Genomic DNA, 115343 nt, shown 5'->3' with positions numbered 1-115343 from the left:
ATAATGCATTACTTATTAAAAACGATTTTACTTCATTACGTCCATAATTAAAAATTAAGCTTTTCCAATCTGGATGATAACCTTTTTTAGGATCTGGATGTTCATATAAATGAGATCCGTCAAAATTACCTAAACCGTGTTTATCTTCAGGAAAATGTGAAGGAACCCAATCTAATATGACACCTATATTATTTTCATGGAATTTGTCTATTAAAAATTTTAATTCTTCTGGTGAACCAAATCTAGATGTTGCAGAAAAATAACCCGTTATTTGATATCCCCAACTTGGATCGTAAGGATATTCCATAATTGGCATAAATTGTACGTGCGTAAAATTTAATTCTTTTACATAATTAACTAGTTGATATGCTAATTCTGAATAAGATAAATAGCTATTATCTTCTATGTGTCTTCGCCATGATCCTAAATGTACTTCGTAAATAGAAAATGGAGCATCTAAAGCATTAGCCTTTTTTCTTTTTAACATCCATGGTTTATCCTGCCACTTATAATGACTTTGACTAACTATAGATGCTGTTTTTGGAGGTAATTCCGATTGTTTTGCAAAAGGATCTGCTTTTTCTGTGACTTGATCATCTATAGTGCTATGGATTTTATATTTATACTTTTCTCCTGCTTTGATATTTGGTATAAATCCTTCCCAAATTCCACTTTCGTCCCATCTTACATTTAATGTATGTAAACCGTCTTCCCAATAGTTAAAGTCTCCTACAACAGAAACTTGTTTTGCACTTGGTGCCCAAACAGCAAAATAAGTACCTTCTACTCCATTTAAAGTTATTACGTGCGAACCAAACTTTTCGTAAAGTTTGTAATGCGTACCATTTTTAAACAAATAAATGTCTAAATCTGTAAATAACGAATGTGGCTGTACTTGTGACATTAAATTGAAAATCCATTAGGTATTATTGCGCCTTTTTTAAGCACTACAATGCCATCTTTTATGACATAGGTTGATGTTTCGGTATCTTCTAAATGCTTTCCTCCATTAATAGTTACATTATCTCCAACACGACAATTTTTATCAATAATGGCATTATTTATATGACAGTTTTCGCCAATACCTACAAGAATTTCAATTTTATTTTTTTCAATTTCTTCTAAAGATTCGTAAGTATCAGATCCCATCATATATGTGTTAGTAATTACAGAGCCTTTACCAATTCTTGATCGAACACCAATTACAGATTTTTCGATTTTTTCTGCATGAATCAGGCAACCTTCAGCTATTACTGCTTTATTTAATTGAGTTCCAGATATTTTTGAAGTTGGTAATATCCTTGCTCTTGTATATACACGTTGTTCTGTGTCGTATAAATTGAATTTTGGAATATCGTCTGTAAGACCAATATTAGCTTCAAAAAACGAATCTATATTACCTATATCCGTCCAATAGCCTTCAAATTGATAACTAGAAACTTTTAATTTACCAATGGATTGCGGTATGATTTCTTTACCAAAATCTACTGTAGATTCGTCATTCATTAAATCTATTAGCAATTGTCTATTAAACACATAAATTCCCATAGATCCAAGATGGTTTCTACCTTCAGCTTTCATTTCATCACTAACAGGTGATGTCCATTCTGGTAATAAACTTGCATTTGGTTTTTCTATAAACGAAGTAATATTATTGTCGTTATCTGTTTTTAAAATTCCAAATGCTGGTGCTTCTTTTTCTTTTACAGGAACTGTACCTATGGTAATATCTGAATTATTATCTATATGTTGTTGTACCATTTTTTTATAATCCATATGATACAATTGGTCACCAGATAGGATTAATGCATACTCAAAATCGTGTTGTAAAAAATGATGCATACTTTGTCTTACCGCATCTGCTGTACCTTGAAACCATGTGTTATTTTGCGGTGTTTGTTCTGCAGCTAAAACATCTACAAAAGCCGAACTAAAAAAGCTAAAATGATAGGTGTTTTTTATATGCCTATTTAATGATGCCGAATTAAACTGTGTTAATACATACATCCTTTTTATTCCAGAATTTATACAATTAGAAATTGGAATATCCACCAATCTGTATTTACCAGCAATTGGTACAGCTGGTTTGGATCTTGTGTCTGTTAAAGGATATAATCTAGAGCCTTGTCCGCCACCTAAGATTATAGATAATACTTTGTTGTTCATACTTTAGCTATTTAATGGATTTGTATAAGGTTTTATATGCTTTTGCAGAAACAAACCACGAATGGTCTTTTTGCATAATTAACTTTCTTATAGATTTAAAGGTAGTTGTTTTATCAAAAAGATTTATACCTCTTAACATTGCATTATATATATTATCTACAGATACATGATTATGACAAATACCAAACCCATTTAGTTGACTTATATCCTTAACCGTATCTTTTAATCCTCCAACATTTCTAACTATAGGAATTGTACCATAACGTAACGCGTATAATTGATTTAATCCACAAGGTTCTACTCTAGAAGGCATTAATAAAAAGTCTGCAGATGCGTAAATTTGATGTGAAAGCGCTTCATCATAACCAATAAACACATTATAACGACCTTCGTACTTAGATTTTAAAAATGATAAATGGTTTTGAATGTTTTCAAAACCAGAACCTAAAACTATTACACTACAATCATTATTTTCTAATGCTTTTTCTAATGCAAAGGGTAATACATCGGCTCCTTTTTCGCCTACAAGTCTGCCAATAAATGCAAATAATGGTTTATCATAATCTAAATTAAATTGCTTACATAAAGCTTCTTTATTGGCTGCTTTTCCTTTTTCTAGATTAGAAATATTGTAATTGTAATTTAAAAAATTATCGGTTTCTGGATTCCAAACCGTTGTGTCTATACCATTTAAAATACCTACACATTTTTTAGATTCATGATTTAAAAGATGTTGTAATCCATTAGCTTCAACTTTTAATTCTTCCATATATGTAGGTGACACAGTAGTTACACGCCATGCACATTTTATGGCTGTTGCCAAAGGATTAATACAATTATCCCAATCTAATAAACCAATATTATCCAAATTAAACTTTGGTATTAAATGTAGCTTATCATAACCAAACCAACCTTGGTATTGGGCATTATGTATTGTTGTCACGACAGGAATTGTATTTAATTCCTTGTATTTAAAACACTCTTGAAGCATAAAAGGAATTAATCCTGTATGGTGATCATGACAATGTATAACATTTGGCTTTTGTTGTAATGTTAAAATCCAATCTAAAGCAGCTATTTGAAACAGTAAAAATCTATCTACATCATCATTAGAATACACATAAGTTTTATAAAGATATTCAGGAATGTTTACACAATAAACAGGAAATTGCAACGTAGAGTTTTCTAGTTTTACAATACTATAATTAACTGTAGTTTCACCAAAAATTATCTGACTATTATATATCGTTTCAAAACTGTTGTCGTTTGTAAATGAATTATCGTAAAGCGGCATTATTACTTCACTAATCGTATTTTTATCTTGTTGATATTTTGGTAATGCTCCAACAACATCTGCCAAACCGCCTATTTTAGCAATTGGATAACACTCTGCACTTACATGAATAATCTTCATTAATAAATTCTGTTAAATTATTTAAAAGTAGAAAAAAATAAGCAGTTACTCTAACTTTTAGATTTAAGAAATGATTAACCAACTTTTTGTAAGTTATCGTTAACTTTATAGACTATTAAATAAAATTTGCTATGAAAAAGTTAACCTTATTATTTTTAATTACAATAGTTTTTAGTTGTAAATCTAAAGGACAAGACAAAGAAAAAACCAAAAATTATCCAGTTACTAAAACTGAAGCTCAATGGAAAGCAGAGCTTAGCGATATGGAATATTATGTACTAAGAGAAGCTGGTACAGAACGTGTATTTTCTAGTCCTTTAAACGACGAACACAGAGAAGGTACATTTCTATGTGCTGCTTGCAACACACCACTTTTTAAAAGCGAAAATAAATTTGATTCTGGTACAGGTTGGCCTAGTTTTGATCAAGAAATAAAAGGCAATGTTGCCTTTAGTACAGATTATGATTTAGGTTATGCTAGAACCGAAGAACATTGCGCAACTTGTGGCGGACATTTAGGTCATGTATTTAACGATGGACCAAAAAATACCACAGGTAAAAGACATTGTATAAATGGTGTTGCATTAAATTTTAAGCCCAGTTCTAATTAAGATTTAAGTTTTTTCTTAAACGGTCTTATAATTAATCGTGCCTCACGATCAAATCTTACGTAGTTATAAACCCAGTTTATAAAAACTACCATTCTGTTTCTAAAACCAATTAAGAAAAATAAGTGTACAAACATCCAAACAAACCAAGCAAACACACCTTGAAATTTAAATTTAGGTAAATCTACTACAGCTTTATTACGACCAACTGTTGCCATACTACCTTTATCTTTGTATTTAAAAGGAATAAGCGGCTTGTTTTCTATTAAACGTAATAAATTATCTCCTAAATGTTTACCTTGTTGTATTGCAGGTTGCGCCATCATTGGATGACCATGTGGCAAAGTTTCGGTAGACATTTGTGCAATATCACCAATTGCAAAAATGTGATTAAATCCATTAACTTGATTAAATTGGTTTACCAAAACTCTTTGACTTCTAGACACAAATTGTTCTCCATCTAAGCCTTTAATTGTAGCACCTTTAACTCCTGCTGCCCAAATAACCGTTGCTGTTTCAAAAGTTAAGTCACTATTAGTGGTTACTACTTTACCATCATAACCTGTTACTCTTACATTTTTCCAGATTTGAACACCTAACTTTTCTAAAAAATCTTCTGCTTTGTGTGACGCTTGCTCACTCATTGCTTTTAAAATTTTATCGCCAGATTGTATCAAATTTATCTGTACATTTCTTGTGTCTAAATCTGGATAATCTTTCGGTAAAATCCCTTTTTTTATTTCGGCTAAAGCACCAGCTAATTCTACTCCTGTTGGTCCTGCTCCAACAATTACAAAATTCATTAAAGCGTTACGTTCATTTAAATCTGAAGTTAATAATGCCTCTTCAAAATTTTCAAGAATTAAACTTCTTAAATTTAAAGATTGCGGTATAGTTTTCATTTCCATACTATTAGCCTCTATGGAAGCATTCTCAAAAAAGTTGGTTTTAGATCCAGATGCAACTACTAAATAATCAAATTTAAGATTACCTATGTCTGTAATAACTTTATTTTTTTCAGTATTTATTTCTGAAACATTAGCTAATCTAAAATAAAAATTAGGAAAGTCTTTTAACACCTTTCTTATTGGATAAGCAATTGAGTCTGGCTCTAATCCTCCAGTAGATACTTGATATAATAAAGGCTGAAAATTATGATAATTATGTTTATCTAAAAGTACAACTTGAAGTTCTTTTTTAGATAATTTTTTAGCTAGAGCAATTCCGGCAAATCCACCACCAATTATTACAACTCTAGGAAAACAGGATTTTGGTATATTCATAAATGTAATCTTGCGTTACAAAGGTAGTAAAAGATATAATTTTTGCGGTTGTAAAAATTCTTTATTCAAATACGATTTTGTAAATTCGTACCTTCTTTAAAACGACAAAACATTTTATAATGAGTAAATACGATATAATAGTACTTGGAAGTGGTCCAGGCGGATACGTTACAGCAATTAGAGCATCACAATTAGGTTTTAAAACTGCAGTTGTAGAAAAAGAAAATTTAGGTGGTGTATGTTTAAATTGGGGATGTATTCCTACTAAAGCTTTAATTAAATCTGCTCAAGTTTTTGAATATTTAAAACATGCAGAAGAATACGGTTTAAAAGTAAAAGAAGCTGAAGCAGATTTTGACGCCGTAATTAAACGTAGTCGTGGTGTTGCTGAAGGTATGAGTAAAGGTGTTCAATTTTTAATGAAAAAAAATAAAATTGACGTTATTAATGGCTTTGGAAAATTAAAACCAGGTAAAAAAGTTGATGTTGACGGTAAAGAATATAGCGCAGATCATATTATTGTTGCTACAGGAGCACGCAGTCGTGAGTTACCAAGCTTACCTCAAGATGGTAAAAAAGTAATTGGTTACCGTGAAGCAATGACCTTAAAAGAACAACCAAAAAAGATGATTGTTGTAGGTTCTGGTGCTATAGGTGTAGAGTTTGCTTATGTATACAACTCTATGGGAACTGAAGTCACTATCGTTGAATATATGGACAGAATTGTTCCTGTTGAAGACGCAGACGTTTCTAAACAATTAGAAAAATCGTTTAAGAAAAACGGTATTAATATTATGACTTCTGCCGAAGTTACTAAAGTAGATACTTCAGGAACTGGAGTAAAAGCTACAGTTAAAACTAAAAAAGGTGAAGAAGTACTTGAAGCAGACATCGTATTAAGCGCTGTTGGTATTAAAACAAACATAGAAAACATTGGTTTAGAAGATGTTGGTATTGCAGTAGATAGAGATAAAATATTAGTTAACGATTACTATCAAACAAATATCCCAGGATACTACGCAATTGGTGATGTTACACCAGGTCAAGCATTAGCACACGTTGCTTCTGCAGAAGGTATTTTATGTGTAGAAAAAATTGCTGGTCAGCATGTAGAAAAATTAGACTACGGTAATATACCAGGATGTACATACTGTTCTCCAGAAGTTGCTAGTGTTGGATTAACAGAGCAACAAGCAAAAGATAAAGGAATAGATATTAAAGTTGGAAAATTCCCATTTTCTGCATCTGGAAAAGCAAGTGCTGGTGGAAATAAAGACGGATTTGTAAAAGTAATTTTTGACGCTAAATACGGTGAATGGTTAGGTTGTCACATGATTGGTGCTGGCGTAACAGATATGATTGCAGAAGCTGTATTAGGTAGAAAATTAGAAACTACTGGTCATGAAGTATTAAAAGCAGTACATCCACATCCTACAATGAGTGAAGCTGTTATGGAAGCAGTTGCAGATGCTTATGATGAGGTAATACATTTATAAGATGAAATATTTATTAATTCTATTTTTATTCGTTAGTGGATTAGTTTACGCTCAAGAAGACAATCATTATTTTAAATTAAATGAACATAATGAATTAATCTGGCAAAAAACCTACACCATTAAAGACTCTAGTAATTATGTAAATTCATTACTAAAAAGAGAAAAAACGTCTAATATCAAATCTGAATATGGACAAATTTTAGGAGAATTTAATAATATACAACTTAAAGGATCTAAATATCCTGTCTATTCTAAAAGACCAACAAAAGGATCTTTAATTATAGAATTTAAAGAGAATAGAATACGAGTAACAGTAGTTAATATAGTATTTCAAAGCTTAAAAGGAAATGTTTTAGCAAAGGAAAAAGTGATTCCAGCAACATTAAGTAAGTACGCTTTAAATAATAAAAATGAAATTAAAAAAGGAAAATCTGTAACATCTATGTTGCAAGGTTTAGATGAAAAATTATCATTAATATTTAAGCCTACAAAAGACGACAATGATTGGTAACATCACTTATCAATAATAAAAAAAAGGTTCGAGATACTCATCACGAACCTTTTTTTATATCTTATAATTAGGTTTAAAACATAAATCCTAAGCCAAATTGCCATACATTATTTTTTGCATCTACATTTTCAAAAGCAGTTCCGTCTTCAAAAATGTTAGTTAGCCCAAATGTATATCTTCCACTTAAAAAGAATCCGTTATCAAATTTATAAGCAGTACCTAATGCAATTCCAGTATCTAAATCTTTTACATTAGAATCGTTACTGTCTATTTCTATATCTCCACCATCGTTATTTGGTTCAAAATCAATTTCTTCATGAATTTTAAATCCAAATTGTGGGCCAGCTTCTACAGACAATCCTTCTACTAAATAGACTTTTAATAATAAAGGAACCTGAATGTAATCTAATTGATATTCAACATTATCATCTGTATCAAAAATATTGTCTTGATCATTTTCTTGGATATCAAATCCTTGCCCAGAATAAAATACCTCTGGTTGAAAAGATACACGCTCAGAAAAAGGGATTTCTGCGACTAAACCAGCATTAAAGCTTGTTCTAGATTTAAGTTCTCCTATATCATCACCACTAATTGTAGAAGAGTTTAATCCTCCTTTTATACCTAATTGTACGGCTTTAGAGTCTGATTGTGCTTGAGCTACTGTTAATCCAGAAATTAGTGCAACAGCACATAAAATTAATTTTTTCATGTTATAATTTTTTGGTTAATACATCTAAATTACGTCGCTTATCTAATCGTAGATGTTGCATTAACATCGTTTAACACAAAAGGATTAATCTTTAACTGTTTTTAATATAAAATATGTGAATAAAATTTAAGTCGTTTAAATAGATTTAACATCTATAAAACTTTGAATGGCTAATTCATAGCTTTGTAGTCCAAAACCTAAAATTACGCCTTTTGCATTAGCCGAAATGAATGATTGATGTCTAAATTCTTCTCTTCCAAAGGTGTTAGAGATATGTACTTCTACTACCGGCGTTTTTATAGCTTTGACAGCATCTCCAATACCAACAGATGTATGTGTATATGCAGCTGCATTTAGAATAATCCCATCATAATCAAAACCAACATCTTGTATCTTGTCAATTAATTCTCCTTCTATATTAGATTGAAAATGTTCTATTGTAATGTTGGGATATTTATTTTGTATTTCGTCCATAAATTCGGTAAAACTTAAACTACCGTAAATGTTAGGTTCTCTTTTTCCTAGCAAGTTTAAATTAGGACCGTTTATAATAATAATTTTTTTCATATTATAAATTTACAAAAATTAGTGCATAAAAAAACCGAAGCAAAAGCTTCGGTTTAATATCTAGATTTAAAACTTTAATTAGAACTTGAAAGTTAAACCAAACTGAGCAGTTTGGAAAAAGTTGTTAAATACGTTTAAGTTAGCGTTAAATTGGCTTACAGATTCAGCTCCATCAGCATCAACTTTAGAAGTGTTGTAAGATAAAACATCTGTTAAACCAAAGTTAATTGCAATGTTTTCTTTAACGAAGTAGTTAATTCCTAAACCTAAACCAGCTCCAAAACCATTAGATTTTACGTCTGCAATTTTGTTTTCAGCAGATGCAAATCCTAATCCTAACTCAGAGTAAGTTGTAAAACGGCTTCCTAAATCTAAGAAATAGTAACGAGCAAATACTCCAGCACCAAATGCAGAAAAATCAGCAGTTTCAGTTCCAGCTACATCTTGAGTTGCAGAATTGTAAGATAACTCGATACCAACAGCTAAATCGTCAGATACAAAGTATCCAGCTTTTGGATTGATAGAAAACTCATTAGTTTTTTCTTCAGTGTTTTTGTCGTTTACATTGTTGTAACCTAAGTTACCTTCAACGATTACGTCTCCATTTGCAAAACCAAAAGTTTGCTCTTCTTGTGCATTAGCTGTAAAACCAAATAAAGCGATAGTTGCAGCGATAAATAATTTTTTCATAATAAAAATTTCATTAATTTGTTTGAGGCGGCAAATGTATGTGACTTCATCAATGTAGACAAGGATTTTTTTGAAAAAAAGTTAAAAAAAACCCTACAATGTTAAATTTCAATAAGTTAACATTTGTTAAAAATTTATTAAAAAAAGGTTGTATAAAAAAACCGAAGCAAATGCTTCGGTGCTATCATTTTATTAAGTTACTGATTAAAAATATAATGCAAATCCAACATTAAATTGGAAAACTCCTTCATCAGTAAAATCCTCGTTTAAAGAATGATTATAACGCAAACCTGGTTCAATAGAAACACTATTTCCAATAAACCAAGCATATCCCGCTCCTATTCCTAACCACATAGGATTTTCTTGTACATCTTTAATAGAAGCACCTGTCAAATCTAAAGTAACTGGTATCATGCTATTAATATAATATTTACCTCCTAATCTGTAAGAGAATGTTGAAGTGTCACCTACATCAGTAGAAACACCTCCATAACCTAGTCCAGCTTTTAAAGCTAAATCGTCCATAATAAAGTATCCTCCATCAAGACCTATGTTATAAGATGTAACACCGTCTGATGTAGATAAGTAAAAACCTGTATTACCTAACATAGCATTACCAGTATTAGCTTCAATTAGCCACTTACCTTTTGAGGTTTGAGACGTTGAATCATCCTGAGCATTCATTGTAGATAATCCTAAAACTGCAACAGCAGTAAGTAATAATTTTTTCATAATTTAATTATTGATTATTGATTAATTTTGTGCAAAATATATATTTTACTTGTATTTTAAATTAATTTTTTATGAAATCTTAAAAATTTATGTTTAAGATTTTAAATATCAATAACTTAAACAAATGAATTGGCAACAAGCATCTAATAATTATAGGAATTACCTTAAACTAGAGAGAGGTTTGTCCGACAATACAATTAATAGTTATGCTTTAGATATTTATAAACTTAAAAACTACATAGAAGATAACCATCTAACTGTTACGCCTATTACAATAAGTAAAACTGAAATTAAAGATTTTATATATTCTTCTGCAAAACAATTAAATGCAAGATCACAATCAAGATTAATTTCTGGATTAAAAGGTTTTTTTAACTATTTAGTTTTTGAAAATTTAAGAGAAACTAATCCTTTAGATACAATAGATTCGCCTAAAATTGGGAGAAAAATACCTGATACTTTAAGTGAAGTTGAAATCAATAAATTGATAGATGCTATTGATTTAAGCCATCCACAAGGAGAAAGAAATCGCGCAATAATAGAACTTTTATATAGTTGTGGCTTGCGTGTATCTGAGCTAATCAACTTAAAAATTTCTGATTTATTTTTTGAAGAAGGGTTTATTAATGTAACAGGTAAAGGTGATAAACAAAGATTTGTACCAATTGTAGACGACACAAAAAAATACATAAACATTTACAAAGATCAAATTAGAATACATACTAAGATAAACCCAAAAGATCAGGATATATTATTTTTAAACAGAAGAGGCAACCAATTAACAAGAGCAATGATTTTTACAATTGTAAAAAACCTAGCAGTAAAAATTAATCTTAACAAATCCATTTCACCTCATACTTTTAGACATAGTTTTGCAACACATCTTCTAGAAAATGGCGCAGATTTACGCGCGATACAGCTTATGCTTGGTCATGAAAGCATAACAACTACCGAAATTTATACACATTTAGACCGAAGTCATTTAACACAAGTTATTAACAACTTTCACCCAAGAAAATAATGTGTTTTAAAACTGAAAATTTTGATTGTTAACGAATTATATTTATGTTTGTACATATTTGAATCCCTAAACTGAGCTTGATAGTAACCTAACAAATTATGTTATGTCTGAGTTATTAAAGGGTATTCTGCAAGATTCCGAAACCAATCATTTTGAAGATGTAAAGTGGCAACTTGCTCTAGAAATTTCTAAAGTAGGTATTTGGGACTTTAACGCAGCAACCAATCAAGTTTACTTTTCTAGACCATCCAAAGCTATAATAGGCTTCGAAGATGACGATACTTTTGGCCAAAATATTAACGATTGGAATGATCGTGTACATCCAGAAGATAGAGAAAAATATTTCCAAGATTTTAAAGATCATGTTAATGGTTTAAAACCTATTTACGAAAACAAACATCGTGTACTACACAAAGATGGTAGTTATAGATGGGTTTTAGATAGAGGTAGATACATTGAAAAAAATAAATTTGGTGAAGCTACAAGAGTACTAGGTACACACGTAGATATAACAGATTATGCAAATAATGAACAAAAGGTAAAAGAAACCTTAGACCTTGTAAGTAAAAAGAACATAAAACTTCAAAATTTTGCTCACATTGTTACTCATAATCTAAAACAACATGCAGGAAATTTTGAAAGTTTATTAGAGTTTTATGATGAAGCTGATAGTGAAAATGAAAAGCTAGAAATGCTTAATTACATGAAAACGCTTTCAAAATCGTTATCAAAAACTATAAATAATCTAAGTGAAATAGTTTCGGTACAATCTAAGCCTGATCTAGATATTGAAAAAACAAACCTTAGATCAACTATAAAAAGCGTTTTAAAAGATTTAGAATATTTGATTTCTGAGAAAGAAGCTGTCATAGATGTGTATGTAAAAGATAGTTGTCATTTAACTGTAAATCGTTCTTATTTATATAGTATATTTCAGAATTTAATAACTAATGGATTAAAGTACAAACATCCAAATAGAATACCAGAAATCTTAATAGCTTCAGATTGTTTACCAGATAGAACTGTTATCACAATAAAAGATAATGGTATTGGTATAGATTTAAATAAGTTTGGCAAGCATATGTTTGAGCTATACAAAACGTTTCATAACAATCCAGATGCTGAAGGTGTTGGTTTATATCTTGTAAAAAACCAAATTGAAGCATATGGCGGTACTATAGAAGTAGAAAGCGTTGTTGATGAAGGAACAACTTTTATAATAACATTACCCAATAAAAAAATCCAGTACTAAACTGGATTTTTTTATTTATAATTATTAACTGTAATTATTTAGCAATATTTATCGCTCTTGTTTCTCTAATTACAGTAACTTTAACTTGACCAGGATAAGTCATATCCGTTTGTATCTTCTGTGATATATTAAAAGAAAGATCTGCAGCATTTTGATCGCTAACTTTTTCACTTTCTACAATAACACGTAATTCTCTTCCCGCTTGGATAGCGTAAGCTTTTTTAACACCACTAAAACCAAAAGCAATTTCTTCTAAATCTTTTAATCTTTGGATGTAACTGTCTAGTACTTGTCTACGTGCGCCTGGTCTTGCACCAGAAATTGCATCACATACTTGAATTATTGGAGAAAGTAAAGACTTCATTTCTATTTCATCATGATGGGCTCCAATTGCATTACAAACATCTGGTTTCTCTCCATATTTTTCTGCCCATTGCATACCCAAAATAGCATGAGGTGTTTCCATATCTACTTCTGCATCTGGCACTTTACCAATATCATGTAAAAGTCCAGCTCTTTTAGCTAATTTTGGGTTTAATCCAAGTTCTGCAGCCATAACACCACAAAGTTTTGCAACTTCACGAGAGTGTTGTAAAAGGTTTTGCCCGTAAGAAGAACGATATTTCATTCGTCCTACCATTTTTATTAACTCTGGATGTAATCCATGAATTCCTAAATCTATAACGGTTCTTTTACCTACTTCAATTATCTCCTGCTCTATCTGCTTTTGTGTTTTCTTTACAACTTCTTCAATTCTAGCAGGATGTATACGTCCGTCTGTTACTAACTTATGTAAAGATAATCTAGCGATTTCTCTTCTAACCGAATCAAAACAAGATAAAATGATTGCTTCTGGTGTATCGTCTACAATAATTTCTACTCCTGTAGCTGCTTCTATCGCTCTAATATTTCTACCTTCACGACCAATAATGCGTCCTTTTACATCATCGCTTTCTATATTAAATACAGATACACAGTTATCTACAGCTTCTTCTGTTCCTATACGTTGTATAGTATTTATTATAATCTTTTTGGCCTCTTGTTGTGCTGTTAACTTAGCTTCTTCCATTTTATCTTGGATATAAGCCATAGCGTCGCTTTTTGCTTCGCCTTTTAAAGACTCTACTAATTGTGCTTTTGCTTCGTCTGCAGATAAACTAGAAATTACTTCTAATTGTTCTACTTGACTTTTGTGTAGTCGGTCTAATTCTTCTTGTTTTTTGTCTAAAACTTCTAATCGATGATCAAAATCTGCAGATTTCTCTTCTATTTGAGCGTTTAATTTTTTGTTTTTAGAAAGCTCGCTAGATAGTTGAGACTCTTTATCTCTAATTCTTTTCTCTGCATCAGACATTTTTTTGTCTCTTGACAAAATTACTTTTTCATGCTCTGCTTTTAGTTCTAAAAACTTTTCTTTAGCCTGTAATATTTTGTCTTTTTTTATGCTTTCTCCTTCGGCATTTGCTTCTTTTACTATAGCTGCTGCCGATTTTTTTGCACTTTTAATAAGTTTTGATGCGTTGTTTCTTTCTAAAACTTTTGCAATAATAAAACCTATTAATGCGCCAATAGCTATTCCTGCAATTATTAAAATTGTATTATCCATTGTTGATTAATTAATATATATAAAAAAGCCTACATTAATTGGGTTTTGAAAAAAACTCCTTAAAAACAAGTTTAGGGCTAACAAATTGATCAAGGATCTGCCCAAATACTTAACGTATTAGCAGCATGCTTTTACAATTTAAACTCACCCTTTTTAAAGAATTAACGTTGAGTTTCTCAAAAAGATAATTAATGTAGGCAGTAACCTTATTTTATGTGTTATGAACGTTTTTTTATAAACTTAAATGTGTATCTAGTAATGTATTTAAAGCGCTTAACTTTTCTTCTACATGCTCTGATACGTATTCTTTATCTAAAGCTTTTTGTTCTACTTGACTAGCAAATTGTAATGCACACATGGCTAATACATCTTGTTTGTCTCTAACAGAATAGCTTTGCTCAAACTGTTTTATCATAGCCTCTATCTTCTTTGCTGCTAGACGCAATCCTTCTTCTTGACTAGGTGTAATAGTTAATGGGTACACTCTATTTGCTATAGATAACTTTATTTTTAGTGTCTCTGCCATTAATTATATTTTAACTAGATAGTTGACTTATACAATGGTCAATTTCTCTAATTAGTGCATTTATTTTGAGCTTTGTTTCTCGTTTATCATTATCACTGCCTAGTATGGTATTTGCCATTTTAAGAGTATTGTATTTTTCTTCCCAAGTGTCTAGCTCTAAATCTTTAGCTGCTAACTTGGATTGAGATTGTTGTAAAGCGTCTTTTAGCTTCTTGTTTTCTAGTTTTAAAACTTGCTGTCTTTGTAAGACTTTGCTTATTTTTTTTTCTAGATGCTCAACAATTTCCTCAATTTTACTCATACTGCTAATACCTATACTTATCTTACAAAGTTAATCAAACCTTGCTATTTTACAATTGTTTTTTAATAAAATTTCATTTTCTAAAAAAGTGACTTATAATCAAGTATATGGCTTGGTTTTTGTTTTTTATTTGCTATTTAATCACTTATTTTTATTTTAGCAGTAAGATGTTTTTTATGCGATATTTTAGTTTTATTCTACTTTTATTTTCAGTTTTTAGTCAGTCTCAAAATATTTATCCTCAAGATTATTTCATTCAACCTTTAGAAGATGAATTAATTCTTGCTGGTACTTTTGGTGAGTTAAGAAGTAACCATTTTCATTCTGGATTAGACCTAAAAACCAAGCAACGCGAAGGTTTAAAAGTTTTTGCTGCTGCTAGCGGTTATGTAAGCAGGATTAAAATTGCGCATTATGGATACGGTAAAGCGTTATATATTACACATCCAAACGGTTACACTACAGTTTACGCGCATTTACAACGTTTTTCTGATAAAATTGAAGCATTTATCAAACAAAAACAATATGCTGAAGAAAGTTTTGAAGTTGAAGTTTTCCCAACCAATCAAAATCTTATTATTACAAAAGGTGAAGTTATTGCCTATTCCGGAAACACAGGAAGTTCTGGTGGACCACATTTACACTTCGAAATTAGAGATAATCAAGAACGACCAATAAATCCTTTACTTTTTGGATTAAAAGTAAGAGACACAAAAAAACCAATAGTTAAAAGTATTTATGCTTATCCAATTGGTGAAAATTCTCATGTTAATAAATCTAGTCTAAAACAAAAATTAAGATTAATTCCGTTACAAAACGGAAATTATAAAGTTGAAGATATAAATGCTTTTGGTAAAATTGGAATTGCAGTAAATACGATAGATAGACAAGATTTAGCAGCAAATAAAAATGGTGTTTATAATATTAGTTCGACTATTAACGGAATGCAAAATTTTAACATCAACTTTAAAAGATTTTCGTTTGCTGAAACTAAACATTTAAACAGATTAATAGATTACGCACATTATTCTGAAGACAAAGAACGACTTCAAAAGTTATTTTTAGACACCAATAATCCTCTAAGCATGTATGATAACCTTGTAGACGATGGTTATTTAATTATTAACGATACCATTTCTAATGTCTATAAAATTAATATTGAAGACTTTGAAGGCAACTCTACTCTTATCGAATTAAATATTAATGGTGATAGCATTGAACACATAGAAAAACAGGAAAAATTTACTTCACCTTACTATATTAATAGAGATGAAGCATTAAGTTTCGAGAAAAATAAAATTAGTGTTAACTTCCCAAAACATACCTTTTACGATAACTTTTATTTAGATTTTGAAGTTACATCAGACACTGTAAAAGTTCACGAAAACAATAAAGCTGCCAATAAATACTTCACCATTAATTATGATGTATCAAACTATACAGAAGACGATTTAAAACAGCTTTACATTGCTAGATTAGTTGGTTGGAACAATTTTCCTAGCTATTCTACAACAAAACGAAAAGAAAACACACTTTACACAACTACAAAAAACCTTGGTACGTATTGTTTGGCTAGAGATACAGTAGCTCCAACCATAATTCCTGTAAATTTTAACGATGGTAAATGGATGAGCAAATACCGATTTTTAAAATTAAAAATAGACGATAAAGAAACTGGCATTTCTAATTACAGAGCAACTGTAAATGGCAAATGGATTTTAATGGAATATGACTATAAAACAAAAATGCTTGTACACGATTTTAAAGATAATATCGTTAAAGAAACAAATAACAATTTAAAAGTTATTGTTACAGATAATGTTGGAAATAGTACTATTTTTGAAGCAACTTTCCATCGTAAATAAATTTATACTTTTGAAAAAACTAAAACTAACCTCTTGCCTACTTCTAATCTTAGCTCCAATACTATTATTAGCTCAAAACGCTACCATTAATGGTGTGATTTTAGACCAATACAATCAGCCAATTGATGCTGTAAATATTAAAGGCGAAAACTTTGGAACACAAACTAATTCTAACGGATTTTTCAGTTTAAAAATACCAGCGAATACAGATGTAACTATTATATTTTCTCACGTTTCGCATAAAAACATAGAAGCTACTTTTAATTTAAAAAAAGGAGAAATCTTAGAGTTTAATCCAGTAATGAAGGTAGATGCTGTACAAATTTCAACAGTAGTTATTAACAGTAAAAAAAGAAAAGATGTTGAAGGTATTGTAACTATAGAGCCTAAAGTATTATTAAAAATTCCTGGTGCTCAAGCTGGTGTAGAAAACCTTTTAAAAACCTTACCAGGCGTAAGTAGTAATAACGAATTAAGTACACAATACTCTGTAAGAGGCGGAAATTATGACGAAAACCTTGTTTACGTTAACGGTATAGAAGTGTATCGTCCATTTTTAATTAGATCTGGACAACAAGAAGGTTTAAGCTTTGTAAATTCTGATCTTGTTAGTAATATCGAATTTTCAGCTGGTGGATTTCAAGCAAAATATGGTGATAAATTATCATCTGTGTTAGATATCACTTATAAAAAACCTACCGATTTTGGTGTTTCGGCAAATCTTAGTTTACTTGGTGGAAGTCTTGCTGTAGAAACCGCTAGTACAGACAATAAATTTTCTGGAATTATCGGGCTTAGATATCGTGATAATAGCCTGTTAGTAGATGCTAAAGAAACCGAAACTAATTTTAATCCAACCTTTGCTGATTTACAAAGTTACTTTTCCTATCGAGTATCGGATAAATTAGAATTAAGCTTTTTGGGAAATGCTTCTTTAAACAAGTACGACTACATACCTTTAACAAGACAAACCAATTTTGGTACTTTAGATAATCCTCTTGCATTAATTGTTCAATATCAAGGACAAGAAAAAGACAACTACATAACCCTTTTTGGAGCTTTAAGTGCAGCTTATAAAGTAAATCAAGATCTAGATTTAGCTTTAGTAACCTCTACATATCATACCACAGAAGAAGAATATTTTGACATCTTAGCACAGTATGCTTTAGGTGAAGTAAATGGTAATATTGGTGACGAAAATTTTGGAGAAGTTGAATTTGCTGAAGGAATTGGAAGCCAATTAAACCATGGTCGTAACGATTTAGACGCATTAATTTCTACTATTGAAGCAAAAGGATTGTATACTAAAAACGAACATGAAGTTCGGTTTTCTGTTAAATACACCAACGAAGATATTAGAGACCGTTTAGTAGAATGGGAAGTTATAGATTCGGCAGGATTTTCTATAAATCCGCCAAGTTCAGACGCTTTTAACGAGCAACCTTATCATCCTTATGAAGGACCATTAGAAGCTTACCAAAATGTAAGAGCTAGAAACAATACAACAATAAATAGATTACAAGCTTACGTACAATGGAGCAAGAGAAGTACGCTTGGAGAACACGATGTTTGGTACAATGCAGGTGTAAGAAGTCATAGTTGGACAGTTAATGACCAAGCAACTTCTACAAGTGTTAGTCAAAGCGTGTTTTCACCAAGAGCTCAATTTGCAATAAAGCCTAATTGGGATAAAGATATGCTGTTTAGGATTAGTGGTGGATTATATTATCAGCCTCCTTTTTACAGAGAATTAAGAGATAGAAATGGTAATGTTCAAGCTAATGTTAAAGCGCAAAAATCTTTTCATTTAGTTATTGGTAACGACTACAGTTTTAGTTTATGGGATAGACCGTTTAAACTTACAAGTGAAGCATATTATAAAAAACTTACAGATGTAAATCCTTATACTTTAGAAAACGTAAGAATTAGATACAGAGCAAATAATAATGCCGAAGCGTTTGCCTACGGTTTAGATTTAAGACTTAATGGCGAGTTTGTTCCTGGTACAGAAAGTTGGTTTAGTTTTGGATATTTAAAAACCGAAGAAAACATAAATAACCGTGGTTATATTGCGCGTCCTACAGATCAACGTTTAAAATTTGCAGCATTATTTCAGGATTATGTGCCAAACATTCCAAGCATGAAAATGTATTTAAACTTGGTTTACAATACTGGTTTACCTGGTGGATCACCAAGTTATGCAGATCCTTATGTGTATCAAAACAGATTACCAGATTATAAACGTGCAGATGTTGGTTTACAGTTTGTTTTGGTAGATAAAAACAAGCAATTTAATTCTGGTTGGAAAAAACATTTTAAAGATTTATCTCTAGGATTTGAAATTTTTAACGTGTTTAATGTACAAAACTCTATTACAAATACCTGGGTAAGAGATGTGTATAGTAAAAGACAATACGCAATACCAAACTACTTAACACCAAGAGTTTTTAATATTAGAACAACAATGCGATTTTAGATAGATTTTAAAGTTTCTATGACGTAATCAACTTCTGCTTTTGTATTAAATTTACTTAAAGAAAATCGTAAAGAAGGTTTTTCTAATTCTTCATTAGTTAAAAGTTCTGATAATACATGACTTTTTTTTGTGCTTCCACTTTGGCAAGCACTACCTCTAGAACAAGCGATGCCTTTTAAATCTAACTGAAACTGAATCATTGATGTTTTTTCTGGAGGAAATGGTAACCTTACATTTAAAATAGTGTAAGTGCTTGATCCTAAGTTTCCGCTTTCACCATTAAATTCAACATCAGGAAAATTTATAAGTAATTGCTCTTTAAAATATGTTTTTAGTTGTGTTATGTAGTCACTATCGTGTTCTAAATTACTGTAAGCTAAAGTAAATGCTTTATTTAAAGCAACAATGTTATGTATAGCTTCTGTACCGGCACGATAACCACGTTCTTGTTCGCCACCAAAAATTATAGATTTTAGTCCAGAATTTTTTCTTACAAAAGCAAATCCTACACCTTTTGGTCCATGAAATTTATGCGCACTAGCTGCAATAAAATCTACTTTTATGTCTTGTAAATCTAAGTTATAATGTCCAATAGATTGTACGGTATCACTATGGAATAAAGCATAATTGGCTTGGCATAAATCTGCAACTTTTTTTAAGTCTAAAATAGTACCAATCTCATTATTAATATGCATTAAGCTTACTAAAACATTACTTTTACTTTCTAATAATTGGCTTAACTGTGTATAATTAATTTGCCCATTTTCATCTAAATTCAAATAAATTACTTTTACTTCAAATGTTTTCTGCAAATAATTTACTGTATTTAAAACTGCGTGATGCTCAATTTTTGTAGTAATAATGGTCCTTACACCAAGATCTCTAACTGCACTTTGTAAAACTAGATTATCTGCTTCTGTACCGCCAGAAGTAAAAATAATTTCGGAAGAAGACACATTTAATTGTTTGGCTATTGATTTTCTTGCCTGTTCTATAATAGCTTTAGCATTACGACCATAACTATGTGTGGAAGATGGATTTCCAAAAGTTTCATTTAAGACTTTAGCCATTTCATCTACGACTTGAGGCAACACTTTGGTTGTAGCAGCATTATCAAAATAAACAGTTTTCATATACAAGTTTTTATGCAAAAAGAAATGCAAAAATACTTTAAATAAAATTAATTGTTAATTGCATCGTTATTACATTGCTAATTCTTTTATTTTTGCTTTTAAAATTTAAATACTATGCGCAAACTATTTGCTTTTTCTATATTGATATTCAACTTTTTTTCTTGTGATGATGGTGATATTATTACTACTGAACTTGAATTTGACGATACGTTTTATGCTTGCGGAGACTTAGTTATTTATAAAACTAAAACCGATCCTAATCAAAGTTTGTCTTTACAAATAAGCAATACAAATTTTACAATTGCGCAAATGTTAGAGACTGAAGCAGATGCAGATAATGAGAATTTACTTGTTTTGGTAAACGATCAATTTGATCAAAATGATGTTAATAGTAGTTATTCTTTTAAATATAGAAGTTATGCCTCTTCGGTAGATAATTTATTTTGTAATGATGTTCCGCCAGATAATATTCAAATTACAGAAGATTATACTTCTGCTGGAAATTTTACTTTTTATATTACTTTAACTGAAGATGATAACGATGGTATTCCTGCAATTTTAGAAGATATAAATCAAAATGGTGATTTAAATGATGATGATACAGATGGTGACGGAATACCAAATTACATGGATGTAGATGATGATGGTGACAACGTTTTAACAACTAGCGAAGGTGTAAATTACAGTGCAGAAGATGGATTAACATTAGCATTAGACACAGATAATGATGGTATACCAAATTATCTTGACAATGATGATGATAACGACGGAACTTTGACAATAGACGAAGAAAACTCTAGCACACAAGATAACAACCCAACAAACGATGTAACCGATACAAATGCTGGTCCAGATTACTTAAATGATCAAGTTACTGCTACTTTAGCTGCAACTGCTTACAGACAACATACTATTTACGATACTTTTGAAGTAAATTTAATTATAAGTAATATCGATTTTGAAACTTTTGAATACCAAACGTACGATTTTGGTAATCTAGTAGACGATAGTAATACTAACGATTTTAATTTAAGCCAAACCAGAACAATTACACCAGAATTTTAATTAACTATTCTGAAAAATATAAACTTCGGTAGCGCCAAAACCATATTTTTTATAGTCCGCTTCGTAATATTTAATATTATCGTATCGGCTAAAAAGTGATTCTAATTCCATTTTTAAAACACCTTCGCCAACACCATGAATAAATACAATTTTTTGTATTTTTTTTCTAATAGCAAAATCTAATTGTCTTCTTGCAGTATCTAATTGTAGGTTAAGTTTATCAAAATTAGACATACCACGTTCGTTATCAACAAGTTTATGAAGATGTAAATCAACTTCCATTTTAGGTTGATAGCGTTCTTTAGGCTTAATTTTTATACTCTTTTTTGGTTTTTTATCTTCTTTTTCAAGCTTGTAAGTTCTAAGATCAACATTATTAAAAGAGTGTTGATTTAATTCAGATTTTTTAATCACAACCAATTCACTGGAATCAAAATCTAAATCAAAACCTTCTTCGGTTACAATAGTTATTCTAGAATTATTTATGGACTTTACGGTACCTGAAAGTACATCGTCTAAAACTTCAACTTTATCTCCTACTTTAAACATTATTCTTCTTCGTCTACAGGTTCACTTTTTATAAATGATGATTTATTTTTTTTACTTGGAATGGTTTTTTGAAGATTAAAAATACCATACATTAAAATTGCTATTCCTAAAACTAATAACACAATATTTTGGTCTTTATTAGCATTGGCATAGATAGCAACAATAGCACCAAATAATATAAAAAGATAGTTTTTATTCATAATTAAATAATCAAAGATAACTTAAATAGGTTTGAAAATTAAGACGTAAAATAAAACAAAAACGACAAACCTTAATTAATGTTTTTACGTAAATAATAAAAATACTTTTAATAAAGGGTTAAAAACTAATGTATTTTACTTATATTTATTTGAAAATACTATTTTTGTGTGTAAAATTTAAAAATTAAAATGAAACATTATTACCTACTAATTGTATCGCTTATAGCTTTTCAATTGTCAAATGCCCAATTGACAGTTAGAAACAACGCGTATGTTTTTGCTACAGATGTTGTAGTCTATGTTGAAGACGATGTAAACTTAACCGAATCTAATTCTACATTCTACCTAAGAGACGAAGCTCAATTACTTCAAGGTCCAGGAAACACAGGTAACTCTGGTTTAGGAAGATTAAGTGTTTATCAAGAAGGAAATGTAGATAATTTTGCTTACAATTATTGGTGTTCTCCTGTTGGAAATGTTAATGCTAACACAGTTGGTAATAGAACATTTATACCAAACACTAACTTTTATGATGTTGTAGACTTAACAAATAGTAACCTTGCTGGTTATACTACTTCAAACTATAATGGTACAAGCGCTCCTTTAAATATTGAACAATATTGGTTATGGAAATATAATCCAGGTACTGCTTATAGCGAATGGGATTATGTTGGTCAAAGCGGATTTGTAGATGCTGGTTATGGATTTACAATGAAAGGTGTAATTGGAGGTAACCAACAATATGATTTTAGAGGAAAACCAAACGAAGGTGAAATAAGTACCGCTGTTGGACTTGGACAAGAAACTTTAATAGGTAATCCTTATCCTTCTGCTTTAGATGCTTTAGCTTTTATACACGACCCAAATAATGTACCTCTTTTAGATTCTGCTACGTTATACTATTGGGATCACGATCCAACTGCTAATTCTCATGTTTTAGTAGAATATCGTGGTGGATATGGTACATATACGATAGATATTACTGGTACTACTGAAACATATACTCCACCAACTTACGACACATATAATGCAGATGGTACATTAAATACTGTTGGTGGCGCTTCTACCTCTGGTAAAATCGCAAGAAGATACATACCAATAGGACAAGGTTTTATGGTTAGAGGATTAATAGCTGGTAATTTATTAACATCTGATAGTCATAGAGTGTTTTATAGAGAATCTGCTGCTGAAAGTGAGTTTTTTAGATCTGCTTCTCAAAACACTAATGTAAATTCTAATCAAGACAATTCTGGTATACAATACAATGATCAGGGATTATCAATTGTGCCATCAGATTTTAAACGTTTTAGATTAAACATTGATTTTAATGACACTTATACTAGACAACTAGTACAAAATTTTCATTATACAGCAACGCCTAATGAAGATTATGGTTTAGAAAGTAAAATATATCAAGTATTAGATTCTGATATCTATTGGCCTCAAAATGGTGATAAATATGTTGCTCAAGCTAATGCTTACGACTTAAATTTAGCGATACCTTTAGAGTTAAAGTTACAACAACAACAGTTAATTAGATTTAGAATATTTGATGTTCAAAACTTTGAAACAAATCAACCAATTTATGTACATGATATAGAAAATGATACTTATGTTAATCTTCAAAATCAAAATTTTGAAATTAACTTACCAGCTGGTGATTATTCTAATAGATTTGAAATCACATTTGTAGAAGCTGCAACCTTATCTACTGAAGAATTTACTGATAATTCATTTAATGTTTTACAAAATAATAATACATCAGAATTGATTGTATTAAATCCTAAAAAATTAGATATAGAAAGTATAAAATTATACGATGTATCTGGAAAATTAATTTTTGATAAAATTGTAAAAGCTAATAATGATCGTTTAAGCTATTCTACAAAAAATTTAAGCGATGGTGTATATTTAGTACAAACAACGTTATCTAATAGTAACATTACTACCAAAAAAATTATTGTTTCTAACAAGAAATAATTTTTAAATTAAACACTAATAAAAAAGGCTTTTACAAATTTGTAAAAGCCTTTTTTATTAAATTTAACCACTATGAATATAGATTCAAACATAATGTTACCATGTGTTAACAAGCAAATTTTAGGATTTGAATGTTCTGGTTGTGGTATACAACGTGCTTTTTATTTATTAATAGATGGAGAATTTATTAATGCTTTTTATATGTATCCTGCAATTTATACTTTAATAGTATTTGCAGCAACAGTTGTTGTTTCATTGTTTTATAAATTTAAATACTCAAATAAAATAATTTCTATACTCGCAATAATTAATATCTTAATAATACTCTTTAATTTTATATACAAACTAATCAATTAACATTATGAAAAAAAGACTAAACCCAACACTTGTTTACATTTTATCTATTGTAGGATTACTATGCTGCTGTTTTGGCGGACTAGGTTTTTTATTATCTGGTAGCGCTTATTTAGTAGCAAACAATAGTTTAAAAGACGCAGAATTAAACCCAGATAATTATGAAACTGGTCAAAGTGAATATAATCAAATGAAAACAGCAAAAACTGTAGCTTTAATCATTACAATAATTAATATATTTTACTTGCTGTTAACTATTTATAGAATTTATACTGTTGGTTGGGACGAGTTATTAGAACAATCTAGACAAATGATGGAACAATACCAACAAGCACAACAAAGTGCAGAATAAAAAAAAGCGACCTAAAATGGTCGCTTTTTTGTTTTACTTTTCAAAAGTCTTTAATGTTTCTGTGATTATTTTTACACAATCTAATAATTGATCTTTAGTCATTACTAAAGGCGGCGCAAAACGTATTATATTTCCATGTGTTGGTTTTGCTAATAAGCCATTATCACGTAATGCTAAACAAATATTCCAAGCAGTATCACTATCTTCATCATCGTTTATAACAATTGCGTTTAATAACCCTTTACCTCTTACTAAATTAACAATATTACTTGTTTCTATGTATTTGTTAATTTCAGCTCTAAATAATTCACCTAAATCGTAAGCTTTTTGTGCAAGATCTTCTTCTCTTACGACTTCTAAAGCAGCTATTGCTACTGCAGCAGCTACAGGATTACCACCAAAAGTACTTCCGTGGTTACCAGGTTTTATTACATTCATTACATTATCGTTAGCTAACACAGCACTTACAGGATATGCGCCACCACTTAATGCTTTACCTAAGATTAAAACATCTGGTTTTACTTCTGGAGTACCAGAACAGTTTTTATTTTCACAAGAACAATTACCACATGTTGCTAATAATCTTCCTGTTCTTGCAATACCTGTTTGTACTTCGTCTGCAATAAATAGCACATTGTATTTTTCGCAAAGCGCTTTTGCTTTGGCAAGATAACCTTCACTAGGTACATAAACACCTGCTTCACCTTGTATAGGTTCTACTAAAAATCCAGCTACATTAGAATTATTTTGTAATGCGGCTTCTAATTGCTCTAAATTATCGTAATCAATTTTTATAAATCCATTGGTATACGGTCCAAAGTTTTTGCGTGCTACAGGATCATTTGAAAATGAAATAATGGTCGTTGTACGTCCGTGAAAGTTGTTTTTACAAACAATAATTTCGGCTTCATTTTCTTCTATACCTTTTACTTCGTAAGCCCATTTTCTGCATAGTTTTAAAGCGGTTTCTACAGCTTCGGCTCCTGTATTCATTGGTAATAATTTATCAAAACCAAAGTATTCTGAAGCAAATTTTTCGTAGCGTCCAAGCATGTCATTATAAAATGCTCTAGAAGTAAGAGTTAATTGTTTTGCTTGTTCTACCATTGCTCCAACAATTTTTGGATGACAATGTCCTTGGTTTACAGCAGAATAAGCCGATAAAAAATCATAATATTTTTTACCTTCTACATCCCAAACAAAAACACCTTCACCTTTACTAAGTACTACTGGTAATGGGTGATAATTGTGTGCTCCGTATTGGTTTTCTAAGTCCATCGCTTGTTGCGATGTTAATTGGTCTAAAACAGCCATTTTTAAAAGTTTTTAAAGTGAAAAAATAACCATTCCTTTCTACCTTTATCCTTTCGATAAGTCTCGAAAATTCAGCGTGGGAAAGAAATCATCCCTAGAAGTTGCAAAATAATAAATTATACAACTGTTTAAAAACAATTTTATTCATTTTTAATAGATTAATCAATTTTATTAAAATTTTAATTGTAGTGTATTATTTACTCAAACCTTTGTTTACTTTTGCAGCATGCCAAGAAGAGATAGAAATAAATTTGTAAAACGCGGTCAATTAATAGATTTAGACATAGTTGACTACGCATTTGGTGGTAAAGGTATTGCCAGAATTAATAACGAATTAGGAAACTTTGTTCTTTTTGTACCTAATACTTTACCTGGTCAAAAAGTAAAAGCTAGAGTTGTTAAAGCTAAAAAGAAATACGCCGAATGTAAATTAATTGATGTACTACAAAAATCTCCTGATGAAGTAAATTTAAATTTTCACGAAATTTCTGGAGCACCTTACATTAATTTACCTATAGAAAAACAACACCAATACAAGTACACTAGTACTATGGATTTGTTTAAAAAAATTGGTAAAGTAACAGATATTGAGGATTATTTTGACCAATTTGTATCGTCTCCTAACCTATTCCACTATCGTAACAAAATGGAATATAGTTTTTCTGCAATTGGCTACGATCATGAAAATAACACAGATGTAGACGAGTTTACACTTGGTTTTAAACGTCGCGGTACTTGGTGGATTGGAGACAATCTTGATAAAGATAGTGGCTTATTTGATAAAGACTTAGAAGATAACTTAATAAAAATAAAGGCGTATTGCGAAGCAACAGGACTTAATCCTTGGCATGCTCCAAAACGTGAAGGTTTTTTTAGATATTTAGTAGTTAGAAAATCGTTTAAAACTAATCAACTTTTATTTAATTTGGTTACCACTTCTAATGATTTAAATCAATTTGATCTTAATGAATTTGCAAAATTTTTGGTGTCACTATTTAAAGATAGAGTTGCTGGTTTTTTACATACAATTAATGATGAACAAGGCGATCGTACAATTGCGACTTCGGGAAGCATTAATTTAATTTACGGAGAAGATAAAATTGTTGAAGAACTACTTGGATTAAACTTTGAAATTAGCATGAAAAGCTTCTTCCAAACCAATCCAAAATCTGCCGAAAAACTATACCAAAAGGTTGTAGATTATGCTTTAGAAGATAAAGAAGCAGTAGATAACTCTGTAGTATTAGATTTATTTTGCGGTACAGGAACCATTGGACAAATTATAGCATCTAAAAGTAATAACACCAAAATTGTTGGTGTAGATATTGTTGCATCTGCAATAGAAGATGCTAAATTAAACGCTAAAAGAAATAATATAAAAGGATTAGAATTTTATGCAGAAGATGTTGGTAAATTTTTAAGTAAATATCCACAATACAAAAATAAAATTCAAACAATAATACTAGATCCAGCACGTTCTGGAATTGCGCCAAAAACTTTAAATAAAATTATAAATTTAAACGCAAAACGTATGGTTTACGTATCTTGTAATCCTGCAACACAAGCAAGAGATACAGAAACGTTAATTAATGCAGGTTTTAAATTAAAAAAAATAAGTTTAGTAGATCAGTTTCCGCATACATCTCACATAGAAACTGTTGTATTATTTGAAAAATAAATAATGAAAAAAATCATATTACTTTTATTAACCTTTACGATACTAACAACTTGCGAACGTGACGATTTGTGCCCAGAAAGTACACCAACAACACCAAGTATGATTGTAGATTTTAAGGACAATAATATTATAGAAAACTCAAAGTCTGTTTTTAATTTAATAATTATTGGTGTTGAAGATGATAGTGTTTTTCCGCTTAGTACAAATGTACCTGAAGACTCATTTTTAAGAGAATTTTCTGGAACCGATTTAAATCAAATTTCTTTACCATTAAAAACAGACGAAGATCAAACTCAATTTATTTTAATTAAAGAATTTGAAATAGATGATAATGATACTCCAGACGATTTTTCTGATGATTTTTTTACAGGAAATCAAGAATTGTTAACCATAAACTATACAAGAGAAGATCTATACGTGTCTAGAGCTTGTGGTTATAAAACTATTTTTAAAACCATTAATATTAATATAGATTCTGGTACAGATGGACCATGGATTTTTCAAACTATACCACAAAACGACAACTTAATTATTGAAGATGAAACTATTACGCATTACATTTTTTCTCATTAATACATTATGTATCGTTGGGTATGCAAATGCACAAGATACACTACAAAACACTGCTAAACCAAAATTAAAATATGGTCTTAGACTTGGTGCAGATGCAGGTAAATTAATTAGATCTTTTTTAGATGATGACTATAAAGGTTTTGAAATTGTTGGTGATTATAGACTTACTAAAGAATGGTATATTGCTGGAGAATTAGGTACTGAGGAAAAAATTACAACTAATGATTATTTAAGCGTTACAGCTTCTGGTAGCTATTTTAAAGCTGGTGCAGATTATAACATGTATGATAATTGGATTGGAATGGAAAATATGATCTATGCTGGTTTTAGAGTTGGTGCAAGTACATTTAGTCAAACCAGAAATAATTATACTGTATACAATACTAATCAATATTGGTCACCACAAAATTCTAGTACAGAAAGCATAAAATTTAGTGGTTTATCTGCAATATGGGTAGAACTTCAGATAGGTATTAAAGCTGAAGTTTTAAATAATTTGTTTGTAGGAATAAATGCTCAATTAAAAAGCATGATAAGTCAAGACCAACCAGAAAATTTAGAAAATTTATATGTTCCTGGTTTTAATAAAACCTACGATTCTAATAGTATTGGTGTTGGTTATGGTTACACTGTTTCTTATATGATACCTTTGTTTAAAAAAAGTAACACAAAGAAGGAGAAAAAAGAAAAAGAAGAATTACCAGAAAACACTAATAACTAGTATCATCTATTTCCTATTAAGCTTCTATAACGTACTATCAAAATTGATACAGTAGAATCTTTTAGTATAGATCTGACTTTTAATTGATCTAAATTAATTCTAGGTGTTAAAGCCCAAATATACTTTGTTGTTTCAGGGAAATTATCTTTTAAAAAGTTATAATCTTTATAATTGGTAGAAACAGCTAATTTATTATCCTTATTTAATTTACTTTGTATCAATTGAATTATAGAGTCTTTTTCCGTTTGCGGTTTTGAGTAAATATTTGGTGGTAAATAATAACTTGTATTAAATCCTTCTCTTGAAAAAATTGGTAATGCTTCTGGTATTGTTGATTCTACTAATACATTTGTATAATCGTAGTTTAATTTATTTAAATCTGCTTTTAATTTTTTTAATACCAATAAAGAGTTTTCAGTATTTAAATTTTTAATATCTAACCATAAGCGAGGTTTTTTATCTTTTAATACAGTTAAATAATCTTCAAAATATAATTGAATAGATTTTGCTGGTGGATGATTAACATCTAAAACATTTTTTTTACTATCATAAACTAAATCTAACTCTACGCCTTTAAAATAAAGTAATGAAGCTTCTAGTTTTTCTTTACTATTTACCCTATGTGCATAAATCTTATTTGTATAACCTATATGCTCTAAGTTAAAAGGAAAAAAATAATAAAAAACAGCTAATAAACTTAAAAGAATACCTATTAAAACTAATCGTTTTTTATTTATCATAGTCTATATTTGTTTTTATTAGTCTTTTTTTAAATTTAAAATTTGGACTAAAAATACTTCTTGTACTATCAAATTTATTGTGTTTAATTTTTAAAAGATCAGAAAAACTGTGAATAAAATCATCTAAAATATATTTTCTTTTTAAGTATGAATTAAACTCAAAACTATCTTTATTCTCTTTTTTGTATTTATCTGACATCCAAACTATAAAAGGTATTTCATACATCGGTTTTGTAGCTAAATATTCGTTGTGCCCTACAAAATCTATAGTATCATAAAGTTCATCGCCATGATCAGAGAAATAAATTACTAAGCTTTTATCTTCTAATGCTTTTATTTGATCTATAATACTTCTTACTATATAATCATTATAAGTAATAGCGTTATCATATTCGTTAATTAATTTTATAGCTTTATTAGACGTGTTAAGTCTAATATTATTAGGGCTATTTGTAAATTGATTAAAACTATCTGGATACCTATACTTATACACACCATGTGTTCCCATTAGGTGTATAAAAATAATTTTTTTTTCTTCTTTATTTTGTAAGACCTTTTTTAGTTCGGGTAATATTTTTTCATCTAAACTTACTTCATTACTATTACCTATAGATAAAGGAATAAATTTATTCGCTGCTTGGCCAATAATTGTAGATACGCTTTCATGTAAACCTACTGGTCTTTGATTTGTTATCCAATATGTATTGAAACCTGCTGCATTTGCTAATTGTACAATAGATGTATTATTTTTTTTATTTGGGTATTGATAATCTGAAAAAGTTAAAATTTTATCTAATGCAATAATTGTATGTGTATTACTTGTTATTACATTTTTAAAGACTAAAAGTTCTTCTTTTATTTCTGATAACAAGGGATTTGTTTCTCTTTGATAACCATACAATTGCATGTGCCAATTAGAGGTAGATTCTCCAATTATCACTACATAAGTTTCTTTCTCTTTATTTTTAATTTCTTGTACAGTAACAAATGGACTTAATTGATTTGCTAATTCTGATTTTAAATTCTTTTTAAATTCTTTATACTCTTTATAACTTAATACTGAATTATATATTAAATTTTCCTTTTTAAACTTAAAAGCAATAATAGAAGTGGTTATACAAATACATAAAAAAGACAATAATTTTAATGACTTTGTAATTTTAATTGTTTCTTTTTTACCAAAAATAAAATATACCAATACAGGTAAGGCTAAAAGTAAAACCGAAATGATAATTACATAATTATCAAAATAAAATTTTAAAAACTCAATAGATTCGGTTTTGTTAGTTTCAAAAATTACATAATAAGCAGAAGCATCTAATCTAACTTTGTAATGGTGATAAAAACTTATTTTAATAAATACTAAAAACGACAAAAACAAAGTTGTAATAGTAACTATATAATTGTTTATTTTTGAAAAAAAAATTGCTAAAAGACTATAAATTAATAACGAAAAAGTGCCAAAAGCGATTAATTCTTTTAATAAAATCTTTGTTTTTAGTATTTCATAATAACCTAATACACCTAATATTGCTAAAGGAAGAAGTATATAAAATAATAACTTAAAGTATTTATTATGAAGAATTTGCATCATCTAATTAAACTTAGCTTTCTTACTTCCAGCATAAATTTCATATTTAATTAATCTAGATTCTAGTTTAGCATTAAATAATTTTATTTTTCTTGACGGTCTTAAACCAACGTGCTTTAAAGCTTCTAAATTGGAAGTAATAAACCAAGCATCTGTATTTGGGTAATTTTGCTTTAAGGTATCTCCTATTTGTTTATAAAACTGCTCCATTTCTATATCAAGACGTTCGCCATAAGGTGGATTGAATACCATATGTAATTTTTGTGCTTCACCAGGACGTTGTGTTTTAAAAAAGTCTTCGTGTTTTATTGATATAAACTCGTCTAAATGTGCATTTTTAATATTTTCTTTTGCTTTATGTACAGCACTTGGTGACTTATCGTAACCATAAATTTTATGATGAAAATCTCTGGTTTTCTTTAATAAAGATTCTTCTATTTTTTCAAATAATTCTACGTCCCAATCTTGCCAACGCTCAAAAGCAAACTCTTTACGCATTAAATTTGGTGGTATATTACAAGCTATCATTGCAGCTTCGGCTAGCATTGTTCCGCTACCGCACATTGGATCCATAAAATCACTTTGTCCGTCCCAACCAGAAAGCATAATTAATCCTGCTGCTAACACTTCATTTATAGGTGCAATGTTAGTTGCTAATTTATAACCACGTCTATGCAAAGACTCGCCAGAACTATCTAAAGATATTGTACAAACAGAGCGATCTATGTGTACGTTTATTTTTAAATCTGGAAAACGTAAATCTACATTTGGTCTAACGCCACCATTATCTCTAAACCTATCTACTATCGCATCTTTTGTTTTTAATGCTATAAATTTAGAGTGTGTAAAGTGTTTAGAATGTACTGTTGCATCTATTGCTAAACTACCTGTAGGTTTTAAGTATTTTTCCCACTTAATATTGTAAACTTGTTTGTATAAATCTTCTTCGTTAGAAACTCTAAACGTTTTTATTGGTTTTAAGATTTTTATTGCTGTACGTAATGCTAAATTTGCTTTGTACATAAAGCCTTTATCTCCTACAAAAGTTACGTTACGTACGCCTGCTTTTACATCTTGTGCACCTAATTGCTTTAACTCTTTTACTAATAAATCTTCAAAACCAAATAAGGTTTTGGCAACCATGTTGAAATTTTCTTCCATATTATTCGTCTAATACTTTGCAAAAATACTCTATTTTTGCCGGAAACATAACCTTTGTTGATAATTGGGTTAAGGATTGAGCAATTTGTTTGAGCTCCTTGCAAAGAGCGAGTTGCGAAAGCCTGGTAAACTGTTGCCTAAGCGAAAGTTTAAACCCTAAAAAACTAACTATGACAAATCTTTCAAAAAAATGGTACGCGTCTTGGTTTGACACACCATTTTATCATATACTTTATAAAGATCGGGATTACGCTGAAGCGGAAGCTTTTATGACGAATTTAACCGAATATCTAAATTTACCCGAAAATGCTAAAATTTTAGATTTGGCTTGCGGTAAAGGTAGACATAGTATCTTTTTAAATAAATTAGGATATAATGTTGTTGGTGCAGATTTATCTGAAAATAGTATAAATTTTGCTAAACAATTTGAAAACGATACTTTAGCCTTTAAAGTACATAATATGTGCTTACCTATTGGCGATACTTTTGATGCTGTTTTTAATTTATTTACAAGTTTTGGATATTTTGAGGACGAAAACGATAATCTTAACACCATAAAAGCAATACAGTCTAATTTAAATGAATTTGGCTTTGGTGTTATTGATTTTATGAATACCGATTATGTTATAAAACATCTAGTTAAAGAAGATATTAAAACCGTTAATGGTATAGATTTTTTACAACAACGACGTGTAGAAAACGGTTATATCATTAAAGATATTAGCTTTACTTTTGAGAATGAAAATTATAAATTTACAGAACGTGTAAAGGCTTTTACATTAAACGATTTTGAAAATTTATTTGAAAAAGCTAACGTGTATTTACTTGATGTTTTTGGTGATTATAAACTAAGTAAGTATGATAAAAACCAATCTGAAAGATTAATTATGATTTTTAAATAGTTGTTAACCAACTTTCATTATTTTTTAAATGCTAAATATTATTTTACCCATTTTAAGTGTTGTTTTAGGTGTTGTATTAGTTTTAATTTTTAAACCTAATAAATCGTCTAACCTAAAACTATTACTTGCATTTAGTGGAGCATTTTTATTATCTGTCACTGTTTTTAATTTTTTACCAGAAGTTTACCATCATAACCATGATAAACCAATTGGTATTTTTATAATGGCTGGTATTTTACTTCAAATTATACTGGAATTTTTCTCTAAAGGTGCAGAACATGGACATGTACATTTAGATAAAAACAGTATTAAGTTTCCTTGGTTACTATTTGTTAGTTTGAGTATACATAGTATATTAGAAGGTATTCCTATACATGCGCACGATCAATTATTATATGGGATTATTATTCATAAATTACCTATTGCAATTATTTTAAGTACCTTTTTTATTAGTTCTAAAATTGGTCTAAAAAAAATGGTTTTATTTTTAGGTCTTTTTGCTTTAATGACGCCATTAGGCACATATTTATCAGAAAATTTCACGTTTTTTACTACTTATTTTTATGAAATTTCGGCAATTGTAATTGGTATCTTTTTACATATTAGTACCACTATTTTATTTGAAAGTAACGAAGGACATAAATTTAATATTGTTAAATTAAGTACCATTGTCCTTGCAGTTATTATTGCCTATTTTATATAACACTTAAACCAATTAATTATGTTTTCTAAGGAAGAATCTAGACGCTTAAAACAAGAATTTTGGACAAGTTTTGGTAAATCGTTTCCTAGAAAATGGATATTGTATAACACAAAACTTAAAGGTGTAAGTTTTAAATTTCATTTTGACAACAAAAAAGCTTTAGTCGCATTAGATCTAGAAGATAGCTTAGAACATCGTATTAAATATTGGGAAAAACTGGTAGCACTTCAATCTATTTTAAAAGACGAATTCTTACCAAAAGCCATTTACGAAGAAGAGTTTTTTTTAGAAAATGGTAAAGAAATCTCTCGCATTTACGTTCCGTTAGGCTATAAAGTTTCGATCCATAATAAAAACAATTGGCAAGACGTTATGGTGTTTTTTAATGATATCATGAGTCGGTTTGAGGCGTTTTTTTTAGAATATAAAGATATTATTGAAGGTTAACTAAACCACAAAAAACAAAATCATAAAAAAGTGTAATATTGCACCAGCTAGAACAAATAAATGCCATATAACATGATTATATGGAATTTTTTCTATTGCATAAAATACTATACCAACGGTATAAGCTAATCCGCCTGCAATTAATAAAACTAATCCATTAGAAGCCATTATACTACTTAATGTAGAAAAATCAAATACGATAAGCCAACCCATTACCAAATACAATAATGTAGAAAAGGTTTCGAATTTACCAGTGAAAAACAGTTTTAAAATCACACCAAATCCAGCAATTGCCCAAACTATATAAAACAACAACCAACCTTTACTCTGCTCTAAAGTGATTAGTAAAACTGGTGTATAAGTTCCTGCGATTAGAAGATAAATACTAATGTGATCTACAATTCTAAAATAATGTTTCTTTTTCTCGTCTGTAAAACTGTGATACATCGTAGACGCAGTAAACAAAATAATTATTGAAATACCATAAACAATAACACTAAACAAGCTAAACGCTGTTTTTTTAGTTTCAAAAACTATTAATAAGATTAAGGCGACAATACCAAAAACAGCACCAATCGCATGTGTTAAAGCGTTTAACTTTTCTTCAAATACTGTTTGTTGCCTCATTAATTAGTTGTGGTTTTTGCATTTGCCCATTTATCACTTAGTTCAAAATAGTCAAAATCTATAGCTGGTGCACGTAATTTAAGATGTCCGCCTTGTGATAATCTAATTAATATATCTTCAATTAAAAAATCTTCTTCAACATTTGCTGGATCAAATTCTCTTTTTAAAGAAATATCGAACAAACTTGCAGTACTATTAAACCAAAATGCTCTCCAACCACTTCTTAATTCTTTAATTAATTCAAACGTAGTTTTACCGGTTTGTCTATGTATAAGTTTTACTAGAATTTGACCTTCAGTTCGTGTTAGTTTTTTTAATTCTTCAGAAAATTCTTCTTCAATATATTTTTGCACTTTTCGGGCATAGCTTTTCTTTTCACTACGTTTTTCTAAGGTATTAAGACGTTCGTTTAAAGTCTCTAAACGCTCTGCAGCTAACTTCGCATATGGATACACTTTTAGTGTTTTTCGCCATAAGATTAAATATCTACGTCGGTCTTCTTTACTTTTAAATTCTAATTTAGGCAACAGCATCACTTCATCTAAATAAATAGATGTTTTTGGTATAGAATCGCCTTCTATTATAATGTAGTCTGTTGTTGTTACTGTAGTCGTATCTTTAACTACTTCATCTTCTTGAGCTAATAACCAAAACGGAAGCAAAAGCATTAATAAAACATTCTTTTTCATATCAATAAAGCTACTAAAACTATTCCATTTTTAATTGTTAATACAAAATTAATAATTAACGCTTCTCTAACTATTAAATAACTGTGAATATTGTTATTTTAGGCAAAAATTAATATCAAATGGCAAAAAAATCTATACTTAATAAAAAGTCTATGGACTTTTTAGAAAAATATTTAAATAATGCTGCGCCTACAGGTTACGAATGGGACGGACAAAAGCTTTGGATGGATTATCTAAAACCTTATGTAGACGAATTTATTACAGATACTTACGGTACTGCAGTTGGTGTTATTAATCCTGAGGCAAAATATAAAGTGGTTATTGAAGGTCATGCAGACGAAATCTCTTGGTATGTAAACTATATTTCGGATAATGGACTAATTTATGTGATCAGAAACGGAGGAAGCGACCATCAAATTGCGCCAAGTAAAGTTGTAAACATACATACCAAAAATGGCATTGTAAAAGGTGTATTTGGTTGGCCTGCAATTCATACCCGTAATCGTGCGAAAGAAGAAGCGCCAAAACCAGATAACATTTGTATTGATATAGGCGCAAAAGATAAAGACGAAGTTTTAAAAATGGGCGTACACGTTGGTTGTGTGATTACTTATCCTGACGAATTTCATATCTTAAACGGAGAAAAATTTGTTTGTCGTGCATTAGATAATCGTATGGGAGGATTTATGATTGCTGAAGTAGCTAGACTATTAAAAGAAAACAAAAAGACACTTCCTTTTGGTTTATATATCACAAATTCTGTTCAAGAAGAAATAGGTTTACGTGGTGCACAAATGATTACTGAAACCATTAAACCTAACGTTGCAATTGTTACAGATGTTACGCACGATACAACAACACCAATGATAGACCGTAAAAAAGAAGGTCATTTAGAAATTGGACTTGGTCCTGTTGTGGCTTATGCACCTGCTGTGCAGCAAAAACTGCGTGATTTAATTACAGATACTGCCGAAGCTAAAAAAATCCCATTCCAACGTAGTGCCTTAAGTAGAGCTACAGGAACAGATACCGATGCTTTTGCTTATAGTAATGGTGGCGTTGCTTCAGCATTAATTTCTTTACCGCTACGTTACATGCATACTACTGTAGAAATGGTACATAAAGATGATGTAGAAAACGTAATCAAGTTAATTTACGAAACGTTACTTAAAATTGAAGACGGAGAAACGTTTAGTTACTTTAAATAATACATAATAAATTCCCACGAAAGTGGGAATCTTTTTTTAATGGACGAATTAATTGACATAGTCACAAAAACAGGTGAACCAACTGGTAAAACAGCTCCAAAATCAGAGATTCATTCAAAGGGATTTTATCATAACACAGCGCATCTTTGGTTATACACCTCTAAAGGAGACATTTTATTAGCGCAAAGAAGTTTTAATAAAGCCATTTGTCCTGGTTTATGGGATGTATCTGTAGCTGGACATATTGATGCTAATGAGACTATTGAAGATGGAATTATCCGTGAAGCTAAAGAAGAGATTGGCTTAGAACTATCTAAAGAAAATTTACAAAAAATTGGAGTTTTTCCTTGTTTTCAAACCTATTCAAATGGTATAATTGATAACGAATTTCATCATACATTTATAGCGCAATTACATGTTGATCTATCTAAATTAACACTACAAAAAGAAGAAGTAGAACGTGTAAAATTAGTAAGTATTTCGCAATTCAAAGATCTGTTAGAAAATAGCACTTCAAACAATCACTTTGTAGCTAGTAACGCAAACTATTATTCTAAAATCCTAGAAGCTATCATCAAAAAAACTATTTAATGTCTGTTATTCAACTTATTATAATGGCGTTAGCGCCAATAGCCGCAATTGTTGCCTACATATATTTTAAAGATAAATATGAAAAAGAGCCAACCAGATTATTACTTACGTCCTTCATTTTAGGCGCATTAGTTAGTGTTGTTCTTGCTTTAATCCTCTACTCTGTATTTAATATAATTTTACCGTTACAAAATAAACTAAGCATTTGGGAACAATTTAAACAAGCTTTTTTTGTTGTAGGATTTACAGAAGAATTTAGCAAATTTTTAATTGTTTTATTATTTGCTCAAAGACATAAAGAGTTTAATGAGCCCTTTGATGGTATTGTCTATGCAGTAATGGTTTCTATGGGATTTGCCGCTACAGAAAACATAATGTATGTTCTAAACAATGGACCTGGTACAGCTTTACTAAGAGCGTTTACAGCAGTACCAGCACATGCAACCTTTGGTATTTTAATGGGTTACTTTATGGGTAAAGCTAAGTTTGAACCTAATAAGCTATTCTTAAATTTATGTGGTTTATTTTTAGCCATACTTTTTCATGGTGCTTACGACTTTTTCTTATTTATAGATTTTGTTCCAGGAATATGGATTGGTGCATTTATATCTTTAGCTTTAGGGTTAATTTTATCTAGAAAAGCGATTAAAATTCATCAAAAAGGTTCATTTTTCAATTAAATAACAATCTATAAATTAGATAAAGAATTAACATCTTCATTCTACTAAAAAAGGATTAATCAGTATCTTTACAAGTAAATTTTAAAAACATTTACATGAAGACACCTTTTAAAGTAAAAGTTAATTCTACTTCAGAATTCGAGGTCTCATCAGAAGATATTTCAGCTTTAGATAGTGTAAAAACTACCAACACATCTTTTCATCTATTAAAAGATAACACATCGTATAAAGCAAAAATCACTGAGACTAACTTCAATAAAAAAGAATACACTGTTTTAATTAATAATAACACGTATGTTGTTAATATTGAGAATAATCTTGATCAATTAATAAAATCTTTAGGGTTTGAAATTGGCGCTTCTAAGAAAGTAAACGAAATAAAAGCACCAATGCCAGGACTTATTCTAGATGTTATGGTAAAACCTGGTGATGAGGTTAAAGTAGACACACCTTTACTAATCCTTGAAGCTATGAAAATGGAAAATAGCATCCTATCTCCTCGTGATGGTGTTATTAAATCTGTTTCTGGCAACAAAGGAAATACCGTCGATAAAGGTGAATTATTAATTGAATTTGAATAAAATGAAAAAAATATTAGTCGCCAATCGTGGCGAAATTGCTATAAGAGTAATGAAAACTGCTCAAAAAATGGGCATTAAAACAGTTGCAGTCTACTCTACCGTAGATCGTAATGCACCTCATGTTAAATTTGCAGACGAAGCTGTTTTAATAGGTGAAGCGCCATCTAATCAATCCTATTTATTAGGGCAAAAAATAATTGACGTCGCAAAATCTTTAAACGTAGATGGTATTCATCCTGGTTACGGGTTTTTAAGTGAAAATGCAGAATTTGCAGAACTTTGTGAAGCTAATAACGTCACTTTTATTGGACCAAAATCATATGCCATAAAAGTTATGGGTAGTAAATTAGCTGCTAAAGATGCGGTTAAAGCCTACGATATTCCAATGGTACCTGGTACAGACCAAGCTATTACAGATATTGCTGAAGCTAAAAAAATAGCGCAAGGCATTGGTTTTCCTATTCTAATAAAAGCATCTGCTGGTGGCGGCGGTAAAGGAATGCGTATAGTTGAAAAAGAAGCAGATTTTGAATCCCAAATGAATCGCGCCATTAGTGAAGCAGTTAATGCATTTGGTGATGGCTCTGTTTTTATAGAAAAATATGTAGCATCACCAAGACACATCGAAATTCAAGTCATGGCAGATACACATGGTAATGTTATTCATCTTTTTGAACGCGAATGTAGTATTCAACGTCGTCATCAAAAAGTTGTAGAAGAAGCGCCAAGTGCTGTACTTACTCCAGAATTAAGAGAAAAAATGGGACAAGCAGCTATTAAAGTTGCAAAAGCTTGTGATTATGTTGGTGCTGGAACAGTCGAGTTTTTATTAGATGACGCACATAATTTCTATTTCTTAGAGATGAATACCAGATTACAAGTAGAACATCCTGTAAGCGAAATTATTGCTGGTGTTGATTTAGTAGAACTTCAAATACAAGTCGCTCGTGGCGAAAAACTACCTATTAAACAAGAGGATTTGAAAATAAATGGTCATGCTTTAGAGCTTCGTGTGTATGCAGAAGATCCTTTAAACGACTTCTTACCAAGCGTTGGTCATTTAGAGCAATACCAAATTCCGCAAGGTGAAGGTATTCGTGTAGACAATGGTTTTGAAGAAGGTATGGACATTCCAATTTATTATGATCCAATGTTAGCCAAATTAATAACTTATGGTAAAACTCGTGAAGAAGCTATACAAATTATGCTTAAAGCCATTCAAGAATACAAAGTAAAAGGCATAGAAACCACGTTACCATTTGGAGCTTTTGTTTGTCAACATGAAGCTTTTACATCTGGAAATTTTGATACACATTTTGTGAAAAAATACTACTCACCAGAAGCTTTACAACAACAAACAGAAACCGAAGCTCATCTTGCTGCTCTAGTTGCTGTTAAACAGTATTTAGAAGATCAAAAACAATTAAGAGTACCAACTAATTAATATGAATTTTATGTCATTTCGCATGCTTTTACTGAGCGCAGTCGAATTAAGAAGCAGAATCTAATACTATAAAAAAGGATGCTGCGTCGTAGCGCTGAATGACAAAAAAAGATAAAATTTCAATTATGGAATCTAAAATAAAAGAATTAAACGAAAAGCTTGAACTTGCCAAATTAGGTGGCGGACAAGCAAGAATAGATAAACAACACCAAAAGAAAAAACTAACTGCAAGAGAACGTATCGAATACCTAATGGATGAAGGTTCTTTTGAAGAAATTGGCGCTTTAGTCACACATCGAACAGTAGATTTTGGTATGCAAAACCAAAAATTTTATGGTGATGGAGTTATTACAGGTTACGGTACGATAGATGGACGATTAGTCTATGTGTTTGCTCAAGATTTTACTGTATTTGGTGGCGCTTTATCTGAAACACATGCCGAAAAGATTTGTAAAATAATGGATATGGCTCTTAAAGTTGGAGCACCATTTATAGGACTTAACGATTCTGGTGGCGCACGTATACAAGAAGGTGTTAGATCACTTGGTGGATATGCAGATATTTTTCATCGTAATGTAAAAGCATCTGGTGTTATTCCGCAAATTTCAGCAATTATGGGACCATGTGCTGGTGGCGCTGTGTATTCTCCTGCAATGACAGATTTTACAATGATGGTAGAAGACACAAGTTACATGTTTGTAACTGGACCAAACGTAGTAAAAACGGTTACTAACGAAACCGTTACTAGTGAAGAATTAGGTGGCGCAAGCACACATAGCTCTAAATCTGGTGTTGCACATACAACATCTTCCAATGATATAGAATGTCTTGAAGATGTAAAAAAATTACTAAGCTACTTACCACAAAGTAACTTAGAAAAGCCTAAAGATTTACCATACGATTTAGGTGAAGAAACGCGCGAGCAATTAATGAATATTATCCCAGATCATGCCAGTAAACCTTATGATATGCATGATGTAATTGCTGGTGTAATAGATGAAGATTCTTTCTTCGAAATACATAAAGATTATGCTGAAAATATTATTGTAGGTTTTGCGCGTATTGGTGGAAAAAGTGTAGGTATTGTTGCTAATCAACCTTTATTTTTAGCTGGTGTATTAGATGTAAATAGTTCACGAAAAGCAGCACGTTTTACGCGTTTTTGTGATGCTTTTAATATTCCTTTATTAGTCTTAGTAGATGTTCCAGGATTTTTACCAGGAACCGATCAAGAATGGAATGGTATTATTGTTCACGGAGCAAAATTATTGTATGCATTAAGTGAAGCTACAGTACCAAAAGTAACAGTTATTACTCGTAAAGCTTATGGTGGTGCTTATGATGTAATGAATTCTAAACACATTGGTGCCGATTTAAATTACGCTTGGCCGAGTGCAGAAATTGCAGTAATGGGCGCAAAAGGTGCTAGTGAAATTATCTTTAGAAAGGAAATTAAAGCGTCTGATAATCCAGAAGAAAAACTGTTAGAAAAAGAAGCTGAATACGCAGATCTTTTTGCAAATCCTTATAAAGCTGCAGAACGCGGATTTATAGATGAAGTGATTTTACCAAAAGACACTAGACGTAAATTAATAAAAGCGTTTACTATGCTTGAACATAAAGAAGAGGTATTGCCAAATAGAAAACATGGTAATATTCCACTTTAAAAAATTTACATTTCGAATAAAAAAATCCCGATACACTTGTATCGGGATTTTTTAGTTAACACTTTTAATTGGTATTAAGCTTCACAGCTTGCACAATCTTTCTTTTGTTTAAATTTTTGTGCAGCATTCATACTATGCTGATAGTAAAGTGATTTTAAACCTAATTGCCATGCTGTAACATGTATTTTGTTTATATCCTTTACTGGCATATCTGGATGCACAATTATATTAACTGACTGTCCTTGATCTATGTGATTTTGGCGGTTAGCCGCTTGATAAATAATATCCATTTGATCAATTTCAGAATACGTTTTAAATACATCTTTTTCTAATTCTGATAAGAATTCTAGATGTTGTACAGATCCATCATTATCTCTAATACTTCTCCAAACTTCAGTTGTATTTTGTCCTTTAGATTCTAATAAATCCTCTAAGTAAGAATTTTTTATAGTCGTTTTAATTTTTGCGATATCTTTCACATAAATATTAGACCATATTGGCTCAATACCTTGTGATACTTGACCTAAGATAAAAGCTGAAGAAGTTGTTGGTGCAATTGCATTTAACGTTGCATTACGTCTACCGTAACCTTTTAATACTTCTGGCTCTCCAAATTTTTCAGCTAATTCTTCTGATGCTTTATAAGATTTTTCTTTTATTACTTTAAAGATTTCACTATTTAAATTGAAGGCTTCTTGACTGTTAAATGGTAACATTTTAGATTGCAGTAAAGAGTGCCATCCTAAAACACCTAATCCTAAAGATCTGTTTTCTTTTGCAAAGTTATACGCGCGTTCCATGAATAAAAACGTTTGTCTGTCGTCTCTATTTGGAGAATCTCTGTATACTTCTAATTTCTCAACAAATTCTGTAATTACAGCATCTAAAAAGTAGACCATAGTTTCTACAGCATCTGTGTCTTTCCACTTATCGTAATGTAATACATTTACAGAAGATAATACACATACAAACGACCAATTATCATTTGATGGTAGCATGATTTCAGTACATAAATTACTTGCGTAAATTGGTAAGTTTTTATCTTGGTATACGTCTGCTGCATTGTTGTTTGCATTATCTGTAAAGAAGATATAAGGATAACCCATTTCTCCACGACGTTGCAATACTTTTGCCCAAATGGTTCTTTTTTCTACATCACCATCTACCATTTCTTGCATCCATTGGTTAGTAACCGTTACACCATGAGTTAACTCTTGTATTGGGTTACCTTCTGTACCAATTTCTAAGAACTCTTTAATGTCTGGATGTTCTATTGGTAAATATGGAGAAAAACGACCACGTCTTACAGAACCTTGACTTACTACATCTACCATAGACTCGAATAACTGCATGATATGTACAGCTCCAGAAGCGTAACCATTATTTTTTACTTCAGAACCACGATGTCTAATCTTACCAAAGTAACCAGAAGTACCACCACCAAGTTTTGACATCATACCAACTTCCGATTGTGAGTAAAGTATGTTACCCATATCGTCGTCTACATGAGATCCAAAACAGCTAATTGGTAAACCTCGTTCTTTACCAAAGTTTGACCAAACAGGAGATGCTAAAGAAAAATACCCTTCTGACATGTAGTTGTAAAACTTATCTGAATATCCTGGTATTTTTAAGATCTGCTCTGCTCTATCTGCTATTTCTCTTATACGCTCTTCAGCGCTTACACCTTCGGTTAAATATCCTGCTGCTAAGAACTGTCTACTATGCTCTGTTAACCACTCAAAACCTCCAGAATTGGCTGTATTGATTTGGTGTAGCGACTTGTTTCTTGCGTCTATTAAAGGATTTTTTTCCGTTTGTTTTACTTCATTTGGGGATTGCTGGGTCATGTTTTTGTTTTGGTCTATCATTTAAAAAAGGTCATCACTGGTTATACTTTGGGTTCTTTTACTATAGTTTATAGAGCGCTTTACAAAAAAGTCTCCATGTTTGGTACCGATAATTTCATCGTCAAACCATTCGGTTTCTGCTAATAGCTTTTCGTCTACTTCAAATATTTTATCAATACCAATACTTTCTAACGAGTTATTAAATCTGTTTTTAATAAACTCGTTTACAACTGCTTTTGGTAAGAAGTCTATTTCGCCTTTTTCAAAAATCCAATCAACGATTTTGCTTTCAGACTCAAAAGATTCTAGACACATATCTTTTATCATCTGTTCGTAATTAGCATCAAACCAATCTGGATTTTCGTCTTTTATAATTTTAATTAAATCAATACCAAAATCTCCGTGTATCTGCTCTTCTTTAGAAGTCGCTTCTACTACGTTAGAAATACCTTTTAACACGTTTTTGTGTTTGTTAAATGCCATTATAATTAAGAATTGAGAGAATAGCGACACGTGTTCTATAAATAATGAGAACAGTAAAATAGACTCCGCATATTCTTGGTTGTCTTCACTTTTGGCATTTTTTAATGCAGTTTCTAAATACTGCACACGCTTCATTATTACTGGTTTTTTCTTTAAAGATTTAAATTCGTTGTTTAGACCTAAAATTTCTAGTAAATGTGAATATGCATCGTGATGTCTTACCTCACTTTCTGCAAATGTTGCTCCTACAGATCCAATTTCTGGCTTTGGCATACGATGGTAAATATCGCCCCAAAAAGATTTTACTGCAACTTCTATTTGCGAAATGGCTAGCATTGTATTTTTAATCGCACTACGCTCTACTTCATTTAATCCTGCTTTAAAATCTTGAATATCACTTGTAAAATTAAACTCGGTATGTATCCAATACGAATGTCTAATTGCTGGTACATATTCGTATAATTGTGGATACTCGTAAGGTTTAAGATTTATACGCTTTTCGAAGATGTTACTTTTACGTTTTCTTGCTTGCTCATCTCTATATAAAATGTAAGCTTTTGCAACATCTAAAAAGTGACTTTCCATTAAGGCATTTTCTACTGCATCTTGAACAGCTTCTACCGTAGGAATATAGTTTTGGTCGTTTTCTTTGTGTTTTAAAAGACTAGCGTGTACTAGTTGAGATACGCGCTCTGCATCTTCTAAAGTCCCGTGTTCTAGAGCTGTCATCGCTTTAAGGACAGCGTTTGTGATTTTACTGAGCTGAAAAGGCACAGTCGTAAAATCGCGCTTAATAATGTGATTAATTTGCATAATGGTATTTGATTTTTGTGTCTTAAAAGGAATTATAAAATTGCGATTTTAATTCCAGTGATTTTAAAAATATGCATTTAGTTTTTCCACATAATTATCAACAATATCTTATCCCTTGTTATTACTGAAAAAGCCAATTTTATGTGTATAAATTTTATTAAAAAAAGGTTAAAACCGAATTGTTTTTCGGTCGATTTTTTGATCAAAAAGATTCTAGATTTCAATTTTTAGTTCATTTTTTTGATTCGGAAATTGAAATTATTTCATCCTCATTCTAAAGACTAGATTTAAAAATTAACATTCTATTATCATTATAAAATATGCCAGCGTTTTATGGTTTACTAATTTTGCCTAATGCAAAACTCAAACCCTGTTTTTAAAAACGAATTTGTAGCATTAATGGCCTCTTTAATGTCCATTGTTGCTCTTACCATAGACGCATTATTACCTGCTTTACCTGAAATTGCTCAAGATTTAAACATTACAAATCCTAATAGTACACAGTTATTAATTACTATGATTTTTTTAGGAATTGGATTTGGTCAACTTATTTTTGGTCCATTATCAGATAGTTATGGACGTAAACCTATTGTGTACATTGGATTTTTAATTTTTATTATTTCTAGTATTATTTGCGTAACAACTAAAAGTTTTGAAATAATGCTAGCAGCAAGAGTATTTCAAGGTGTTGGATTATCCTCGCCTAGAACAATTTCTATAGCAATGGTAAGAGACTCTTTTAGTGGTGATTTTATGGCTAAAATCTTATCTATAATAGTCATGTTTTTTATTTTGGTTCCTGTAATTGCTCCTACTTTTGGACAAGTCTTACTAGATCTATTTAATTGGCAGGCTATTTTTAATGCTAATCTAATTTTTGGCTCTTTAGTGATGTTATGGTTTTGGAAACGTCAACCAGAAACATTACCCAAAGAAAAACGTATTAAATTTAAACCCAACATTTTTATTACAGGAACAAAAGAGTTTTTAAAACATAAATCTGCTGTAGCCTTTACTTTAACTTCTGGATTTATTACTGGATCTTTTATGGTGTATTTAAGTACTTCGCAACAGATTTATCAAGAACAATATGATTTAGGAGAACTGTTTCCTTACTTTTTTGCTAGTACTGCTTTATCTATTGGACTATCTACTTTTGCTAATAGTAGATTGGTAATGCGTTTTGGATCATACAATATTGCATTTTATGCAACTGTTGCTTATTGTATAATTTCTATTTTATATGTCATTCTATTTTGGTCAGGCAATAATCCAAGTATAGCTGTACTAATTTCGTTTTTCTTAATTCAGTTTTTTGCTGTAGGTTTTATTTTTGGAAATTACCGTTCTTTAGCAATGGAACCTTTAGGTCATATCGCTGGAATTGGTGCTGCAATTAACGGATTTGTATCTACCGTTATGGCAGTTCCTATTGCAAATTACATTGGTAGTTTTGTACATACTTCTGTATTGCCTTTATTTATAGGTTTTTCGGTATTTGGTGTATTATCGCTTATTACTTTTAGCTTATTAAAGTATAGTAACTCTAGAAAATTAATTTAAAATTCGGCTTAAAATTTCTTCTACAGAAGAAATAATATACTGCACACCAATTGCAATAACAATAAACCCAATTATTCTAGAAAGTGCATTAATACCAGAAGCGCCTAAAAATTTAACGATAAAATGAGCGCTTTTTAGAATGAAATAAATACTTAACGCTGCAATTAGTATTGCGCAAATAATGATAGTTATTTCCGAATTTAAATTATAGTCTTGATTATAAGTAATTAATAACGAAATTGTTCCTGGACCAGCCAGCATAGGTATCGCTAAAGGTGTTAAACTTATGGCGTCTCTTGTATGAATATCTTCTTGTACTAACTTACGTTTCATTCCTTTATGCTCTCTAAACTTTCCGGTTAGTAAAGCAAAACCTGAAGATGTAATAATTAGTCCACCAGCTATTTTAAGTGCATGTAACGTTATACCAAAAAAAGACAGTATATATTGTCCAGCAAAAAAAGACAGTAATAAAATAATTAAAACATCTAAAGCTGTCCAAAATGCAATTTTAGATCTTTCTTTTTTACTATGCTCTTGTGTTAATCCAACAAAAACAGGTACTGTACCTAAAGGGTTAATTATAGAAAATAATGCGCCAAAAGCAACTAAAAATAAGTCCATTGTTTTTTCTGCAAATTCAATGTTTTTAAAAGTTTTAAAAGTTAAACTAGGTTTAAATGACTATTAAATAAAGGTTAAGCAAAATTTTAAAAAACATTAATATAATTATATGATTTTCAGATAATTAAATCAAAATTTTACAATTAATTTACTTAGTAACACTTAGGTAATTTTTTATTAATCTAAGCATTAATTTAATTTAACTTGATTAGAAAATGGTAAGGATAGTTTTGTTCAAAATCAAAAATTAAATAACCTTAAAAAATGAACACACTAAAAAAACTTTGCTTTCAATTTGGTCTTATTGCATCACTAGGTACTTTGTTTGTAGCTTGTGATGGCGAAGACGGATTAAACGGTCAAGATGGCCAAGACGGACAAAACGGACAAGACTTTACTCCACAACAAACTATTTTTTCAAATAAATCTAGTTTAGATCCATTAGTTAACATTAACTCTAATTTTAGTAATGTTAATGCTTATTCTTTAATTAGTTCTACAGACGTTTTATCTAACGGATTTAGATTAGTTGGTGCACAAGATGGTGCTGGATTACTAAAAGATGGTGATGAATATATCTATGTAGTAAATGCAGAAGATGATTATAGTGTATCAAGAATAAGATTTGATCAATACATGAATCCTATTCAAGGTGAATGGTTATTAAATGCTGGTGTAGCAGATTATGCTAGACAATGCTCTGGTACAATGTGGGAAGCATCTATACATGGCGGCTCACAAGATTTATTTTTATCTGCTTCCGAGAGTATTTCTTACGATGTTAAAGGTATAGATCCTTGGATAACAAACCCAACTCCAACAGCAGATTTTGGTTTAGATGCTTTAGGCGAATTTTCTTGGGAAAACGCTGTGCCTTTACCTAAAGATGCTTACTCTGGTAAAACAGTAATTATTGGTGGTGATGACGATTCTAGCGGATCTGAAGGACAAGTAACTATGTATTTGTCTGAAAATGGTGATGCAGATTTAGATAATGGTAAAATATACGTACTAAGGTTTAAACAAGTTTCTGATGGAAATGGAGGCACACAAGATGTTGCTGCAAATACAGTTTACAACGAAGGTGATTTAGACTTTGGATCTACTTATGATGTAGAATTTGTTGAAATCGTTAACGGTGCAAACTTTACAAAAAACGAAATGGAAACTGCTTGTTCCAATGTATTTGCTTCTCAATTTATGCGTGTAGAAGATGTAGACTACCAAAAAGGTACAGATGAAAATGCAAGAAATGTCTATTTTGCTGTTACAGGTCGTGGTCCAGGACAAGGTACTTATAACGATTGGGGAACAGTTTATAAATTAGTTTTAGATCCTACAAACCCATTACAAGGTCAGCTTACACAAATTGTAAGTGGTAACACAGACACTAATAATATGGATGGTAATTTAAGTACATTACAAAGTCCAGATAACATATGTGTAACAGAAAACTATGTATACATTCAAGAAGATCCAAATTCTTTTAGCCGAAATCACGCTGCAAGAATCTACCAAACAGATCTAAATGGTAACAACCCATTAGCTGTGTTAGATCTTAAAATAGAACCAAACTTAGAACCTAACGGAAGTGATGCTTTTTCTGGAGAATTTGGTGCATTAATTGATATTTCTGATAAAGTTGGAGAACCAGATACATTTATTTTAAATCTTCAGCCGCATTACTGGAAAAGTAACGATTTTGTATCTAATAACTTACCGCACAATCAAGGTGGACAAATTGTTTTATTACAAGGCTTACCTAGATAATTATCCCTTAAATATTACCTTAAAAATGAATCTTCATTACCCATGAAGATTCATTTTGTTTATTCAATTTTTTCTATGAGAATTTTTAAAATTAGCTTAATAATTTGCCTTACTATCTTTTTTTCTTGTAAAAAAGAACAACCTAAAACAGAAAACATTATAGACTTTAAAACTGCACAAACCTATTATATTAATCACATGTCTTTAGCAAATCAATATTTAGACAGCTTAGATAATGTTGGTTACAAAGACAAACTTTCTAAATACTATTTTAAATGTGCTAGAGCCGAATTTAAAAAGGCAGAACCTTTTGCTTCTTATTTAAATCCAGAAGTTGGACATCGTGCAAATGGACCAGCTTTACCTATTTATAAAGAAGATACTGGTAAAGTACTACATCCAATAGGATTACAAAAAATTGAAGAAAGCATTTACACTCAAGAAACTACTGCAGAAGATTTTAAACAAGAAATTAAAATCACTAAAGGATTACTGCAAATTCTAATTGGTGATATGCAAAAAAGAGACTTAGATGCACAACGTTTTTTTAGAGCTACACATCAACAATTATTTAGAATAGTTAGCCTTGCAATTTCTGGTTTTGATACGCCTGTAAGTCACTTAGGCATAGAAGAGTCTGCAACTTCTTTACAAAGTTTACTAGACGTTTATAAATTAACTTTACAACCAACAATTATAACTAAAGACAAAACTTTAGATAAAAAGTTTATTAGTACGGTAAAAAGCACCATTTCATTTATAAATAGTAACACAGATTTTGAAACCTTTGACAGGTTTACGTTTACTAAATCGTACTTAAATCCTATTACTACACATTGGGTTTCAATTAGAAAAACCAGTAATATTTGGCAACCAACAACAACAGATGCTTTTAATTTTGATGCTAATACTTTTTTTGAAACAAACAGTTTTAATCTTAACTTTTTTACACCAGTTAATAACCGTAATCCAACAAAAGATCAAATAGAATTAGGTAAAAAATTATTTGTAGATAAAAACCTATCTGCAAATCAAGATATGGCTTGTATTACATGTCATATTCCAAATTTAGGATATGCAGATGCTAAAAAAGCTAGTCTGGACAATAACGGAGACGCCATGTCTAGAAATACACCTACTTTAATAAATAGCGCATTTCAGCAAAGCTTTTTTTGGGACGGACGATCAGAAACTATGATTGAGCAAATTGCATCTGTTTTTTTAAATGAAAAAGAATTTAATACTAATGTTCATCAGTTTTCTGAAGCCATTTTAAAAGATTCAACCTATATAAATCAATTTAAAGTAGCGTATGGTAAAATGCCCAAAAAGAACACAGATGTTATTAAAGCGCTTTCGGCTTACATTTCAACTTTAAATAGTTTTGACTCAAGATTTGATAAAAATATTAGAGGAGAAATTAATGATTATACCAACCAAGAAAAACTTGGTTATAACTTATTTATGGGTAAAGCATTATGTGCAACTTGTCATTTTGTTCCTTTAACTAACGGAACTGTTCCTCCTTTTTTCTCGGAAACCGAAAAAGAAGTCATTGGTGTTGCCTACTCTAACCAGAACAAAATTTTAGATCCAGATTTAGGATTTTACTTTAAATATAAAGAAGAATTACATAAAGGTATGTTTAAAACTCCAACGGTTAGAAACGTTGCTATTACAGCGCCTTACATGCATAATGGTGCATATAATACGTTGGAAGAAGTGATGAATTTTTATAATATTGGTGGCGGAAATGGTTTAGGTTTTAATTTAGATCATCAAACATTACCTATTGACCAGTTAAATTTAACCGAAACTGAACAACAAGCTATTATTGCTTACCTAAAATCCCTTACAAGTATTCCTGAAGATAACTATTAGATTATTGAATAAATTGAACTTTGCTTAGATGTTTGGTAATTCATTTTTTTTAAAAAAGTGATTAATTGCTATATAAATTTAGCATGACTATAGGTAAAAACAATCTTAGTCATTAAATTTTTCAATACTTTAGTAGTATGAATAAAAATACTATTGCCGAACGTATTCTTGACTTTTTAAAAGGTTTTCCGCCTTTTGATGCGTTAACTTACGACCAATTACTAACCATATCTTCTCAAGTAAAGGTTATATATATAGAACCAGAAAATTATGTCTTTAAACAAGGTGAAGCTGTTAAGGACGAATTTTTTATTGTTAAAGATGGTGCAATTGGCGTATACAGAGAACATAAACTAGTAGACCAATGTGACGAAGGTGATATTTTTGGTCTTCGTGCGTTAATAAGAAAAGATCAATATTTTTTAGATGCAAAAGCAATAGAAGAAAGTATTGTTTATAGCATATCCTCTACACTACTGCAAGAGATAATTATTAGTAATCCTAAAGCAAACCAATTTATAATTGCAAGCTTTGCAACCAATACACGTAACCCTTATAGTGATGAAGATAAAGGAACCTTGTTTGCAAATGTAGAATTTTTAAAACCTGATAACTCCGATTTTACCGAAGCTCAATCTGCTGTATACTCCAAAAACCCAATAGTATGTAACACAACAACGACTATTAAAGACGCATCTTTAACAATGAAGTCTAATCGTGTTGGATCTATTGTAATTACAGAACAAAACAAACCAATTGGCATAATTACAGACAAAGATTTACGTAACAAAATTGCAACAGGTATGCATAGTATAGACGAGCCTGTTACAGCAATAATGTCTTCTCCTGTAATTTCGTTTCCGCCAACTATAACAGTAGCCGAAGCACAAATTGCGACTTTAAAACATCATATTTCTCATTTGTGTATTACAGAAGATGGCACATCACAAAGTAATTTAATAGGCATGTTGTCTGAACACGACATCATTGTTATTCACGGTAATAATCCTGCTGTTTTAATTAAAGAAATTAAACGCGCCAAAACCGCCGAAAATTTAAAATATATAAGAGAAAAAGCTCAAAACCTTTTAAAAAATTATTTAGAGCAAGGTATACCAATGGTATTTACGTCTAATATAATTTCGGCAATAAATGATGCTGTTACAAAACAAATTATAAAATTAAGTATTAGCGAGTTAGGACAAGATCCACCAACTAAATTCTCTTGGTTAGCTTTAGGCAGTCAAGGTAGAAAAGAACAACTACTAATGACAGACCAAGACAATGCATTGGTATTTAAAGACAAAAATTTATCTGAAGATCAAATAGAACAAGCACGTACATATTTTTTAAAACTAGCTAACTTAATAAACACAAAATTACACACAGTAGGATTTGCGTATTGTCCTGCAAATATGATGGCTAAAAATCCTGATTGGTGTTTAAGTTTAACCGAATGGAAAGCTAAGTTTAACGACTGGATTACAAATCCTACCAAAGAAAAAATACTTTTATGTAATATATTTTTTGACTACGATTTGGTTTATGGTAGTCATAAATTGGTAGATAAAATGTCTAAAAGTATTTTTACTTCTATAGAAAATTATCAAATATTCTTGAACTTTTTAGGTTTAAACGCGCTTAAAAATCCGCCACCATTAAGTTTTTTCAGAAATTTTTTAGTTGAAGATTCTGGAGAACACAAAGACCAATTTGATATTAAAAAAAGAGCCATTATGCCTCTTGTTGATGCTGCAAGACTATTAGTTTTATCGCATAACGTAAAAGAGTTTAATAGCACAATTGCCAGATATAAAAAATTAAAAGAAATAGAACCGCAAAACGAAGACCTTTACGATTCTTGTATTAATGCTTTTAAAATATTGCTTCGCTATCGCGCCAATCAAGGTTTAAAGCATAACGATTCTGGTCGATTTGTAGATGTACACAGTTTAAGTAAAGCAGATAGATTAAAATTAAAAGGATGCTTTAAACCAGTAAAAGATATACAAAGTTTGGTACAAGTTAGATTTCAGTTATCACAAATTATGTAATTATGGGTTGGTTTTCTACTAAACAATATCCAGAATATTGGACTAATTATGTAAGTAGCCTAAAAAAAGCTTACAGCTTAGAACATACACGTTTTGTTGTTTTTGATACTGAAACTACTGGACTTAATCCTAAAAAAGATAGACTTTTATCCATTGGAACTGTTACTGTAATTAATTTTAATATTGATGTTGCAGATCAACTAGAATGTTACATAAAACAAGATCACTTTAATGCTAAAACAGTTGAAATACATGGTATTTTAAAAGGTGGATCTATTGCAAAAGTTGAAGAAGAAACTGCATTAAAACAGTTTTTAAAACACATTGAAGGTGCTATTCTTGTGGCGCATCACGTTAATTTTGACGTTGCAATGATAAACGAAGCTTTAAAACGATTAGGTTTACCAAAGCTTAAAAACAAAACAATAGATACTGGTACTTTATATAAAAAAACAAAATATTTAAAAACCGAAACGCATTACAGTTTAGACGATTTGTGCAACAAATTCAATATTACTATGCACGATAGACATACTGCTTCTGGTGATGCTTATTTAACTGCAATTTTGTTTTTAAAACTTTCTGCTTTATTAAAAGAAAAAAATAAAGGATTAACGCTTAAAGATTTATTAAGGCGATTTTAATTTACCATTTGATATTCCAAGCCATTAAACTTTAAAATTACAGTTTGATTGTTACTGGTTTCTTTTTCATCACATTCATCTAAATCATTCATAAATAATGTTGTAGTTGCTGTTTCTTGTCTTGCAATAATATCATAAAAATCCTGTGATGTTACTTCAGACATCGCTAATGATCTTCTAACAGCAACATCTTTACCGTCGCAAGCATCATTCCATTCGCCAGTAATTTGTTCGACAGAAAAATTTTTTAATACTTTTTTTAGTTTGTTTTCAGATTGAACAAATAATGATAATGTTTTATTATAATACGGATTAGCTTTTGAGGCACCAAAATAATGGGCTGTTATGCCAAATGCGTTTACGCTGTCTGAAAGTTGATATGTTGTAGTCTCTATTTCAATTTGATCTAAACGTATGGCGTCAGATATCCATTGATTAGTTTTTGAGGATTCAAAATATTTAGCCTTAATAGTTCCTAACCTTTCATTAATGATTAAAATATGTGTGTGTAATGCTAAAAAACCTTCTATTTCTTCTTCTATTTCTGGAATAATTACAATTCTATTTTCTGGTTGGTTTGGATGTGTTTTAGTTATTAAAAAATTAGTTTTTACATTAAATAAATTGAGTTTTAAATGATGTAAAGCGTGATGTACTAAAGGCATGTTTTGTATTTCAACAGTATTTTTAGCTTTTATTTCTCCTAAATTTCCGTTTTCTAAAATTTGAAAATAATCTTCTTCAAAACCTTCATCTTCATAAAAAAAATGATGTCTATATACTGTGTCTTTAGTGATTTTAGATTGTATTGCAGACAAACCTTCTGCAATTTCATCATATGAAACTAATTTAAAATCTAAAATGCGACCGTTTAAATCATAGTCAATAAGTTGAGATTCCATTTCATTATCTCCTTTTTTTATGGTGACAACTAGCGTATAAAATTGATTGGAAACATCTAATTTATAGGCAGAAATAGCTCGAAAATTATAACCTTCTTCATTAAAATATGGATATATTTTGTCTAAACTTAAAGCTTTGTAATCTAAGTTTTTAAAATCTTCTGCCTCTATAAAATCGTCAAAATTAGTACTTTCTATTACTGGTAATGTTTTGGTTTTTAAACTAGATAGAATAGCTTCAAAGTCTTCGTGTTTTATAGATTCTTTATTTAGGTCTTTAAACTGTTGTAACTTTTGAAAAAATTGTTGAGTTAATTCCGGAAATTCTTCAAGATTTATGCTTTGTGAAAAAACAGGATTCTCATAGTTTTTAGCCTGTTGGTACTCAGTTATAAATTTTTGATAATCGCTTTTACCTAATGCTAAAGTTTTTTGTAAAGAAATATGATGTTGGTCTTCAGGTTCCATTTTCTTAAACCACATAAATTTTTTAAAATTTCCACCAAAAGAAATCATACCTAAAATATTACCTTTTGTAATAAGCTTAACTTCACTTTGTATAAATAAACTATTAGTATGACTGTCATTTTCTTTTATTCCTAAATTGTAAAATTTACCCTTTAATTGCCTAATTACGCCATGATAGCCTATTGGTGAAACATCTTTAATTTTATCAACATAATAATAGCCATAATCTGTATCTGATAGTTTTTTAAATATGATGGCCGATTTATAGTATTTGTTTTCTTCAGAATTTGAAAAATATGTGATTCCATCCAACAATTGATATTCTCCTGAAAAATCTTCAGAAACTGTAAAAAAATTATCATCATAGGTTTCAATACCATTTGTATCATCAATTGATGTCTTTGTTTTAATGGAATCTTGAACGGTTTCTACCTCTTGTATAGATACGTTTTGTTCTTTATTGCTTTGTCTACATGCTACAATACATACAAGAAGAATTAAATATTTAATTCTAAACCCTATAAGTTTTATTAATTCTTGTTTCATAAATAATATTTTAAATAACGTCTATACCCTTTTCTAATATGTAGTGAACAATTGCCACAAAAACCGTAATAATCAAAAATGCAACTAGACGACTAAGCGTCTTTTTATGATTGTTTTTCAGTTTCTTTTTTAAGTAAAATATATCAACCAAAATAAAGCATATTGCGATTGTTAAACCTACCCAAAAACCGACTTGTAGCATTCCTATTTCAAAAAACAAATGTAATAGATACCACAAACCTTCTTCTGACACAGCATTTGGATTTATAATGCATCTTGCGTACACGATACCTGTGATAAGAGACAAAACTATCCAAAATAGATATGTAATTAAGGTTTTAATTGTAGGCATTGGTCATTATTTATCTTGTAGAATTTCTGATTTAAAAATTTCACCTTCTTTAAAATATTTGATTTCACCACAAATTAAAGTAGAATCCTGACTACAAGGATTAAAATAAAACTGGGCTAATTTATAATTGGAATACATAACTAATTCTTCTGTTACAAATCCACCTAAATCTTCTTCATGGTCTATAAAGTAACCTGTTCCTGCTTCACCTAAAAACCCAAAAGTTGTACCACTATACTTATAAAAATGAATGTCATTTTTATTAGAATACGATAATGGTTTTCCTTTCCTAACTGTAGTTTTAAAATGATTTAAAACCTGATTTTTAATGGCTTGCTGTAATACCTTTTGATCGTTGTCTGGATATTTTACAATGTATAAATTGGGATAAACCTCTGATTGTATAAACTGCATGTTTTTAAAAAACAAATGATTTACAACTCCAAGAAGTAATAAAAAGCCAATACCTATTAATGTATAAACGATTCTAATGTTTCGTTTTAAAATCCATTTTAAAGCTTTAAAAATAACATACGAACAAATAGCTAAAAGCAACAATAAAATTAAAAAGAATAGAATAGCCATTAAGCGTGATTTTTAAAATATTAAAGCGATGAAATTTGACCTTTCATATACGTTTCTTTTAACTTATTAGAATCTGAATAGTCGTTTACAGAATACAAAAACGTTGTATCGTTTATCCAATAAAATTTAATGATTTCGCAAATTTCATCATCAAAACTTGCTAAATACTTGTAAGCATTATTTTCTTTTTTTAGAATGAAATAACTACTGCATTCTTGTCCGCCAAACCAACCAGTAAACCTATAGGTTTTATTAGCTGAATCTATGATATAGTCTGGATTTCCTGTAGTTTCTGTTAGTTCTCCTGTATTTAAATTAATTGAAAAATCAATACTATGTCCACCTTCAAAAAGCAATATATTTTCGGTTGGATAATAAGCGGTAAAACTACAATCAAAACTATCTTGATTGATTGTTAATATTTGGTCATTGTTAAGCTTAATTTTATCTATCTGTCTTCCATAAAATTCAACATTTTTCCAAGTCACTTTTGTAGCTAGAAGTTGTTCTGCCTCTTGTTGAGATTCTATTTTTATCTTTTTAGTTTCTAAGGGTTTATACCAGCTAAAAAATTCTAAACTATCTATAATTGTTGTTTTAATTTTTGCTTTTTCAAGTTGTTCTAAATAACCACTAAATACATAGCCGTTATCAATAAATTCATAATTATTTTCTAAAATTGAATAAGGAAAATTTTGAAATTTTATTTTAACCCATTCGCCTGTAATGTATTGACCTTGATCTAGAATTTGTAGATTTATATTGGTGTTTTTAATGACCTTAACAAGACTTCCGTAAGGTAATTTACCTATTCTTTTAGCATTAGTTTTAGGTTGCGCTCTTATAATCAAGCCATTTGTAGCGTTTACAAAATGCTGATTTTGACTTTGAGCTATTAGCGTATTTAAACACATGAAACAGAATAAAAACACCTTTTGCATTGTGATTTCATTTAGATTTTAATCTATTTTCAATTAAAATTGTAGATTTTCAAAAGTTTTGATTGTAGACAATTGTACTAATTGGTCTATATTAAAATTGGTAATTGTTTCTTTAAATATTGGATTATTACCTTCGTCATCTTCATTTATATTCGTTTTAATCTTCTTTTGCTTAGCTAAAAAATCTACAGTTACTTCGCTATTAATTTTAGGTCCGTTACTACTTGTATTTTCGTACCGAATTAATTGATAGGATGTATTAAAACGTCTAAATCTATAATTCCAATTACCATATTTACCATGTTCAAAATTGAAAATGATATCGCCTTTATCAACTTCTAAAGTTAATTGTGGTGCGTAATAACCATAACCTTCTTCGTTTTCAGAATAAAAGCAATTGATATTCTTGTCTATTAATTGATACCCTTTTTTGTTTTTAAACAAAATAAGTATTCCTCTACGGTTTCGATCTACGGTTTTATCAAAGCTGTTAACTACGATATATTCTGGATTTGTGTTTTTTATAATTAAAATACAATCCAGAATACCATCATAGTTTAAGTCTGCATTTAACTTTTGGTACAACACATAATTTTCTGGAATAAATTGTAAAGCATTTTTATGTTGAAGCTTTGTAGGTCTACAACTTGCTACTAAAACTACAATTAAAAAAATCCTTAAATAATGTGTCATACATCTAGTTTTAATAAACTAAAGATACTATCTTTTTAGGATGCTTTTTTTATTTCTTTTTCTAATTCTTCAAAAGCCTTTTGTTGTGAACCAGAAAGCGCTATATCTTTAATTTTTCCTGTTATAACTTCTAAGATATTTTGATAACGTTTTTGGCTTTTACCAAAGTAAGCTTGCATTATTTTATTAGGAATAATATGATTGACTTTTACAGTGTTTTCATTTAGAAAAAAGAGTTTTACTGCATGCATATTGCTCTTTTTTAAGACAAGACATTGTGCCATTTGACCATTTGCATCTAATCTTTGTTCCCAAGTATCGTAAGTTTTTGTACACTCAAAAGAAGAATTTTTATTTAAAAATTGATGTAAGCTGTCTAATGAGTTGTGTTGATTGTTAATTGTGATTAAGTTTTCCATCGGTTTAAAGTTTTAGTTAAACAACCACTTATACTATTAAATAAATGGTTGTTATATTTAAAATATTGAAGTTTTGCACTTAAGTTTATTCGTAAACTGAATATTGAACTACGACTTTTGGATGCAAACTAGCATCTGTATTATCACTAGAACCAAAAATTAATTTGTTATTAGTTGAAGTTTCATCTACTAATTTAAGGATGTAACCATGGTTTGTTGAAGGATCATTTATCATTCCTGAAGCAGTAGCGGTGATGTCTAAATCTAAATAATCTTGAATGGTACTTTGCGCATTTGCTAAATACACTTGATCAATATCAGAACTTGTTGGCTGGTTGTTCCAAGTAACAGTTGCTTCATCCCAAGCACTATCTACTTTTTGTAAGTAACTTTCTCCTTTTCCTATAAAATTATTTCCATTACTTGGTGATTGATAACCATAAAACGATACTTCTACACTATTAACTATTGCATCTGTTGGTATGTTAGAAAAGTCAAAACGTATTAAGCTTCTAACACTTCCACCTGAAAATCTATTAGACATAAAATCCGGATGTGTTCCATAATTATTATCTGGAGCAGCCGATCCTAAAAATGCATCCTTACCTTCGGTTGCATCTGGCTGAATAGTTACTGTGTAATCTACTAACACATCTGCTAAATCATTAATATTGATTGTAACATTTGCTGTGTTTTGAGCGCCAGATGCTGCAACTATTGCAGTTATCATAGTATTTGCCTCATAATCAAATAATGAAGCATCTGCAACAGTTAACTCGCCCGTATTTGCATTAATTGCTAAAGCTCCTGCTGGTGTTTGCGAAGTAATGCTGAAATTTAATAATGAATTACTATTACTTTGAACTGTTCCTACAAGATCGCCATTATTTGGGTTCTCGTCAATGCTTACTTCTAAATTTTGAAGATTGATTACTACAGTTTCGCCATCGTCGTCACTACTACAACTAAAAGAGAATAATAAAGTGGCTAAAACTAGTGTCTTGGTAAATTTGAATACGTTTTTCATAATTTGTTTGTTTATTGATTAATAATCTTGGTTTAATAATGTTCCATTTAAAGCATATTGAAAACTAAAAGTTGTTCCGCCTTGTTCTGGTTGAAGGTTAATTAAATAAGACGCTTTAGAAAAATCTCCAGTATTGGGAAATTGTATACTTGCAATGCTTAACACTGCATTTTCTATATTTTTTTCGTCTTTAAGTTTTTTAGAAGAAGTTTCTACAAGATGTCCCAATTCGGACAGACTAATTTTATCTCCTAATTGAAACATATAATCTGCTGCTTTTGTTCCTGAAGGTACTTCTACGGTAATATCTTGATTTTGCGTCCAGTTATCTTGGGTTAAATTAAATTGTCCCATTTTTAAAGATTCTGGATCTTCTGTTACAGTAACACCTATAATATTTCCTATAGCTACATTATAAGTTATGCTTATATCTGTGTAATAAGCATTTGCGCCAAATTTTTCTTTAAGCGCTTCTTCTATTGCAATAAAGCCTTCTTTATTGGCTGCTTGTTTACTTGTAGAATTGCTACACGAAAAGCCTATTAATACTAATGTAATTAGGGATAAATGTTTAAGTAGTTTCATGATAGTATAGTTTAAATTACACTAGCTAAACTACTTGTTTAAAGCAGATTATAAAACAACCAATCTATATACGTTAGGTTTAAATTAATATTCGTTATTAGATATCTAATAAGCGAAAATAGATGGCATTAATTAAATGAAGTTTATTATAAATTAAAGCTTAAGAATTGCTTTAAAAAATCGTCTTTTTTTCTAGAAGACACTGGTATTTGCTTGTTATTAATTAGATGAATTACTCCAGATTTATCATATTTATCAATAAACTTTAGGTTAACCATAAAGGATTGATGCGGTCGTACAAAATTTGATTTAAATAACTGGTTTTCGAATTCTTTTAAGGTTTTAGAAGCCATGTATTTTTTACCATCATTGCAATAAAAGGTTGTGTATCCTTTATCGGATTCGCAATACAATAATTCGTTTAAATCAATTACTTGATAACTATCATGTAAAGACAAAATTAATTTAGTTTCTGGTTGCTGTAAAACGTCTTTTACCTTTTGTACTTGTGCTTGTTGTGTTTGCAATGGTAAACACTCTACTTTTCTAATTGCTGTTTCCAGATCGTCTATATCTACTGGTTTTAATATGTAATCTACAGCGCCAATTTTTAAGGCTTTAAGTGCAAATTCTTCGTAAGCAGTGATAAATATGATTTTAAAATTTAAATGGTTGGTTTGATCTAAAAAATCAAAAGCACTTCCATCTGATAAATTTATATCTAGAAATATTAAATCTGGTTTGCATGCTCTTGTTACAATTACTGCTTCTTTTACAGATTCGCATTCACCAACAACGTCTACTTTAGTATCTATAAGTTGCAAAAGATTTAATAATCCTTTGCGTATGTAGGCTTTATCTTCTACAATTATGGCTTTCATCTTTATATTTTTTCGTAAGGTATTACTAATGTCACTAATGTCCCTTTTTGGTTGTATTTTTGTCTATCTTCTATTAAGACATATCCATCCATTTTCATATCCTTGGATATTACCTTTAAACGTTGTGATGTAATTGTTGTTGCTAAAGAATTTTTATTAGCATTGTGTTGGCCTAAAGTAGCATTAATACCTATACCATTATCTGCAATCGTGCATTGTAACTTATTATTTTTAATTGAAATATTTATATCTATGGTCTTGTCGGTTTTTTGCTGTTTAAAGGCATGTTCTATCGCATTTTCTACAAAAGGTTGAATTAACATTGGCGGAATTTTATACCTTGACGTATCTAATGAAGTATCGACTTGTAAACTGAATGTAAATTGATTATTTTCTAAATTATTAAGGGTTAAATAATCGTTTACTGCCTCTAGTTCTTGTTCCAGTACAACTAATTTATCTCTTGAGTTTTCTAAAGTCAATCGTAATAAGCGCGAAAATTTAGACAGGTATTTTACAGACTTTTTTTCTTCTTTATTTAATATCATTCCTTGTAATACAGATAACGAATTAAATATAAAATGTGGCGTCATTTGTGATCTTAACAGCTTTTGTTGCATCACTGCGTGTTGTGTTTTTGATTTTTCATCTTTTAACTTTTGATAAAAAATTATAGCTCCTAAAATTAATGACACTAATAACACACCAATAATGGCTAACAGATAGTTTTGTTGTGATTTTTGTAAATCTTTGGTTGTGGTTTGTACGGTTTTTATAAGTTTAGATTCTCTTAAACTAGCAGAATCTAAAGCACTTTTGTATTTGTATTCATACTCTATTTGAGTGATTTTTTCTATATTCTCTTTATTAAAAAGACTATCGCTATACACTTTAAATAGTTGATAATTATCTAATGCTTTTTGGTAATTACCCTTTTCTGAATATATATCTGAAAAGATTAAATAAGCTATTTTTTTATGTTTTAAAGCATTGTTTTCTTTAGATAATTCTAATAACTTTTTTGTGTTAACTAAAGCTAAATCGTAGTCTTTTAATTCAAGATAAGTCTGCGATAAACCATGGTAAGAATCTAATAAATCTAAAGAATAATTATTAGTATAATTAATATTATAAGCTTCTTTAAACACTTGTAATGCTTTTGTGCGGTTTTTACTTTCTAGGTAAACAAATCCAAGTCCATTAAGTGCTGTTGCTAAATTAACATCATTATCAATCTCTTTACTTAGCGCAATAGATTCTTCAAAAGTTTGAATCGCTTTATCGTATTGTTTTTTATCAGAATAAATTCCAGCTATGTTATTTTTTAAAGCAGTTATATTTCTAACATTATACTGTGCTTTGTCAATAGCAAGTGCTTTATTATAATAATTTAATGCTTTATCGTCTAAAAATTGTTGTCTATATACGTTTCCTAAGTTTATATAGGATTGAAAAATGCCAATTGAATCTTTTGTAAGTTCTGCAATTTCTAAGGATTTATTATGAAACTTTATAGCTAAAGGAAAATTACTTTGTTGATAATAAACATTTGCAATGGAATTGTAGCAATTTAGTAAGCCTAAAGAGTCTTTTGTTTTTGTGTTAAGTTCTAACGCTTTATTAAAATACTCTAATGCTTTTTTATTTTCGCCTATATCAGAATAAATATTTCCAATGTTATATAAACTACCGTCAATACTGGTGTTATCACCTAACTGTTCTGCTATTTTTAAAGATGCTTTATAATGAAATAAGGCTTGATCTAAATCACCTTTATACGCATATAAAACTCCTAAAGCGTTATTACATTTTTTTAGCCCATTTAAATCATTAATAGAAGTATAAAGCTGAATGGCTTTTTCATAATTATCTGTAGCGACTTTAAAGTTGGCTTGTTCTGTGTAAACAACTGCTTTGATATAATGTGTATGCGCTGTAAATTTTGTAACCTTTAATTGGTTAGCGAGTTTTAGAGATTCGTTTATATATTCTACAGCTTTTGGCGGATCGTTTCTATAATGGTAAAACGCTAAATAATTAAGTGTATTAACTATAACTGTATCTTTTTTTTGATGTGTTTTTAATACATTTTTTAAACTATCTACAATTTTGTTTTGAGATACAGACACTAAACTAAAAAACACACAAAATAGTAATATAACATGTGTTTTGGTTAAGTTTTTTTTAGACATAAAAGCGATTAACATTATAAGTTATATTGCTAAAGCTAATAAATTTATTCAATTATTAGTTGAAATATTTAAAAACAAAAAAAGACAGTCTGATAAACAGATCTGCCTTTTATGCTTTAGTATTAGATATATAAATTAAGCTTTTAAAACAACTCTAAATCTAGCTTTACCTTCGTGTAAATGTGATATTGCTTTGTTTACATCTTTCATTTCAAACTCTTCAACAGTTGGGTAAATTTCGTGTCTAACACAAAAATCTAACATTTTTCTTGTAAGTGCAACGCTACCTAACGGACTACCGCCAACAGATTTTTCACCAGAAATTAAAGAAAACGCTGGAATTTCCATTGGATCTAAAACTGCACCAACAGTATGAAGCTTACCTTGAGGCGCTAGTGTTGCTATAAAAGAATTCCAATCTAATTTTACATTTGTCGTATTTAAAATAAAATCTAAACTACCAGCTATAGACTTTAATTCTTCTGGATTAGTAGAGTCTATAACTTGATGTGCGCCCATTGCTTTTAAAGCATCAGTTTTGGCTTTATTTGAGGTAAATGCAGTGACTTCGCAGCCCCAAAATTTTAAAAATTTTAAAGCCATATGCCCTAATCCTCCAATACCAATTACACCAACTTTATCTGTTGGTTGCACGCCAGATAATACTATGGGATTAAAAACAGTTATTCCGCCACAAAATAATGGTCCTGCTTTAGCCATATCTATACCATCTGGTAATTTTGTAACCCAAGACCAATGACCACGAACATGATCTGCAAATCCACCATGTCTTCCTACAATAGTTGCTTGAGAATCGTTACACAAATGTTGTTTTCCATCCATACATTGGTTACAATGCATACAAGACTCGCTAAACCAACCCATTCCTACTTTATCACCTACATTAAGACCTTTTACTTCACTTCCTACTGCGGTAACTTCACCTACAATTTCATGACCAGGAACTAAAGGATATTGACTATTTCCCCAATCGTTATTAATCATACTTAAATCACTATGACATAAGCCACAGTAATGTACTTTAATATCTACATGTTCTTTATCTAATTTTGGTAACTCATATTCAAAAGATGTTAATTCTGATCCTGCTTTTTCAGCAGCATATGCTTTTACTTTCATAGTCTATTTTTAATGTTTTAAAGCTTAAAATTACAACTAATTAAACCTAATTTATACTAATAAGTTGTTAAGATTAAAAAGTGAAAGTATATTTATAGTAATCTATATTAATCATGTGTACACATACTAGTGTTAAAGATAAAGTAATTAAAATTGAAGAACGGTTTAGTGCTACAATTAGCAACACTAATCTTGTCTCTATTTTTAATAAACCCAATTACCATATTAATGGATTTAGTCATCCAAATATGCTTGTAATACCTCAACAGTTTCCTAAAACTTTAGCGCCAGCTGTTTGGGGCATTGTTCCCAATAACACGGCATCAAATCAAATAAAAGCTTATTATAAAAATGCTATAAAATTTGGTGGCGGATTAAATGCTAAAGCTGAAAAACTGTTCGACCATTTTATCTATAAAACCAGTATTTATAGTCAACGCTGTATTATTCCGGTTTCTGGTTTTTTTGAGTCTCATGATTTTAAAAACACTAAATATCCGTTTTACATACATCAAAAAAACAATGCTATTTTTGGACTTGCTGGAATTTATACTGTTATAGATAATTTTATAACGTTTAGTATTATCACTAAACCTGCGCAACCTTATTTTGCTGAAATTCATAATTTAAAACAAAGACAACCAGTTATTTTAAATGCAAATCAAGAACAGCTTTGGTTACAAGACCAATTAACACAATCGGAAATTGAAACTATTGTTAACACAACAAATAACACTGATATTTTTGAAGCTTATCCAGTAAGTAAATCTTTATTTAAACCACAAATAGATAGTAATGTAGCTTCTATTATTACGCCTTTTGTTTATCCAGAATTAAATGCATAAAATTAATATTTAAATAGGATACCTTTGAGCTGTTAGACTTAAGTCTTATTTTCTATTAAAAATCTAAATAAAAAAAGCCTTACAGTTTCCTGTAAGACTTAAAAATTAAGCTCAAATTATGTATTGATAGCTTGATTTATTCCCTAAGCTCAATTTTTAAAATCAAAACATTTTATTGTCTCTTATTTATAGAATCAATACTAGATTAGTTCATAAACTCTATTATTTGAGCAGATACAATCACCTTGTATTTGTTAACAAATAAAAACCCAGATGTTTTTACTTCTACAACTTCATTTACAATGGTTCTGGAAGTGCCTTCCATGTTTGCAGATTTTAGCATTTCTGCTTTAGCTTCGGCAATTAAACCATTTTTGGCTAATCCACCTATACCAAATATGTAAGTTGCTTCGGCTTCGCCTTTTACAATTTTCACTACTTTAAAGTTATTATGGGTTAAAACAACTTCTGTAGAATTTTGATTGAAATTTTTTGGCAATCCATAATGCGAGGCGCAACTTGTTAATGTAAACGTTGCTAATAGTAATAGAATAAAAATTCTTTTCATTTAATTGGTTATTAAGTTTTGCTTACTACTGTTTATAGTCTTTTTCAGCTTATTTTGACTTCTAACAGTAAACTTAATTACAATTGAATTTTATACCTTACGGAAAACCGTATTTGGGTAAAATTTATATTAATCCTAAGTCTTTAACTATTGCTACTAAATGAATTGCGTTATTGGCTTTAAACTGAATTCTAAGTTTATTTAGACGTTTTTCTATAGTACTTAAACTATTAGGTGAGATATTATTGTCTTTAAATTTTTGGCTAATTTCTTCTTGTGATAATCCAGTAGATAATAATTTAACCACTTGTATATCGTAGTTATCTATTTCTAAATTTGTTTTTGGTGTTAATGCTTGCGCTACTTGAGGAGACAAAAATATGTCTTTATCATATACAAATTGTATTGCTTTTTCTAACTCTATCAATCCTCTTCTTCCCTTACAGACATATGCATTAATTTTATATTCATTTAATAACAACCTTACTTTTTGTAATCTATCTTCTACAGAGTAAACTATGATATTTAAATTAGGTAAGTCTTGTTTTAAAGCTTTTATTAAGTCTGATCCTGATTCAAATTTTTGAGCTCTATGATCTTTTATAAATGATAAATCTGTAATAAATAAATCAAAAGGTTTAGCATCTAATTCTGCTCTTTTAATTTTTAAAAAAGCATCATCACAGTATTGAACTTGATGAATATTTTCTATCCCTAAACCTTCTAATACCGAAATTACTCCTTGGTTGATGCTTCCTAAATCATCAGAAATTAAAACTTTACTAAACATGTTATACACTTATTATCGATTTAAAGCCATTATCTATGCTTGTTTCAAATGTAATTGTTCCTTTTAAAGAATTAATACGGTTTTCCGCATTTTGTAATCCGTTATTCTTTTTTATATCACATCCAATACCGTTATCACTATATTTTATCTCTATTTTATTTTGGGCTTGATTAAATATGATAACTACTAAAGTTGCTTGACTGTGTTTTTTCATGTTAGTCATTAGCTCTTGTAATACTCTATAAATCGCATTTTTTTTAATATTAGACATGCGTGACCAATCTATGTTGGATAAATTTTGAGTTATTATATTAGTGTTATTATTTTGATAGCTTAACAATAAATCTGAAAGCGTTTCACTAAAATTTTCTTTAAATTCTATTAAGCTATTTTCTTTAGAAATATCTCTAGTTTTATTATAAACATGCTCTAAATCATCTAAAACTACAAGTTTAGAATTTTTAGAGTCTTGAATTTTATTCATTATTTGATAGATATCATTTGCTACCTCATCGTGAACTTTTTTAGATATTCGTGATTCTGTAAGATAGACTTGCTTTAATCTATCTTTTTTATGTTTTATTATTAATAGCAAATACGTTGCAAGTGCAATTATTAATATTATAATCGCTAAAAATTGATATAACTGTTTTTTAGTTTTTTCTTGTTGCGATTGCAACTCGCTTTTATTAACATCGTATTTTAATTGGGCAAATTTATTCTGACTTGTTTTTTTAACGTGCTCTAAACTATCATTTAATGTTATATATTTATTGTAAACTGAAAAGTCTCCTAATTGCATTAACCGTTTTGTAGCATCTAATTGATAAGAAGGACTTTTAATTAAATTAGCAATATTTAATGCCTTTAATGCAAATAGTTTGCTTTTAGTTGTATCATTTAAATCCCAATAGTATTTGGATAAATTTCTATAACTTGGATATAAATCTGAACTGTCTTTTAATTGTTTTCTATAAGATAAAGCTTCATTTAAATACAGTAAAGCATCAGCTTCATTAAGTTTATGTTTGATAAAACCCAGATTGTCTAAAACTCTTGATTTTTCTTTTACATCCTTAACTCTTTTAAAAAAACTAGTTGCCTCTAATAATATGTTTTTAGATTCTAATAATTGAAAATTGTTTTTATAAACTATAGATAAATTATTGTAAATCACTAAACTATCTTTTGAAGTGTTTGAAATGGATAAAGCCTTTTTATAATTAATTATCGCTTTGTCGTTTATCCCTTTTTCTTTATAAATTTTACCTAAATGATTATAAATTGTTTTTTTTAGACTTGTAGAATAACTTGTTGGCTTGACTTGATCTAAAATATCTAAAGCATTTACAGCTGTATTTTCACTTTGGTCATAAAATCCTATTTTAAAATCAATTATAGATAAATAGGATAATGCATAAGCTTGTCCAAGCTTATCCTTTTTATATTTAGATGCATTTAAATGCGAGTTAAAAAACTGATAACTTTTTTGTAAATCACTATCCGATTTTATCGCGTAAACAAGTTGGCTATAATACCCTAAACTATCTAATAACTTTTGCGCTTTTATCTTATTGAAAGGCATCAAAAAGATAAGCACAGTTATTATGACAAAGGTTTTTTTAAGAGTTTTCATCTTTTCAAAAGTAACAACTAATTTTTATTTATTAATTATCTTTTGTTGAATGTATTATTAGTAAATGATATTAATTTATTTAACAAAAAAACACCTTCAAAAGAAGGTGTTTTTTATTCATTTTTTAAATTAAACTACTATAGTGCATTATCCATAATTTCTTGAACAACTTCTGGATTTAATAATGTACTTGTATCTCCTAAATTACTAGTGTCTTTACCAGCTATTTTACGTAAAATACGACGCATAATTTTTCCGCTTCGTGTTTTTGGCAATCCATTTGTAAATTGAATTTTATCCAACTTAGCAATAGGTCCAATTTGCTCAGTAATTAATTGATTAATCTCTTTTCGTAAGTTATCGTGGTTACGACTTTCTCCTGTTTCTTTTAATGTAACATAACCGTATAATGCATTTCCTTTAATATCATGCGGGAAACCAACAATTGCAGATTCTGCAACAGCTGGATGTTCGTTTATAGCATCTTCTATTGGAGCAGTACCTAAGTTATGACCGGAAACGATAATGACATCATCCACACGACCTGTAATACGGTAATATCCTACTTCATCTCTTAATGCGCCATCGCCTGTAAAATATTTGTTATCATAAGCCGAGAAATAGGTGTCTTTGTAACGTTGATGATTGCCCCAAATAGTTCTTGCCATACTTGGCCAAGGGAATTTTATACAAAGTCTACCATCTACTTGGTTACCTTTAATTTCTTGTCCGTTTTCATCCATTAATGCTGGCTGAATTCCGATAAATGGAAGTGTCGCATACGTTGGTTTTGTTGGCGTTGCAAATGCAATTGGCGTAATCATAATTCCACCAGTTTCTGTTTGCCACCATGTATCTACAATTGGTGCTTTTTTCTTTCCTACGTTATCATCGTACCAATGCCAAGCTTCTTCGTTAATTGGTTCTCCAACGGTTCCTAACACTTTTAAAGTTGACAAATCGTGTTTTTCTAAATGGTCTACACCTTCTTTTGCTAATGCACGAATAGCTGTTGGTGCCGTATAGAATTGGTTAACCTTATGCTTTTCTACAATTTCCCAGAAGCGTCCAAAATCTGGATAACTTGGCACACCTTCAAACATAACTGTAGTAGCACCGTTACATAATGGTCCGTAAACAATGTAACTGTGACCTGTAATCCAACCTATATCTGCAGTACACCAATACACATCTTTTTCGCGATATTGAAACACGTTTTTAAACGTGTATGCTGTATACACCATATATCCTGCAGTGGTATGCACCATTCCTTTTGGTTTTCCTGTAGAACCTGAAGTATACAAGATGAATAACGGATCTTCTGCATTCATTATTTCTGGTACGCAATCGTGATAAGCATCGTCTAATAAAGGTTGTAGCCAATGGTCACGACCGTCTTTCATAGTAATTTCACTATTAATACGTTTTGCCACTAAAACGCTTTCTATACAATCACATTCTTCTAAAGCTTCGTCTACAATACCTTTTAAATCAATTGTTTTTGCACCACGATACGATCCATCACTTGTGATAACCATTTTACATTCTGAATCGTTGATACGCGTTGCTAATGCTGTAGATGAAAATCCTGCAAATACCACAGAATGTATCGCACCAATTCTTGCACAAGCCAATACAGAAATGGCTAATTCTGGAATCATTGGTAAATAAATACACACGCGATCGCCTTTACCAATACCTTTTTCTTTTAACACATTTGCCATACGACAAACGCGTTCGTGTAATTGGCGATATGTGATATGTTCTGCCTCTTCTTTTGGATCGTTAGGCTCAAAAATTATTGCGGTTTTATCGCCTCTTGTGTATAGATGTCTATCGATACAGTTTTCGGTAATATTTAGTTGCGCGCCTTCAAACCATTTTACTTCAGGTTTTGTAAAATCCCAACTTAATACGTTGTCCCATTTTTTTCGCCACATAAAATGTTCTTCGGCAATTTCTTCCCAAAAAACTTCTGGGTTTCTAACCGATTTACGGTAGACTTGGTAGTATTCTTCTAAGTGTTTGATATGATAATTACTCATAATTGATATATGTTATTTTAGTTTTGTTTTAATTTTAATAGGTCTCGACTGTGCTCGACCAGACATTTTATTTTATTTATATTTTATCTCTTGCTCTCTCATTTATTATGCTCAATGACCAATGTTTTGCGATTAGCCAAATTAAATTCATTGAGATTTAATGTATCCCAATATGATGGGTTTGATATACTGATTTTATTTCATCTATAATCGCGATATCGTCGATGGTTGATGGAATGTTGTATTGTTGTTCGTCTGCGATATTTCGTAACAATTTACGAAGAATTTTACCACTTCTTGTTTTTGGTAATCGGTTAACCACAAGTACATCTTTAAACGATGCTACTGCACCTATTTCTTTTCTAACGTCTTTAATAATTTCGGTCTGAATTGCCTCATAATCTGTAGTTGCGCCAGATTTTAAAACCACTAAACCTAATGGTTTTTGACCTTTAATTTCGCAATGCACACCAAAAACTGCACATTCTGCAACCGAAGCATTAGACGCTACAACTTCTTCCATTTCGGCAGTAGATAATCTATGTCCTGCAACGTTAATAATATCGTCTACTCTACCTGTAATAAACACGTAGCCATCTTCGTCTTTATAACCACCATCGCCAGAAAAATAATATCCTGGAAATCGTTCTAAATAACCAGATTTAAATCGTTGCGGATTTTCCCAAAGGTTTAAAAGCGTACCTGGTGGCAATGGTAATTTTGCAGTTACCAATCCTTCTACACCAGCTTCTACTTCTTGGCCTTCTTCATTTAAAATTTGAATATCATAACCACAAACCGGCAAACTTGCAGAACCAGGTTTTACGTCTTGTAATTGCACGCCAACCATATTAGCTAGCATTGGCCAACCACTTTCGGTTTGCCACCAATGGTCTATTACTGGAACTTTAAGCTTTTGCTCGGTCCAATGTAATGTTGCGACATCACAGCGTTCGCCAGCCAAAAATTGATATCTTAAACACGATAAATCATAGTTTTTAATCAAATCGCCTTCAGGATCTTCTTTTTTAATCGCTCTTATAGCTGTTGGCGCTGTAAACATCACTTTTACATTATGCTCGCTAATAACACGCCAAAAGGTAGATGCATCTGGTGTTTTTATTGGCTTGCCTTCAAAAAGAATAGTTGTATTTCGGTTTAATAAAGGTCCGTAAACAATATAACTGTGACCAACAACCCAACCAACATCACTTGCTGCCCAATACACATCGCCTTCTTCTACACCGTAAACGTGTTTCATCGAAAATTTTAATGCAGTTGCATATCCACCAGTATCTCTAATAATTCCTTTTGGTTTTCCTGTTGTTCCTGAAGTGTATAAAATATATGATGGATGAGTTGCCTCTAGCGGAATAGCATCGATAGAATCTGAATTTTCTACCAATGTTTTATAATCTACATCGTAAGGTTTGTTAGGAATTTCTACATCTTGTTCTCTATCAAAAACGATAACTTTTTCTGGCTTGCTTTTAGCTTGTTTAATAGCTTCGTCTACAAACGGTTTATATGGAATAATTCTATTAATCTCTATACCATGCGACGCTGTAATTACTGCTTTAGGTTTGCAATCGTCTATACGAATTGCTAACTCATGTGGCGCAAAACCACCAAATACAACCGAGTGAATTACACCTATCCTAGCGCAAGCTAACATAGCATAAATGGCTTGCGGAATCATAGGCATATAAATAATACACGTATCGCCTTTTTTTAATCCTAATGCTTGTAATCCGCCAGCAAGTTTTGATACTTCCTTATGTAATTGATTAAAGGTGATGTGTTTTTTAGTGTTAGTAACTGGCGAATCATAAATTATTGCATTTTGGTCTCCAAATCCATCATTAATATGCTTATCTATACATAAATAACTTAAGTTAAGTTGTCCATCTGCAAACCATTGGTAATAATCGTGTTTATCTTTAGAAAGTATAGTGTTTGGTTGCTTAAACCAATCTAGATTTTGCGATTGCGTTTTCCAAAAATCTTCTGGATTATCTATACTAGAATTATAAAATTTTTGATAATCCATAACTACGATTTTTTAGCATTAAATAATCCAAACCAGTTAGGATTTAATATTTTAAGCTTAATTAAAGCCCAAATTATAAGCACAAAACAAAAGCCCATAACTATAGAAAGCATAGGCGAAGTAGCTGTTTGACTTTCCCATTTAAACCTTAAATAAAGCGTAGCAACTATGTAGATACTAATTATTATATCTGATGCTAATGGGTTAATACGAAGTCTCATTGTCTTTAGTTTTAAATTAAATACTTATTTGTTTGCACACAAAACCAATATTTAAAATAGCCTTAAAGACTTAATAAATTATGTTAATAGTTCTAATACTTCAGAAACTATTTTTTTTACAGAAAAGGGTTTAGTTAAATATTTATCGGCTCCTAAATTTAACCCTTTTTCTATGTCTGAAGCCTTATTTTTTGCAGTTAAAAACACCACTTTTGTGTTGTTTAAACTTTGATTGTCTTTTATATGCTGCAGTGTTTGATAACCGTCTACATTTGGCATCATTATATCCAACAACACTACATCTGGAGTTTGGCTTTTTAAAATATCTAAAGCCTCGCTACCATCTCTTGCTATATACACTTCAAAATCTTGTTTTTTAAATGTATATTCTAACGACATGACTATGTTTGGCTCGTCGTCTACAATTAAAATTTTCTTCTTCATAAATATTTAGGATAAATTTACTTAAAAGGTAACGTAAAAACAAGTGTTGCGCCATTTTTTAAGCCTTTTTTAGCCCAAATTTTTCCGTTGTGTTTTTCTATAATTTGTTTGGTGATTGCTAATCCTAATCCGCTTCCTTGCGGTTTAATGGTATTTTGATGTTGCGATTGGTAAAATTTATCAAAAATATAGTCATGATCTTCTTGAGGAATACCTTTACCGTTATCGCTTATACTTACTTCTATTTTACTATTACTAAGCTTGTAATCTACTATAATTTTACCGGAGTTTTTATCTGCAAACTTTATCGCATTAGATAGTAAATTAGTTAACACTTGTAAAATCCTATCTTCATCATAGTTTAATTTAATTGAATGCGGATTTTTAATACTAATCTGTACATTTTTTTTAGCTGCAATATGATGTATAGACGCGACTGCTTTTTTGATAGTTTTTGAAATATCATTTTGCCTAACATCTAGATTTAACCTTCCTGTTTCAAGCTTTTCAAAATCTAAAATATTATTGATTAATCGTCCTAAACGATCGGAATCCTGAAGTATATTTTTTAAAAACTGCTGCTTAATTTCTTTAGCCATTTCATCTTCTTCATCCATTAATAACTCTGTTGCAGCTCGTATTCCTGTAATTGGAGTTTTAAGCTCATGCGCAACGGTATCTAAAAATTCGTCCTTTTGTTTATCTTTAATTATTAACTCGTTATTTGCTTCTTTTAACTGCGAAGATAATTGCGATAATTGTTCGGACTTTTCTAAAAGCACTTTATTGTTTACTATGTTTTCTTTAGATTCTTCTAAAATCTTAAGTACTTCTACTAAACTAATTTGTTCTTCTTTTACAACACTTGCTATTAATATTTTAGCTGAAGCAGAACCAATACTTCCTGTTAACAATTTTTCTGAAAAATTAATCAATCTTGCATCTGCTAATTGTGTATCCTGCGGAAGTTTATATTTAGTGAAAAAGATATTTAATGCACGATTAGCGCGTTTTTCTCCCAAAAACCGAACTAAAACATTTTTTATATCATTAACATACGCTTCTCCTTTCCAGACTAAAGCACTATCTTGTAATGTGGTAAAGTTTTTACTATCTACGTACATTTCGGCATAATTTCTTTCTCTATAATTTCCTTTATATATTAAAGAAAATATTAAATAACATAGCAAGTTTACAGACATACTCCAAAAAAATGCATGCGCTGGCGGACTTAGAAAATCTAAACCAAAAAGCGCATAAGGTTTTAATAAATTTATACCAAATAATCCTTGGTCTGTAAAATAATCTGTACCTGTATAAGCTTTTAAAACAAATGGTAAAATTAGCGTATAGGTTACGACTGAAACACCAACTAACATACCTATAATTGCAGCTTTTGCAGAGCCACGATTCCAATATAAGCCAATAAAAAAAGAAGGTGCTAATTGTGCTATTATGGTAAACGAAATTAATCCTATAGAATACAGCGATAATTCTCTAGAAAAAGACACGTAGAAAAAATAGGCGATAATAATTATGGAGAATATAGAAATCCTTCTAATATTTTTAATGTATTTAGAATTTCGTTCTGGCTGATTTTTAATGAATTTATCTAAAAAACCATAAGGAATAATTAAGTTGTTACTAACCATAGTAGATAATGCCAAAGTAGAAACAATAACCATAGATATTACTGCCGAAAAACCTCCAAGAAACACTAATGTTGCAAGGAAAGAATGGTTTTGTTCCAATGGTAAAAGCAATGTAAAATACTCTGCATTTACACTTTGGTTAAACGTTAATTCTCCTGCCCAAGCAATAAAAATTACAAACACATTAAAAAGCAACAAATACAAAGGAAACATCCAAATGGCTTGCTTTAAATGTTTTTCGCGATTATTCTCTAAAACAGAAACCTGAAATTGTCTAGGCAATAAAAAGATAGCCATAAAGGATAATCCCATAGTAAAAGCCCAATTAAAACCTTCTTCTAAAGAATCTAAAGTTGTTAAAGGCTTTAAATCTTTTACTGCCGAAATTTTATTGTAAATATCTGAAGTACCATCAAACAGATAAAAAGTCACATAAAGTCCAACGATAAGAAAGAAGACTAATTTTAAAATAGACTCGAAAGCAACAGACGCAATTATACCTTTATGCTTCTCTGATGCATCTGTGTTTTGTGTACCAAAAAAAGCTGCAAAAATTGCTAAAAGCAAAGCAACGTAAAATGTAGAATCGTCTAATATTGTAGTCGAAATATAACTTGTCTCATCAGACATGATCTCAAAAGTCTCCGAAACTGCTTTTAATTGCAACGATATATATGGCAACGTACCAAACAAACAAATTATGGTTACTAAAGCACCTAAAAATCTATTATTTCCGTAACGCAAAGAGATAAAATCTGCTATAGAAGAAATTTTATGTTGTTTAGAAATCCTAATAATTTTTCTAAGAACGACTATCCATAAAGGTGCAGCGATAATTGGTCCTAAATAAATTGGTAAAAAGTTAATTCCAGAATTTGCAGCAATACCAATACTACCGTAATATGTCCAAGCAGAACAATAAACTGCTAAAGATAAAGTATAAACGTATGGATTATTTACCCATTTACTTTGACGCTTTTTTTCGGCAATAAATGCAATGTAAAATAAGACAGCAAGGTAAATTACAATTATTATTACTAGTGCGTAATTACTCATAATGACGTTTTAAAACAATAAAAGAAATAATTACAGAAAGCAACCATACTAAAAAAATACAGAAGTAAAATATTGGAATACCAAATACTTGTCCTTCTTTATTAAAGATTAACACAAAAGGCACATTAAATAATAAAAATAATGTGATAGATAATACTACAAGTTTTTGCTCGTGTCTTTTTTTCATTAGTTAATAAGTTGTTACTAATATAATAAAAATCAGCACTACCAAAGTAATGCTGATTTAACTAACTAAATTAAAAATATGCTCTTCTAATTTTTAGATTAAGAACAATTCTAATGGGCTGAAGCTTCACCTGCTCCAGAAGGTATTCTTATATTTTCTACCATATCTTGAACATCTTGAGGCGGCGCAGGAGTTAATCTAGAAACTACTACAGAAATAACTACATTAACACACATTGCAATAGTCCCAAATCCTTCTGGTGATGTACCAAACCACCAATCTTCTGCAGTTCCGCCACCAAACATGTTTAATTTAAATTTCATCATATAGAATAGCATTAAAACAATACCTACAACCATTCCAGAAATTGCACCTTGACTATTCATACGTTTGTCAAAAATTCCTAAAATAATAGCTGGGAAGAATGATGCTGCTGCAAGACCAAATGCTAAGGCGACTACTGCTGCTACAAAACCTGGTGGATTAATACCAAAGTAACCAGCAATTAAAATTGCTATAAAAATTGAAATTCTTGCCCAAGTTAATTCGGCTTTGTCTGAAATATCTGGTTTTAATTGTTTTTTAATTAAATCGTGAGAAATTGAAGTTGAAATTACTAAAAGTAATCCTGCTGCAGTAGACAATGCTGCTGCTAATCCTCCTGCTGCAACAAGTGCTATTACCCAATTAGGCAGATTTGCAATTTCTGGATTTGCAAGTACCATAATATCTCTATCTACATACAGTTCATTTTCAGCAGTATTTGCATTAGAGATCATTCTTTGGCCAAATTCTCCTCTTGCATCAGTATACGCTGGTTTTTTTCCTTCTAAAGCATTACCAGCTACATATTGTATTTTACCATCTCCATTTTTATCAGCCCAAGCAATTAAACCTGTATTTTCCCAATTTTTAAACCATTCAGGAATATCAGAATATTCTTTATTACTAACAGTTTCAATTAAATTAGTTCTAGAAAATACTGCAATTGCAGGCGCTGTTGTGTAAAGTATAGCAATAAATAATAATGCTAAACCAGCAGATTTACGTGCGTCTTTTACCTTAGGTACAGTGAAAAAACGTACAATAACGTGTGGTAATCCTGCTGTACCAGTCATTAACGCTAAAGTTATAGCAAAAACATCCCAAGTAGATTTTGTTCCACTTGTATACTCGTTAAATCCTAATTGCGTATGTAATGCGTCTAATTTATCTAATAAAAATTCTCCGCCTTCTACAGTTCCTCCCATTCCTATTTGAGGAATAATATTACCCGTCATTTGCATCGAGATAAAAAATGCAGGAACCATAAATGCAAATATTAATACACAATATTGTGCTACTTGCGTATAGGTAATACCTTTCATTCCTCCTAACAAAGCAAATGTTAGTACTACAGCCATACCAATTATAACACCTAAGTTAATATCTACTTGTAAAAACTGTGAAAATACTATTCCTACACCACGCATTTGACCAGCAACGTAAGTAAAAGATACGATTAAAGCACATATAACTGCTACAGTTCGTGCCGTATTAGAGTAATATCTATCACCAATAAAATCTGGCACTGTAAATTTTCCAAATTTTCTTAAGTATGGTGCGAGTAATAATGCTAGAAGTACATATCCTCCAGTCCAACCCATAAGGTAAACCGATCCGTCGTATCCAGCAAAAGAAATTATCCCTGCCATACTAATAAAAGATGCTGCACTCATCCAATCTGCAGCTGTAGCCATACCGTTTGCTAAAGGAGAAACGCCTCCGCCAGCAACATAAAAATCTTTGGTTGAGCCGGCTCTAGCCCAAATTGCAATTCCGAAATACAGAGCAAATGTTAGCCCTACTAATATCCATGTCCAAGTTTGTACACTCATAATGTTTTATTTTAAAGTTAGTTAAGGCTTACTCGTCGAAACCGTATTTTTTATCTAATTTGTTCATAATTCTTACGTAAACGAAAATTAGGATTACGAATACATAAATTGATCCCTGTTGGGCGAACCAAAAACCTAGCTTAAATCCACCAAGTCTTATTTCATTTAAAGCATCTTTAAATAAAATTCCGCAACCGTAAGACACTACAAACCATATTACAAGTAGTATGATTAAATACTTTAGGTTTTCTTTCCAATACGCTGTAGCGTGTTTTTGTTTATCTGACATAATCTTATTAAATTATAGTTAGTTTTTTATAGAAAAATATGTGTTTGAAGTCTAAAGATATTTGAAGATTCTGCTCCATTAGCGCCTTTAGTTCCTGTGGTATATTCTGCTGTGATTTTTGCAAAATGTCCGTTTATGTAATAGTTTAATCCTAAGCCTAACTCGTCACTAGAATTAGGTGTAAAATCCATATTTGCAGTATTGTAAGTAACGTAAGGCATTATATTATAATTTCTGAATAATAACCCAACTTGACCGTGTACTACAGTACCAGAAGATGGTACTAATCCACCTGTACTAAATCCATCTGTATCACCATAATTATAGTTATAATATGCACCTAACGCGCTTATTGCCAAATCTTTGTTTAATGGTGCATCATAAAACGCATCTACTGCAAAGTGAGTGACAGATTCTCTATTATTAATATCATTAACCGCTAATGCATCTGGATGATGGAAAAATCCTGCACCTAAGCTTAAAACCTTTTTCTTACCTAAGTAAGTTCCTACTAGGTAAGGTAATTTATCAGACTCTTTGTCAAAAATGTCATATTTAAAATAACCTGCATAATTCCATACTCCAGTACCAACAGAATTATCTACTTGATAGGTAGGCGCAGCGCCTAAAGTACCAATATTTGTTCTCGCATTATTTGCAGCAACGCGATAGCTAAATTTCCCTAAAGAACCTTTAGCATAAATCCCTAAATGACGTGCAAATTGATCACTTGTTGTGATATTGTTCCAAGGAAATAATCTAACATCAGAATTACCAGCACCAGGATTATCTAAAGTCATCATATTTAAGGTACTTTGATTTGATAATCTTGAAATACCATTCCAGTAATGCAATCCAGAACCAACATGAAGTTTTCCTGGTTCTATAGCAAACTCTGCCCAAGCATCATGTAAAAACAATAAACTACTATTATTTCCTGTTTGAGAGTTTGGATTTGCACTTAATTTGTCTGCACTTAAACTATTAAGTCCAAAATGAGTTAAAATTAAAAAACGAGGTGAAATTTGTGCGTAAGCTAATAATCGAGATCTTCTAATAGAATGACGTAAACCTTTTTGATTACTATTGGCTTCTAACCATAATTGATGCCAAGTAATAAATCTAATGTATTTACTGCCATCTTCGTTAAGATTAATTTTTAATGGCTTGTAAGAATGGTCTTCTTCTTTTTTTTCTGCTTCTTGACTATAACCTAAAAATGGTATAGCTAATACAGCTGCCAATAAAAATAAGAAAGTTTGTTTTCTCATAATTTAAAGAGTTAGTTAGTGAATAATTTAATATTGGTTTTGTGTGCACTACTAAGCTCTAAAAAAGTATGTGTTAACAGAAAATTAATATATATATCTGTTAATTTTATATACTAATCTTTAAAACGTTCCCATTTAATTAGCATAAATTTATCTCCAAGCTCTGTCACTACTACGCCAGCACCTTTTATATTATTTGGATTTTGAAAGTAAACACCTAACTCGGAAGCATTTAAAATTTTATAAGTTGGATGATAATTAGAATTATATGGTCGTTTTATATTGTATTTTTTTACCCAATTCATAATACTAACGTGTGACACACCTAAAATGCGTTCTATTTCTCTATACGTTAACCCTTCTAAATACAACTGTAAGGATTTGTTAACGTAATAATCGTCTATCTTCTTCCCTATTTTATTAACAGAAAAAAAATAGTTGCATTTTTTACATTTATAACGCTGTCTATTGTTTACTATTCCGCTTTTAATGTAATGGTCAGATCCACAATTTGGACATAAATCTACAGTCATATATATTATTTTAGCATAAATATATCATTTTAGCAATATAATTACAATTTTTAAGGTAAATTTTTAAGCTTATCACAATTTTATAAATCACAAAATATTAAGTATGCAATATTTTAACCCTATAAATGAATAAAAAACAAAACCCTGTAAATTTTAATTTTACAGGGTTTATCCACAATTTAATATTAAACTAACTATTTATTCATGGATTAAAATACTTATCTTCTTCTGTTGTTAATATGCGAGAATGAATTATAAATCGTAACCCTAACGGAATTTCTAAAGAAAAACTTGCGCCTCTTCCTTCAGTTATATCTACAGTTAAATGTGTATGCTTCCAATATTCAAATTGATCTTTATTCATATAAAAAGGGACATCTACTATAGTTCCTAGTTGAATATCACTTTCATCTAAATACATATCTTCTTTTTCAAAGATCATTGGTGCAGATCCATCACAACATCCGCCACTTTGATGAAAAATTAATTCACCATGCTTTTGTTGTAGTTGTTTTACAACTTCTGCAGCTTTTTCTGTTATATCTATCCTTTGCATAGGTTTAAATTTATAAAAAAGACTGAATTTATTGTATTCAGTCTTTTCCCGCTATTATTAATTTCTACTAAAAGAATCCTAATTTATTCTTATCGTAAGAGATTAACATATTTTTAGTTTGACGGTAGTGACTCATCATCATTTGATGTGTTTCTCTACCAAAACCAGATTTTTTATATCCACCAAATGGTGCATGTGCTGGATAAGCATGGTAACAATTTACCCAAACACGACCTGCTTTTATTGCTCGTGGTATTTGATATAATTGGTGTGCATCACGTGTCCAAACACCAGCACCTAAACCGTAAAGTGTATCGTTAGCGATCTCTAAAGCTTCGGCTTCATCTTTAAATTTAGTTACACAAACTACTGGACCAAAAATTTCTTCTTGGAACACTCTCATTTTATTATGACCTTCTAATATTGTTGGCTGGATGAAGAATCCGTTTGCTAAATCGCCTTCTTTATTAGCATCGCCACCACAAAGTACTTTTGCTCCTTCTTCTTCACCTATTTTAATATAAGATTGAATTTTTTCGTATTGATCGTTAGATGCTTGTGCACCAACCATACAATCTGTACTATAAGGACTGGTTTGCACTATTGCTTTGGTACGCGCTACAACACGCTCCATAAACTTATCATAAATATCTTCTTGTACTAAAATACGTGATGGACATGTACATACTTCTCCTTGATTAAAGGCGAATAACACAGCGCCTTCTATAGCTTTATCCAAAAAGGCATCATCATGATCCATTACACTATTAAAGAATATGTTTGGCGACTTACCACCTAATTCCATTGTTACAGGATTTAAGTTTTTAGATGCATATTGCATAATTAACTGTCCTGTTGTTGTTTCTCCTGTAAAGGCTACTTTATCTACTTTAGAGCTAGATGCTAAAGGCTTACCTGCTTCTGGACCAAAACCATGAACTACGTTGATAACTCCTGGAGGAAAAACATCGGCTATTTTTTCCATTAATAAAGTAGCTGAAGATGGTGTTTGTTCTGCAGGTTTTAATACCACACAGTTACCTGTTGCTAATGCTGGTGGCAACTTCCAAGACAACATTAATAATGGAAAATTCCAAGGAATAATTTGTCCAACAACACCTAATGGCTCCTTAATATTCATTGATAAGGTATTTTGATCAAGCTCTGTTGCGCTACCTTCTTCGGCACGAATACAAGATGCAAAATAACGCCAATGGTCTACAGATAATGGCACATCTGCATTTAAAGTCTCACGTATTGGTTTACCATTATCACAAGTTTCTACTAAAGCAAACTCTTCTAAATTAGCTTCAATTATATCTGCAACTTTATTTAATAGTGTTGCTCTTTCTGTTACCGAAGTATTTCCCCAAGCTTCTTTTGCTGCATTGGCTGCATCTAAAGCCATTTCTATATCTTCTTTTTGAGATCTTGGGTATTTTGCTATTAACGTATTATCTATTGGAGATTTGTTTTCGAAATATTGACCATCTATTGGCTCTACAAATTTTCCGTTAATAAAGTTTCCGTAAGAAGCTTTAAATTTAGGTTTTGAGTAACTCATAATTATTTATTTAGTTTTAATTAGTTTTCAATTATTTAAAAATTAAGCTATTAACATTTTCATTGTTTTATTGTTGTATCAATAAATTTAAACTTGATAAAATGTGTTTTTAGTAATTTTTGTAAAGTTATTTTGTTAGATTCTTAAAAAATTGAACATATTTATTAAATTGTAACACTATTCTATTATTTAGGAAATTTCAATTTCTATTTTTTGTATTATTGAATATGAGCCACTTGTTAAGTAAACATAAACAACATAGAAAACTAACTACTTTAGTAGAAAACAGAACGACTTATAATGCCGAGTTTGCCGAACTTAATATTTATGAAACCCATAAATACGCAGAAAAAGTATCGTTAACTTTTGATTTTCCTATTATTGCCAGTATGCTTACCGGTAAAAAAATTATGCATATAGATGGCATGCCTTCTTTTGATTTTTTTCCTGGAGAATCTGTTGTCATGCCTACTAATAAAGAAATGGTGATTGATTTTCCTTTAGCTAAAGAAGATGATCCAACACAATGTTTAGCCTTAGGTATTGATAGTACAAAAATTATTGAAGTTGTAGATAAGTTTAACCATCATGTTAGTATAGAAAACGAAAACAATAATTGGTCAATAGACAAAAACACTAATCATCTAACTAATAATAATGAAGTTAATCATCTTATTGAACGCTTAGTTTATACGTTTACAAACAATAACACTTCTAAAGATGTATTGCTTGATTTAATGATCCAAGAATTAATTGTAAGGTTATTACAAACCAAAGCCAAAACATTACTACTAAGTGATCAAAATATGTTTAATGATACCAGAATTGGTATGGTAATAAACTATATTAAACAAAATTTAACCAATAAAGATATTACAGTAGATTTACTTGCTGAAAAGGCTTGTATGAGTACATCTCATTTTCATAAAAAATTTAAAAACACTTTAGGCATCTCTCCTATTGACTATATAAATTCTGAAAAAATTAAATTCTCAAAAAAATTAATTAAGGAAACTAAAGATTTTAGAATGTCTGAAATTGCCTTTAAAGCTGGTTTTAACAACACAAGTTATTTTAATAGACAGTTTAAAAAAATGGAAATGATGACGCCTGCACAGTTTAAAAAGTCGGTTAATAAATAATCTACTTTATCGTTTTTACATAACGCCTTACTTCTTTCATCACTTTTGGTGCCAATAACAACGTAGCAGTCATTGTTGGTATTGCCATTAATGCAAAAACACCATCTATTAAATTAATCATTAAACTTAAAGATGTTGTTGCGCCAATAATAATACTTAAAATATAGAAATAGTTATAGTAATGCTGGTGTTTTGCACCAATTAAAAACGATAAGCATTTACCGCCATAATACGCATATGAAAATAAGGAAGACACACTAAACACTGCAATACAAGCCATTAATAAATACTTACCGTAAACAGGCATAGCACTTGCAAATGCAGATGCTGTAAGACTTACACCATTTGCATCTGTTGTTTTCCAAACACCAGTAACCAAAATGGCTAATGCAGTTAAAGTACAAACTATTAAAGTGTCTATTGCTGGTCCAAGCATAGCTACTAACCCTTCACGAATAGGTTGATTGGTTTTTGCAGCGCCATGAGCTAAAGGCGCTGTACCAATACCTGCTTCGTTACTAAATGCACCACGTTTTATTCCTAGAATAATTAAAGTACCAACAACGCCACCAAAAAGCGCATCTTCTTTAATAAAACTTGCTGTAAAAGCATCTGTAAAAATAAGCTTAAAATAATACGGAACACTTTCAATATTTATAATTAAAATGAAAAACACCAACACAAAATAAAGCAATACCATTCCTGGAACTAGTTTTGAAGCAACTTTACTAATTCGGTTTAATCCGCCTAAAATCACTATCGATGTAATCGCTACTAATACCAAACCAATGACTAAATTTGAGGTGAAATTAACTTCAAATCCGTTGGGAATTAATACTATATCATTAATAGCTTGTGTTAATTGATTAACATTAAAAACAGGTAACGCACCAATTAGTCCGCAAAGACTAAAAAATACTGCTAGAGGTTTCCAAGATTTACCCAAACCTTCAACAATAAAATACATTGGTCCTCCTTGTGTTTTACCTTCACTATCTTTTCCTCTAAACATGATAGCCAAACTAGAGGTGAAAAACTTTGTAGACATACCTATAATGGCGCTAATCCACATCCAAAACACTGCGCCTGGTCCACCAAATGCTATAGCAACTGCTACACCAGCAATATTACCCATACCAATAGTGGAAGATAACGCTGTAGTTAAGGCTTGAAAATGAGAAATTTCGCCTTCATCTAAATCACTATCATATTTTCCTCTTAATACATTAATTGCATGACCTAAATATCTAAATGGTAAAAATCTTGAGAGAATTAATAAGTAAAATCCGCCACCAATTAATAATATTAATAACGGAAATCCCCAAACTGCAGAAGAAAACGCTTCTACCCAACCATTAATTTGTTTATACATACTCACTATTTTGATTAGTAAATATACATATATTTGTAATCTAATAACTAATGACCACTTTGAAACCTACACGTCTCTTTTTTTTAGATGCAGTTAGAGCTTTTGCTATTCTAATGATGTTGCAAGGTCACTTTATAGACGCTTTATTACAACCTATTTACAGAGATAAAACTAACGCTATTTATAATACTTGGGAATATTTTAGAGGTATTACTGCGCCTACATTTTTTACTATAACAGGTCTAGTCTTTGTGTACTTACTTTTAAGAGCAAAATCTAAAAATGAAGACCGTTTTAGAATTAAAAAAGGATTTAACAGAGGATTACTACTTATTGGTATTGGTTATGCGTTACGCTTCTCTTTTATTAGTCTGTTTCAAGGAAAAATAAATATGTATTTTATTGTAGTAGATGTACTACAATGTATAGGTTTATCCCTGATTTTACTTATTGGCTTTTATTTATTAACTCGTAAAAAAGAAACTTTATTTGCAATCATAATGCTGCTTTTAGGTTGCTTTATTTTTGTAACCGAACCCTTATACAGGACATTACATATTGAAAGTTTACCTAAATTTATTGCCAATTATATTACTAAAGAAAATGGCTCTGTTTTTACTATGATTCCATGGTTTGGCTATGTTTGTTTTGGTGCTTACATTGCTGTTTTATTTCATAAGTTTGGTCAAAAATATAGGTACAAACAATTTAAAATTTTCGGTTTTTTAAGCATTGGTTTAATCCTAATATTTTGGTCTTCGCCAATATTAGTTTATTTAAGCGAATTATTTAATATTCAACTTTTTTATGATAGTGCACATTACAACTATTTATTTTCTAGACTTGGAAATGTGTTAGTGATTTTTGGGATTTTTTACACTTTTGAACAGTTTTTAAAACAAGCTATTATCACTAAAATCGGACAAAAAACACTATCTATATATGTGATCCATTTTATTATTATTTATGGAAGTTTTACAGGCATTGGATTAAAACACTTTTTATATAGGTCTTTAACGCCAATCCAAGCTATTATTGGTGCTATTATTTTTATGATTGTAGTTTGCGTCATTTCATTTCATTATGCAAAAACCAACAAATACATCTATAACAAAATAAGATTGTTGTATGATAAATTGATAAAAAAAGACACTGTTTAATCTACTCTTAGCTTGATTTTGTTTAAAAATCAATATTCTTTTTACAGAACTATCAAAAATAGATAATTAATTAACTTAATGTTTTTTACATTGATTTTTTAACTACATTAGTTTAGCTAATTTATTGGCAACTAGACTATTAATCTTTATTTATTTATCATGACATTAAACCAACTAACCCTTGTATTCTGTTTATTTTATTTCTCCCTTCAATCTCAAAATTTAAAAGCTATAGATAGCTTAATGAAGTTGCACGAAGACAACGGATTTAGCGGTAATGTCCTATATGCAAATAAAGATAGTATTGTATTTAAAGGTAGTTACGGCTATGCTAATTTTGAAAAAGAAATCAAGCTTAACGATGACTCAAAATTTGATTTAGCTTCTCTTTCTAAACAATTTACTGCTGTTAGTATACTAATGTTAATAGAACAAAATAAATTACAATATACAACAGACATTAAAACCATATGGCCTAATTTACCTTATAATGGCATAACTATAGAACATCTACTTAGACATCAATCAGGATTACCAGACTATATGGATTTTTTAGAAAAAAAATCTTATTGGGATCAATCTAAAATAGCTACTAATCAAGATATAATTAATCTATTAACAACTAATAATTTTCCGTTATTATTTAAATCGGGAACAGAGAACAGATACAGTAATACTGGCTATGTTGTTCTTGCTTCTATTGTAGAAAAGCTAAGCGAAACTACATTTGAAGAGTTTTTACAAAAAAATATATTCACGCCATTAGACATGAACAACTCTAAAATTGTAAGACGTATTTACAAACCAGATAATGATTCAAGTCTAACCGTAGGTTATTTTAAAAAAGGAAATAAAAACAAACCTAATTATCTTTTTAATGACGAATTAAAAATCTATGATGGTATTGTTGGTGATGGAATGATACACACAACAACTACAGACCTTTACAAGTGGATAAAAGCTTTAAAAAACAACACACTAATTTCTAAATCAAATACAGAAAAAATGTTTTCTGGAGATGCCATTTCTAGCTCTACTGGATTTGGGTTGATGATTCAAGAATCTAAATCTTTAGGCAAATACGTTTTACATACTGGTAATTGGCAAGGCTACATTAATTTTATGCTTTATGTCCTTAAATCTGAAGAATTTGTCGTTATACTCTCTAATAACAGTTATGAAGAATACAGTCTGATTAACAATCAATTAATTAAAAACGGTAGACAAAGTACTAATTAAGCGTTTAAAACAACTTAAAACCAAATGAAAATTTATCAAACCTTACTCCTTTTATCAATACTATTAATTACCTCTTGTAGCACAACAAAACAAGCCTCATTATACGATACCTCTTGGGAATTAGAGTTTATATCTGGAACAAGAATTGCATTTAATGGTTTATATCCAAATAAAAAACCACGAATAAAATTTAACAAAGACTTACAAAAAGCCCAAGGAAACAATAGCTGTAACGGATATTCTGCAGCATACACACTTAAAGAAAATTCTATTTCATTTGGACAACCAGATCCAACAACAATGATGTTTTGTGGTGAAGGCGAGCAAGCATTTTTAAAAATGATGAGACAAGTAAATCGCTATAGCTTTGATAATGACGGTAAATTAAATTTAATGCTAGATAATGTTACATTACTTCGTTTTAATAAAGTAGAATAGAATTTAAAGAAATCTACTATATTTAAAGAATCAAAACATTTTTCATATGAAAACTACACTTTTAAGTTTATTTTTATTGACTTCTGGAATACTATTTGCTCAAAACCCAGATTATAAAGTATCTTCTTATTTAGATGAAGGTTTTAAAGCTCCAAATACACATTATATAGGAGAAGCTTGGTTAAATGCTATAATAAACAATGATAAAGATTTAGGGTATAACATAACTAAAGCAACATTTAAAGCAAATTCTACCTTAGATTGGCATAAGCATGGTTCTTCTCAAGTTCTAATTGTTGTATCTGGTGAAGGTTATTATCAAGAATTAGGAAAAGATCCAATAAAACTTAAAGAAGGTGATATTATTAAATGTGAAAAAGATATTGAGCATTGGCACGCCTCTTCAAAACATAAAGACATCACTTATCTAGCCTTGTATGGCGGAGATCAACCTACGACTTGGACTAAGGTTTTATCTCAAGAAGATTATGACAAAGCTGCAAAACAATTAAATGATTAAAAATCATAAAAAAGCTCACTTAAAAGTGAGCTTTTTTTATATGTTTTTATTAAAACTTAAGCGTTTAAATAGTCTAACACATTAGCTTCTATCCTACTTTCAATGTTAGAGACATCTGCTTTTACAAAAGTTTCGCCCATAATATTTTCGTATAATTCAATGTAACGCTCAGAAACAGATGTGATATACTCATCACTCATTTCTGGTACAGTTTGCCCTTCTAACCCTTGAAAATTGTTTGCAATTAACCATTGGCGTACAAACTCTTTAGATAATTGTTTTTGTGCTTCGTTATTATCTTGGCGTTCTTGATAACCTTCGGCGTAAAAATATCGTGAAGAGTCTGGTGTATGAATCTCGTCAATCAAAACTATTTTACCGTCTTTGGTTTTTCCAAACTCGTATTTAGTGTCTACTAAAATTAATCCTCGTTTTGCAGCAATTTCAGTACCTCTATCAAATAATTTACGTGTGTAATCTTCTAAAACTTTGTAATCTGCTTCGCTAACAATACCACGTTTTAATATATCTTCACGCGAGATGTCTTCGTCATGATCACCCATTTCTGCTTTGGTTGCAGGTGTAATTATAGGTTCTGGAAATTTATCATTCTCCTTCATTCCTTCAGGCATAGCAACACCACAAAGTGTACGTTTTCCAGCTTTATATTCTCTTGCTGCATGACCAGAAAGATAGCCACGAATTACCATTTCTACTTTAAATGGCTCGCATAAATGTCCAACTGCAACGTTAGGATCTGGCGTTGCTGTTAACCAGTTAGGTACTAAATCTTCGGTTGCTTTCATCATACTAGTAGCAATTTGATTTAGTATTTGACCTTTGTAAGGTATCCCTTTTGGCATTACTACATCAAAAGCACTTAGTCTATCTGTTGCAATCATTACCAATTCTTGGTCATTTATATTATAAACTTCTCTTACTTTTCCTTTATAAACACTTTTTTGATTAGGAAAATTAAAATTGGATTTAATAATTGTATTACTCATTATTAGTTGTTGTGTTGTTAATTGTTGCCAACAAAGATAATTTGTTTGACCAAAAAAGCCTTAGATTAATTAAGTTTAATCTCGGTTTTCAATACTTTTATAAGCAGCAATTATCTTTTTAACTAATTTGTGTCTAATTACATCTTTATCGTCTAAGAAAACAATACCAACACCTTCTACATTTTTTAAGATTAGCAAAGCTTCTTTTAACCCAGAAATTGTACGACGTGGTAAATCTATTTGTCCTGGATCACCTGTTAATAAGAATTTTGCATTTTTACCCATACGCGTTAAAAACATTTTCATTTGCGCATGTGTTGTATTTTGACCTTCGTCTAAAATTACAAATGCGTGATCTAATGTTCTTCCACGCATAAAAGCTAATGGTGCAATTTGTATTGTTCCGTTTTCTATATAATTAGCTAGTTTTTCTGGCGGAATCATATCACGTAACGCATCGTATAATGGTTGCATGTAAGGATCTAACTTCTCTTTTAAATCACCAGGTAAAAACCCAAGATTTTCTCCTGCTTCTACAGCTGGTCTTGTTAAAATTATTCGTTTTACCTCTTTATTTTTTAATGCTTGTACTGCTAATGCAACACCTGTATATGTTTTTCCTGTTCCTGCTGGACCAATTGCAAAAACCATATCGTTTTTACGCATTAACTCTACCATACGACGTTGATTTGCCGTTTGGGCTTTAATTATTTTACCGTTAGCACCATGTACTATAGTTTCGCCACTTTTTTCAGAAGTTGTATAATCGTCACTACTTTGGCTTGTAAGTACTCGTTCTATAGTGTTTTCGTCTATTTTATTGTACTTACCAAAGTGATTAAATAACATGGTTAAACGCCTATCAAATTCCTCTAAAAGCTCTTCGTCGCCATAAGCTTTAATTTTATTTCCTCTAGCTACAATTTTTAGTTTAGGGAAGTATTTTTTTATGGTTGTAATGTTTTCATTACCAGTTCCAAAAAATTCTTTTGGAGAAATCTCTTCAAGTTCAATAATAATTTCGTTCAAAAGCGTTTAAATTTTAAATTAATCTATACAATTTTATTAGTTTTGTTGGCACAAATGCTACTAAACAAACTTACGCAATTTTTGCGTGTTGTATATTAAAAAAATATCAACAATAATTAATGGCTATCATTACATTAACTACAGATTTTGGAGAAAAAGACCACTTTGCTGGCGCAATTAAAGGCGCTATTTACAGTGAGTTACCCGAAGTTAGAATTGTTGATATCTCGCATTCGGTTTCACCATTTAATATTTCAGAAGCTGCATATATTATCCAAAATGCTTACAGTAGTTTTCCTAAAGGTACAATTCATTTAATTGGTATAGATTCCGAATTAAATCCAGAAAACAAACATATTGCTGTAGAGCTTGATGAGCATTTTTTTATTTGTGCTAATAATGGAATTATGAGTATGATTGCCAATATTATTGCTCCTAAAAAAATTGTTGAAATTAATATACACGATAAAATCGAAACTAGTTTTCCTGTTTTAGACGTGTTTGTTAAAGTTGCATGCCATATTGCTCGTGGCGGAACACTTGAGGTTATTGGTAAACCTATCGATAAAATTAAACCAATTAAAAACCTTGTCCCTTATGTAAATGATGATAAAACTCAGATTATTGGAAGCATCATTTATATTGATAATTATGGTAATGTAGTTACTAATATTAGAAAATCTTTTTTTGAACAGTTGCAAAAAGGTCGTGCTTTCGAGATTTCGGCTAGAAACTATAAATTTAAAACTATTCACAAAAAATACAGTGATATTGTAAATTTTGAATTACCAGAAAACCAAAGACATGACGAAGGTCGCGGATTGGTAGTTTTTAACAGCTCAAATTTTTTAGAAATCGCCATCTACAAAAGTAATATGCAAACTGTAGGAAGCGCGAGTACGCTTATGGGATTAGGTTTACGTGATACTGTTACCATTAATTTTTTAAAATAATTTTAAATCATTAAAATGTTTGTTAGAATAGTTAAATTAAGTTTTGCACCAGAAAACATAAACACCTTTAAAGCTAATTTTGAAACTATTAAACATAAAATTAGAGCTTTTGAAGGTTGCCAATTATTAGAATTATATCAAGACAAACACAATAGCAATGTGTTTTTCACGTATAGTTATTGGACTAGTGAAACCCATTTAGAGCGTTACAGACAATCTGAATTATTTAAAGGTGTTTGGGCTAACACCAAACCTTTATTTAATGCTAAACCTGAAGCTTGGAGCGTAGACAAAATTGCGTCGCTGCAATAAAAGATTTATTAAGTAAATGTAATTATTACTTAATTGAATAAAAAAGCGCTTTAAATGATAAAACAAATAAAACTATTAACTTTACACTTTTAAGCATTTTTACTTTAAATACTTAAAACCTAAACACTTTAAAACTTATTAATGTTAGCGATTCTTAAAAAAGAAATTAACTCATTTTTTGCGTCACCAATTGGGTATTTGGTTATTGCTATTTTTTTATTGTTAAACGGTTTGTTTTTATGGTTATTTAAAGGCGAGTTTAACATACTTGATAACGGTTTTGCAGATCTTTCTTCGTTTTTCTTATTAGCACCATGGATATTAATTTTCTTAATTCCTGCTGTTACAATGAAAAGCTTTAGTGACGAAAAAAAACAAGGTACTTTAGAGCTTTTACTAACAAAACCTATAAGTACTTTTCAATTAGTTTTAGGTAAATATTTAGGTGCATTTATACTAATTATTATTGCGCTTATACCAACGTTATTATACGTTTTTACTGTGTATCAATTAGGTAATCCTACTGGTAACATAGATTTTGGTAGTACATTAGGATCTTATTTTGGATTGCTATTTTTAGTAGCTGCTTATACTGCAATTGGCGTATTTGCTTCTACATTATCAGACAACCAAATTGTTGCCTTTATTATTGCGGTATTTTTATGCTTTTTCTTTTATGTTGGTTTTGAAGGTATTGCAGATTTTACATCCAGTAGTTTTATCGATAATTTAGGTATGTCTGCGCATTTTAAAAGTATGAGTCGTGGTGTATTAGACACTAGAGATTTAATTTACTTTTTAAGTATTACATTTTTATTTATCGTTTTAACAACAACAAATATAAATCGTCAAAACGCATGATTATTACTATTCCATTAGTTATATCTTTTATTATAACTTTTATCTTAGTTTGGCTGTTTGTAAAAACCATTGGAAATAAAAAATGGTTAAGCTTTATAATTGCAGTTATACTTACACCAGTTGCCTACTTTTATTTATTATATCCAATGGTAAATATTTTTAGTAGTTATCATCACGAAAAATATTTTAATGCAGAAGATTGGGAAGAATATCCTGCACAACGTTTTGAGATGATGGGTGATATATTACAAGACAGCACCTTAATTGGTCGTCCTAAATCTAAAATTAAAACATTATTGGGCGAAGCAGAATGGTATGGTTGGGACGATAGTATCAAAGCAAATTCTGAAGACAAATGGAATTACAATTTAGGGTTTAAACCTGGTGCATTTACTAAAGACCAAGAATGTTTAGAATTTGTTTTTAAAAACGACACTTTACAATCTATTAGAAACTATCAATTAGAACAAAAATTTGAATAAAACACTTAAACATATTAGCCTAATTGTTATAGCCTTAATAGCTATAAATGTAATAAGTAGTAAGATTTACAAACGTTTTGACCTAACTACAGATAAGCGTTACACTTTAAATAATTCTGCTTTAGAAATCATAAAAAAAGCAGATAAACCTGTAGTTATAGACGTGTTTTTAGAAGGTGAAGATTTTCCTTCAGAATTTAGACGTTTAAAAAACGAAACTAAACAACTACTTGAAGAGTTTTCGGCTTTTAACGATAATATAAGTTTTAAATTTATTAATCCTATTGAAGATGAAAATACTAGAGACCAAAACATTAAACAATTAAATGCAAGAGGATTAACACCAATGCAATTAAATGTAAAAGAAAATGGTAAATCTAGTCAAGCAGTTATTTTTCCTTGGGCATTAGCAAGTTATAATAACACAACGGTTAAAATTCCTTTAGTTAAAAACAAAATTGGAGCAACACAACAGGAGTTAGTCACAAATTCGGTTCAACATTTAGAATATGCATTTGCAGATGGATTAAGTAAATTAGTAAATCCTAAACGTCGTAAAATAGCGGTTTTAAAAGGCAATGGAGAATTTCAAAATAGATATATAGCAGATTATATAAAAGCTTTAAGAGATTATTATTACATAGCTCCATTTACATTAGATAGTGTAGAAAACAATGCTGTTAGTACGTTAGAAAAATTAAATACGTTTGACCTAATAATAGCAACTAAACCAACAGAAGCGTTTACAGAGAAAGAAAAATTTGTGCTAGATCAATTCACTATGAATGGTGGAAAAAGTCTTTGGCTTATAGATAAAGTAGCTATAGACAAAGATAGTCTTTACAACGATTTAGGTAAAAATGTTGCAATTGCACGAGATTTAAATTTAACCGATTTTTTCTTTAAATATGGCGTTAGAATTAATCCGTTACTTGTTAGATCTATGTATTCTGCACCAATTGCATTAGCATCTGGAGAAGGAAGTGATAGCCAATTTCAAAATTTTCCTTGGACCTATTCTCCTTTAGGGCAAGGCAATACACGTCATCCTATTGTTAACAATTTAAATTATACCAAGTTTGATTTTGCAAATCCAATAGATACTTTAAAAAATAACATACATAAAACCATATTGTTACAAAGTGCGCCACTTTCTAAATTAGAAGGAACGCCAAGAGAAGTAAGTTTAGAATCTGTAAACGACCAACAAGATCCAAAAACTTATAATAATGGATCACAAAATTTAGCGGTTTTATTAGAAGGTAAATTTACATCGGTGTACAAAAACCGTGTTAAACCATTTGATTTTAAGCAATCAAAAGATCAAAGTATTCCAACTAAAATGATTGTAATATCTGACGGAGATGTAATTAAAAACGAAGTTGGTCGTAATGGTCCAGAAGAATTAGGTTTTGATCGCTGGACAGGTCAAGTTTTTGGTAATAAAGAATTTTTAATAAATGCAGCTAATTATTTACTTGATGATAATGGACTTATAAACATTAGATCTAAAGAAATTGCTGTAGCCTTTTTAAATCCAGAAAAAATCAGTGAAGAAAAAACCAAGTGGCAACTCTTAAACATCTTACTACCATTGGTTTTACTTGGATTATTTGGAATAGCATTTAAGTATATAAGACAAAAAAAATACGCTAAATAAGTGTTAATAAGTTTGTTTCCTTTTTAAACACATTAGCAATATATTTGTAATACAACAATTAACCGAATTTAACGAATTTTAATATAGATGAAATTTATTGTATCAAGTACCTATTTACTAAAACAATTACAAGTTTTAGGTGGTGTAATAAACAACTCCAATACGCTTCCAATTTTAGATAATTTTTTATTTGAATTACAACAATCTAAACTAACAGTATCTGCAAGTGATTTAGAAACTACAATGTCTGCTGTTTTAGATGTAGAAAGTGATAACGAAGGTAGTGTAGCAATTCCTGCACGTTTATTATTAGATACTTTAAAAACGTTTCCAGAACAACCTTTAACGTTTGTTATAGAAGAAAATAACACAGTAGAAATAAGTTCTAACCACGGTAAATACGCATTAGCCTATGCAGATGGTAACGAGTTTCCTAAAGCTGTCACTCTTGAAGATCCAAGTGCAACAGCAATGCCTGCTCATGTGTTAGCAACAGCGATTAACAAAACTATTTTTGCTGCTGGTAACGACGATTTACGTCCAGTGATGAGTGGTGTATTTTTTCAATTCTCTACAGAAGGTTTAACGTTTGTTGCTACAGATGCTCACAAACTTGTAAAATATTCTAGAGAAGATGTTAAAGCATCTCAAGTAGCCGAGTTTATTATGCCTAAAAAACCTTTAAACTTATTAAAAGGAATTTTAGGTGCTAATGAAGAAGAAGTAACTATAGAATATAACGATTCTAATGCAAAATTCACGTTTGATAACACTGTATTAATCTGTCGTTTAATAGATGGGAAATATCCAAACTACGAAGCTGTTATCCCTAAAGAAAATCCTAACAAATTAACTATAGATCGTACGCAGTTTTTAAACTCTGTACGTCGTGTTAGTATTTTCTCTAATAAAACAACACACCAAATTAGACTTAAAATTGCTGGTGCCGAGCTTAATATTTCTGCAGAAGATATTGACTACTCTAATAAAGCAGAAGAGCGTTTAACTTGTGATTACCAAGGTGATGACATGCAAATTGGATTTAACTCTAGATTTTTAACAGAAATGTTAAACAATTTAAGTTCTAACGATGTACAATTAGAATTAAGTATGCCTAATAGAGCTGGAATTTTAACTCCAATAGATGATTTAGAAGAAGGTGAAAAAGTAACAATGCTTGTAATGCCTGTTATGCTTAACAGCTAAACTTTTTTAAGAAAATATAAAAAAAGCCACAACGATTAGTTGTGGCTTTTTTTTAATAATTAAAATTAACCTTGGTAATTAATCATACATCAAAAAATTACCATTAAAATTTCCGTTTACTATTTCGCCATCATTTCTAGTAAATTCAAAACTAAAATTAATAGTATCTGTGGTTAAACTTGAAATTGTAATGCTTCCTGAGTTAGCATTTAAGTTGTCATCAGAATTATTTCTATCTAATAAAATATTACCATCTTCTAATTCTCCATCAATAAATTGAGCATTTACTTCAAATTGTAAACTTGGCATATCTGAAAAGTTGTACGTTTGCTCTGCTAATGGATTTTGGTTAATTCTGATAGTAAAAATATTTACATTATCAAGTTGAGTCCCATTATTTAGAGCATCTAATACTTCTGTTTCAGACTTATTGATTAAACTTACAAAAGTGCTTCCTCCTATTGAAGGTTCTACAAAAACTGAATTTACAACATAAGTTTCATTATTTAATGTTATTACATTTGTGCTTTGTTGCTCTTGTTCTTGAGAATTATTTTCGTCGTCTGAAGAACAACTAAACACTGTTAATATAAAACAGAAAAAGACTACAACTTTATTTAGTTTTTTCATTTTAAAAATTACTGTTTTAAGATTTTTATTGTTTGGTTTGATTGGTTAGTGCTTATGTTTAAAAAATACATTCCTGTTGGTAAATTAGAAATGTTAATTTGAGATTGATTAGCTATATCAAGTACTTTTTGACCATTTACATTAAATACTGAAACGTTTTCAATGGTTTGTTTAGTTTTTATATTTACAATGTCTGTTGCAGGATTTGGATATAACTTAATAGAGTTACTTGTGTAATTAACTTCATCTATACCTAAAGTAGAATCGTATTCATAAGCACCTAAATCTATTGTAGAATTGAAAATTCTATTGTTACCCGATAAATCTAAATCTCCGTATAAACCTAAATTATAAAATGAGTTAGTTCCTTGGTCTATAACTGCTGTAGACGAAGCGGTTGGTTTGTAATCTGAATCTAAATTTGGATTTGCAGTACTAATATTAAAAGCATCTGCATCAATATTAGCTGTGTAAGGATATATAGTTGGTGCTATACAATTATCAATATCTAAATCCCCAAAATTCCCTTCGGCAGGTTTAGAATTATCAAAAACTTTATCACTAACAATAGATGTATTAGTATATAGATTATTATAGAAAATAGAATTATATACATCTACAACATTTTCTAACGAACCAGATGAACTTATATTGATTAAATGTTTAATTGTAGTGGTAGAAAAATCATTTTGATTATTTACAAACGTTGAATTAACAATAGTTGTACTCATATTTGAAGTTCCCGTTTCTCTAAACCATATAGCACCAAAGTCTGAATTAAATTGATTATCAGAAAACTCTAAATTCACAAATCTAAAATCGATAGGTGTATTACTACTTGAACTTTGAAATAAGCAAACACCATTATTAACTAAATTTTCTTTTATAGCAACATTAATAAATTCAATAGTATCTGTAAAATACCTATAATCCATCAGTAATCCGTTACCCGTATAATTGTTTCTAATGATACTATTTTTTAGCGTAAAGTAAGATGTGTTATATGTCGTTGGAAAATAAATTACAGGATTACTTCCACTTGGTTTATGAGCGTTTTCAAAAATAAAACCATCAAGCGTTACCAAGTTTGTGTTAACATTCATTAATTGCCCTACGTTATCAGATTTGTTAGATGCAAAATCTCCAGCAATATCATTTCCATTTATATCTCCTGATATAATGGTAGCATTTGTGGTATAGATTAACGACATATCTCTATCATTTTCATCGGTTTCTGTACCATCAAAACCACCAAAAATTTGAACATTATCATCAATTACTGTAAATCCTCCAGTTGTAGGATAATAAGTTCCGGCTTTTACAAATACCTTTCCTCCAGGTACAAAACTAGTAGAATTTAAAGCATCATACAAAGAATTGTAAGCATCTACCCAAGAGGTACCATCATTGTTACCTGTTGCACCTGCATCTACATAAATATCTCCTATTGGTGCTGGTGTTGATAGATTTGCAATATCACCTGGTCCATGAAACATAGCTGTATTTGCATGCTGAATAGCTCCTAAGCCAATGATTGTTCCACTAGAATACGTTCTTGAATTTTGAAAACAATCTGTCGCAGGAAAATCAGAGAAATTATAGCCTCCAAAACCACCCATAGTACCGTTTTGACGATAGGCTGCTAAAGGTTCAAAATTTCCTGAAGAAATATCTACAAAGGGTGTTGTTGGTAGATATACAGAATTTGAAACATCATTTGTAGGTGTGAAATCACGAGCGTTAGTATCACCAAAATTTATTCCTACACCAGAAGTAGTAAATCCTACAAATTCAGTTGTACCTACATTGTTATAATAAATGTTGTTATACCAAGCTCCGCCTACGCCACCTGAAGTTTTCTCTAAACGAATACAACTGGATACTGAAGCCGCTACACCAGCGCCTTCTTGATTTAAAGAAAGAGTATTATTATTAAAAAATATACTAAGACCTTGAGCACCGTTAGAAATAAATCTAGCTACACTACCAGACTTTCCTGCATCTTCTACTTTGTTTGCAATAAATAAGTTATTTCCTATAAAAATCTTATCATAATCCCTAATTGTTCTATACTCAAAAGCATACCCAACTTGAGAAACATTTTCATCTACAACACTATTTAGTAATGAAAACGTTTTAATAGGATTTGAACTAGTTCCTCCAAATATATTAGCCCAAATGTCAAAAGCTGGTCTTGAAACTGCATAGTTTCGAGTAAAACGACAATTTAAAAGTGTGATTTGATTTTGGGTATAGTTAGTTCCACTTGCTGGATGACTGTATAAAGCACTTCCACCGTAAGCATTTACAAAGTTAATACGATCAATTACAATGTTTTCTTGTACATGAACTAATGTTGATCCACCAACAGTAGTTGGTTCTATTTGTAAAATACGTGTAGCATTATCACCTTTATTTGTTGATGTTGCACTAGGCACTTCTACCAAATCATCACCATTAAGATCTCCAGATAAATACACTGGATGCAACCAAGGATCTGTACTTCTGTCGGATCTTGCAGACTCAGTACCAACAAAACCACCATAAATATTAACACCATATTGATTTAAAAATGGAGTTGAAGCATTAACAGGTTTGTACGTTCCTTCTGCTATCCAAATTTCTGCTCCTGCAGTCGTTGTGTTAGTAAGCGCATCATGTAAAGAATTGTAGGCATTTGCCCAACTTGTACCGTCGTTAGTACCTGTAGCATCAACATCTACATAAATTATGGTCTGTGCTTGCGTAAAACCAAACACTAAAAAGGTTAATAATAGTAATGTTTTTTTCATTTTATAAAGATTTATTTTTAGAACTATGTATTGCAAAAAAAACGCTGTATTGCACATTTCTAATTTGGTTTTTTCTGAATGTCCTTAATTTCTTTCTAAACATTTTATTTTTAATTGAAATAAAAAAAAGCCTACTAATAGCAGACTTTTTTCTAGTTAAGGGTAATAAAAAATAGTTAGTTTATTCGCAGTTCATTTTTTGTCCGTAAGGCATTTGTCCGTGGATAATTCCGCCAAATTGAGAGCTACCATAACCACTGCCATTGTACTGCTGTTTAATTAAAAAGCCTTGTAAATAGCAATCGTTATTTTTATTTTTTTCTGTGAAAGCACCTTTAATCCAACGGTATAAAATACGACCTGTGTATTTATTTGTTACAATATTCCAGTCGTTAGATTCTATATTTAACTTTAAAAGTTTTGCGCCATCTTTTGCAATGGTTTTAGAAACATTTTCTTTAGCAAAGTTGACTAGTGATGCATTGCTATTCATACTACCTGCTTTTGGCATTTTTATAGCATCTGCAGTTGCTTTTGCTGCTGCATCATAATTTGCTTTTAATGTAGCTTCAAACTCTTGTACGATTGGCTTTGCTTTTTCTAACCAATCTAGATGAAATTGTTGCTCACCTTTACCAATAATATTTAAAACTGTAATGTCATTTTGATGCATATATGATGGTACATTAAAAGCGTGTCCGCCTTGATGAGAACCTGCATAAATAACAAAGACATCTTCTGCAATAAGCATACCTCTAACAAGTATTGGCATACCAGTACCAAGCTCTAAAGTTTGAGATCTGTCTGCTCCAACTTTTGTTGTAAACATACCAGAAACTAATTCGTAACCAATATAACCTTCTGGTGACATGGCGACTAGTTCTGGTGTTGTTAAAAAGCGTAACCACGCATATTCTGGATCTTGCGCAGGCAACAAATCTACATTATCGCCCATGTCTGTCATTTGGCGTCTTATTTTTACGCGATCAACACCAACTGCACTCATACCTTTTGTCATCGCAAACGGATACGACATGTATAAAAACTCGTCACTTACTGTATTAGCTGGTTTAGGCTTATTAGCTTCGGCTTCTTGTTGTTTTTTCTCAAGATATTTTTGATAGTATAAATCTTGTTTCGCCTGATCGTTTGGGTATTTTTTAGCTAATTCTGCTTTAAATTCTTCATCGGTGTATTCTGTTTTTGATGCATTTTGATTAGACGTTGAAGAACTGCTAACCATTCCTGAAGAATTTTCAGTTTTTGAAGACGAGCTTATGTCTTCTTTTTTATCTAACTTCTTCTCTACTGCTGCTTTGGCTTTCTTTTTTAACATTTTACCAAATTGCGCATGCGATGTTGTGTAGCATAAAGCTATAGCTAATAATAGAACTATTTTTTTCATAAGAATCGTGTTTAATAGACTTCAAAATAAAGTACTTAAGCACCATTCTTAATTTGGATTTTTCTAAAACCGAGGATTTTTTTTCTGAAGGAATTTCAGAAAATTCAAATTAATCACATAAACGTTTCCTTGATTACTTCAAGAAACTGATCGCGTTTAGATTTTGAAATTGGGATGCGTTTTTGATTGTTCATTAACAAATAATCGCCATCATCTTTAACCAATTCATCAACATATTTTAAGTTGATTAAATACGAACGATGACATTTAAAAAACATCGCATTGCGTTCTAATTGCTCAACAAAATGCTTTAACGGCTTGCAAATGGTTTTTTGTTTGCCATCAATAAGTTGTACGTTGGTGTACATACCATCAGCTTCAAAATATACGATATCATTATGCGATGCGAACATGATTCCTTTAGGAATTTCTAAAGCAATTTTATCCATTGAGAGTTGCTTTAACGAATCGCGTAACTTGTTTAATTGGTCGTTTAAATTGTTGGCTTTTATCGCTTCTTCGGCTTTTGCAACTGCTTCTTTTAACTCGGTTGTATCAACTGGTTTTAACAAATAATCTACTGCTGATAATTTGAAAGCTTCAATCGCATATTGATTGTACGCCGTCACAAAAATGATTTTAAAATCAATCTGATTTGGAAAGTATTCTAAAATGTCTAATCCAGACTGATTAGGCATTTCGATATCTAAAAAAACAACATCTGGTTTACTGGTTTTAATCAAATCTACACCAGATGCTAAATCTTGCGCTTCTTCAATGCTAGTAATACTTGCGCAATGTTCAGTTAGCAGGTTTGATAGTAAATGTCTCGCGCGTTTTTCGTCGTCTATAATTATCGCTTTCATATCTTAATGTATTGGCATCGTGATGACCACTTTTGTACCTGCAGCAACATCATTTTCATCATACAAATCGTTGGTAGTTATAGCTATATCACGTTTTAATTTGTTTTTATAAAGATGCACACGTTCCTCATTAGCTTTAGTGGCAAAGGGTTTGTGCTGTTGGTTTGGTCGTTTTAATTTTTCGGATTGTGCTCGACCAATTCCGTTATCTTCAACCGTAATTTCTAATTTATTTTGCTGAATAATTTTAGCTTCAATTTGTAATTTTCGATCGTTTAATTTGTGTAGTAATCCGTGTTTTAAAGCATTTTCAACGTACGGTTGAATGAATAATGACGGTACTTTTATCTGTTTTGTCTTCAATTGATTATCGACAGAAATCGCATATTCCAATTCATCTTCAAAACGCACTTTTTCTAATTCTAAATACAATTTTAACGCGTTTAATTCTTCCTCTAAAGTAATTTCGTTTTGCTGACTGTAGTCTAAATACATACGGATTAATCGGCTAAACTTCACTAAATACGAGCTTGCCAATTCCTTTTCATTGGAAATGATATAATCTTGAATTGAATTTAAAGCATTAAAAATGAAATGTGGATTCATTTGCGAACGTAGATTTTCTAACCTTAAATTCGTTATTTTTTTATCGATTAAAATTTTATCAACTTCAGCAATGCGTTGTGCTTCTTTTTGTTGTAATCGCCATCTAAAATACAGCCAAATTAATCCAAAAACAGTTAATAAAACCAATGCATAAAACCAATAGGTTTCCCAAAATGGCTTAGCAATAACAAAGGTTATTGGTGCTGCAAAAACAGGATTTTTAGCACTAATATTTTGCGCTTTTAATTCGAAAGTATATGTGCTACTTGATAAACTATTAAAGTTGACAAAATGCGTATTTAAAGGAATATTTTGCCAACTAGAATCTATTTCTTGTACACGATATTGATATTTTACATGCTGGTTAGATTGAAATCCGTTAGAATTGAACTTTAAACCTATTTTATTTAAATGATGAGGCAATTTATAGCTGCTTGCTACCAAAGTATCTCGATCGTTAATCGATACCGCTTCTACCCTAACCTTTGCAGTTTTAAAAGTTTTAAACAGGCCATCTTGTTTTGGCAAAGTGTAAAAGCCATTTGGTAAAACTACGACCAACTGATTTTGCAACACCAAAAGGCTATTTACTGCAGTATTTAAACCATCTTGCGCACTTAACGATTTAAGCTCATGAGTTTTGGTGTGATATTGAAATAAGCCAGAATCGGTTCCTATCCACAGTAACCAACCATCGGACAAAATGGTGTTGATTTGAATATTTTCAGGAAGTTTAATTCCAGAGGATTGTAATGTGTTTTGCTCATATTTAAGTAATCCGTTGTGTTGCGTTGCTAACCAAATAATTTCGTTAGTGTTTGCGATAGCATTTACTAATAAACTAGTTGAATTGTATTGAATTTCTTCAGAAGAAAAGGTATTACAATTGTATTTGTAAAGTCCGTCGATATAAGACACAAACAACGCGTTACCCGAGACTACTGAAGCCTTTACACGACTTTCCTTTAGAATTTGTTTTTCAGGATTATTAAACGCTTTTTTATACACAATACCTTGACGGTAATTACCATAAAACAAGGTGCTGTCATTTATTTTTGAAAATGTTTTTGCTACCGAAAATCGGTTTTTTACATCGGTAATTTTATCGGTTTTTAAATCGACTATAAAAGATTCTGAAGCATTTATACTAACAATTAATTGCTCTTTTTCAGCATCAAAATATAATTTACCAATTATCTTTTTACCAGGTAATTGCAGCGTTTTCTCCAGTTGATTTTGGTGGTAAAACAGTAATTTACCGTCATTGGTTCCTAATACAAAATGATTGTTTTGTAATGCTAAAGAAGCTGTAATTTTAGATTCAATAGCTGATAATTCTACACGACGAATATTTAAATTAGGTGATACAAACACACCATTATCTAGTGTAGTAAACCAATAATTGTTGTTAAAATCTATTTGAACGTCGGTAACAGATTCGGTACTAAAAAGTTGTTCTGTAAACGTAAAATATTCATTTTCAAACTCATAAACAAAAATTCCAGAACTAGTTAAAAACCAATATTCGTTATCAAAATTTAAAATATTGTAGATGGTTTCGTTTTGTAATCGTAACGGTATTGCTACTTTTTTTGACGTATTTTCTGCTTTATCAATCACATAAAGCACATTTCCTTTTGCACTATTGTGAATTAAAAATACATCGTTTTTAAAAGCAAATAGTTTTGGCGATTGTATACGATTGGCACTTGTAATTTCAAGTATTTTAGTTCTTTTTTGCTTTCCTAATTTATATAATCGGTGACGCTTTAATTCGCCTTCAAAATTAATAATAAACGTGTAATTACTATCGTGGTCTCTAACATTGGTAATACACATACCTTTAAAGACTTCGGTAACTTGTTTGGTGGTTTTATTAATGTCGAAAATCCCAATTACGGTAAATAACCTGATGTTATTTTCTAAAATTTCAAATTGTGCTAATTGCCCATTTACAAGTTGACTTGCATCGTAAAATAGTTGTAAACGATCATTTTCAACATAAAATAATTGTCCGTAAATATTGTTACACCAAAGTCGGTTTTCGGTATCAAATTTTAATTGAAATAGTGAATTTGATTTTTGTTCTGGATGCGTAAATTGCTCGTAAGTTTTTCCGTTATAACGATACAAACCTTTGTTTGCTGCTAACCAAATGTAGTTTTGGTAGTCTTCAGCGATATCATAAAATTCTACATCTGGAAGGTTAGAAACCTTAGACATATGCTGAAATACCGGATTTTGTGAAAGTACAAAAACTGGTAATAATAAAAATAATATGAATTTAAAATTACGCCACATAATTAATAATAAGCAAACTTAATATTTAATTATCTAACCGTTATTTGTTTTTTCTGTATCTAAGTGATTTTTTTCTAAATAAAAAACGCAACCAAAATAGGTTGCGTTTTACTTTATCAAAAATTTAACTAACTAATAAAATTAAAAGATAAAGGATATGTTGGAGTTTCGCCATTACTTGCCTTAATAGCATTGATTACTGGAAAAATAACAGATATAATTCCTAAAACTATAAAGCCTAATAGTCCAAGTCCTAAAAATAAAATTAATGGAATACACAGTAGACAATACACTAGTAAACTTAACTGAAAGTTAACTATATTTTTTCCATGCTTGTCTAAATTGTAAACTTTGTCTTTTTGTGTTAGCCAGATAATTAATGGCAATAAAAGACTACCAAAACCAATTACTAATGTAATTAATTGACTTAAATGTGTTAAGACAATAAGTTGTTTGTTTTCTTGCATGATTAATAGAATTTGATTGATACTTATAAGACGTATCATTTCTAAAAACGTTACAAGATTTACATTATTTTTTACTAATGAGGAAGTTTATCCTTTAAAACACCATATAAAAACGTACCTACTATCGCCGATATAATAACTATTAATATTGGTAAAAAACCAGCACCAACAAGAGTAAATAATGGTCCAGGACAAGCTCCAGCTAAAGCCCAACCTAATCCAAAAATAATTCCTCCAAATAAATATCTATAAACCGATTTTTCTTTTTCAGGGATAATAATTGGTGTTCCATCTATAGCTTTTAGCTTTTTACGTTTTATGATTTGCGTAAAAATAATTCCGAAGAATAAAGCAGAACCAATAATTCCATACATATGAAAGGACTCAAACCTAAACATCTCGAAAATTCTAAACCAAGAAGCTGCTTCAGATTTATACATAATTACACCAAATAGCATTCCTACTAATAAATAACTAATAGTTTTTTTCATAATTAAAAAATTAAGGGAAATATTAAGTGTACCATGATTAATCCTCCAATAAAAAATCCAATCACAGCAATTAATGAAGGCTTTTGTAAATTACTTAATCCAGAAATTGCATGACCTGAAGTACATCCGCCAGCATAACGCGTACCAAAGCCAATTAGTAATCCTCCAATAATTAAAATAATAATGTTTTTAGGTTGTTGTAATGCTTCTGCTGAAAATAATTCGGTTGGCAAATAGGAATTCTTGACAGAAAAATCCATTTGCTCTAATGCAAGTTTTGTAGCGTCACTAATATCCGGCATTTCTGCAGTTGTAAGAAAATTTGATGCTAAAAAACCACCAATTATTGCTCCAACAGCAACTAATAAATTCCAACTATCTTTTCGCCAATTAAAATTGAATAAATTACTAACTTTTCCTGCGCCACACATAGCGCAAAAAGTTCGTAAATTGGAAGACATTCCGAAGGTTTTTCCCATTAATAGTAACAGGAACATTGTAAGTGCTATTAAAAATCCAGAGAGCAACCACGACCATGGTTGTAAAAAAAATTCCATAAAATAAATTTGAACAAAAGTACTGCTAAATTTAAATTATGGAAAATTTATAATAGTATATCGTCAACCAAAACTTTTTACTTATTGATTTTGAATACTTTAGTTAAAATATCTTCCATCAAACACCATTTAGTGATTGCAGACTGAAATAAATTTGCGCCTACAAACACTGTAAACCATAACCAATTTTGATTAACGTACATACCTAATAATACGCTTATTATAACAAAAATTCCTGCTATTGCTCTTATATACCTGTTTAACATAACTATTAATTTATTTTAAAAATACTTTAAATTCTATCACTCGTAGTAACAAGTTTACTGATGATTTTTTCGTTCAATCATATAATACACTAAAGGCACAACTAATAAGGTTAATACAGTCGAAACGATGGTTCCTCCCATTAACGAAATAGCTAATCCTTGAAAGATCGGGTCAAACAGTATAACAAATGCACCTATAACTACTGTTCCTGCAGTTAATAAAATTGGTGTTGTACGCACTGCTCCTGCTTCTATTGCGGCTTGTTTTAGTGGCACGCCTTCTTCTAATCTTAGATTGATAAAGTCGATGAGTAATACCGAATTACGCACCATAATTCCCGCTAACGCAATCATACCAATAAATGATGTTGCGGTAAAAAATGCGCCCATCAACCAGTGACCTAAAATAATACCAATCATTGATAATGGTATAGCAACCATCATCACTACTGGTGCTTTAAAGTTTTGGAACCAACCTACAATTAAGATGTAGATTAAAGCAATTGCTCCTAAAAAGGCAATTCCTAAATCTCTAAATACTTCCAAGGTAATTTGCCATTCTCCATCCCATTTTACGGTGTAATCATCTTCAAATTCTGGTTGTCCTAAATACATTTCATTGATCTTATAACCTTGTGGTAACGGAATTGCTTTTAGCTTCTCTTCCATTCCTAATATCGCATACGCAGGACTTTCTAATTCGCCAGCCATATCTGCTAACACATAAACCACACGTTTTTGGTTTTTACGGTAAATGCTTTTTGCACTTGTCGTTTCACTAATATCAACCAAGTCTACAATTGGCACTAAATTACCTTGTTGTGATTTCACTTTTAACTGCGAAATATCTTGAATGGTTGACTTTTCCTTTTCATCTAAAGCTAATACTAAACCTATTTGATTCACTGCATCTTCGTCATATAACACCGTTAACGGTCTGTTGGATAATGCCATATTCATCGTATAAGCAATCTGCTTTGGTGCTACTCCGTAAAGCATTGCTTTTTCTTTGTCTATTGTGAATTGAAATTCTTTTTGATCAGCTTCTACCATCCAATCGACGTCAACAACATCTTCTGTATTATTCAAAATATTTTGAACTTCATTAGCAATTTCCATTTGCTTATCATAATCAGGACCGTATATTTCAGCCACTAAAGTTGATAATACAGGTGGACCTGGTGGCACTTCAACAACCTTAACATTCGCATTATATTTTGAAGCTATCTTTTGAATTTCAGGACGCAATAATTTTGCAATATCGTGAGATTGCGCACTACGTTCGCCTTTATCAATTAAATTCACTTGTATATCTGCCATATTACTTCCACCTCGTAAATCGTAGTGACGTACTAATCCATTAAAGGTAATTGGCGCCGAAGTCCCAATATAATTTTGATAGTTAACCACTTCTGGTCGCGTTGATAGGTATTGTGAAATTTCTTGAGCTACAACTGCTGTACGCTCTAAAGTTGTCCCTTCTGGCATATCAATCACTACCTGAAATTCGTTTTTGTTATCAAACGGTAACATTTTTACAACAACCGAATTGGTAAAAAACATCACCATTGTTCCCATTAACAAGATGAAAGTTAATCCTAAAAACAACCAACGTTTTGAAGAACTTTCAATTAACGGACGTTCAAATTTTTCGTAGAACTTGTAAATTAATGTGTCCTCTAAAGGCTTTTTAGGCTTCTCCTCTGCTCCTTTTTTATCTTTTTCACGCAAGAAAATATACCCCAAATATGGTGTTATAGTTAATGCAACAAATAATGATAAAATCATTGCAATAGAGGCACCAATTGGCATTGGCGCCATATATGGTCCCATTAATCCAGACACAAACGCCATAGGCAATACCGATGCAATTACGGTAAATGTTGCCAAAATAGTTGGGTTACCTACTTCGTTAATGGCATAAAGAGCCGCTTGTTTAAAAGGCAAGCGTTTCATTTTAAAATGCCTATGCATATTTTCGGCAATGATAATGGAATCGTCTACCACAATACCAGTTACAAATACTAATGCGAATAAGGTAATTCGGTTAAGCGTATAATCTAGCATATAGTAGCTTAACAGCGTTAATGCGAATGTAATTGGCACCGATAAAAACACAACCAATCCACCACGCCAACCCATTGCCAACATTACAACAAATGTTACTGCGATGATAGAACCAATAAGGTGTAATAATAATTCTGATACTTTGTGAGACGCTGTTTCACCATAGTTTCTGGTGATTTCTACGTGTACATCATCAGGAATTAAAGTTTTACGTAAATGCTCTACTTTATCAATGATGACATCTGCAATTTTCATCGCGTCTGCACCTTTTCGTTTTGCTACCGAAATAGTTACTGCTGGGTATTCTGATTTGTAATCACTTGCTTTTTCGCTAGCTTGACCAAAACCAAGACTAACATAATTTTGTGGTACTTCAGGACCATCAATAATTTTCGCCACTTGCTTTAAATAGATAGGCTGATTTTGCTGAACACCAACGACTAGATTTTCAACATCAGTCATCGATTCTAAAAATTTGCCTGTATTTACAACAAATTCAGTATCATTTTTATCAAAAGTGCCGCTATTTAATTGTGCGTTGTTGGCTTTAATCATTTCAGAAACCGATAAAAAGTCTAAACCAGCACTTGCTAATTTGTCTTTATCTAAAACGACTCTTATTTGACGTTCTCTTCCACCTATTTTATGTGTGATAGCAACGTCATTCACTTTTTTAATTTCGGCTTCTATTTCTTGAGCCATTTGCCCTAATTGGAAATCGTCATAGTTTTCACTCCACAATGTTAAACCCAACATTGGCACATCATCAATAGCACGTGTTTTTACTAATGGAAATGTAACGCCTTCTGGCATTTGATCCATATGCTTATTGATTTCGTTATATAATTTCACAAAAGAACGCTCGATATCTTCGCCCACATAAAACTGAACGATGACCATTCCCTGCTCTTTCATAGATGTAGAATACACATATTCCACACCTTTTATATTTGAAATTAATTGCTCTAAAGGCTTAATCACTCTAGATTCAACCTCGGTTGGACTTGCACCAGGATAACCCACAAAAATATCTGCCATAGGCACATCAATTTGCGGCTCTTCTTCACGAGGAATTAAAAACGAGCTGTACACACCAATGACCATAAATACAATCATTAAAAGCACTGTAAGCTTAGATGTCATAAAGACTTTGGCAATTTTTCCTGCTAAACCTTCTTTCATTTTGATTTCTTATTTTTTGGGCGTTTTAACGGGCTATTCGCTATATCTTTTTACTTGTTCTCGATACAAATTTGTTTCATTTCGACTGCGCTCAATGTGACACAAATTCACTCGAATTGACGTAAAAAGGATGCCGCTTCTATCCCTAACGCGACTTTGAACTGTTAATTCAACCTTGTTATTAATTTTTAATTCAGTACTATTTACTGCCTACTGCAAACTGAACTACTGCACACTTATTTTCGCTCCGTTATACAATTTTCCTTCTGCTGAAACGATATAACTTTCATTGGCGTTTAAACCAGATAATACTTCTACTTCATTTCCAAATGTTCTACCTAAACGTAACCAACGCAAAATAGCCGTATTACTTTGGCTTACCGTATAAACGCCACTTAATTGACCGTTGTTTACAATAGCTTCTTTTGGTATTAAAACCATTGAAGTTTCTGCTTTTCTTTCTACAGGAAATTGTACCGTTGTGAACATTCCTGATAGAATTTTCGCATCGGTTTTATCTAAAGTTATCTTCACTAAATATTGTCCACCAGTTTGTGCTGCAGATGTGCTTACTTCGGTTACTTTTCCAGAAATAGTTCGGTTAATAGATTTTACATTGACACTTACTTTTGCATCTTTTTTTATTTCTGAAATTTCGGTTTCTGGAACCATTGTAACCACTTCAAAATTACCTGGAGCTTCAATAGAAATTAAAGGCTGACCTGGATTTGCCATATCACCTTTCTTTACATTTTTGCTTGTAATGACACCGCTAAAAGGTGCAGTAATATTAGTATAAGCAAATTGTGCATTAATTTCATTCTTCATTTGTTTTGCAGCTTCAAGACCTGCTTTTGCCATCTCGTAATTAGCTGTCATATCATCCATTTCTTTTTGAGAGGCACTGTTTTTTGCAAAAAGTGCTTGAAAACGCTCGTAGTCTTTTTTAGCATTGTTAAATGCTGCTGTAGCTTTTGTGATATTTGCGTTTACTTGTGCTTTTTGCGCTTGTAAATCGGCATTATTAATAGCTACTAACAATTGTCCTTTGCTTACTTTATCGCCAACATTTACAGGTACGTTATTGACGTAACCCATCATTCTTGTACTTAAATTAGCACTGTTTTCGGCCTGAATTTTTCCGCTTACCGCTAAAAATGGACTGTCATTATTATCGCTAACCTGTGCTACTTTTACAGGAATAGCTGGCGAGTTATCTGCAACTGCTTTTTTGTCTTCGCTACCACAACTTGCTAGTAATATTGCTGTTGAAAGTGATAAGATGGTATATAGTTTTTTCATTTTAATTGAGTTTTATATTTAGGTCTCAACTGCGCTCGAACTGACAATCCTAGTCTCCTCGAGTGCAGTCAAGAGGTTATTCCTTAGTTAAAAAATTGACGTACGCTAAAGCGTAATTGTATTCAAAAATGGTTTGGTAATATTCTAATTGTTTTTGTGCATATTGGGTTTCTGCCATCAATAAATCTGATGTTTTTTCTAAACCTTCTTTAAAACGATCGGTACGAATTCTAAGCGATTCTTCCGATTGATCTAAAGCTAATTTTGATAGGTTTAATTTGTTTTCTGCATCAATAAGCATTCGCTTAGCTTTATTTAATTCTAACTTACTTTTTGATACATATTGATTGTATTCAAGCTTAGATTTTTCAAACTCAGCTCTACTTTTTTGAGCTTTTCCAAAACGCTTTGACCCTTGAAAAATGTCCCAACTTAATTGTGCACCAACAATGTATCCGTTGGCATCTGCTTGAAAGATTTTATCATCATACATTTCGTAACTTCCAAAAGCATTTAAACGTGGTAAAAACGCCATTTTATCTGCTTTACTCATAGCCTCATAAGCTTTGCTTGCTAACTGCATTGCTTTGATATCGCTACGGTTTTCAGTTAAAGTTTTTAACTCCATTGTACGCACATAAGGTGTTAGTGTATCGCTAGGTTTGTAGGTTATAAATGTGTCGTCATTCATTAAAAATGATAAATAATTAGACGCGTTTTGCACGTTACTTTTAGCTTGTTGTAATTGGTTTTTTACTTCGGTAACACGTACTTCTACATTAAGTACATCGGCACGTTGTAAGTAACCTTGCTCGTAACTATTATCTGCTAATTTTTTATTTGCATTTGCGGCTTCTAATGCTTTTTCTAATACGTCTACAGCTTTGTATGCTAATTGTAATTGCATATAGGCTTTATCAACTTCAAAAGCTATATAATCTTCTGTACGCTTTGTCTTTAGTGACATCGCTTCCATTTTAGATTTGGCTGCTTTACGCTGAAATATACCATCTACATTAATTAATGGTTGTTGTATTTCTAATTTTGTTGCAAAGTTTTGTATTGTTTCTGGATCGTTTAACAATGCTGGATTAAAATCTGCTTGTGTTAAAATTTCTTGATTTAATTTAGAACCAAAAGCCATTAAAGGATTTGTTGTAGAAATACCTGTATGACTAGCTGTAATGTTTGGCAAGAAAATAGCATTGGTCTGTCTAAAATCTGCTTTAGCTTGGTTAAATTCTTCTTCAGAAATTTTTATGGATGTATTATTTTCTGAAACTTGAGTCAAAACATCACTTTTACTTATTGGTTTTACCTCTTGTGCTTGTGTTAAGGAAGACCAGATAAATACTGATAGGATTGATAAGTTAATTATGTTTTTCATTTTTCAATTTTTACTGATACAAATGTACGTTTAGAAAACACCTGTGTCAGTAACATTAGTTACCTTGAAAAATGAATGTTGATTTTGATAAGAAAACGTGCCAAAATTAGCACGTTTTCTTATTAATTTTAAAATTAGTCTTCTGTATCCTGATTTTTATTTTCTGAGCTTATAAACTTAATGGCAAATCCTATAAGAATAAGACATACAAATGCAAAAACAACAATCATTACTACACCATTATTCCAACTATATAAACTTATGTTTTGAGCTATCATAATTTATTATTTTTTAAATACTAACAGTGTAAAAATAAAGCAGTTAAATAATAATAAATATGATATTTATCATTTAGATGAAAAGTAACTTTTATTTTTTATGAAATTGAATAAACAACTCTCTACCCATTCTTGGTGTTATAGAATTATGGGCTTCTTCTATTGTGTTTATTTTAAAATAAGGATTAAAATAATTTAAATATTCTGCTTTATTGCCTCCAAAAGGTGGTTTGTCATTATTTAATGGTGCATTAAATAATAAGCCTACTAATTTACCATCTGGAACTAATAAACTTTCTACTTTTTTGGCATAAGTAGATCTTAAACTTGGATTAATTGCACAGAAAAACGTTTGTTCTATTATTAAATCAAAAGTAGAGTTTAAACTAAAAAAATCTTGATGTATTAATTGATCTTTAGGGAAATTTGGTACTCTTTGAGCTAAATTAGCTAATGCTGTTTTAGATACATCTACTACAAAAACATTTTTAAATCCATTATTAAAAAGGTATTCTGCTTCGTAACTATTACCACAACCCGGAATTAAAATTTTTAGGTTTTTATCTACTAACTGATCAAAGTAATCTTTTAATGGTGGAGAAACTTGGCCTAAATCCCATGCGATATCATCTATTTTATATCTAGTATCCCAATATTTTTCAGATAAATCCATTAATCAAGGTTTGTTATGATATTAATTATTTCATTTTTTTGTAAAACACCAGATTGACGCCAAACTTGTTTTCCGTTTTTAAAAATCATTAATGTTGGTACGCCTCTTACTTGATATTTAGCTGCTAAAGCTTGATTTTTATCAACATCAATTTTAATAATAGAAATACGGTCTTTTAAATTGTCTTTTACATCTTTTAAAATTGGACTCATCATTTTGCATGGTCCGCACCATTCTGCAAAAAAATCTATTAAAACAGGTTTGTCTTGATTAATAAGGTCTGAAAATTTACTCATACTTTAAATTTACAATTTTTAATCTTTTAAACTTAATTATTAGCTAATTTTCCCGTAGCACAGCTTACAAAAGATTTAGCTTTTGTTACAATATTATTATCGTCTTCTATAGAAGGATATCCTATTTTTTTTAGTGTATTTTTTACCAATAATGCTTCTTCAGGACTATTATAATTAAAACTGACTTTACTAGTGTTTACGTCTACATCTATATTAGAAATACCTTTTAATTCTTCTAACTTATTTGAAATTGTATTGGCACAACCACCACATTTTAAATTTTGAATTATGATTGAAGTTTTCAAGTTTTGAAATTTTGTTTTTAAGACACTAATTTTTAGTGATTATTTTTACTATAATTTAAATATCCACCTTCTAGATCTAGGATTTTTACAAATCCTTTCTTAGCTAATTTTATAGCAGCTTTACCACTTCTATTACCGCTTCTGCAATAAATATAAACGGGTTTACTTTTATCTAAATTTTCAAATTGAACGTCGAAGTTTTGAGAAAAAAAGTCTATGTTTTTTGCATTTATAATATGACCTTGTTTAAATTCTTCTGGTGTACGAACGTCTATTAATTGCACGTCTTTATCTTTAGTTAATGCTATAAATTTATTTAAAGGCAAGACCGTTATCACTTGATCTTGTAACGGTTTAGATAGCGACATAACAATTAAAAGTGGTAATATAACTAACTGTTTCATGTGTTTAATTTTTGCTTAAAATTAATCTAAAATATTATTGCATTAGGTAACTATTGTTACAAAAAAAAGTGTGCTACAACTAGTAACACACTTTTTAAAATTTTTAATAAAAGTTATTATAATGTTGTTGGGCAAACGTAGTTGGTTCTTGGAATTGTTGTTTTTTTAATAGCTCCAAAACCACCAGCGACATCGATTAAATTATGTATACCGCGACTTTTTAAAATAGATGCTGCAATTACAGATCTATAACCGCCTGCACAATGTACAAAAAAGGTTTCTTTATCAGGGAAATCTTTTAAATAGCTATTTAAAGTATCTAATGGTGTATGATGTGCATTTAAAACATGCTCTGCTGTGAATTCTCCATCCTTTCTTACATCAAAAATTAAATCTTTATTGTTTGGGTATCGTTGCTCTAATTCTTCTGCTGAAATTGAAGTTATTGTATCATAATCTTTTCCAGAATTTTTCCAAGATTGAAAACTACCATCTAAATAACCAATCACATTATCAAATCCAACACGAGATAAACGTGTGACTACTTCTTCTTCTCTACCTTCTGGAGCAACTAACAGTATTGGCTGACTTACATCTACAATTAAAGCGCCAACCCAAGGAGCAAATCCACCATCTATTCCTATAAATATTGATCGCGGAATATGACCTTTTATAAATTCTGATTGATGTCTAACATCTAAAACTATCGCTTCGGTTTCGTTTGCAGCAGATTCAAATTCTTGAGGTGATAAAGGATTATCGGATTTTGATTTTACTTTATCAAAACTTTCATAACCTTTAATATTCATCATTACATTTTGAGGAAAATATCCTGGTGGATCAGACAAACCGTCAAGAACTTCTTCTATAAATTCTTCTTTAGTCATATCTGCTCTTAATGCATAGTTTACCTTTTTTTGGTTTCCTAAAGTATCTGTAGTTTCTTTACTCATATTTTTACCACAAGCCGATCCTGCACCATGATTTGGGTACACAATTAAATGGTCGCTTAATGGCATAATTTTATTACGTAAAGAATCGTATAAATAACCTGCTAATTTCTCTTGTGTTAAATCTTCTGAAACTTTTTGTGCCAAATCTGGTCTACCAACATCACCAATAAATAAAGTATCTCCTGTAACAATACCATGTTCTTTGTCGTTTTCATCTATTAAAAGATACGTTGTACTTTCCATAGTATGACCAGGCGTATGCAATACTTTTATTTTGTAATCTCCAACTTTAAACGTTTGATTATCTGTTGCAATAATTGCTTCGTAATTTGGTTTTGCTGTTGGACCAAAAACAATGTTTGCTCCTGTTTTTTCTTTTAAATCTAAGTGACCAGACACAAAATCTGCATGAAAATGTGTTTCGAAAATATACTTTATTTTAGCATTATCCTTTTTTGCTTTTTCTATATAAGGTTGTACTTCTCTTAATGGATCTATTATTGCTGCTTCACCATTGTTTTCTATGTAATACGCTGCGTGAGCTAAACAACCAGTATAAAT

110 protein-coding genes and 1 other RNA gene (2 of these 111 cut by a window edge) are annotated in these 115343 nt (G+C 30.5%); 40 read left to right on the top strand and 71 right to left on the bottom strand.

Annotated features, from left to right (window positions below):
- The 3 genes in view from glgB to IFB02_RS11820 are tightly spaced (at most 7 nt apart) and all read right to left on the bottom strand, a layout consistent with a single transcriptional unit that may run on beyond the window.
- Window positions 1-904: the 5' end (the start) of a 1,4-alpha-glucan branching protein GlgB gene (glgB, locus tag IFB02_RS11830; RefSeq protein ID WP_106688548.1), read on the bottom strand. The gene continues 1004 nt to the left of window position 1, outside the view; 904 of the gene's 1908 nt are visible here — the first part of the coding sequence; the start codon lies at window positions 902-904; its stop codon lies off the left edge, out of view.
- The gene (locus tag IFB02_RS11825) at window positions 904-2166 is read right to left on the bottom strand and encodes a glucose-1-phosphate adenylyltransferase (protein WP_106688547.1); all 1263 of its coding nucleotides are present in this window, start codon (window positions 2164-2166) and stop codon (window positions 904-906) included. The genes glgB and IFB02_RS11825 overlap by 1 nt, the downstream gene beginning before the upstream one ends.
- A gap of 7 nt (window positions 2167-2173) precedes the next feature.
- Window positions 2174-3580: a glycogen synthase gene (locus IFB02_RS11820; RefSeq protein WP_106688546.1), complete on the bottom strand. Its 1407-nt coding sequence runs from the start codon at window positions 3578-3580 to the stop codon at window positions 2174-2176.
- A gap of 131 nt (window positions 3581-3711) precedes the next feature.
- Here IFB02_RS11820 and msrB point away from each other — a divergent pair, with 131 nt between their 5' ends.
- Window positions 3712-4191, top strand: a complete 480-nt coding sequence (gene msrB, locus IFB02_RS11815) for a peptide-methionine (R)-S-oxide reductase MsrB (protein ID WP_106688545.1) — start codon at window positions 3712-3714, stop codon at window positions 4189-4191.
- Here msrB and IFB02_RS11810 read toward each other — a convergent pair.
- Entirely contained in the window at window positions 4188-5471 is a 1284-nt protein-coding gene (locus IFB02_RS11810) for an NAD(P)/FAD-dependent oxidoreductase (RefSeq protein WP_191072799.1), read from the bottom strand. The genes msrB and IFB02_RS11810 overlap by 4 nt on opposite strands.
- A 119-nt stretch (window positions 5472-5590) precedes the next feature.
- On the opposite strand from IFB02_RS11810, the gene lpdA reads away from it, so the two are divergent.
- Window positions 5591-6967 carry a dihydrolipoyl dehydrogenase gene (lpdA, locus tag IFB02_RS11805; RefSeq protein WP_191072798.1) on the top strand — a complete coding sequence of 459 codons (1377 nt, stop codon included), beginning with the start codon at window positions 5591-5593 and terminating at the stop codon, window positions 6965-6967.
- A gap of 1 nt (window position 6968) precedes the next feature.
- Window positions 6969-7478: a hypothetical protein gene (locus IFB02_RS11800; RefSeq protein WP_191072797.1), complete on the top strand. Its 510-nt coding sequence runs from the start codon at window positions 6969-6971 to the stop codon at window positions 7476-7478.
- Window positions 7479-7551: 73 nt separating this feature from the next.
- Here the strand turns inward: IFB02_RS11800 and IFB02_RS11795 are convergent, their stop codons facing one another.
- The 4 genes from IFB02_RS11795 to IFB02_RS11780 form a co-directional block, all read right to left on the bottom strand.
- Window positions 7552-8190 carry a porin family protein gene (locus IFB02_RS11795; RefSeq protein ID WP_191072796.1) on the bottom strand — a complete coding sequence of 213 codons (639 nt, stop codon included), beginning with the start codon at window positions 8188-8190 and terminating at the stop codon, window positions 7552-7554.
- A gap of 135 nt (window positions 8191-8325) precedes the next feature.
- Window positions 8326-8757, bottom strand: coding sequence for a type II 3-dehydroquinate dehydratase (gene aroQ / locus IFB02_RS11790; RefSeq protein WP_191072795.1), 432 nt, complete (start codon window positions 8755-8757; stop codon window positions 8326-8328).
- 78 nt (window positions 8758-8835) lie between these two features.
- A complete protein-coding gene (locus IFB02_RS11785; RefSeq protein ID WP_191072794.1) occupies window positions 8836-9447 on the bottom strand; it encodes an outer membrane beta-barrel protein in 612 nt (203 codons plus the stop codon).
- Between the two features lie 204 nt (window positions 9448-9651).
- Window positions 9652-10179, bottom strand: a complete 528-nt coding sequence (locus IFB02_RS11780; RefSeq protein WP_106688539.1) for a hypothetical protein — start codon at window positions 10177-10179, stop codon at window positions 9652-9654.
- Between the two features lie 124 nt (window positions 10180-10303).
- Here IFB02_RS11780 and xerD point away from each other — a divergent pair, with 124 nt between their 5' ends.
- A complete protein-coding gene (gene xerD / locus IFB02_RS11775; protein WP_191072793.1) occupies window positions 10304-11200 on the top strand; it encodes a site-specific tyrosine recombinase XerD in 897 nt (298 codons plus the stop codon).
- Window positions 11201-11303: 103 nt separating this feature from the next.
- Complete coding sequence (locus IFB02_RS11770) at window positions 11304-12452, top strand: sensor histidine kinase (RefSeq protein WP_106688537.1); 1149 nt, start codon at window positions 11304-11306, stop codon at window positions 12450-12452.
- A 34-nt stretch (window positions 12453-12486) separates the two neighbouring features.
- On the opposite strand, the gene rny is transcribed toward IFB02_RS11770, so the two are convergent.
- The 4 genes from rny to IFB02_RS11750 all read right to left on the bottom strand — a co-directional run bounded on the left by rny (window position 12487) and on the right by IFB02_RS11750 (window position 14885).
- A complete protein-coding gene (gene rny, locus IFB02_RS11765; protein ID WP_106688536.1) occupies window positions 12487-14058 on the bottom strand; it encodes a ribonuclease Y in 1572 nt (523 codons plus the stop codon).
- A gap of 52 nt (window positions 14059-14110) precedes the next feature.
- A non-coding RNA gene (gene ssrS, locus IFB02_RS11760) (6S RNA) lies at window positions 14111-14231 on the bottom strand.
- A gap of 59 nt (window positions 14232-14290) precedes the next feature.
- A complete protein-coding gene (locus tag IFB02_RS11755; protein WP_191072792.1) occupies window positions 14291-14584 on the bottom strand; it encodes a cell division protein ZapA in 294 nt (97 codons plus the stop codon).
- Window positions 14585-14594: 10 nt separating this feature from the next.
- Entirely contained in the window at window positions 14595-14885 is a 291-nt protein-coding gene (locus tag IFB02_RS11750; RefSeq protein WP_191072791.1) for a hypothetical protein, read from the bottom strand.
- 176 nt (window positions 14886-15061) lie between these two features.
- On the opposite strand from IFB02_RS11750, the gene IFB02_RS11745 reads away from it, so the two are divergent.
- The gene (locus tag IFB02_RS11745) at window positions 15062-16750 is read left to right on the top strand and encodes a M23 family metallopeptidase (RefSeq protein WP_191072790.1); all 1689 of its coding nucleotides are present in this window, start codon (window positions 15062-15064) and stop codon (window positions 16748-16750) included.
- 10 nt (window positions 16751-16760) lie between these two features.
- Window positions 16761-19226 carry a TonB-dependent receptor gene (locus IFB02_RS11740; protein WP_370520686.1) on the top strand — a complete coding sequence of 822 codons (2466 nt, stop codon included), beginning with the start codon at window positions 16761-16763 and terminating at the stop codon, window positions 19224-19226.
- On the opposite strand, the gene IFB02_RS11735 is transcribed toward IFB02_RS11740, so the two are convergent.
- A complete protein-coding gene (locus IFB02_RS11735; RefSeq protein ID WP_106688532.1) occupies window positions 19223-20359 on the bottom strand; it encodes a cysteine desulfurase family protein in 1137 nt (378 codons plus the stop codon). The two genes, IFB02_RS11740 and IFB02_RS11735, sit on opposite strands and share 4 nt — an antisense overlap.
- A gap of 114 nt (window positions 20360-20473) precedes the next feature.
- On the opposite strand from IFB02_RS11735, the gene IFB02_RS11730 reads away from it, so the two are divergent.
- Window positions 20474-21424 (top strand): hypothetical protein, encoded by a 951-nt coding sequence (locus tag IFB02_RS11730; protein ID WP_106688531.1) that lies wholly within the window; start codon window positions 20474-20476, stop codon window positions 21422-21424.
- Here the strand turns inward: IFB02_RS11730 and IFB02_RS11725 are convergent, their stop codons facing one another.
- Entirely contained in the window at window positions 21425-21973 is a 549-nt protein-coding gene (locus IFB02_RS11725) for a Smr/MutS family protein (RefSeq protein ID WP_317173472.1), read from the bottom strand.
- Window positions 21973-22173 carry a hypothetical protein gene (locus IFB02_RS11720; protein ID WP_191072789.1) on the bottom strand — a complete coding sequence of 67 codons (201 nt, stop codon included), beginning with the start codon at window positions 22171-22173 and terminating at the stop codon, window positions 21973-21975. The genes IFB02_RS11725 and IFB02_RS11720 overlap by 1 nt, the downstream gene beginning before the upstream one ends.
- Before the next feature lie 189 nt (window positions 22174-22362).
- Here IFB02_RS11720 and IFB02_RS11715 point away from each other — a divergent pair, with 189 nt between their 5' ends.
- From IFB02_RS11715 to IFB02_RS11705, 3 genes are all read left to right on the top strand, one after another.
- Window positions 22363-24153, top strand: coding sequence for a T9SS type A sorting domain-containing protein (locus IFB02_RS11715; RefSeq protein ID WP_106688528.1), 1791 nt, complete (start codon window positions 22363-22365; stop codon window positions 24151-24153).
- Between the two features lie 72 nt (window positions 24154-24225).
- A complete protein-coding gene (locus IFB02_RS11710; RefSeq protein ID WP_106688527.1) occupies window positions 24226-24510 on the top strand; it encodes a DUF2752 domain-containing protein in 285 nt (94 codons plus the stop codon).
- Between the two features lie 4 nt (window positions 24511-24514).
- A complete protein-coding gene (locus IFB02_RS11705; protein ID WP_106688526.1) occupies window positions 24515-24859 on the top strand; it encodes a CCC motif membrane protein in 345 nt (114 codons plus the stop codon).
- Window positions 24860-24892: 33 nt separating this feature from the next.
- Here IFB02_RS11705 and rocD read toward each other — a convergent pair whose 3' ends face one another.
- The gene (gene rocD / locus IFB02_RS11700; protein ID WP_106688525.1) at window positions 24893-26173 is read right to left on the bottom strand and encodes an ornithine--oxo-acid transaminase; all 1281 of its coding nucleotides are present in this window, start codon (window positions 26171-26173) and stop codon (window positions 24893-24895) included.
- Between the two features lie 226 nt (window positions 26174-26399).
- Here rocD and rlmD point away from each other — a divergent pair, with 226 nt between their 5' ends.
- From rlmD to IFB02_RS11685, 3 genes are read left to right on the top strand one after another with little or no spacing between them, the layout of a single operon-like run.
- Window positions 26400-27851 (top strand): 23S rRNA (uracil(1939)-C(5))-methyltransferase RlmD, encoded by a 1452-nt coding sequence (rlmD, locus tag IFB02_RS11695; RefSeq protein WP_106688524.1) that lies wholly within the window; start codon window positions 26400-26402, stop codon window positions 27849-27851.
- A 3-nt stretch (window positions 27852-27854) separates the two neighbouring features.
- On the top strand, window positions 27855-28424 hold the full coding sequence (locus IFB02_RS11690; RefSeq protein WP_106688523.1) for a DUF6452 family protein: 570 nt from the start codon (window positions 27855-27857) through the stop codon (window positions 28422-28424).
- Window positions 28390-29145: a DUF6048 family protein gene (locus IFB02_RS11685; RefSeq protein WP_223878843.1), complete on the top strand. Its 756-nt coding sequence runs from the start codon at window positions 28390-28392 to the stop codon at window positions 29143-29145. The genes IFB02_RS11690 and IFB02_RS11685 overlap by 35 nt, the downstream gene beginning before the upstream one ends.
- Before the next feature lie 2 nt (window positions 29146-29147).
- On the opposite strand, the gene IFB02_RS11680 is transcribed toward IFB02_RS11685, so the two are convergent.
- The 3 genes from IFB02_RS11680 to IFB02_RS11670 are packed head-to-tail and all read right to left on the bottom strand — an operon-like array spanning window position 29148 to window position 32637.
- Window positions 29148-29885, bottom strand: coding sequence for a hypothetical protein (locus tag IFB02_RS11680; protein WP_106688522.1), 738 nt, complete (start codon window positions 29883-29885; stop codon window positions 29148-29150).
- Complete coding sequence (locus IFB02_RS11675; RefSeq protein WP_191072788.1) at window positions 29875-31479, bottom strand: sulfatase-like hydrolase/transferase; 1605 nt, start codon at window positions 31477-31479, stop codon at window positions 29875-29877. The genes IFB02_RS11680 and IFB02_RS11675 overlap by 11 nt, the downstream gene beginning before the upstream one ends.
- Complete coding sequence (locus IFB02_RS11670) at window positions 31480-32637, bottom strand: THUMP domain-containing class I SAM-dependent RNA methyltransferase (RefSeq protein WP_191072787.1); 1158 nt, start codon at window positions 32635-32637, stop codon at window positions 31480-31482.
- Window positions 32638-32807: 170 nt separating this feature from the next.
- Between IFB02_RS11670 and IFB02_RS11665 the strand changes: the two genes are divergently transcribed.
- Genes IFB02_RS11665 through IFB02_RS11655 form a run of 3 tightly spaced genes read left to right on the top strand, consistent with a single transcriptional unit; the run spans window position 32808 to window position 34689 of the window.
- Window positions 32808-33539, top strand: coding sequence for a class I SAM-dependent methyltransferase (locus IFB02_RS11665; RefSeq protein ID WP_191072786.1), 732 nt, complete (start codon window positions 32808-32810; stop codon window positions 33537-33539).
- A gap of 28 nt (window positions 33540-33567) precedes the next feature.
- A complete protein-coding gene (locus IFB02_RS11660; RefSeq protein ID WP_191072785.1) occupies window positions 33568-34242 on the top strand; it encodes a ZIP family metal transporter in 675 nt (224 codons plus the stop codon).
- Between the two features lie 18 nt (window positions 34243-34260).
- Window positions 34261-34689, top strand: coding sequence for a DUF4268 domain-containing protein (locus IFB02_RS11655; RefSeq protein ID WP_106688517.1), 429 nt, complete (start codon window positions 34261-34263; stop codon window positions 34687-34689).
- Here IFB02_RS11655 and trhA read toward each other — a convergent pair whose 3' ends face one another.
- On the bottom strand, window positions 34690-35316 hold the full coding sequence (trhA, locus tag IFB02_RS11650; protein ID WP_106688516.1) for a PAQR family membrane homeostasis protein TrhA: 627 nt from the start codon (window positions 35314-35316) through the stop codon (window positions 34690-34692).
- Window positions 35316-36005 (bottom strand): DUF4294 domain-containing protein, encoded by a 690-nt coding sequence (locus tag IFB02_RS11645; RefSeq protein ID WP_106688515.1) that lies wholly within the window; start codon window positions 36003-36005, stop codon window positions 35316-35318. Before IFB02_RS11645 ends, trhA begins: the two co-directional genes overlap by 1 nt.
- A gap of 119 nt (window positions 36006-36124) precedes the next feature.
- Between IFB02_RS11645 and IFB02_RS11640 the strand changes: the two genes are divergently transcribed.
- The 6 genes from IFB02_RS11640 to IFB02_RS11615 all read left to right on the top strand — a co-directional run bounded on the left by IFB02_RS11640 (window position 36125) and on the right by IFB02_RS11615 (window position 42176).
- On the top strand, window positions 36125-37213 hold the full coding sequence (locus tag IFB02_RS11640; protein ID WP_106688514.1) for a M42 family metallopeptidase: 1089 nt from the start codon (window positions 36125-36127) through the stop codon (window positions 37211-37213).
- Window positions 37214-37252: 39 nt separating this feature from the next.
- On the top strand, window positions 37253-37804 hold the full coding sequence (locus tag IFB02_RS11635; RefSeq protein WP_106688513.1) for an NUDIX hydrolase: 552 nt from the start codon (window positions 37253-37255) through the stop codon (window positions 37802-37804).
- A gap of 8 nt (window positions 37805-37812) precedes the next feature.
- The gene (locus IFB02_RS11630) at window positions 37813-38484 is read left to right on the top strand and encodes a PrsW family intramembrane metalloprotease (RefSeq protein WP_191073175.1); all 672 of its coding nucleotides are present in this window, start codon (window positions 37813-37815) and stop codon (window positions 38482-38484) included.
- 95 nt (window positions 38485-38579) lie between these two features.
- Window positions 38580-39065, top strand: a complete 486-nt coding sequence (locus IFB02_RS11625; protein WP_106688512.1) for an acetyl-CoA carboxylase biotin carboxyl carrier protein subunit — start codon at window positions 38580-38582, stop codon at window positions 39063-39065.
- 1 nt (window position 39066) lies between these two features.
- Entirely contained in the window at window positions 39067-40509 is a 1443-nt protein-coding gene (gene accC, locus IFB02_RS11620) for an acetyl-CoA carboxylase biotin carboxylase subunit (RefSeq protein WP_106688511.1), read from the top strand.
- A gap of 125 nt (window positions 40510-40634) precedes the next feature.
- A complete protein-coding gene (locus tag IFB02_RS11615) occupies window positions 40635-42176 on the top strand; it encodes an acyl-CoA carboxylase subunit beta (protein WP_191072784.1) in 1542 nt (513 codons plus the stop codon).
- A gap of 74 nt (window positions 42177-42250) precedes the next feature.
- Here IFB02_RS11615 and IFB02_RS11610 read toward each other — a convergent pair whose 3' ends face one another.
- Both IFB02_RS11610 and IFB02_RS11605 read right to left on the bottom strand, forming a co-directional pair.
- Window positions 42251-44026: a ribonucleoside-diphosphate reductase subunit alpha gene (locus tag IFB02_RS11610; RefSeq protein WP_191072783.1), complete on the bottom strand. Its 1776-nt coding sequence runs from the start codon at window positions 44024-44026 to the stop codon at window positions 42251-42253.
- Window positions 44027-44047: 21 nt separating this feature from the next.
- Window positions 44048-45322, bottom strand: a complete 1275-nt coding sequence (locus IFB02_RS11605) for a ribonucleotide-diphosphate reductase subunit beta (protein WP_106688510.1) — start codon at window positions 45320-45322, stop codon at window positions 44048-44050.
- 354 nt (window positions 45323-45676) lie between these two features.
- Here IFB02_RS11605 and IFB02_RS11600 point away from each other — a divergent pair, with 354 nt between their 5' ends.
- The gene (locus IFB02_RS11600; RefSeq protein ID WP_191072782.1) at window positions 45677-46885 is read left to right on the top strand and encodes a multidrug effflux MFS transporter; all 1209 of its coding nucleotides are present in this window, start codon (window positions 45677-45679) and stop codon (window positions 46883-46885) included.
- On the opposite strand, the gene IFB02_RS11595 is transcribed toward IFB02_RS11600, so the two are convergent.
- The gene (locus IFB02_RS11595) at window positions 46877-47509 is read right to left on the bottom strand and encodes a MarC family NAAT transporter (RefSeq protein WP_191072781.1); all 633 of its coding nucleotides are present in this window, start codon (window positions 47507-47509) and stop codon (window positions 46877-46879) included. The two genes, IFB02_RS11600 and IFB02_RS11595, sit on opposite strands and share 9 nt — an antisense overlap.
- 264 nt (window positions 47510-47773) lie before the next feature.
- Between IFB02_RS11595 and IFB02_RS11590 the strand changes: the two genes are divergently transcribed.
- The 4 genes from IFB02_RS11590 to IFB02_RS11575 all read left to right on the top strand — a co-directional run bounded on the left by IFB02_RS11590 (window position 47774) and on the right by IFB02_RS11575 (window position 53858).
- Window positions 47774-49279: a PhoX family protein gene (locus IFB02_RS11590; RefSeq protein ID WP_223878842.1), complete on the top strand. Its 1506-nt coding sequence runs from the start codon at window positions 47774-47776 to the stop codon at window positions 49277-49279.
- Window positions 49280-49354: 75 nt separating this feature from the next.
- Entirely contained in the window at window positions 49355-51160 is a 1806-nt protein-coding gene (locus IFB02_RS11585; protein WP_191072780.1) for a cytochrome-c peroxidase, read from the top strand.
- Between the two features lie 137 nt (window positions 51161-51297).
- Window positions 51298-53214, top strand: coding sequence for a DUF294 nucleotidyltransferase-like domain-containing protein (locus IFB02_RS11580; protein ID WP_106688506.1), 1917 nt, complete (start codon window positions 51298-51300; stop codon window positions 53212-53214).
- Window positions 53215-53216: 2 nt separating this feature from the next.
- The gene (locus IFB02_RS11575) at window positions 53217-53858 is read left to right on the top strand and encodes a 3'-5' exonuclease (RefSeq protein ID WP_106688505.1); all 642 of its coding nucleotides are present in this window, start codon (window positions 53217-53219) and stop codon (window positions 53856-53858) included.
- Here IFB02_RS11575 and IFB02_RS11570 read toward each other — a convergent pair.
- The 11 genes from IFB02_RS11570 to ahr form a co-directional block, all read right to left on the bottom strand.
- Window positions 53855-55774, bottom strand: coding sequence for a PA3715 family protein (locus IFB02_RS11570; RefSeq protein ID WP_106688504.1), 1920 nt, complete (start codon window positions 55772-55774; stop codon window positions 53855-53857). The two genes, IFB02_RS11575 and IFB02_RS11570, sit on opposite strands and share 4 nt — an antisense overlap.
- A gap of 10 nt (window positions 55775-55784) precedes the next feature.
- Complete coding sequence (locus IFB02_RS11565) at window positions 55785-56126, bottom strand: hypothetical protein (RefSeq protein ID WP_106688503.1); 342 nt, start codon at window positions 56124-56126, stop codon at window positions 55785-55787.
- A 6-nt stretch (window positions 56127-56132) separates the two neighbouring features.
- Window positions 56133-56711: a hypothetical protein gene (locus tag IFB02_RS11560; protein WP_106688502.1), complete on the bottom strand. Its 579-nt coding sequence runs from the start codon at window positions 56709-56711 to the stop codon at window positions 56133-56135.
- A gap of 20 nt (window positions 56712-56731) precedes the next feature.
- Window positions 56732-57652, bottom strand: a complete 921-nt coding sequence (locus IFB02_RS11555; RefSeq protein WP_106688501.1) for an SH3 domain-containing protein — start codon at window positions 57650-57652, stop codon at window positions 56732-56734.
- A 33-nt stretch (window positions 57653-57685) separates the two neighbouring features.
- On the bottom strand, window positions 57686-58345 hold the full coding sequence (locus IFB02_RS11550; protein WP_106688500.1) for a hypothetical protein: 660 nt from the start codon (window positions 58343-58345) through the stop codon (window positions 57686-57688).
- 35 nt (window positions 58346-58380) lie between these two features.
- A complete protein-coding gene (locus tag IFB02_RS11545; RefSeq protein ID WP_106688499.1) occupies window positions 58381-58764 on the bottom strand; it encodes a hypothetical protein in 384 nt (127 codons plus the stop codon).
- Window positions 58765-58849: 85 nt separating this feature from the next.
- Window positions 58850-59791, bottom strand: a complete 942-nt coding sequence (locus tag IFB02_RS11540; protein ID WP_106688498.1) for a DNRLRE domain-containing protein — start codon at window positions 59789-59791, stop codon at window positions 58850-58852.
- Between the two features lie 18 nt (window positions 59792-59809).
- On the bottom strand, window positions 59810-60376 hold the full coding sequence (locus tag IFB02_RS11535) for a hypothetical protein (RefSeq protein ID WP_106688497.1): 567 nt from the start codon (window positions 60374-60376) through the stop codon (window positions 59810-59812).
- 146 nt (window positions 60377-60522) lie between these two features.
- Window positions 60523-61257 carry a LytR/AlgR family response regulator transcription factor gene (locus IFB02_RS11530; RefSeq protein ID WP_106688496.1) on the bottom strand — a complete coding sequence of 245 codons (735 nt, stop codon included), beginning with the start codon at window positions 61255-61257 and terminating at the stop codon, window positions 60523-60525.
- Window positions 61258-61259: 2 nt separating this feature from the next.
- Window positions 61260-63449 (bottom strand): tetratricopeptide repeat protein, encoded by a 2190-nt coding sequence (locus IFB02_RS11525; protein WP_158256268.1) that lies wholly within the window; start codon window positions 63447-63449, stop codon window positions 61260-61262.
- A gap of 135 nt (window positions 63450-63584) precedes the next feature.
- Window positions 63585-64589: an NADPH-dependent aldehyde reductase Ahr gene (ahr, locus tag IFB02_RS11520; protein ID WP_106688494.1), complete on the bottom strand. Its 1005-nt coding sequence runs from the start codon at window positions 64587-64589 to the stop codon at window positions 63585-63587.
- Between the two features lie 113 nt (window positions 64590-64702).
- Between ahr and IFB02_RS11515 the strand changes: the two genes are divergently transcribed.
- Window positions 64703-65434 (top strand): SOS response-associated peptidase, encoded by a 732-nt coding sequence (locus tag IFB02_RS11515; RefSeq protein WP_106688493.1) that lies wholly within the window; start codon window positions 64703-64705, stop codon window positions 65432-65434.
- A 205-nt stretch (window positions 65435-65639) separates the two neighbouring features.
- Here the strand turns inward: IFB02_RS11515 and IFB02_RS11510 are convergent, their stop codons facing one another.
- The 15 genes from IFB02_RS11510 to IFB02_RS11440 form a co-directional block, all read right to left on the bottom strand.
- Entirely contained in the window at window positions 65640-66002 is a 363-nt protein-coding gene (locus IFB02_RS11510; protein ID WP_106688492.1) for a DUF6567 family protein, read from the bottom strand.
- A gap of 124 nt (window positions 66003-66126) precedes the next feature.
- Window positions 66127-66792, bottom strand: a complete 666-nt coding sequence (locus IFB02_RS11505; RefSeq protein ID WP_106688491.1) for a response regulator transcription factor — start codon at window positions 66790-66792, stop codon at window positions 66127-66129.
- Between the two features lies 1 nt (window position 66793).
- Window positions 66794-68428 carry a tetratricopeptide repeat-containing sensor histidine kinase gene (locus IFB02_RS11500; RefSeq protein ID WP_191072779.1) on the bottom strand — a complete coding sequence of 545 codons (1635 nt, stop codon included), beginning with the start codon at window positions 68426-68428 and terminating at the stop codon, window positions 66794-66796.
- A gap of 137 nt (window positions 68429-68565) precedes the next feature.
- Window positions 68566-70473, bottom strand: a complete 1908-nt coding sequence (acs, locus tag IFB02_RS11495; protein WP_106688489.1) for an acetate--CoA ligase — start codon at window positions 70471-70473, stop codon at window positions 68566-68568.
- A 157-nt stretch (window positions 70474-70630) separates the two neighbouring features.
- Window positions 70631-72523 (bottom strand): acetate--CoA ligase, encoded by a 1893-nt coding sequence (locus tag IFB02_RS11490; RefSeq protein WP_106688488.1) that lies wholly within the window; start codon window positions 72521-72523, stop codon window positions 70631-70633.
- A gap of 2 nt (window positions 72524-72525) precedes the next feature.
- Window positions 72526-72744, bottom strand: coding sequence for a hypothetical protein (locus tag IFB02_RS11485; protein ID WP_106688487.1), 219 nt, complete (start codon window positions 72742-72744; stop codon window positions 72526-72528).
- A gap of 78 nt (window positions 72745-72822) precedes the next feature.
- Window positions 72823-73188, bottom strand: coding sequence for a response regulator transcription factor (locus tag IFB02_RS11480; protein WP_106688486.1), 366 nt, complete (start codon window positions 73186-73188; stop codon window positions 72823-72825).
- Window positions 73189-73205: 17 nt separating this feature from the next.
- Complete coding sequence (locus tag IFB02_RS11475; protein ID WP_106688485.1) at window positions 73206-75896, bottom strand: sensor histidine kinase; 2691 nt, start codon at window positions 75894-75896, stop codon at window positions 73206-73208.
- On the bottom strand, window positions 75889-76083 hold the full coding sequence (locus IFB02_RS11470) for a hypothetical protein (RefSeq protein WP_106688484.1): 195 nt from the start codon (window positions 76081-76083) through the stop codon (window positions 75889-75891). The genes IFB02_RS11475 and IFB02_RS11470 overlap by 8 nt, the downstream gene beginning before the upstream one ends.
- 110 nt (window positions 76084-76193) lie before the next feature.
- A complete protein-coding gene (locus IFB02_RS11465) occupies window positions 76194-77960 on the bottom strand; it encodes a sodium:solute symporter family protein (protein WP_106688483.1) in 1767 nt (588 codons plus the stop codon).
- A gap of 28 nt (window positions 77961-77988) precedes the next feature.
- A complete protein-coding gene (locus IFB02_RS11460; protein ID WP_106688482.1) occupies window positions 77989-78249 on the bottom strand; it encodes a DUF4212 domain-containing protein in 261 nt (86 codons plus the stop codon).
- Window positions 78250-78275: 26 nt separating this feature from the next.
- On the bottom strand, window positions 78276-79520 hold the full coding sequence (locus IFB02_RS11455; protein WP_106688481.1) for a porin: 1245 nt from the start codon (window positions 79518-79520) through the stop codon (window positions 78276-78278).
- Window positions 79521-79633: 113 nt separating this feature from the next.
- Entirely contained in the window at window positions 79634-80053 is a 420-nt protein-coding gene (locus IFB02_RS11450; RefSeq protein ID WP_106688480.1) for a transposase-like zinc-binding domain-containing protein, read from the bottom strand.
- A 202-nt stretch (window positions 80054-80255) separates the two neighbouring features.
- Window positions 80256-80609 (bottom strand): DUF779 domain-containing protein, encoded by a 354-nt coding sequence (locus IFB02_RS11445; RefSeq protein ID WP_106688479.1) that lies wholly within the window; start codon window positions 80607-80609, stop codon window positions 80256-80258.
- A 67-nt stretch (window positions 80610-80676) separates the two neighbouring features.
- Complete coding sequence (locus IFB02_RS11440; protein WP_106688478.1) at window positions 80677-82173, bottom strand: aldehyde dehydrogenase family protein; 1497 nt, start codon at window positions 82171-82173, stop codon at window positions 80677-80679.
- Between the two features lie 227 nt (window positions 82174-82400).
- Between IFB02_RS11440 and IFB02_RS11435 the strand changes: the two genes are divergently transcribed.
- Window positions 82401-83315, top strand: a complete 915-nt coding sequence (locus tag IFB02_RS11435; RefSeq protein WP_106688477.1) for an AraC family transcriptional regulator — start codon at window positions 82401-82403, stop codon at window positions 83313-83315.
- A 1-nt stretch (window position 83316) separates the two neighbouring features.
- On the opposite strand, the gene IFB02_RS11430 is transcribed toward IFB02_RS11435, so the two are convergent.
- Window positions 83317-84687 carry an alanine/glycine:cation symporter family protein gene (locus IFB02_RS11430; RefSeq protein ID WP_106688476.1) on the bottom strand — a complete coding sequence of 457 codons (1371 nt, stop codon included), beginning with the start codon at window positions 84685-84687 and terminating at the stop codon, window positions 83317-83319.
- Window positions 84688-84737: 50 nt separating this feature from the next.
- Between IFB02_RS11430 and IFB02_RS11425 the strand changes: the two genes are divergently transcribed.
- The 4 genes from IFB02_RS11425 to IFB02_RS11410 all read left to right on the top strand — a co-directional run bounded on the left by IFB02_RS11425 (window position 84738) and on the right by IFB02_RS11410 (window position 88044).
- On the top strand, window positions 84738-85847 hold the full coding sequence (locus IFB02_RS11425) for a heparan-alpha-glucosaminide N-acetyltransferase domain-containing protein (protein WP_223878841.1): 1110 nt from the start codon (window positions 84738-84740) through the stop codon (window positions 85845-85847).
- Between the two features lie 159 nt (window positions 85848-86006).
- Window positions 86007-87086, top strand: coding sequence for a serine hydrolase domain-containing protein (locus IFB02_RS11420; protein ID WP_106688475.1), 1080 nt, complete (start codon window positions 86007-86009; stop codon window positions 87084-87086).
- Window positions 87087-87110: 24 nt separating this feature from the next.
- Window positions 87111-87524, top strand: a complete 414-nt coding sequence (locus IFB02_RS11415) for an META domain-containing protein (RefSeq protein WP_106688474.1) — start codon at window positions 87111-87113, stop codon at window positions 87522-87524.
- Between the two features lie 46 nt (window positions 87525-87570).
- Window positions 87571-88044, top strand: a complete 474-nt coding sequence (locus tag IFB02_RS11410; RefSeq protein ID WP_106688473.1) for a cupin domain-containing protein — start codon at window positions 87571-87573, stop codon at window positions 88042-88044.
- 56 nt (window positions 88045-88100) lie between these two features.
- On the opposite strand, the gene IFB02_RS11405 is transcribed toward IFB02_RS11410, so the two are convergent.
- Window positions 88101-89051: a phosphoribosylaminoimidazolesuccinocarboxamide synthase gene (locus IFB02_RS11405; RefSeq protein ID WP_106688472.1), complete on the bottom strand. Its 951-nt coding sequence runs from the start codon at window positions 89049-89051 to the stop codon at window positions 88101-88103.
- A 75-nt stretch (window positions 89052-89126) separates the two neighbouring features.
- Window positions 89127-90080, bottom strand: a complete 954-nt coding sequence (locus IFB02_RS11400; protein WP_106688471.1) for a PhoH family protein — start codon at window positions 90078-90080, stop codon at window positions 89127-89129.
- Between the two features lie 119 nt (window positions 90081-90199).
- Between IFB02_RS11400 and IFB02_RS11395 the strand changes: the two genes are divergently transcribed.
- The 6 genes from IFB02_RS11395 (at window position 90200) to dnaN (ending at window position 95554) form a co-directional block, all read left to right on the top strand.
- Window positions 90200-91033 (top strand): SAM hydrolase/SAM-dependent halogenase family protein, encoded by an 834-nt coding sequence (locus IFB02_RS11395; RefSeq protein ID WP_106688470.1) that lies wholly within the window; start codon window positions 90200-90202, stop codon window positions 91031-91033.
- A gap of 15 nt (window positions 91034-91048) precedes the next feature.
- Window positions 91049-91345 carry a putative quinol monooxygenase gene (locus tag IFB02_RS11390; RefSeq protein ID WP_106688469.1) on the top strand — a complete coding sequence of 99 codons (297 nt, stop codon included), beginning with the start codon at window positions 91049-91051 and terminating at the stop codon, window positions 91343-91345.
- Between the two features lie 141 nt (window positions 91346-91486).
- Window positions 91487-92206, top strand: a complete 720-nt coding sequence (gldF, locus tag IFB02_RS11385; protein WP_106688468.1) for a gliding motility-associated ABC transporter permease subunit GldF — start codon at window positions 91487-91489, stop codon at window positions 92204-92206.
- On the top strand, window positions 92203-92688 hold the full coding sequence (locus IFB02_RS11380; protein ID WP_106688467.1) for a hypothetical protein: 486 nt from the start codon (window positions 92203-92205) through the stop codon (window positions 92686-92688). Before gldF ends, IFB02_RS11380 begins: the two co-directional genes overlap by 4 nt.
- A complete protein-coding gene (gldG, locus tag IFB02_RS11375) occupies window positions 92681-94348 on the top strand; it encodes a gliding motility-associated ABC transporter substrate-binding protein GldG (RefSeq protein WP_106688466.1) in 1668 nt (555 codons plus the stop codon). The genes IFB02_RS11380 and gldG overlap by 8 nt, the downstream gene beginning before the upstream one ends.
- 87 nt (window positions 94349-94435) lie before the next feature.
- Complete coding sequence (dnaN, locus tag IFB02_RS11370) at window positions 94436-95554, top strand: DNA polymerase III subunit beta (RefSeq protein ID WP_106688465.1); 1119 nt, start codon at window positions 94436-94438, stop codon at window positions 95552-95554.
- Window positions 95555-95632: 78 nt separating this feature from the next.
- Here the strand turns inward: dnaN and IFB02_RS11365 are convergent, their stop codons facing one another.
- The 18 genes from IFB02_RS11365 to IFB02_RS11280 all read right to left on the bottom strand — a co-directional run.
- The gene (locus IFB02_RS11365; RefSeq protein WP_106688464.1) at window positions 95633-96184 is read right to left on the bottom strand and encodes a hypothetical protein; all 552 of its coding nucleotides are present in this window, start codon (window positions 96182-96184) and stop codon (window positions 95633-95635) included.
- Window positions 96185-96192: 8 nt separating this feature from the next.
- Entirely contained in the window at window positions 96193-98976 is a 2784-nt protein-coding gene (locus tag IFB02_RS11360; protein WP_158256269.1) for a T9SS type A sorting domain-containing protein, read from the bottom strand.
- A gap of 181 nt (window positions 98977-99157) precedes the next feature.
- Window positions 99158-100381, bottom strand: coding sequence for a hypothetical protein (locus IFB02_RS11355; RefSeq protein ID WP_191072778.1), 1224 nt, complete (start codon window positions 100379-100381; stop codon window positions 99158-99160).
- A gap of 113 nt (window positions 100382-100494) precedes the next feature.
- The gene (locus IFB02_RS11350) at window positions 100495-101247 is read right to left on the bottom strand and encodes a LytR/AlgR family response regulator transcription factor (protein ID WP_191072777.1); all 753 of its coding nucleotides are present in this window, start codon (window positions 101245-101247) and stop codon (window positions 100495-100497) included.
- Window positions 101248-101250: 3 nt separating this feature from the next.
- Window positions 101251-104076 carry a sensor histidine kinase gene (locus tag IFB02_RS11345; protein WP_223878840.1) on the bottom strand — a complete coding sequence of 942 codons (2826 nt, stop codon included), beginning with the start codon at window positions 104074-104076 and terminating at the stop codon, window positions 101251-101253.
- A gap of 206 nt (window positions 104077-104282) precedes the next feature.
- Entirely contained in the window at window positions 104283-104621 is a 339-nt protein-coding gene (locus tag IFB02_RS11340) for a DUF4870 domain-containing protein (protein WP_106688459.1), read from the bottom strand.
- A gap of 74 nt (window positions 104622-104695) precedes the next feature.
- Window positions 104696-105112: a DUF6691 family protein gene (locus tag IFB02_RS11335; protein WP_106688458.1), complete on the bottom strand. Its 417-nt coding sequence runs from the start codon at window positions 105110-105112 to the stop codon at window positions 104696-104698.
- 2 nt (window positions 105113-105114) lie between these two features.
- Complete coding sequence (locus IFB02_RS11330; protein ID WP_106688457.1) at window positions 105115-105669, bottom strand: YeeE/YedE family protein; 555 nt, start codon at window positions 105667-105669, stop codon at window positions 105115-105117.
- Between the two features lie 77 nt (window positions 105670-105746).
- On the bottom strand, window positions 105747-105935 hold the full coding sequence (locus tag IFB02_RS11325) for a YgaP family membrane protein (protein WP_106688456.1): 189 nt from the start codon (window positions 105933-105935) through the stop codon (window positions 105747-105749).
- 54 nt (window positions 105936-105989) lie between these two features.
- On the bottom strand, window positions 105990-109184 hold the full coding sequence (locus IFB02_RS11320; protein WP_106688455.1) for an efflux RND transporter permease subunit: 3195 nt from the start codon (window positions 109182-109184) through the stop codon (window positions 105990-105992).
- Between the two features lie 225 nt (window positions 109185-109409).
- Entirely contained in the window at window positions 109410-110486 is a 1077-nt protein-coding gene (locus IFB02_RS11315) for an efflux RND transporter periplasmic adaptor subunit (RefSeq protein ID WP_106688454.1), read from the bottom strand.
- A gap of 76 nt (window positions 110487-110562) precedes the next feature.
- Window positions 110563-111873 carry a TolC family protein gene (locus IFB02_RS11310; RefSeq protein WP_106688453.1) on the bottom strand — a complete coding sequence of 437 codons (1311 nt, stop codon included), beginning with the start codon at window positions 111871-111873 and terminating at the stop codon, window positions 110563-110565.
- A gap of 134 nt (window positions 111874-112007) precedes the next feature.
- Window positions 112008-112151 carry a hypothetical protein gene (locus IFB02_RS11305; protein WP_165569195.1) on the bottom strand — a complete coding sequence of 48 codons (144 nt, stop codon included), beginning with the start codon at window positions 112149-112151 and terminating at the stop codon, window positions 112008-112010.
- A gap of 91 nt (window positions 112152-112242) precedes the next feature.
- Window positions 112243-112824, bottom strand: coding sequence for a methyltransferase domain-containing protein (locus tag IFB02_RS11300; protein WP_106688452.1), 582 nt, complete (start codon window positions 112822-112824; stop codon window positions 112243-112245).
- Window positions 112824-113120: a thioredoxin gene (gene trxA, locus IFB02_RS11295; RefSeq protein WP_106688451.1), complete on the bottom strand. Its 297-nt coding sequence runs from the start codon at window positions 113118-113120 to the stop codon at window positions 112824-112826. The genes IFB02_RS11300 and trxA overlap by 1 nt, the downstream gene beginning before the upstream one ends.
- Window positions 113121-113152: 32 nt before the next feature.
- The gene (locus IFB02_RS11290; RefSeq protein ID WP_106688450.1) at window positions 113153-113425 is read right to left on the bottom strand and encodes a heavy-metal-associated domain-containing protein; all 273 of its coding nucleotides are present in this window, start codon (window positions 113423-113425) and stop codon (window positions 113153-113155) included.
- A 32-nt stretch (window positions 113426-113457) separates the two neighbouring features.
- A complete protein-coding gene (locus tag IFB02_RS11285) occupies window positions 113458-113829 on the bottom strand; it encodes a rhodanese-like domain-containing protein (protein WP_223878839.1) in 372 nt (123 codons plus the stop codon).
- A 116-nt stretch (window positions 113830-113945) separates the two neighbouring features.
- Window positions 113946-115343 carry the 3' portion of an MBL fold metallo-hydrolase gene (locus IFB02_RS11280; RefSeq protein ID WP_191072775.1) on the bottom strand. The gene runs 15 nt beyond the window's last position, so only the last 1398 of its 1413 coding nucleotides appear in the window; its start codon lies off the right edge, out of view — the gene reads right to left on this strand; its stop codon occupies window positions 113946-113948.

It is taken from the genome of Mesoflavibacter profundi (assembly GCF_014764305.1).
GTDB classification, from domain to species: domain Bacteria; phylum Bacteroidota; class Bacteroidia; order Flavobacteriales; family Flavobacteriaceae; genus Mesoflavibacter; species Mesoflavibacter profundi.
This window is presented reverse-complemented; position numbering and strand designations above follow the sequence as displayed.

Coding starts and splice junctions, on each gene's coding strand:
- IFB02_RS11825 (WP_106688547.1), bottom strand. CDS start 2,166: ATGAACAACAAAGTATTATCTATAATCTTAGGTGGCGGACAAGGCTCT.
- IFB02_RS11820 (WP_106688546.1), bottom strand. CDS start 3,580: ATGAAGATTATTCATGTAAGTGCAGAGTGTTATCCAATTGCTAAAATA.
- msrB (WP_106688545.1), top strand. CDS start 3,712: ATGAAAAAGTTAACCTTATTATTTTTAATTACAATAGTTTTTAGTTGT.
- IFB02_RS11810 (WP_191072799.1), bottom strand. CDS start 5,471: ATGAATATACCAAAATCCTGTTTTCCTAGAGTTGTAATAATTGGTGGT.
- lpdA (WP_191072798.1), top strand. CDS start 5,591: ATGAGTAAATACGATATAATAGTACTTGGAAGTGGTCCAGGCGGATAC.
- IFB02_RS11800 (WP_191072797.1), top strand. CDS start 6,969: ATGAAATATTTATTAATTCTATTTTTATTCGTTAGTGGATTAGTTTAC.
- IFB02_RS11795 (WP_191072796.1), bottom strand. CDS start 8,190: ATGAAAAAATTAATTTTATGTGCTGTTGCACTAATTTCTGGATTAACA.
- aroQ (WP_191072795.1), bottom strand. CDS start 8,757: ATGAAAAAAATTATTATTATAAACGGTCCTAATTTAAACTTGCTAGGA.
- IFB02_RS11785 (WP_191072794.1), bottom strand. CDS start 9,447: ATGAAAAAATTATTTATCGCTGCAACTATCGCTTTATTTGGTTTTACA.
- IFB02_RS11780 (WP_106688539.1), bottom strand. CDS start 10,179: ATGAAAAAATTATTACTTACTGCTGTTGCAGTTTTAGGATTATCTACA.
- xerD (WP_191072793.1), top strand. CDS start 10,304: ATGAATTGGCAACAAGCATCTAATAATTATAGGAATTACCTTAAACTA.
- IFB02_RS11770 (WP_106688537.1), top strand. CDS start 11,304: ATGTCTGAGTTATTAAAGGGTATTCTGCAAGATTCCGAAACCAATCAT.
- rny (WP_106688536.1), bottom strand. CDS start 14,058: ATGGATAATACAATTTTAATAATTGCAGGAATAGCTATTGGCGCATTA.
- IFB02_RS11755 (WP_191072792.1), bottom strand. CDS start 14,584: ATGGCAGAGACACTAAAAATAAAGTTATCTATAGCAAATAGAGTGTAC.
- IFB02_RS11750 (WP_191072791.1), bottom strand. CDS start 14,885: ATGAGTAAAATTGAGGAAATTGTTGAGCATCTAGAAAAAAAAATAAGC.
- IFB02_RS11745 (WP_191072790.1), top strand. CDS start 15,062: ATGCGATATTTTAGTTTTATTCTACTTTTATTTTCAGTTTTTAGTCAG.
- IFB02_RS11735 (WP_106688532.1), bottom strand. CDS start 20,359: ATGAAAACTGTTTATTTTGATAATGCTGCTACAACCAAAGTGTTGCCT.
- IFB02_RS11730 (WP_106688531.1), top strand. CDS start 20,474: ATGCGCAAACTATTTGCTTTTTCTATATTGATATTCAACTTTTTTTCT.
- IFB02_RS11725 (WP_317173472.1), bottom strand. CDS start 21,973: ATGTTTAAAGTAGGAGATAAAGTTGAAGTTTTAGACGATGTACTTTCA.
- IFB02_RS11720 (WP_191072789.1), bottom strand. CDS start 22,173: ATGAATAAAAACTATCTTTTTATATTATTTGGTGCTATTGTTGCTATC.
- IFB02_RS11715 (WP_106688528.1), top strand. CDS start 22,363: ATGAAACATTATTACCTACTAATTGTATCGCTTATAGCTTTTCAATTG.
- IFB02_RS11710 (WP_106688527.1), top strand. CDS start 24,226: ATGAATATAGATTCAAACATAATGTTACCATGTGTTAACAAGCAAATT.
- IFB02_RS11705 (WP_106688526.1), top strand. CDS start 24,515: ATGAAAAAAAGACTAAACCCAACACTTGTTTACATTTTATCTATTGTA.
- rocD (WP_106688525.1), bottom strand. CDS start 26,173: ATGGCTGTTTTAGACCAATTAACATCGCAACAAGCGATGGACTTAGAA.
- rlmD (WP_106688524.1), top strand. CDS start 26,400: ATGCCAAGAAGAGATAGAAATAAATTTGTAAAACGCGGTCAATTAATA.
- IFB02_RS11690 (WP_106688523.1), top strand. CDS start 27,855: ATGAAAAAAATCATATTACTTTTATTAACCTTTACGATACTAACAACT.
- IFB02_RS11685 (WP_223878843.1), top strand. CDS start 28,390: ATGAAACTATTACGCATTACATTTTTTCTCATTAATACATTATGTATC.
- IFB02_RS11680 (WP_106688522.1), bottom strand. CDS start 29,885: ATGATAAATAAAAAACGATTAGTTTTAATAGGTATTCTTTTAAGTTTA.
- IFB02_RS11675 (WP_191072788.1), bottom strand. CDS start 31,479: ATGATGCAAATTCTTCATAATAAATACTTTAAGTTATTATTTTATATA.
- IFB02_RS11670 (WP_191072787.1), bottom strand. CDS start 32,637: ATGGAAGAAAATTTCAACATGGTTGCCAAAACCTTATTTGGTTTTGAA.
- IFB02_RS11665 (WP_191072786.1), top strand. CDS start 32,808: ATGACAAATCTTTCAAAAAAATGGTACGCGTCTTGGTTTGACACACCA.
- IFB02_RS11660 (WP_191072785.1), top strand. CDS start 33,568: ATGCTAAATATTATTTTACCCATTTTAAGTGTTGTTTTAGGTGTTGTA.
- IFB02_RS11655 (WP_106688517.1), top strand. CDS start 34,261: ATGTTTTCTAAGGAAGAATCTAGACGCTTAAAACAAGAATTTTGGACA.
- trhA (WP_106688516.1), bottom strand. CDS start 35,316: ATGAGGCAACAAACAGTATTTGAAGAAAAGTTAAACGCTTTAACACAT.
- IFB02_RS11645 (WP_106688515.1), bottom strand. CDS start 36,005: ATGAAAAAGAATGTTTTATTAATGCTTTTGCTTCCGTTTTGGTTATTA.
- IFB02_RS11640 (WP_106688514.1), top strand. CDS start 36,125: ATGGCAAAAAAATCTATACTTAATAAAAAGTCTATGGACTTTTTAGAA.
- IFB02_RS11635 (WP_106688513.1), top strand. CDS start 37,253: ATGGACGAATTAATTGACATAGTCACAAAAACAGGTGAACCAACTGGT.
- IFB02_RS11625 (WP_106688512.1), top strand. CDS start 38,580: ATGAAGACACCTTTTAAAGTAAAAGTTAATTCTACTTCAGAATTCGAG.
- accC (WP_106688511.1), top strand. CDS start 39,067: ATGAAAAAAATATTAGTCGCCAATCGTGGCGAAATTGCTATAAGAGTA.
- IFB02_RS11615 (WP_191072784.1), top strand. CDS start 40,635: ATGGAATCTAAAATAAAAGAATTAAACGAAAAGCTTGAACTTGCCAAA.
- IFB02_RS11610 (WP_191072783.1), bottom strand. CDS start 44,026: ATGACCCAGCAATCCCCAAATGAAGTAAAACAAACGGAAAAAAATCCT.
- IFB02_RS11605 (WP_106688510.1), bottom strand. CDS start 45,322: ATGCAAATTAATCACATTATTAAGCGCGATTTTACGACTGTGCCTTTT.
- IFB02_RS11600 (WP_191072782.1), top strand. CDS start 45,677: ATGCAAAACTCAAACCCTGTTTTTAAAAACGAATTTGTAGCATTAATG.
- IFB02_RS11595 (WP_191072781.1), bottom strand. CDS start 47,509: ATGGACTTATTTTTAGTTGCTTTTGGCGCATTATTTTCTATAATTAAC.
- IFB02_RS11590 (WP_223878842.1), top strand. CDS start 47,774: ATGAACACACTAAAAAAACTTTGCTTTCAATTTGGTCTTATTGCATCA.
- IFB02_RS11585 (WP_191072780.1), top strand. CDS start 49,355: ATGAGAATTTTTAAAATTAGCTTAATAATTTGCCTTACTATCTTTTTT.
- IFB02_RS11580 (WP_106688506.1), top strand. CDS start 51,298: ATGAATAAAAATACTATTGCCGAACGTATTCTTGACTTTTTAAAAGGT.
- IFB02_RS11575 (WP_106688505.1), top strand. CDS start 53,217: ATGGGTTGGTTTTCTACTAAACAATATCCAGAATATTGGACTAATTAT.
- IFB02_RS11570 (WP_106688504.1), bottom strand. CDS start 55,774: ATGAAACAAGAATTAATAAAACTTATAGGGTTTAGAATTAAATATTTA.
- IFB02_RS11565 (WP_106688503.1), bottom strand. CDS start 56,126: ATGCCTACAATTAAAACCTTAATTACATATCTATTTTGGATAGTTTTG.
- IFB02_RS11560 (WP_106688502.1), bottom strand. CDS start 56,711: ATGGCTATTCTATTCTTTTTAATTTTATTGTTGCTTTTAGCTATTTGT.
- IFB02_RS11555 (WP_106688501.1), bottom strand. CDS start 57,652: ATGCAAAAGGTGTTTTTATTCTGTTTCATGTGTTTAAATACGCTAATA.
- IFB02_RS11550 (WP_106688500.1), bottom strand. CDS start 58,345: ATGACACATTATTTAAGGATTTTTTTAATTGTAGTTTTAGTAGCAAGT.
- IFB02_RS11545 (WP_106688499.1), bottom strand. CDS start 58,764: ATGGAAAACTTAATCACAATTAACAATCAACACAACTCATTAGACAGC.
- IFB02_RS11540 (WP_106688498.1), bottom strand. CDS start 59,791: ATGAAAAACGTATTCAAATTTACCAAGACACTAGTTTTAGCCACTTTA.
- IFB02_RS11535 (WP_106688497.1), bottom strand. CDS start 60,376: ATGAAACTACTTAAACATTTATCCCTAATTACATTAGTATTAATAGGC.
- IFB02_RS11530 (WP_106688496.1), bottom strand. CDS start 61,257: ATGAAAGCCATAATTGTAGAAGATAAAGCCTACATACGCAAAGGATTA.
- IFB02_RS11525 (WP_158256268.1), bottom strand. CDS start 63,449: ATGTCTAAAAAAAACTTAACCAAAACACATGTTATATTACTATTTTGT.
- ahr (WP_106688494.1), bottom strand. CDS start 64,589: ATGAAAGTAAAAGCATATGCTGCTGAAAAAGCAGGATCAGAATTAACA.
- IFB02_RS11515 (WP_106688493.1), top strand. CDS start 64,703: ATGTGTACACATACTAGTGTTAAAGATAAAGTAATTAAAATTGAAGAA.
- IFB02_RS11510 (WP_106688492.1), bottom strand. CDS start 66,002: ATGAAAAGAATTTTTATTCTATTACTATTAGCAACGTTTACATTAACA.
- IFB02_RS11505 (WP_106688491.1), bottom strand. CDS start 66,792: ATGTTTAGTAAAGTTTTAATTTCTGATGATTTAGGAAGCATCAACCAA.
- IFB02_RS11500 (WP_191072779.1), bottom strand. CDS start 68,428: ATGAAAACTCTTAAAAAAACCTTTGTCATAATAACTGTGCTTATCTTT.
- acs (WP_106688489.1), bottom strand. CDS start 70,473: ATGAGTAATTATCATATCAAACACTTAGAAGAATACTACCAAGTCTAC.
- IFB02_RS11490 (WP_106688488.1), bottom strand. CDS start 72,523: ATGGATTATCAAAAATTTTATAATTCTAGTATAGATAATCCAGAAGAT.
- IFB02_RS11485 (WP_106688487.1), bottom strand. CDS start 72,744: ATGAGACTTCGTATTAACCCATTAGCATCAGATATAATAATTAGTATC.
- IFB02_RS11480 (WP_106688486.1), bottom strand. CDS start 73,188: ATGAAGAAGAAAATTTTAATTGTAGACGACGAGCCAAACATAGTCATG.
- IFB02_RS11475 (WP_106688485.1), bottom strand. CDS start 75,896: ATGAGTAATTACGCACTAGTAATAATAATTGTAATTTACCTTGCTGTC.
- IFB02_RS11470 (WP_106688484.1), bottom strand. CDS start 76,083: ATGAAAAAAAGACACGAGCAAAAACTTGTAGTATTATCTATCACATTA.
- IFB02_RS11465 (WP_106688483.1), bottom strand. CDS start 77,960: ATGAGTGTACAAACTTGGACATGGATATTAGTAGGGCTAACATTTGCT.
- IFB02_RS11460 (WP_106688482.1), bottom strand. CDS start 78,249: ATGTCAGATAAACAAAAACACGCTACAGCGTATTGGAAAGAAAACCTA.
- IFB02_RS11455 (WP_106688481.1), bottom strand. CDS start 79,520: ATGAGAAAACAAACTTTCTTATTTTTATTGGCAGCTGTATTAGCTATA.
- IFB02_RS11450 (WP_106688480.1), bottom strand. CDS start 80,053: ATGACTGTAGATTTATGTCCAAATTGTGGATCTGACCATTACATTAAA.
- IFB02_RS11445 (WP_106688479.1), bottom strand. CDS start 80,609: ATGCAAAGGATAGATATAACAGAAAAAGCTGCAGAAGTTGTAAAACAA.
- IFB02_RS11440 (WP_106688478.1), bottom strand. CDS start 82,173: ATGAGTTACTCAAAACCTAAATTTAAAGCTTCTTACGGAAACTTTATT.
- IFB02_RS11435 (WP_106688477.1), top strand. CDS start 82,401: ATGAGCCACTTGTTAAGTAAACATAAACAACATAGAAAACTAACTACT.
- IFB02_RS11430 (WP_106688476.1), bottom strand. CDS start 84,687: ATGTATAAACAAATTAATGGTTGGGTAGAAGCGTTTTCTTCTGCAGTT.
- IFB02_RS11425 (WP_223878841.1), top strand. CDS start 84,738: ATGACCACTTTGAAACCTACACGTCTCTTTTTTTTAGATGCAGTTAGA.
- IFB02_RS11420 (WP_106688475.1), top strand. CDS start 86,007: ATGACATTAAACCAACTAACCCTTGTATTCTGTTTATTTTATTTCTCC.
- IFB02_RS11415 (WP_106688474.1), top strand. CDS start 87,111: ATGAAAATTTATCAAACCTTACTCCTTTTATCAATACTATTAATTACC.
- IFB02_RS11410 (WP_106688473.1), top strand. CDS start 87,571: ATGAAAACTACACTTTTAAGTTTATTTTTATTGACTTCTGGAATACTA.
- IFB02_RS11405 (WP_106688472.1), bottom strand. CDS start 89,051: ATGAGTAATACAATTATTAAATCCAATTTTAATTTTCCTAATCAAAAA.
- IFB02_RS11395 (WP_106688470.1), top strand. CDS start 90,200: ATGGCTATCATTACATTAACTACAGATTTTGGAGAAAAAGACCACTTT.
- IFB02_RS11390 (WP_106688469.1), top strand. CDS start 91,049: ATGTTTGTTAGAATAGTTAAATTAAGTTTTGCACCAGAAAACATAAAC.
- gldF (WP_106688468.1), top strand. CDS start 91,487: ATGTTAGCGATTCTTAAAAAAGAAATTAACTCATTTTTTGCGTCACCA.
- IFB02_RS11380 (WP_106688467.1), top strand. CDS start 92,203: ATGATTATTACTATTCCATTAGTTATATCTTTTATTATAACTTTTATC.
- dnaN (WP_106688465.1), top strand. CDS start 94,436: ATGAAATTTATTGTATCAAGTACCTATTTACTAAAACAATTACAAGTT.
- IFB02_RS11365 (WP_106688464.1), bottom strand. CDS start 96,184: ATGAAAAAACTAAATAAAGTTGTAGTCTTTTTCTGTTTTATATTAACA.
- IFB02_RS11360 (WP_158256269.1), bottom strand. CDS start 98,976: ATGAAAAAAACATTACTATTATTAACCTTTTTAGTGTTTGGTTTTACG.
- IFB02_RS11355 (WP_191072778.1), bottom strand. CDS start 100,381: ATGAAAAAAATAGTTCTATTATTAGCTATAGCTTTATGCTACACAACA.
- IFB02_RS11350 (WP_191072777.1), bottom strand. CDS start 101,247: ATGAAAGCGATAATTATAGACGACGAAAAACGCGCGAGACATTTACTA.
- IFB02_RS11345 (WP_223878840.1), bottom strand. CDS start 104,076: ATGTCTAAGGTTTCTAACCTTCCAGATGTAGAATTTTATGATATCGCT.
- IFB02_RS11340 (WP_106688459.1), bottom strand. CDS start 104,621: ATGCAAGAAAACAAACAACTTATTGTCTTAACACATTTAAGTCAATTA.
- IFB02_RS11335 (WP_106688458.1), bottom strand. CDS start 105,112: ATGAAAAAAACTATTAGTTATTTATTAGTAGGAATGCTATTTGGTGTA.
- IFB02_RS11330 (WP_106688457.1), bottom strand. CDS start 105,669: ATGGAATTTTTTTTACAACCATGGTCGTGGTTGCTCTCTGGATTTTTA.
- IFB02_RS11325 (WP_106688456.1), bottom strand. CDS start 105,935: ATGTTAAACAGGTATATAAGAGCAATAGCAGGAATTTTTGTTATAATA.
- IFB02_RS11320 (WP_106688455.1), bottom strand. CDS start 109,184: ATGAAAGAAGGTTTAGCAGGAAAAATTGCCAAAGTCTTTATGACATCT.
- IFB02_RS11315 (WP_106688454.1), bottom strand. CDS start 110,486: ATGAAAAAACTATATACCATCTTATCACTTTCAACAGCAATATTACTA.
- IFB02_RS11310 (WP_106688453.1), bottom strand. CDS start 111,873: ATGAAAAACATAATTAACTTATCAATCCTATCAGTATTTATCTGGTCT.
- IFB02_RS11305 (WP_165569195.1), bottom strand. CDS start 112,151: ATGATAGCTCAAAACATAAGTTTATATAGTTGGAATAATGGTGTAGTA.
- IFB02_RS11300 (WP_106688452.1), bottom strand. CDS start 112,824: ATGGATTTATCTGAAAAATATTGGGATACTAGATATAAAATAGATGAT.
- trxA (WP_106688451.1), bottom strand. CDS start 113,120: ATGAGTAAATTTTCAGACCTTATTAATCAAGACAAACCTGTTTTAATA.
- IFB02_RS11285 (WP_223878839.1), bottom strand. CDS start 113,829: ATGAAACAGTTAGTTATATTACCACTTTTAATTGTTATGTCGCTATCT.